Consider the following 115,343-nt stretch of genomic DNA (forward strand, 5'->3'; position numbering starts at 1 on the left):
GTGTGGCCTTTTTAAGCGCGCTGTGGCTCCTGTTTGAAATAATTTTTCGGAGCCATAGCCAAAGGATAAAAATCCTTGCCTCTCATGCGATATATCATCAAATTGCTATCTTTAGCTAAGAAACGCGCAAAGGTTTTTAGACAAACTGCCGTTGTGCAACATTTTAAGCTATTAAATCCAGCATCAAAATTGACTACTAGAAGACTTCATTACCTATCTGGCCTCATGTTAGCTTTTTTTACCGGGCTCCATTTACTCAACCACCTCTACAGTGTTGCAGGGACTGACCAGCATATAGAGGTTATGAAAAGCCTGCGCCTTGTATACCGCAACATTCTTGTGGAGACAATTCTTCTGATGGCCGTGCTTTTACAAATAGTGTCGGGCATAAAGCTCTTCAAGAAAAGCCGGAAGGCAGCTGTCAGCAACATTGATAAGCTGCATCGTTGGATAGGACTTTACTTAGCGGCTTTCTTTGTTATTCATGTAGGCTCTGTATTAGTGGGACGTACTATTCTGCACCTGGACACCAACTTTTATTATGGCGTAGCAGGATTGAACACTTTCCCATTCAACCTGTTCTTTATTCCCTATTACGGGCTTGCCACCATCTCCTTTTTTGGGCATATGGCAGCGATACACAGCAAGAAAATGAAACAGGATGTTTTTGGCTGGACACCACAAAGGCAGGCAAAAGCAATTTTGGGCTTAGGTATTATCCTGACAGCCTTTATGTTTTATGGCTTGACCAACCGTTTTAAAGGAGTGGAAGTCCCAACCGAATACAATGTTCTTATTGGAAAATAAAACGAACGCACAACACTGTAAGGCCACTATGCGCAGGGTCTGCTCTCCTTCTTAAGAAAATTGATAATTATCTGTAAAGGAAAGCAAGCATTTTGCAACACGGTTCATCCGCACACCGGCAATACCTCCCACCTTAGTAGCAATCAGATGACAAGAATAATAGACAAAGATGAGTTAACAAGTATAAACTCTAAGACTATTGTATCCTTTGATAAAAAAGGTGGTGGTACCTGGGAAATATGGAACAGATACATATCCATTGACGGAAAACCTGCATATGAGATAGGCAATATTTGTGGCACCTGTAGTTTCTACTTTGAAAGGCTTGATGGTGCTAATCAAAATATAAATCCTGTTGAGACTATTCAGTTGCTTAATGAAGGACTAACCTTACTTGATAAAAGTGTTTTAGAAAAAGTCGCGACAATTATTCCAGATGGCTAATATGAAGTTTTGCTTTTGACTGTTTTTCCTTAGCAAGTGTCACTTGGAAAAGACCAAGATTATTTTGCCAATGAAGAAGTAAAGCTTTGGGGGATTGACGGCTTTTGGGGCATGCCCCACCATCAGAAAGTCAATTATTACAGGGGAACGGACCAGAAGATAAAACAAGATGAAAAGGTTTTTAAGTTCTTGGTGCTGATTTTCCCTCAGACGTGGTTAGAGCCTGAACGGGTAAGTTTCTACAAGGAACAGATAGAGAGTGGAAAGACACCGACTGCCATAAGTTTATCAGTATTAGACATCAAAGCGCCAGCAGTTTGGACTGACGATATAAAGCCTGAATTTATTGGGCATTGGTGCTTAGCGCACTACATATTAGACGGACATCACAAGATGTTTGCAGCATCAGAAATTGGAAAACCTATAAATTAAATTTGTTTCCTTGCTACAGAAGAAGGGATTTATGAGTCATTGGACGATATAAAACTTCTTCTTGAAACGATATAAAATTAAAAATAACAGCTACAACCACACCCATAAGATAGCTACGCCGCCTTATGGCCAAGTAAGTTAGCGGTCATTGTAAAGCGTCACCCTACAAATGAATGAACTGAAGTTAAAACAATCTTTTGACAAATATTTCGATGCACCTGTTGAAGTGTGGAAATCATTCACTGACCTTTGCGAAGAGGTGAAATTTAAGAAAAATGAAGTTATAAAACCCAATGGACAAACTGAGAAAAACGCCTATTTTATCTTAGAAGGTGCTTGTGGAGTATTTCTTTGGAAGGAAAATAATTTTGTCTGTTTAGACATTGTGTTAGAGAATAATTTTTTTTCCGACCATATGTCTTTGATAACCGAACAACCTTCGCCCCTCGAAACAGTTGCTATTGAAAAAACCCTTGCCCTGAAAATCAGTGCAAATAATATTGCAAAACTTAAAAAAAGTCCTTTTGGAAACTTTTTATTTTTATTGGGAGCTGAAAATTCTTTTGTGGAAAAACAACAACAGCAAATTGACCTCTTAACAAAAACTGCGGAACAACGGTATATGGAATTAATCCAAAAAAGTCCAGAAACTATCAAAAGAATTGCTCAAAAACATATTGCCTCGTATTTGGGAATTACGACACAAAGTTTAAGCAGAATAAGAAGCAAATAGTATTATATTATTAACTTACGGTAACTTTTTCTAAAAGCATAGATTTTACCTTTACGGAATAATTAACTAAAAAAGGTAAAATGAAATCAACAACTTTATTCGCAATCTGTCTTTTGTTAAGTGTTTCGGTTTATGCCCAAACTAACACTGATATAACGAGAAAAGGATTTGTATTTGGATTTTCTTCGGGGATTGCAAATACGGTTTTGAGCTTTTCTAGTAAAAGCCAAAACAATACAAACCTAGCTTTAAACTGGAAAATAGGTTATATGCTAAATCCAAAGATTGCATTATTACTAAATGGTGCAGTTTCTATTTATGAATATAATCTGTCAGACAGAAAAAGGTTAAGGGATTTTGGTGGTGTTTTTGCTTCTACTCAATATTTTGTATCTAATAAACTGTGGATATTAGGTGGCCTTGGTGTTGGTACAGATGCACCAGTATTCTATGACCTAAAACCTGAAAATACTATTGAGACTAAATATTATTCAGGGATTGGAGCGATCTCAAGTATAGGTTATGAAATTTATCGAAAAAATAATTTTGCGCTAGATTTACAAGCTCGAATAAATTATAATGCTGTCAATTTACCCATTGGCAAGACTAATGGATTTACTAGCGCACTGCAAGTAGGGCTTAACTTTTACTAACACAATATTGATTTTAGTTTGAACAAAGCAATAAATCTATTTTTAGAGTTACTATTTGCCGTAGTCCTTTTTCCTATTTGTAGTATTCTGTGAATAATTCCATAAGATAACCTAAGGCGGAAGACTTAAAAAAACATTGGTGAGCTGTAAATATTGTTGAAAGTATTTCAATTCTCGTAAATATTTTTTGTCCGTCATTTTGTTAATGAAAGGCTATATTGTCAAATAAAAATTTTATTACACAGTTGTATATATAATTTTGTGGATATCCTTTGTTTTGTTCATCTGGAACACAATTGGAAATATATTTACCCAAACATTATTTGAAAACCTATTTTCCAATATAACAGGAAATTCATCAATATTATTTTGGGAAATCCTAATGAATAGAAAAACTCCGAACCGCTAACACAAGTTTGGCAAAAGTGGCGGTTCAGTGCTTGGTAAACACATTTGTGGTGAAAATTTCCAACTTCGCCAAGCCCGAAACCGTTGTACTTAACTTAATATCATGATTGAATTTCTTCTTGCATTATAGGGCTTTCCATACAACTTGTCTTCCTATACAAGAGAGAAATATTGACAGACAAAAAAATGAAATTTGGCTTTGGTTAGGTTCAGCATTCTTATTATTAGTTGGGATTACTTTAGGCAACATATATGGTTCTGAGATAAAAACTCTACCTCTTTTAATGGTCCCATTGATGGCTTATATTATTTTTAGATTGCTATTTTGGTCTTTCTTATCAGCTTTTAAAGAGGAACCTGTAGATACCTTTTGGTCAATGAACATTTAGCTGATGAGACCTGGTGTTTTTAACTTCCTGTTTTGGTGTTTGGCACTAGCAGTTCCTATATTAGTTACAACTTTCCACAAGCGAACCAATACCCTTGTCAAAAACACTTTGAATATCTAAAACAACACTCTATACTGGGGAATTGGAATAATGCCTAACTGGTATTCTGTTTCTAACCCGCCACTGCGGGCATTGTATCGTTGTATAAATACATTCTTTGTATTCATCAGATTCTGAATATCCAGAGCAATTTCGTGGGTAATACGGGGGCGGTTGATGCGGTAGGATAATTTCAGGTCCGTGCGGAAGTAGTTATTCAACTTTTGCGAATAGGCGGCATCATACTCATAAACACCGATTCCGGTTGCTTTAGATTTATCCAAATTGATGGGTGTGCGGTAGTTCCCCCCGGCAGAAGTTAATTTCCAGTCAATATTAATATTATTTCTTTGCCCAACTTTGAATTCTTTTCCCGCCAGTAAGTTTATTACATAGCGGCCGTTATAAGCAGTATTTCTTAGTATACCGTCGCTGCCTTTATATTTAGAGTTAAACAAAGAAGCGGTTAGCAGGTAATAATATCCCTTGGAGTAAAACTTTTCCAAAGTAAGTTCCACCCCAATATTACGGCCTGTTCCTTTGTTGGTTAAGCTGTCCGTAATTATGTTTTCCTGCTCTATGGCGGCATTCAAGATAGAAAACGAACTGCTTCTTTCTTCTACCGGTACATTCCGTAAATCCTGGTAATAAGCCTCTATTTTTAATCTTAAATCGGGCATAATCAGGTAATCATAGGCTAATACTATGTGGTGGCTCTGGGTAAAGTCAAGATTTTTATTAGTTAGGACGTTAGTCCCTCCTGGAACAGGCGTTTGGATAAAATAGGACGTTAGCAGTTGGATTTGCGAGTGCAGTCCGTACCCCAAATTAAGCGACTGACCGGGAGCGGGTTTGTATTTTAACCCTAATCTGGGTTCTACGGCATAGCTTTGGCTGATGGAAAAATAAAGAAAGCTTAAGCCGGAGTTCAACGTAAGTTTGTCGGTAAACTTGTTCTGGAATTGCGTGTAGCTTTGAACTAAAGTGCCATAACCCTTACTGTTCCGGAGATTGCGCCACTGTTCCGGGCTAGAAAAAAGCTTGGCATGCTTCAAGTTGTAACCGTATACATCCACAATTACACCCTTATGGAGCGATTTTTTAGCATCTATTTTCTTGTTTAATGATAGATGGGCGGAGTATTTGTTCTGCAGGTAGTTTACCTTTTCATTATAAATAGCACTATTATCTTCGATACTAATAGAATCTAAATTTTCTCTTTGCCCCACGGAGGAAGCTGCTAAGGTGATTTTGTAAGAAGTGGAGCTATTAAAATAATATTGATGCGAAAAACCAGCTACCCCGGTATAGTCATCGGTAAATATATTTTTATCCGTGGTTCCGGTAAGATTATTTCCCGTGGTGTCCAGTTCGCTGCCCAGTATATCAATGCTGCTTTTCCCGCCCATTCCCCAAAAACTAAACTGTCCGTATTTGGCGGAGGGTATATTCACTTTGTAAGTTAAATCCTGGTAGAGAGGGACGGCGGAACCGGTGCCAAAATTCATGCCTAGTGCTTTAAAAACGCCAAGCGTGGAATAGCGGTAGTTAACCAGATAAGAACTTTTACTATTTTTACGGAAAGGCCCTTCTGCTCCTAACTCAAAACCATTAAAGCCCATCTGCCCCAAATATTCCCTTTTTTCGCTGTTCCCCGACCGTAATTGTAAATCGAAAACACCAGCTATTGCATTGCCATATTGGGCGGGGAAAGCGGCCGTAAGAAAATCTGATTTATCCAGCACATTGTTATTGAGCATACTTACAGCTCCCCCCGTTGCTCCCAGCGGACCGTAATGGCTGGGGTTCGGAATATTAATACCATCCAATCGCCAAAGTACACCGGCCGGAGAATTACCTCTAATAACAATATCATTTCGGGCATCATTGGCACCACTTACGCCAGCAAAATTAGTGGCCATTCTGGCTACATCGTTACGACTGCCGGCATATCTTCTAGTTTCTTCCACATCGAAGGAACGGGCACTTACGGTTGCCATTTCATTGTTTACCGAAGCCTTCGTTTGTCTATCAGCCAGGATGAGCACTTCCGATGCATTGCTTGTACTTTCGTCCAGCTCAATGGTTAAGTATACTTCTTTGCCCGACGTAACCAAAATATTGGCTATTACTTTAGTTTCATAACCTATGTAAGATACAGCGAGCGTAGTTCGGCCAATAGCTACTCCGGATAGGCGGAACACACCATTTTCATCGGTAGCATCGCCTACCAGCGGATTAGTATCCGAAATGATGATACTGGCCCCAATTAAGGGAAATTTAGATTGGGCATCCACCACTTTCCCTCTGATGGTTTGGGTGATTTGCTGTGCATAAACAGAGATCGCTAGTAGCAGCAAAAAGCTAGTAAGCAGGATGTTTTTCATTGCTAATAAGAAGGGTTTAAGATGTTGGATATAAGAGTAATGGTTATAGAAGCTTGGTATTTACTCAATAAGGGATAGAAAATTTCCTTTATAGACGAGGATGAAATTCTACTTAAATAGAATTTTCTCTACCGGTAACCTGATCCAAACATACAGCAAGAAAAACTGAGATGGGAAGCATTGGGATGGCTGTCAAAAGAAATGGGAGGAAGGTAAAGCTTTGGGATAAATGACAAATAAGCCGGCAAATGGCAACACTTGCAGTTATTTATCCTTTAACAATTGCAGGATCTCAGCACTATATTTTCTGGATACTGGCACCAAAGTTTCGGTTTGGGCAAAATGCAGATTATATCCTTGCGCATTACCTGACACCCGTGTAACCTGGAAAAGATTAACAATATACGACCGATGGCAACGGCGGATAAGCTTCGTATTGATTTGTTGCTCCAATCTGGTTAGGCTTCCCCGGATAAGTTCTTTTTGTAGGTTGTCCGCCTTCATTAAGAATAAGGTAGAATAGTTATCGCTGGAAGTAATAAACAGCAAAGCATTGGCCGGGAAAATAATTTTATCTTTCCCGTTATCGGCGGTTAAATCTATTATTTCCGGTACATCCGCTGCTGTTGCCTCCGGCTGATCTAATGCTATGGCTGCCGCAACTTGGGTGTTTCTTTTTAATAATCTAACATAATTAGTGATGGTGATGATAAAAACCGGGAAAATACCAACGGCTAAGGTAATGGACTGAAAAAACAAAAAACTACCTATTGATAAATTAACCAATCCGATTAGAGTGCTAAACAGGAGATTGGTTATGCTAATAAATATAATCTGGTAGATAAACCAAGCTAGCTGTTTTTTTACGGTCCACTTCTCTTCCGAGAAGGCAGAAGAGAACATCTTTTTAATGCCAATATCATTAAAAAGCATACCAAAAGTAGTTATTAGCCCATAAGCAATAACGGCAAAAACTCTTTTTGCAACTGTTAGTTGGTTTAGTTGGAAAGGTTGGAAGACTAATAGAAATAATGCCACAAAGAATCCACAAACAAGTGCAAGTGTTATTTTTTCTGAGGTCTCAGTGGAAAGCGGATATGGTTGACAAAGTAGATTTAAAAACCTATTAATTCCTTTTCTAGCCATAAATATTAAGCTACTTTTAATTAACCCTTTGCCGAAGCACTAAGTTAAATTTTTCTGGTTTATGGCTGAAAATAACTTATTGTTTGTTTTGTTATAGTTTTAATAATTTGGTCTTTGTTATCATAAATAGCAGCCAACCTATTGCCTTCAATATCCTTTATCTGTCTGTATCAATTTAAAAAATACTTTTTAGTATTCCAGCGGCTGAGTAATATCCAAGCAACTTCGGATGATTTAGCCGCTATCGGCACCAGGAATTTCCTTTCTTTTCCCTTTCCAGAAGCATTACAAAGGGCAGAGATTACCTCTTATGTAACATAAAAGTAATATGCCGCAAATAGCCAGAGAGGCTGGAATTAAAGGGTCTGGTTTTGGCATTTTCAGGGGGCAGCAACTTTTAACTGGTGCTTTCTATTGTTCCGGATAAATACTATATTCAGTAGTCCGGTTCCGGCTACCAGTTGTTTTCGACAGTTAAGCCGAGTAAACTTCCATGTAGGCATGAAATGATAAGCTTATTTATTACAGCCTTAGTAATAATTTCATCCTTATCCACTGGGTTCTCACAGAGCAGATATTCTGGAAAGGTTGAGATTAGCTATTTATATTTTGGATTCAGAACAATAACCGTTGATGCTGCACCAAACTGGAGAGGTTATCATTTAGAGAATGCACAGAATGGGATAGGTATAAATTTGATAAGCGGTTTTACATTCAAAGAAAAGTTGTTTGCAGGAATCGGGATAGGATATTTGAATTTTGATTTAAATAATGAGGGTATAAACGGCATCTGCGTATTTTCCGATCTTGAGTTTACTCCGCCATCCTATAGAAAATTCAGTCCTTACCTAAACACGAAAAAAGGATATAGTCAGTTACACAGCCAGTTTTGGAATCGGAATGAAAACAGAACAGGAACGGCACTCGTTGAGTTGGGGGCAGGATTGAGGCACAGACTGACTGAAAAAATGGAAGTTTATTTACAATCAGGTATTTTGCTTTCCCAACAATCTGCTTTCTTTCCTATCAGGATAGGAGTACATTTTTAGTTGTTTGGTAAAAGCTTAATAGAAGTTGTAGAAGATAATGCTTCAAAAAGTCCAACAATAAATCTTATACCGTTCATCACGCCCGAGTACCAAAGTAATTAAACAACAAGTATAAAGATTAGGACATAGTATTGACATACGCCATACCTATAAGGTAGCCACGTCACCTAATAATCAAGTACTTTACTCTTGTTTATCATGAAAGGGCTAATCGGCCGATCTAAAGAGGCCTGAAGCCTAATTTGAATCCTCTAAAAGATAAACTCGGTCAGCTACTGCTGAATGAGTTTCTGTAAGGTAGGATGAGAAGTAGGTAAACCTACTCTGCTACTATTTGGTCACCATCAAGTCATAGTCCTTTTCAATTACATAGATGTAAATACCCGGCTTCAGGCCAGAAATTGGAATTTTGCCTCTGGAAGAGTATTTTCATTAGAATAATTCTTTTAGACAGCCTTCTTCAAAATAGAAATTAGAGGATGCTAACCGATAGCTCGGGAACTAAGGGGCTTGTACTTAAAGTCCTGTGGCTTATATTCAAGGAAAAGCCTCCGGAAGGCCTTTTTCATTCGAATAATTTGTTTTTGCGGTAGAAAAGAGCTTTTAACTTGCTTGTGCACCCTTTTAATCTAGACCTTATGAACCAGGTGATGTAACAGCTGCATCAAATTTGGAAAATCTACCGGTGAGGCCGTCGCAATCAAGGCATCTGGCCACTTACTTATATAAAGCTTCTATGCCTCATTACATAGTTTTGAGGCAGCTCCTAAAACAAAACGAAGAATCACTTTTGCAGTACAAGATTATTGTGAAAGCTTATTCTGCTTGACAATTTTTAGATACCTAAGAATAAATTAATTGCGAACATTCGTTTGAAATTGGTTTATTTGAATTTAAGTGTTAAACTTACATTTAAAATCTGCCGTGCTCCTGAAACGGTGTAAAAAGGCAATCATCAAATTACTGTTTTGCTAAAATTTATCTGATATGAAAAAAAGACTGCTCAGTTTTTTATTCTTTTTTGCAAGCCTTTCGGCCTATGCACAAAACACTGCTACTCTCTCTGCCCAGACCAATCCTGAGCGTGTGATTAGCCGACATATCTATGGCCACTTTGCAGAGCACCTGGGACGCAGCATCTACGGTGGCTTTTATGTAGGCGAAGACAATAAAAAAATTCCGAACACGGCCGGTGTGCGCAACGACGTGGTAGAGGCACTTAAAAGACTGAAAGTGCCGAACCTGCGCTGGCCCGGAGGCTGCTTTGCAGACACGTACCACTGGAAAGACGGTATAGGCCCGAAAGAAAACCGACCAACTATTGTAAATACCTGGTGGGGTGGTGTAACAGAAAACAACAGCTTCGGAACACATGATTTTCTGAACATGTGCGAACTGCTTGGCACAGAACCTTACCTGGCCGGTAACATGGCGAGCGGTACCGTGCAGGAGCTAATGGATTGGGTACAGTATGTGAACTTCGAAGGCGAAAGCCCTATGTCGAAGCTGCGCAAGGAGAACGGCCGTGAAAAACCTTGGAATGTGAAATTCTGGGGAGTTGGAAACGAAGCCTGGGGCTGCGGTGGTAACATGACACCAGACTATTATGCCAACGAGTATCGTAAATATGCTACTTTTATGGCCGGCTGGACAAACGAGAATAACCTTTTCAGAATTGCTTCAGGCGCTAACTCTGCCGATTATAACTGGACAGAGGTGCTCATGAAAAACATTCCGCACAACATGCTGGGCGGTGTGGCCCTGCACCATTACGCTGTAATCGACTGGAACAAAAAAGGCCCATCTAAAGATTTTACAGAGCAGCATTACTTTGCTACCATGAAGAGCGCACTCTTTATGGAGGAGCTGGTAAACAAGCACACCGCTATCATGGACAAATACGATCCTAAAAAGACGGTAGCTTTGGTGGTAGACGAGTGGGGGGGCTGGTATGAAGTGGATCCAGGCACCAATCCTGGTTTCCTGTATCAGCAGAACACTATGCGCGACGCCATGATTGCCGGTGTAACCCTGAACATCTTTAACAACCACAGCGACCGTATTCGTATGGCAAACCTGGCCCAGGCTATTAACGTGCTGCAAGCGGTTATTCTAACAGACGAAGAGAAAATGCTGTTGACTCCTACCTACCATGTGATGGAGATGTACAACGTGCACCAGGATGCGTTTTACCTGCCATTAACAGTTAAGAGCGCTGATTACACCATGGGTAACGACAAGTTGCCTGCTGTATCAGGATCAGCCTCTAAAGATAAGAACGGAGCCACCCACATTACCCTGGTAAACATCGACCCTAAAAAAGGACAAGACATTACGGTGAGTATAGACGGTGCTAAGTTTAAGTCGGTGAATGGCCGCGTGCTTACTTCTAAAAATATTCAGGACCATAACACCTTCGATAAGCCAGACAACATTAAGCCTGCCAACTTTAAAGGTGCTAACCTGAAAGGAAATAACCTCACCGTTAAGTTGCCAGCCTGTTCTGTTGTGGTGCTGGAGTTGAAGTAAGAGGTACTGCTTAATAGCACCTGAAGCTCAACAAGCTTGTATAAAGACAAAAGCCAAAAAAACCTTGAATAGAAAAATAAATAATGTATAGGCTTTGCAGGAGCATGTAGTAAACCAGTCTGTTTGCTCCATGCTCCTGTTTTTTTGCCTATTATTCCAGGTGTTGTTGGTCAGTAAGCATTTGTCTAGACCGGATGTGCAGAAGTGATAAGTAGCTGTGACAGAGCTTGCATCCAATGCTTTACCCCTCAGCCAACAAATGAGGGACTCTACGAAACCAGGAGTTCTAAACAAATGGCGACTTGAAGTGCCAATAAAGACTGATTACTTACGAAAAAGACCAATCGTTAATGGTGAACCTAAAGGCCCAAAATGCGAATGGAAAAGATAAGGCACCCGAAGCGAGCATAATGTTTGTACTACAGGTCTTAATTAAAATTGAAAATCTAAAATAAATCTACACATGAATCTACATTCTAAGCTAGGCAAAATAGCAGGAGGACTTGCCATGGCAGGACTATCTTTTGCAGCAACTCCAGCTATGGGCAATATGCCAGCCGATACGGTGGTAAAAGCAACAGGCAATCCCATTTTTACTCACAAGTATACCGCCGACCCGGCTGCTTTAGTACATAAAGGCAAAGTGTATATTTATGCTGGCCATGATGAGGCCCCAGCGCCACGTGAAGGTTATGTGATGAATGAATGGTTGGTTTTCTCATCAGAAGATATGGTAACCTGGACGGAGCACCCAGTGCCGTTGGCTGCGAAAGACTTTAAGTGGGCGAGTGGCGATGCATGGGCATCGCATGTGATCGAGCGTAACGGTAAGTTTTATTGGTACTCCACGGTAACGCATGCTACCAAACCAGGTAAGGCCATTGGTGTAGCGGTGGCAGATAACCCAATTGGCCCGTTCAAAGATGCTATCGGCTCCGCACTAATTACAAACGACATGACCACTGATACCAATATCAGTTGGGACGATATTGATCCGGCTGTCATAATAGACGACAAAGGCCAGGCCTATATGTTTTGGGGTAATACTATTCTGTATTACGCCAAGCTGAAAGAAAACATGATAGAACTAGATGGCCCGATTAAGAAAGTCTCTAACCTCCCGCATTTTACTGAGGCCCCGTGGGTGCACAAGCGCAAAGACTGGTACTACCTATCGTATGCCTATCAGTTTCCTGAGAAAACAGCATATGCCATGAGTAAGAGTCTGGATGGCCCTTGGGAGTACAAAGGCATATTGAATGAACTGGCCGGAAACTCAAACACGAACCACCAATCTATTATTGAGTTTAAAGGAAAGAGCTACTTTATTTACCACAATGGAGGAATTCAGACACAAGGCGGAAGCTTCCGCAGATCCGTTTGCATCGATTACCTGGAGTATAACAAGGATGGATCAATAAAGCGCGTGCAGATGACATCTGAAGGAGTAAAGCCTGCGAAATAAGTAATTGCCTAACTTAAATTTTAAAGCCGCCCTTATCAGCTAAAACTGGCAAGGGCGGCTTTTTGTAAGGGATAAGAACAGGTCGCTAAATTAGTCTCTGAGACTTTCCTGTTATTGCTTTTTACATGTTATTTGCCAGAAAACCTGAGAAGGTTTGTCTCCCATATTCTTTGCAGGTTCCTTTACTTCTTTGGCTTCCACTAATCCGTAAACTCTAAATTCTTTTTCTATGGAACCGGCATGGTAGAAGAAAAGCTTTACACCGTGCCTGGTTAAGAAATAGTTGTGACCTATTTTTTCTCCGTGTCCGTAAGTAGCGTCGTTTTTAGAAATTGCTACAAAAACCATATATCCACCTGGTTTCAGCTGATGGTAGCAATCACTAATTAGTTTCCCTCGTTCTTCTTCATTCAGTAAATGAATTAAAGCGTAACAGAAAATTCCGTCATAGAGCTCCTGGTCAAAAGGCATGGCACTAACAGAACCATGATGTACCTTTATGTGCTCTCCGTAATGCTGCTTAGCTAACTCAATAGCTGTCTCAGAAATTTCGATGCCGGTAACATCAAATCCCTTATCGGTAAAAGCCTTTGCATTTCTGCCATAACCAAACCCAGGTATCAAAATCTTATTCAGATCGTTTTTTGTAAATAACTCTAAGGCTGCCAAAGCGGAATCTGCAGGTTCAAATCCCCACATGGTCAGTTTGTTTTGAAAACTTGACTCCCAAAATTCGGTCATAATCTTTTCTGTTAAAGTAATGTACTTAGGTTTTGATGCTTCTGATTAACAGTTGCTGACGTGGAGTGGGTAGGGCAGAGGCTTAATCCGGAGGTTTAGTTAAATATGCAGTTAGCTTCTGTTAAGATGATAGGTTTGCCTTCAGTAATGACAATGGTATGTTCGTGCTGAGCCATATATCCGCCCTTATTGCCAACCATTGTCCAGCCATCGTTTTGTTCTACTGCATAAGTAGAAGATGTTGTTATAAAAGTCTCTATAGCAACAACAGCGTTTTTCTTAAATCTTCTTTTATCGGAGCGGTTTCTATAATTCAGCAATTCATCGGGCTGTTCGTGCAAGCTTCTGCCAATGCCATGTCCTCCAAGATTCTTAATTACTTTGTAGCCTCGCTTTTTTGCTTCTGTTTCCATCAGATGGCCGATATCAGCTATTTTTACACCACCTTTTATATTATTAATCGCTTTTTGCAAAATTTCTTTTGATGCATCCACCAGTTTCTGATGCTGATGAATATCTTTCCCAACTACAAAAGAGCCACCATTGTCTGCCCAAAAACCATTTAATTCAGCCGAAACATCTATATTAACTAAGTCACCTTCTTTAAATATGCGTTTGCTGGAAGGAATACCGTGGCAAAACTCATTGTCAACGCTAATACAAGTCCATCCGGGAAATCCATAGGTTTCGTAGGGTGCAGACTTAGCTCCAAAACCTGATAGTAATTTAGCTCCATACTCATCAAGTTCTTTGGTGCTCATTCCAACTTGTGCATACTTCGTCATTTCTCTTAAGGTATAAGCAACAGCTTCACTCGCCGCTTGCATACCTTCTAAGTCAGTTTCTTTTGTTATGGACATAATCTGGGTTTTAATGTTCTTTATTTAATTCAGCTGCGCTTTTCGTTTAAGCTATGTGCAGCAAAGACTGATCGCCTGCAAATGTGTGCTTTTGTTTTTTCTATTACTAGCTCAACGTTAATTTAGCTATACGACTTTTAATGCCTCCTTTATAATCTCTTCCGGGCAGGAGCAAAAAATGCTGAGACCTCTTTGTTGAACTTTAACGGTATTTTCTGCGGAGCATAATGTGAGGCTTAAGTTGCCATACCACTACCTCCTATAATTTGTACCCAGTTATATGTACCCAGTTTATTTGTACTGCAAATAGAGGTTACTAAATCTATTTTCCTTAACCTGTCAGAAGCCACGATGATATTGGTCAATACTAACAAAATGAAACCAGTAACCTGAGCGATACCACTGAACCAATATAGTATTATATTTCGACAGAGATAGATACGCTACTTTCAATCAAACAAAAAAGCCCTTCCCACCCGAGTGCTATTTCAGGAGCAAACTCGTCTGGAAGGGCTTTTTTATTAGAATAATTTGGTCAGCTGCTCAGGCTATAAGGTTTAGTTGCTGCTGTCTCTGCGTCGTATTTTAATTCTGATGGCATTTTCGATTGGCTTCTCTGATACCAAGGTAATGTAGCCACCGCCACCAGCACCACTCAATTTCCACCCAAGTGCCCGATCAGCATATAGCCCAATCTGGCTCATAATGCTTTCGTCTACCATATTGGGGAAGAGGCTAATTTGTGCCTCAAAAGATTTTCTGAAATTTTCGCCAAAGGCTTTGGCATCTTTCCTTTGAATGGCTTCCCAGCAACCTTCAGCAGCATCGGCAAGTGCTTTTGCGCCAGCTTCTGTTAAGTTGGTATTATCTACTACGGCATAGTCTGAGGTGCGCGGGCCAAGGGTTACCAGGTACAAGTGTGACTCCAGCCAATCCAGAATTTCGTCGTCGTGCACCGATTCAATGGTGTCTGGCCAGTAATTGTTGTTGTAATACAGGCGGTTCAGGCCTGGCAATACAATACCAAGAGCATCCTGCGAACCAGCTACCTCTTTGGTGCCAGGAGGGTTCTCGTACGTAAACAGTATTTTAGCCAGTTTCTCATGATCGCCAGCAGGTATGGCAGTACGCCATAATTCTATCGCTTTATGACGGGTACTCGAGGCCATGCCGCTTCTGTTGTTAAACTCAAGGGTTGGCTCTATCGAGATGGTGAGCACTGGCCCAGGGTGGTAAGCAGAAACAAAAGGCTGGTCGAGCCACCCGCCGGCTATATCTATCCGAAACGGGATGATGCACTCGGTACGCAGGCTGGTGGTGCTTCTGGCTGGTAAGTTTTCATGGGGAATCCGCTGGAGCACTCTGTACTCAATGTTGCGCTCCTTGCAAATTTCGGCTTTGGCAGGCGTGGCACCATCTTCATTTACAATAAAAATGTCGGGCTGAATTTCATCCATTTCCTTCATGAAATCCATAATGCCGTACCCCTTGTTTATGTGGCAGCGGGTGGTGCAGCCAAGTGCATCTATCATATAGCGCCGCTCATCCTGAGAGTTTACAGGGTAGCGACCTTTCAGTTGGTGTACATTTTCGTCGTTACCAATGCAAACGTGCAATTCGCCAAAGGCGGCAGCTTCTTTTAAAAAGGCTACGTGTCCGCTATGGAGCAGGTCAAAGCAACCGCTTACCATAACTTTTTTCTTTTTTTCCATTAAAACAATTTTCAGGTTGAGAAGGCAATCCGTTATGCAGGCTTATTATTAGTTGCGGGTACACAACCGGTAAGCATGCGTTGCTGTACTTCCTCTTATATACTTGGTTTCGAATTATACTAATAAAAACGGACTTCCGGAGCTATTTGCAATCCTTTAACTACCAGGCCCTGTTTAAGCGGTTTAGATCCGGCCTTAAACAGATACTGCCCAACTGCCTTTGGTAAGGGAGTCAGGCAGGCTCTTCAACTGTTTTTTTGCTATATAAGTTACACCTAATTTTCGCCGCTAAAGTCTTTAAAGGTTTTAGAGATGTTCTCGTTTGTTGCTTTCTGCTTGTTCTGCCAGCTGGCATCCAGCTCCAGCGCTACCAGACCCTTCAGGTTCATCACGGCTACAAAATCGTCTACATCTTTTAAGAACTCTTTGGAGTCGCCTCTGCGGCGGGCCGATTTCAAGGCATACTTCCTGGCAAAGATGTCACCTTTGGTTTGTAGCTCATTGCGCTTCTCCATAATGTAGTTGAGGCGGTCAATCAGGTCTTTGGTGTTGCGGCCAAGAACTTCTGTAGCTTCCAATGTGCCAATGGTCATCACCATGGTACCACCCACAGTGGTTATTTTCTTAGAGGTAGCTGCTTCTTCTACCACCACAGGGGCTACACCCGTTACGGCACCAAGCGACGCATTGGTTAGTGAGCGCCCTTTTTTGCCTTTTCGGGCACGATTGTATTTCTTCTTCAGGTCTTTTTCTGCTTCTTTCAGTTGCTCCATCAGGTCCCAGGCTTTCACTAGAGCTGCCCGGTACTCACTATACAGCTTCTGGTCCTTCTCAACCTCATTTACAGTATTTACAATCGAAAAAGTAATTTTCCGGTCGTCTCCTTTGTTCGATTTATCTACCACATAAAACGTGATGTCAAAGGTGAGGGTGTCTACTGGATCCTTCACAAAGTCATAGCCGGGCCTCCAGATAAACTCATACTGCGTGGGAGTGTTTTTTACCAGTGCCGACGACGGCACATTGGGGTTCTCAGAAATAAAGCTGAAGGAGGCTATATCGCTTTCGCCGTTCTCATCGGTCAACTGGAACTTCAGGTTAATGGTGGCATCTTCGTTATACACGAACTTAGACTGCGACGGAAACATCTGGATGCTGGGTGGGATGTCCTGCTGCGTTACCTCAATTTGAAACTGCCCTTTGGTACGAGCCTTGGCTGGCTGATCTTCTACATAAAACTCCAGCGTAATGGGCTTGTTTTGCAGCTGCCGGAATTGTGTGGTAGAGGGTTTCCAGGTAAACTCTCCCTGCTCCGACAGTTTTGAACCCTGCGGCATAGAGTTAGGGATAGGAATAAACACTATTGGATCGTTATCCTCATCTTTTATAGCAGCGGGGTCTATGCGGTAGGTGTTGGTGGTGTTGTAGCGCACATAAAACGGTTTTAGCTCGCCCACGATGGGTGGCCTGTTCACGTGCTCTACCACAAAGTCTATAACCTGGCTGGCTCGCTCATCTTTTTCGTTGGTAACCTCGAATTGCAATTGAACCGTGCGGGTTTTGTCTAGCCGGTCTACAATGTCATAGCTCGGAGTCCAGGAAAAATGGCCCAGAGAATCGAATATTATGCTAGGTATACGGCCCTGGTTCAGGGAGTAAATGTACTGGCTACCTGTACCGCCGGTCACTTTTACCTCAAATTCTAGTTTTTGCCCTTCTTTCAGCACATTCCAACCAGCCTTATCTGGAAAAACAAGCCGTAGCGACGAGCCCTTGCTATTTTTTGCCGTAGTCTCTGCCCCAATAATCTCCACCTGGGCATTTGTTTGAACTATAAAAAAGAGAACAGCGGAAAAAAGTAAAATGCACTTTTTCATAAAAAGAACGTGACGTAAAATTCAGAAGTTAAAGTTAGTAAGATCATGCAAATTTTCATCCATTACACTGCAAATTGCCTGGGATGTATACAAGCGTTAAGGCCTACCGGAAGCACAAATCGCTAACCCGTTGATTGGCCATAATTGTCTTCCTAAGCAGGTGTTGGCTGCAAAATCAAAACTGTAACATGATCTTGGGGAGGTTGGTGCGCCAATTGGCGACTGAAATTTAAATTTTGCTCTAGGTAACAAGGCAGTTTATTTTAGGATGATGGTACTGTGTAATTTGTAATGTTGGCCTACGTAAAAAATAGCAACCTGTCTGCCCTCTGCAGATATTTCGGAACTAGGCACACCCTGAGGCGATGCTGTTCGCACTCATCAGCCTGATACTGCTTTAGTCATGGTCTTTCCGTTAAGGGGAAGAATTGCTGAAAATGGCAGGTTGTTGCCACAGGCAATTATTTCTATCTCATCCGGCTGCAAAATTACAAAATAGTCCTCAAATAAAGGACCACACTTAATTGTTACAACGCTAAATTTATAGGAAGTGGTGCCATTTAATTTGTAAAGTTTGAGAGGCTGGCCTTCTTTACCAGTTAATAGAACGGAAACAGGTAAGAGAGGCAGATGTGCAGGGCTTGGTAGAAGGCACAGGAAATTGGGTAAAAATACCCCTGGAAGGCCATTGTAATTTAAATAATTAGAAAGCCAGCATTGTGTTAGCAACTTATTTTACCAATCCAGTCTGCGGCTGCCTTGTAAGTTGTGAACCTGTCAATTTCCAGCCTGGAGTTGTTAATTAAAATGGCTTCGTGCAGTGTTTCTTCAAAAAAGCTGATGATAACATTGTCTTTTGGCACAATGCGGGCAATTTTTCTTAATTCAGACTTTGCCATTACGTGCGCCATATATCGAAGCTTTTCTTTCTGATCATCAAGCGGCATAGCAGCCAGTTTGGTGGAATCCATAATCCAGAAGTGCACCGGGTTACTAATCAGCAGCTCCTCCGATTCCCGTACACCAGCTTCATATTCCTTCTTGCTGGGCAGTCGTAGCCATTCGGAGTACATTAGGTTGATGTCGGTGTCAACCCACATATCAAGATAGCTGCTTTCGTATGTGAACATGATTGGTGGTAAAAAAATATTGACAAAAGTACATAAACCCGGATATGATAACAACCCTCAAACACGTTATAAGCTTTTTGTGCAACTTCCAGGCTGAAATACGAAGCACTGTAACAAAGCTTTAGCCCAGCCAAGGAATATAACGCTGCTGCTATCTCAGTGGGTGCGGCTAAGTTAGCAGCAGCTTTTCGCCAACACTATAGAATTATTGTATATTTGCAGGAATGTGGCTAGCGCTCTACCTGTAAGTGTGGTAGGTATAGGAACCATCTGCCTGGGAGCAGATTCTGACTTATGTACGATAGCATAAGGAGTAGGAGTGGAGACAACAGAAGGGCGCGCAGGCTGTGGTAAGAAGCAAATGACGCTTTCTTTGCATTAAAAAGGCGGCAACTCAGGGCAGGCGCAGGATGTAGCACGAAAGATTTAACAGCTCTCCTGAAACCTAGGCTTTTGTGGCGGAAAGATTTAAGTTAGAACAATAGAAAAGTGTAGCAAAATACTTCAGTTAGAAGTAGCTTCGCTTTCTGATAAATAATAAATAATGGGATTTTTTGGATTTTCAGAACATGATATAGCCATAGATTTAGGAACGGCAAATATCTTGATTATTCACAATAATAAAGTAGTACTCGACGAGCCAGCCATTATTGCCATAGACCGCCGTACGAACAAGGTGGTGGCGGTAGGGGAGAAGGCCCGGCAAATGGAGGGCAAAACCCACGAAAACATTAAGACAATCCGGCCCCTTACTGCTGGTGTTATTGCCGATTTTAATGCTGCCGAACAAATGATCAGGGGCATGATTAAAATGGCAGCTTTGCGCAAAGGTTGGTTCCCAATTTCTTTGCGGATGGTGGTGTGCATTCCGGCCGGCATTACCGAGGTAGAAAAAAGAGCCATTCGTGACTCTGCTCAAACAGCTGGTGCCAAAGAAGTGTACATGATTTATGAGCCTATGGCAGCTGCTATGGGTATTGGCATAAACGTGGAGGAACCTGTGGGCAACATGATCGTGGACATAGGCGGTGGCACTACCGAGATAGCCGTTATCGCCATGAGTGGCATCGTGTGCGAGCAATCCATCCATACGGCAGGCCAAACCTTCGATTCTGAAATTGAATATTACATTCGGCAGCAGCACAACCTCCTGATCGGCATCCGGACGGCAGAAAAGATTAAGATAGAAATGGGCGCTGCCCATACCAAACTCAAAGATCCTCCCGCCGATTTAGCGGTCCTGGGCCGGGACCTGATGACCGGTATACCCAAAGAGATAAAAGTTACCTACATGGAGATTGCCGAATGCCTGGATAAATCGGTGGCCAAGATCGAAGATGCTGTGATGAATGCGCTGGAAATTACCCCACCAGAACTTTCGGGAGATATCTACGGTAACGGTATTTACTTAACCGGCGGTGGAGCCCTGCTCCGTGGGCTCGACAACAGGCTATCTGCCAGAACAGGTTTACCCGTGCACATAGCCGACGATCCCTTACGTTCAGTGGCAAGAGGCACAGCACTTGCCTTAAAAGGTCTGGGCCACTACACGTTCCTGATGCGCTAGGTCCAAAGTGTTGCGACCTAAATTTTTCTAATGAAAAGAGCCTTCCGGAGGCAATTTAAGCTCAGAAGACCTAGGGGGCTGTGGCTTTTAATTTTGGAGGCGAGGCCCAGTGCATGCTGTTGCTACACAAGTTCTATCGTTTGTTGAGCAGCACCAAAGGGAGTAGGGAACAATTAATCAAACTAAATGGAGCCAATACACATTCAGTGCAATACATCAAAGATCTTGCTGGGCAAAATAGCTCCAGGCTTCTTCGTTGCCATTAAAGGTGTTCCAGTCTACCCAGCCTTCTACACCTTCTAAGCGGGTATCGTGGGAGTGTTGCCAGAAAATCCAGCGGTCCGATTCTAATAGTGGTTCTTTTCTGAAAGTACAGATCCAGATCAGGCTACTGTCAAAATGGTCGGCAATGTAGCTGTTGTAGGAGCTTTCGTTGGTGTAGATTATTACAGCTCGGTTTGTCTTTTCTTCCACCTCGTTTATGAATTCCTTTATTTCCTGGGTAATCTGGGCCGGTGTTTTCTTATGATATTTGTTTCCCCAGTCCTCTACATCAATAACAGGCGGCAAATCGTCCTTCTCTAATACAGCGTGCTTCAGAAAATTGGCTGCCTGCTCTTTACCCGGCTTGTTAAACCTGAAGAAATGATAGGCTCCGGTTTTCAGCCCACTAGCTTTAGCACCCTGGTAGTTCACCTTATACTTTGGATCTAAGTAATTAACTCCTTCTGTGGCTTTAATGTAGGCAAAGTGTACCTGCTGCTGGCGTACTTTTTCCCAGTCTATGCGGCCAGTGTGTTTAGACACATCAATGCCTGTAATAGGGTACTTCCGCTTGTTGATGTTATAGAAAGTGGGGTTTAGCTTTTTATACCCTACATAAACACCTATAGCCAGCAAAGCTGAGGCTACCAGCAAAAAGTAAGGCCAGCGGATTGGCTTCTTCTTTTTTTTGCGGCTGCTTTTCCGGGGCATAGGAACCTTTTGTACGCGTTTTGTCTGTCCGGGGGGCATAGGTGGTCGTGCGGAGGTAATGAACCAAGCTTGTATATGTGGTATAAAGATAAGCGCAAAAAGACAATTGGACCAAATACAAATAGTTTATGCCATTGTAATTTTGAAAGTAGGGTGTGAGCCAATTTAACTACTTAAGTGGGTACGCGAGCCTCCCTGTAAAACAGGGGCAGCTAAAACAAAAACCGGAAAGAATAACTCTTTCCGGTTTTTGCGATCTACTACATTCTGCTCTTTACCTGAGCCGATCTTTTAGAAAGTAAAGTCAGCATGCCGTTAGTTATATCCTTCGTTCTGCTTAAATTCTTCTTTATTAGAAATTGCATCGAGCTGCACCTGTGAAATAGGTCTAACTCTATGGTGTGCCTTAATATTGTCCTTTGCATCCGGGTTATACTTCTGCACGTACTCTACCAGCTTGCCAGTTCGCTTCAGGTCGTACCAGCGAATCTGCTCACCGGCCAGCTCCCGTGCTCTTTCTTCCAGTATAAAGTCTATGTTAAGGTCGCTCTGGGTTACCAGCATTTCGGCTTCTTTGCCCGGAATGGCACGAGCCGTACGCAAGGTGTTTATTAATTGCAGAGATTCTCCAGGGTTTGTCTTCAGCATGGCTTCTGCAGCAATCAGGTACAATTCCGCAATTCTGATAACAAAGGCATCGCGTGAGCTCCACTCCTGGTTAGCAGTAAGGCGGGTAGGATCCATAAACTTTTTGAGCTGGATAAACTGCGATCGCAGGAGCGGAGAGCTATCCGGGCGGTACATTTCATTTACATCAAAAATCTTGTACCTGCCGGCGGCTCTGGCTTTTTGCGCAGGTGTGGCGGCTGTCTTCAGAAACACCATGGAAGTATCTCCGGTAACCATTTGCGGATAACCGTTTACACCACCCGGGGTTGCTTTTGAGGGGTCGTTGGCAAACCAAACCGTCTGGAAGCTGCCATGATAGCGTTGGTCTTTCGTTTCGTCGTACAGGTTAAGCAGGTGCAGCGAGGGCATAAACCGTTGGTAAGGACGACCGTAGTTAATAGACCGGATCATGCCAGGCTGCTTGTCGTACACCATAACAAAGTACAGGTGGCCGCTGTTGCCCTTACCTGCCGAAGCATCATAATCGCCGTTCATGGTGTCGTCGTTGGTATAGTTTACATAGTACACTACTTCAGAGTTGGTGCCGCCTTCGCTGTTTTTCATGTCCCAGAGTGCGTTATAATCGCTGAACAGAGCGTACCTGCCACTGCCGATAATCTCTTTTGCCAGCGTTGCCGCTTCGGCATAAAGGCCGGCATTGTCTGTCTGGCTGGCGCGTGTCAGGGCCATGCGGGCTTTAAATGCCTTTGCCACATCTTGGGTAATACGGCCATCAGTAGACTTTTTAGGCGCCAGGTTCTGAATAGCTACATCCAGGTCAGCGAATATTACTTTATAAAAATCTTCTTCAGAAGAGCGCTTGGCAGTGGTAACAGCACCTGCAGTAGGCTCAGTGTTCAACACCACACCACCCCAGGTTTCCACGATCAGCGACAGGTAAAGCGCCCGCAGAAACTTTACTTCGCCCATGTATTGCGTATTGAGGGCATCGCTCAGCAATGGGCTTGGAAGCAGTGCAATAGCCGTGTTAGTGGCGTTAAGGGCTTTGTATAAGTGAGCCCAGTAATCTTTCAGGTTGGTTTGCGCCCCGTTTAAGTCGACGGTGTAATCAGAAAGCTGGTTGGCTTTGTTGTCGCCGCCGCGCAGGAAAAGGTCGGTACCGGTTTCGCTGATGCCGAAAGGAGCTTCTTTTCCATACCACAGGCGTGTGCCGGAGTAGGCGGAATTTACGGCGCTGGTAATGCCCAGTTCCGTTTTATAAAAGGGATCTTCTGTTAAGCCACTCTTGTTGGTTTCTTCCAGAAAGTCCTGGCAGGAGGTTAAACCGAGGGCGGATGCCAGCAATACGGTTGCTATATATTTAAATTTCATCTTTTTCTTGCTAAAAATTCTCTTAAACAAACGAGGCTAGAAGCCAACGTTCACACCAAAAATAATCTGCTTGTTCAGTGGGAAGCTCAGGTCACCACCACGCTCCGGATCATAATCTTTCAGTTTGCTGAACACAAAGTAGTTTTGCATGGTGCTGTACACCCTGATGTTTCCGATTTTAGACGCACCCAACCAGGAAGTAGGCAGGTTATAGCCAAGCGAAATATCCCTGATTTTTATAAAAGAGCCATCTACATACCCAACAGTTGACTGCAACAGGTAGTTGTTGGTAGAGTAGGAGCTGTTAGGGCGAGGAAACGCATTGGTCGGATTCTCAGGAGTCCAGTAATCTACCATAGAAGAGTTCTCCAACGCATTGGGCTTGTAAGCTGTGTTGTACTCATAGTTAATAAATTGGCCCATACGGCCGTACACAAACACAGAAAGATCAAAGTTTTTGTACTCGAAGGTGTTGTTGAGGCCAAACGAAAACTTTGGAACCTGAGAGAAGGTAGTTCTGTCTCCTGTGTCGAAAATTCCGTTTCCGTTTCTGTCAGCTACTTTTATGTCGCCTGGTTTAAAGCCTCCGAAAGCAGTAGCTTCTTCTTCTTCGCCTAGCTGCCAGATGCCGATTTTCTCGTAGTCGTAGAATACTCTGGTAGGAGCGCCTACAAACCAGTTGTTGGCTTCGTTACGGGTAACTCCCTGGTTCAGGGCCAATATTTTCTCGCGGTTAAGGGAGTAAGTCCAGTCAGTAGTCCAGCGGAAGTTGGAGCTTTCGATGTTATGTGTTGTCAGCGTAAGCTCTATACCCTTGTTTTCGGTTTGGCCAATGTTCTCCAATCTGTCAGGAAATCCTGTAGAAGGTGGCAGCAGGCTGGGCAGTAGCAGGTCGGAGGTGCGAGACTGATAAAATTCCAGGCTACCTGTAACACGGTTGCTGAACAGGCCAAAGTCGACACCGGCGTTCCAGGTAGAAGTTGTTTCCCAGGTCAGGCTTTGGTTTATGATAGTACTTGGATAGTAGCCAAACGCTGCGTTGTTGCCAAACGCGTAACCAGATAGCGACAAGCCACCCAAGGTTGCATACGGATCGATGGCAGCGTTGCCGGATCTGCCCCAGCTTACACGCAGTTTCAGGTCGTTTACTACCGGCAGGTCTGCCATAAACGGCTCCTCAATTAAGCGCCAGGCAGCAGACACAGCCGGGAAATAACCCCATTTGCTGCCTTTAGCCAGTACAGAAGAACCGTCTGTGCGAAGGGATGCCTGAAAAATATAGCGGTCTTTAAACTTGTAGTTCACACGGCCAAAGAAAGAAGCAATTTGCGACTCACGCAGTCTGCTACCGATTACTTTGGTCGCTGTGTTTGAATTCAGGTCGTAGAAAGAGGTTAACTGGGAAGCCTGGTTGTCGCCTGAGCTTGTGAACTGCTCAGTGCTAAACCCTAATGTACTTGTTCCTAAAAGACCCTGGATGCTGTGCTCGCCAAAGGTTTTGTTGTAGTTCAGGGTATTCTCCCAGGTGTAGTTCAAGGTGTTTCTCAGTTCCACACCAGATATGGATTTACGGCCTACGTTGGCAATCGTGTTGTGCCCTTTGAAATACCCGTTGCGGAAATCGCGGATATCGAGGCCTACAGAAGTTTTAAATAACAAGGCATCGGAGAATTTAACGTCAAGGTAAGCAGAGGAGAACAGGCGCTTATCTACGATGTTGTTTACAAAAACCCCTGGTTGCTCATCGGCCAATGGGTTAAACTGAGCACTGTAGCCTGGGGCTGGGAACAGAATAATTTTACCGTCGTCTTCAAATGCTTTCGCGATTGGTAAAATCTTGTTGGCCATGTTCAGTGGGTTGTCACGCTTATCCTGGTTTTTGTAGGTGTAAATAGCCGAAACTCCTACCCGGAACATATCATTTAATTTGTGATCTACACTCACTTTGCCGTTTACTCTTGAGAACACGTCGTTCAAGAGCAAGCCTTTATCTTTTTGATAACCACTGGAAACAGAGAAGATGGTTTTTTCATTTCCGCCACTCAGGTTCAGCTCGTAGTTCTGCAGCATACCGGTATGGAAAATATAGTCTTGCCAGTTCTCAAATTGCTTGTTGTTGTAATACTCTAGTTCTGTTACCTGAAAAATATCCTGGTCGCGGCGGTATTCGCCATTGTTGGTGGTGCGGTAAGCTTCGCGTTTCAGGTTGTAATACTCTTCCCCATTCATCATGCGCGGGTACTTTCCTTTCTCGTAAGTAGAGACATAAGAATTAAAGGTGAGGCTGGTTTTGCCAGTGGCGCTGCCTTTTTTAGTCGTAATAATTATAACACCGTTCGCACCACGCGTACCATAAATAGCAGTAGAAGCCACATCTTTCAGTACCTCCACAGAAGCTATATCGCTTGGGTTAATGTCTACAAAAGAACCGTATTGGATTCCGTCTACCAGCACGAGCGGCTTGTTATCGGCTTTCAGAGAGCGGTTGCCACGTAATACGATGCCCAGATCAGAACCAGGCTGGCCATTGTTTTGCGTTATGTCCAGGCCAGATACCTTGCCTTGTAGTGCACGCAGGGCATTAGTGGTAGGTATGGCCAAAAGTTCTTCTGTTTTAACTGATGTGATGGCACCTGTTACATCACTTTTTTTCATGGTGCCGTAGCCTACCACCACAACTTCTTCGAGTACTTTGGAATTAGACTCAAGCTTTACCTGAATCATAGCCCGGTTATTTACCGGAACTTCCTGCGTAAGGTAGCCAACATAAGAGAAAACTAACGTGCCATCGCCAGATGGGAGCGAAAGAGAATAAACTCCATCCATGTCTGTGGCAGTACCAGTAGAGGTTCCTTTTAAAATAACCGTAACACCAGGCAAACCAATACCCTTATCATCGGTAACTTTACCTTTCACAAGTAAGGTCTGTTGCGCCATAGCACTTGCCATGGCTACGAAGAGAAGTGGCAGAATGAGCCAGAACCTCATCTTCTTTTGTAAGAAGTGCTTCATAAAAATTTTGGTTAAAAGTAGAAAGAGTTAAAATAAAGCATAAGCGGTCCTGCTAACGGAGCGAGTTTAAAAGGCACCTAGCAAGCAAGGAGAGGCGATACTGAAAGAAAAGCCAGACTTAGCTATTTGGAACAATAAGATCAATTTTGAGAAGCGGCTATTTTAATCTAAATCTGCGCAATCGATTGCACATAAATAGCCAAAAAAGCGTACTTATTTTGAAAGCAATAGCTATAAAATCTCTGTTCTTTTTTACTTACAGTAATTATTAAAATGGCATAGCTTATAATTATTTAAGCTATTTGCTTTTGAGATTCAGCGGGTCATAGTGGCTGTAGTGGTAAATAGTCCTTAGGAGTAAGATTATCTTCATAAGCTGCATATTTGTTAAATAAATTTAGAAACAGATAATATTTAGAGTTGTATAACTTGTTTATAGTAAGGATTATTTGAGAAATATAAATAACAAACATTAGTTAAACAAAATTATTTCAGAAATTTTTAATTAAATTTTAATGCCATCGATGCATAACTGAAGAAACAGAGACTGGAGCTGGTGCGAAAAAGATCTCCAATTAAATGTTGTAGAGGAGGAGTAATAGTAAGCAGCAGAGTATCAACAGGTAAATTGTAGCAGGGCCTCAAGGCATAGAAACAAATTAATGATATCTTTGCAACTTTATTTTTATTCGGAGATATATGATTTCAGTTGATGCAGTTGCTGTAGAATTTAACGGCAGGGCGCTGTTTAGTAATGTTGCCTTTAACATAAACGAAAACGATAAAATTGCCCTAATGGGTAAAAACGGGGCAGGCAAGTCGACACTGCTCAAAATTATTGCAGGAGTTAGCAAACCTACCCGCGGAAAAGTGTCGGCTCCTAAAGATGCTGTTATTGCTTACCTGCCGCAGCACCTGCTCACCGAAGACAAATGCACCGTTTTTGAGGAAGCCTCCAAAGCCTTTGCCAAAATTCTGGATATGAAGCACCAGATGGAGGACCTTAATGCGCAACTTGAGACACGCACCGACTACGAATCGGAGGAGTATTATGCCATTATTGAGCAGGTATCGGAACTGAGCGAAAAGTATTACTCTATAGAGGAAGTAAACTACGATGCCGAGGTAGAGAAAACGCTGATGGGGCTAGGCTTCCTGCGGTCAGACTTTACCAGACCAACCAGCGAGTTCAGTGGTGGCTGGCGCATGCGCATTGAGCTGGCTAAAATACTGCTCCAACAGCCCGACCTGATCCTGCTCGATGAGCCAACCAACCACATGGACATTGAATCGATTCAGTGGCTAGAAGATTTTCTGGTGAACAATGCCAAAGCCGTGATTGTGATATCGCACGACAAGACCTTTGTGGATAATATTACAAACCGCACCATTGAGGTGACCATGGGTCGCATTTACGATTACAAGGTAAACTACAGCCAATACCTGCAACTGCGCAAGGAGCGCCGCGAGCAGCAGCAAAAGCAGTTCGACGACCAGCAGAAAGAGATTGCCGACATACAGGCTTTTATAGACCGCTTTAAAGGTACCTATTCCAAAACCCTGCAGGTGCAGTCGCGGGTAAAGATGCTGGAGAAAATGGAATTGGTAGAAGTGGACGAAGTAGATACCTCTGCCCTGAACATTAAGTTTCCGCCTGCACCGCGCTCAGGCAATTACCCTGTTATTGTAGATGAACTCAGCAAAAAATACGGCGACCACACCGTGTTTAAAGATGCCTCCCTTACCATAGAACGCGGGCAGAAAGTGGCTTTTGTTGGTAAAAACGGCGAAGGAAAGTCTACGCTCGTGAAGGCCATAATGGGAGAAATAGACTACGATGGCAAATTGCAATTGGGCCATAACTGCATGATCGGTTATTTTGCGCAGAACCAGGCTTCCCTGCTCGATGGCGAACTTACCGTTTTCCAGACGATAGACGAAATAGCTGTGGGCGATATGCGGACCCGCATCAAAGATTTGCTGGGTGCCTTTATGTTTAGCGGCGACACCATCGAAAAAAAGGTAAAGGTATTGTCGGGAGGAGAGCGGACGCGTTTGGCTATGATTAAACTACTCCTGCAGCCCGTTAACCTCCTGATTCTGGATGAGCCGACTAACCACCTCGACATCAAAACCAAAGATATCCTAAAAGAAGCCCTTATTGCTTTCGACGGAACCCTGATCCTGGTATCGCATGACCGCGATTTCCTGGACGGTCTGGCTACTAAAGTTTTCGAGTTTGGTAACAAGCGCATCCGCGAGCATTTCGAAGATATAAATGGGTTCCTTAGAAACCGCAAGCTGGAAAACCTGCGCGAGATCGAAAGAAACACATCCAAATAAACAAAGAGCCCTAGACCATAAAAAACTAAAATCACCTCCGGAAGGCGATTTTGATTAGCAGAATTAAGTTGTTGGTGGTTAAATAGCTAGAGGGTTAAATGCTGAGATTAGAAGGAGCAGGAAGACTCTCGCAGCGGGCACAGCTCCTTCGAGCGTTTGGTAGAAGTAGACTTTATCAAAAACCAATTTTAGATAAAGTCTTACATCTAGTATCTAAAATCTCAAAAACGCCTGCGGAAGGGCAATTTCATTAGATTAATTCACTAGCCAGTCTGGTAGCAGTGCCCTAGACAATAGAAATTTAAATAAAGATAAGATGGAAGTTAAAGATAGCAACGGCAATATCCTGAACGAAGGAGACACCGTGACCCTTACCAAAGACCTGAAAGTAAAAGGATCTTCTATTACGCTGAAAAGAGGTAAAACAATCAAGAACATCCGCCTGACCAACAACGATCAGGAAATAGACTGCCGGGTAGACGGTAGCAATATTGTACTGAAGACCATGTTTTTGAAGAAAGCCTAAGCAGCCATTGCTTCTAAAAAGTAAAATCCTGCTCCGGTAATGGTCGAAGCAGGATTTTACTTTTTAGAAGTTTTCTTAAAGAACTATAAAGGGGATTTATTGCCCTTTTATCTCCAGCAGCTCCACATCGAATATAAGTGTGGCTCCGCCTGGTATGTCGCGGCCGGCACCACTATCCCCATAGGCTAGTTCGGAGGGTATATACAAACGCCATTTGCTGCCGGTGGGCATCAGCTGTACGGCCTCTGTCCAGCCGGCAATCACACCTGATACATTTATGGTAATCGGCTCACCGCGGGAGTAAGAAGAGTCGAACTCTTTCCCATCGAGGAGTTTACCGGCGTAATGCACCAAAATGCTGTTGTCGCGGGTGGGTTTAGGGCCGTTGCCAGCAGTAAGCACTTCGTATTGCAGGCCACTGGCTGTTTCTTTTACGCCTTCACGCTTTTTATTCTGCTCCAGAAACTGCTTTCCTTTGTCTTTTTCTGCCGTCAGCTTTCGCTGCATGCCTGCTCTGGCGTAGCGCTCCATTACGCCGTGTGCCTCGTTTATATCAAACAAAGTAGCTTCGTTATTGAGTGTCTGTGCAATGGCTCTGTTCAGCATCTCATAGTTGAGCTCTTCTACTCCCTGGGATTTCATGAACTGCCCTACCGAAATACCCATGGCATAGCTCAGGCTGTCGCTCTGGGTTTGGAGAGTAGTGGCAGCAGGAGCTGCTGCTTTGGCAGGCGTAGACGGTTTCTGAGCCGACTTTGCCTTTTTGGTTTGTGCCTGGGCCGTTAGAGAGCCCAATAAGAGACAGGAAATGATAAGTTTTTTTAACATGGATAAGGTAAATGATGCTAGATTAATTCCTGGTGTTGATCCTGTAAAATTAGGTTTATTTCTGAACAATTGACAGGCCCTTAATAATTCCGGACGCCCTAAAAGCCGTTCCAGCATTTGCAGCCATAGGAATGAGATAAGCCAGCCACCAGAGCGATCTGCATCATCAGAAAGACAAGCTTCCTGTGGTTCCTTTATATCAATACCTCCCACAACACAACCTATTGCCCAAGGCTAAACATAAACACTAAACCAACAAGCCAGGAGGCGATAATAGCGCTAAAAGAGAAGGCAGAAAAAAGCACATACCAAAGCTTTTAGATAGTCCATTCAGGCTGTAGGAAGTGGAAAGATTAGCGCAGCAAGCTTGTGCAGATATTTGCAGCGGCGGCAATCTACGGGAAGTGACTGTGGAAGACATTGAGCCGATTTTTGGAAAAGCATACGAGGTGGTGGAACTGGAACCGGCGTAAAGAACCATCAGCATTCGATTTTCGATTTAAAAAACCAATGGTTCTGCCGCTGTTATAGCAGACTATTGCTAGAGTTAAAGTATCGCAGGCAACAGTTTAGCTAAAAAAACAAATCCGGTGGGGAAGCTGAATCTACCCCACCGGATTTGTTTTTACCATACCTTTAATCTTTGGTAAGTATGAATTTTTAAAAGTGCTGATTATGGAAATTTCCTATTTATCCTTTGTGCACATGATGTCTCTTTAACTGCTCCAGCTCAAGCTCTAACTCCTGGTTACGGTTCATTTCTGTTTGGAGCTCGCGCTTGATTTTTATCTCTCGCTCGCGCGCAGTCTTTTTGTATTCAGTAAGTTCTAACTCTATGGCATTGTAACCATTTTGTTTTTCTATGGCAATAACGTTGTTGCGTTTGTACTGCTGCATTTTAATGGCAAGTAATATCAATAAAGCCAAGATGATAACAGCAGTAAGAATTACATAGAATTGCTTTTTCATGTCGATGCCTAGTACCGAAAGGCTGTTTACATCGTGCAGGCTCTGTTGTACCTGCTGCTCTTTTTCTTGGTTTTCAAGCTTTAAGGCTTCCAATTGTTTTTGTTGCTCCTGAATGGTAGCGCGGGCTTGGGCAAGGTTATCTTCTGCAGATTTTTTATCGTCTATAAGACCTTGCTCTGTTGCTTTAATGGTTTGCTGAACGCTTTTCCAGAATGCATCAAGGGCACTTACATTTACTACTTTGTACTCTTTGTTATTTTCGCGGTATGAGTTGGAAGCATCTTTCAGGTTATTAAACTGCCGTGCAAGAGGAGCAGGCCCAGCGGTTTCTTTAGTGGTATTTTGTTGTGCATTTGCTGTGGTTGCCGTAAAGAAAAACAAGCAAAGCAATGGGTATAAAAGAGTTTTCATACGTAGAATTATAAAGTTTGACTTATAGAAAACTGAGTAAAGTTAAAAAAATATTTTTTAGCGCAAGTCAGTAGAGCTGTCATTCTTCCAATTGCGCTTTATCTTCTGCTTAAAACACCAAATCAACCTAAATATTGTAATAATCTAAATGTATATAGTTAACCACTTCTACTTTATTATGTTTAGTGTGGTCATTATCAGGTGTATAGAATATTGTGGTATAGGTGGCGGTAAGGAAATTTGCAAAATGAAATGGCTAATATTTGTTAGTGGGCAGGTTGGGCTATGATAAAGACTGCATTATGGGAAAACGTAGCCTGTAGTTATAAGGAGCGAGTTTAGTCTTATTGGTGACAGCCATGCATTTGCGGTAAATTTCAGTTTAAAAGGTACTCATCACCTTCTGAGGTTTTGCAATTGCTGACGAAGCTTGTAAATTAATAAAGGCTTACTAGAAACTTCTGAACAGGGTGGGGGAGTGGCTGGGGCCGTAGCAGGCGCAGGAGATCGGGCGGGCACTGTGAACTAAATTCTACAAATAAAAATAGCCTTCCGGAGCTGTTTTATGCCTGATAACATATAGGGCAAGTGGCAACTCCGGAAGGTAAAATTAGGTTCTTAAATTATAGTAGCTGAATCTTATGCTTGGCACAGGTTTCTATTACCTCCTGTGGCCAGATGCTTGACTGCACTTCCCCGATATGAGCTTTGCGCAAAAAGAACATACACAACCTAGACTGGCCAATGCCCCCGCCTATGGTTAAAGGAAGTTCGTTGTTGAGGAGCATTTGATGCCACATGAGCTGAGCACGTTCTTCGCAGCGGGCAATGCTCAATTGTTTTTGCAAAGCCTCTTTGTTTACTCTGATCCCCATAGAAGAAAGCTCGAAGGATCGGTTCAGGATATTATTCCATACGACAATATCGCCGTTCAGACCTTTGTTATTGCCCTCGGAAGGGGTAGTCCAGTCGTCGTAGTCGGGGGCGCGGCCATCATGCTTTTCACCGCTTGCGAGGGCACAGCCTATTCCAATAATAAAAATGGCACCGTGCTCTTTGGCTGCTTTATCTTCTTTCTCTTTAGAGCTAAGGCCTGGATACTGGTCTTCGAGCTGCTGGGCGTGCAGGAACGTGATCTTGTCTGGAAGCTGCGGAGTAAGCTCCGGGTATTCTTCGTAAAGCAAATACTCTGTTCGCTTCATCACCGAGTAAATCTTTGATACAATGCGTTTCAGGAAAGCCAGGTTACGCTCCTCTTCGGTAATTACTCGTTCCCAATCCCACTGGTCAACATAAATGGAATGCACATTGTCCAGGTCCTCATCTGGGCGGATCGCATTCATGTCGGTGTAAAGTCCGTAACCTGCCGGAATTTGCAATTTTTTCAGGTTCCAACGCTTCCATTTAGCCAGGGAGTGCACAATTTCGGCGTGGGTCTCGTTCATGAACTTTATCGGAAAGCTAACCGGTCGTTCTATTCCATTCAGATCGTCGTTAATGCCAGTGCCTTTTAAAACAAAAAGCGGTGCAGTTACCCTGCGAAGCCGCAATTCTGCCGAAAGCTGGTGTTCAAAAAAGTCTTTGGTAAGTTTAATGGCCTTTTCAGTACGGGTCAGGTTAAGAATTGGGTCGTAATTGGAAGGTATAAACAAGTGTTTGTCCAGGTTCATGGTGTTTTTGTAAAAAGAATTTTGCTTTTCGGCTCTCACGCAATCGCTGCACCGGCTCCGGGTAAGCAAAAGACCGTATCTGTTACAGATCCTGTTTCCTGCTCGTCTGGTGGTTGCCTCTTATTTTGCGTGCTGTTTTAACGCTTATAATCAGGGTTACTCAAAAACTTCCGAAAGTTAGCAAAATTTTAGATTGTTGCGTCTTTTGTTTTGTTTTTTGCAATTAGTATCGGGTTGTACTGCATATATTATCAGTTTATTGGTTTTGTAGAAACTTATGACTGTTCTGGTTTTAGCCACAGCAAAGCTTACACCTGTTCCTGAAAATCAGGTCCTAGTTATTTTGATTTTGTTGCTTCTGTTCAGTTACGTGGCCTAAGCAAATTTGCGTGGAAAGTGCTCTGGAAGGTCATTTATATTAGAAGAATTTATGCTAATGATAATTTAATAAGCTTGGAGCAGCTGAGCGTGCAGATATAATGACTAAGGCTGGTAATCCTGGGGCGGGTGTAGCCAAAGCCATCTGAGGCAGGAGCCAATTAACATTCTGAAGACAACCTACGTTACACTTTCTAAATAGCTGCACATAAGGTAGATCTGTAAACAGTATTTGCCTTTCACACTTAACAATTGCATCGTTATGGAAAGATTCTTAGGTTCATTCAGCCCCTACTTTTATGCCTTGCTGCGGATAGTGGCAGGAGCCATGTTTGCCATGCACGGTAGCCAGAAACTATTTGGTATACCAGGCGATAAAGATCCGGTAGAGTTGGCTTCTTTGATGGGGGTAGCAGGAATTGTAGAACTTGTAGGCGGTATTTTGATAGCCATAGGCCTTTTTGCCAGCATTGCTGCATTTATTTGCAGCGGCCAAATGGCAGTAGCCTTTTTTATGTCTCATTTTCCGCAGGGCTGGAACCCCTTGTTGAACGGTGGAGAACTGTCGGTGCTGTACTGTTTCCTGTTCCTGTACATAGCCTCTGTGGGAGCTGGTATCTGGAGTTTAGATGCCCTGCGCACAACCGGCAAAAGAAAAGATGCCCACCGATTTGCCTAAGGCCAATTATAGTGTTGGGGGCGCAGCAAGTAAAAAGCCCTAGCTTCAGCTCTGAAGGCACGCATCTTGTTCGTAAGCGGACGGCAGTAGGAGGTGGGATTCCTCAACTTTTGCTTTTCAAGTCGCTTATCGGAAAAGCAATAAAGGCGCAATTCTCTCACTTAATCAAATTATTCTGATGAAAAAGCCTTTCAAGAGGTATTTAATGCTACTTTATGCCCTATTGGTTTTCGGCTGCCTTGCCCCATGTGGTTTCTTTATTTGGTGTTTGGCAGGAAAAATTATCTAACAAAACCTTATTTCACTGGTTATCTGAAAGAGTAGTATCTGTTTAGAACAAGCACTGCTAAGAGTGGCTGCCAATGCTGTAGCTGCCCCAGAAACTAAGCAGCTGACGCATGAAAATATTATTAACGGGAGCAAACGGGTACATCGGAAAAAGGCTGCTGCCCTCGCTCCTGGAGCAGGGGCACGAGGTAATTTGTTGTGTAAGAGACCAGAGCCGTTTTCCAACAGAAGGTATTTTCAGCCACCCGAACATTTCGGTAGTGGAAGTTGACTTTCTGAAGAAACCTGTGTTGCAGGCTCCAATGCAAGGCATAGCAGTGGCTTATTACCTGATCCATTCTATGAGCGACAATTCGCCTCACTTTGAGAAGCTGGAGGAGCAATCGGCGCAAAATTTTGTAGCACTTGTAGAGCAGACCGCGGCAAAACAAATAATATACTTAGGCGGCATTATCAACGACCAAAAACTTTCGAAGCACCTGGCATCCCGGAAGAAGGTGGAGGAGGTACTACGGTCTGGCACTGTGCCTGTCACAGCGTTGAAAGCTGGTATTATTGTAGGTTCCGGTAGCTCCTCTTTCGAAATCATAAGGGACCTGACCGAGAAGCTACCGGTGATGATTACTCCTAAATGGCTTAATACCAAAACGCAACCCATCGCTATCCGAAATGTGCTGGAGTACTTGGTTGGCATTTTGCTGAGGCCCGACACCTATGGTCAGTCCTACGATATTGGTGGCCCCAATGTGCTGACTTACAAGCAGATGCTGCTTCAGTTTGCGGAAGTAAGAGGGCTAAAACGATTTATATTTACCGTACCCGTCATGACGCCTCGCCTCTCCTCTTACTGGCTTTACTTTGTTACTTCCACCTCCTACAAGCTGGCAACAAACCTGGTCAATAGCATGAAAGTAGAGGTAATTGCCAAACCCAATCCATTAACAGAACTGGTGCCGCTGAAACTGCTCACCTACAAGGAAGCTGTAGCACTCGCTTTTCAAAGAATTGAGCAAGACAGTGTGATATCGAGTTGGAAAGACTCTTTGATATCGAGTTATAGGGGCAGTTCGTTGGTGGAGCACATACATGTGCCTACCAACGGTTGCTTTTTTGATAAGCGGCTCAAAATTATTTCGACTCAGGAGGAGCAGGTGCTCGACAATATCTGGTCGATAGGAGGGAAGCGGGGCTGGTACTATGGCAATTGGCTCTGGTCGATTAGAGGGTTTTTAGACAAAATGGTGGGCGGCGTTGGGCTAAGAAGAGGTCGAACTAACGTTAACAGCATACACTCCGGTGATACCCTGGACTTTTGGCGGGTATTGGTAGCAGACAGGAAAACAAAGCGGCTGCTCTTGTACGCTGAAATGAAGCTGCCTGGCGAAGCCTGGCTGGAGTTTAAAATCATTGAGAAAGGCAGCGATAAGTACTTGCAGCAAACCGCCACTTTCCGACCTAAAGGACTGCTGGGCCGATTGTATTGGTACGCGGTATGGCCCTTTCATCATTTTGTGTTTGATGGCATGTCAAATAACCTTATCAACTATAAAATTTAGTTTGAAATTCCGCCGGTGTGTGTTAGTCTCTTCTTAAATAATTTTCCTGTTTATATTCCGGAAGAGAAGGTGTAGCAGAATTAAGATAGTAGAGAGCTTACTCTTTTGTTTTGAGTTAGCCGCATCTTTATGAATGGCTTTTTAGTACACCTTTAAAATCGCTTATTTTGCAACATGAAAAAAATGAATTTTATCTATTGCCTTTTATTTTCTTTTCTACTTTTCATTCCGGCAGTGCATGCGCAAGAGGCGCAAAGTTTCGGGCTTAAAGCAGGTATTGCCATAGGCACACTGTCGCATCAGGCTAATTTAAATCCCCAGCCGGGGCTGCAAGCCGGTGCTTTTGCTAAACTTGGCGGGCGCGAAAGCCTATTTTTTAAAGGTGAGGCACTTATTACTCAAAAAGGCTCCCGCAACTGGGAAAGCGACCAGCCCAATAATTTCAGGCTTTATTATTTCGACCTGCCCCTGATGATCGGCACTGATCTTTATAAAGGAGTAACCCTTAATTTAGGCATCCAGCCGAGCCTCCTGCTGGCCGGTACCCACAAAACAGCAGAAAATGGCACCACCAGCTCCCGTGGCATCAGAAGCGACCTTCAGAAGTTTGATTATTCCCTGCTGATAGGTGCAGAGTATTTTATTACAGAGAATAAGCTGGTAGGGCTGCGTTACAACCATGGGTTTGTGCCGATCCAGTCGCTAAGAGGCGAGTTCACCAACAGGAACGGTGGCCGCACCCTGGCCAACCATGTGGTGTCGGTGTATCTGGGCTTTGTGCTGTAACACACGGCAATTTTTCTGGCAGGAGGAGAGGCTAGTGGGCTGCTTTGGCTACCTCATCGTTTCTCCATTCGCCCTGCACAATAATCTTACCTTCTTTGTCATATAGTGTGCCTTGGCCATTGCGGGCATCATTGGCCCAGCCACCCACGTATTTGTCGCCGTTGGGCCAGTAGTAAGTTCCTTCTCCTTCTCTTTTCTCATCTACAAAGTCACCTTCGTATATTTCGCCTTCCACCCACTTGTAAGTTCCTTTGCCGTGCTTCTTGTTGTTTTTCCATTCGCCATCGTACACACTGCCAGTGGCGTGGCTGCCAATACCCTGTCCGTTTGCTTTGCCGTTGCGCACCTCTCCGAAATAATTGATCTTAGTCCCATTTGCGTTGTAGAAAGTGAGTCTTTCGATGCGGGGTATAGCTGCCAGCTCCTGATCTTTTCTCTTCAGCTGGTTTTCAAGTGCCTCTATCCGGTTGCTTAGCACGGTCTGAAGCGAATCGCTGGTAGACTCGTGCTGTAATTCAAGGGAGGTGAGTTTTAAGCCCAGCATGTCTTCGCTGATTTCTGCTTTTTTCTCGGCCTGTTCTGCTTTATTGCGCAGCGACTGCCGGAATTCTGCCATTTGCTCTATGATCTTTTTCCTTTCGTTTACAAATTGAGCGCTATAGGCTCCGTTTGGAATGGCTTTGTAAACGGCCATGGCAGAATCGTACTGGCCATTTATAAAAAGCTCATCAGCCGTAGATTTCAGGATAACGGAATCTAACCTGCTTTTTAGACTTTCAACTACTACCTGAGTTTGGGCAATATTGGCATCCATACTTTTGTACGCCTTAAAGTATTTAAAAGAAAAACTTACAGAAGCGAGGCTGATAACCAGTAATATAACAATTAACAAAGTTTTTGATACTTGCTTTTTAGTACGCATTGTTGAAACAATTTAGAATTCTAAAAAGAGTTTGACTTTTATGCTTTTTAGAAATTAATTCATTTTTGCTTTTTTACCATTTCTACGAATGGATCTGCCTAAACCTTACACAGATTATGCTAAAATGGCTCCGGAAGGCTTATTTCATTAGAATAATTGGTGATGGGCCTATAATAGGTACTTATTACAGAGTCAGGTTAGGCAGTAAAATGGGCAATGCCTGCAGCCTTTGGTTAAGATGTTCCAAGCCCTTATTCTGCCATAAAGGACTAATCCAACAATCTGACAGAGTGAATTTTCTTCTCATCTTTTCTAAAGTCAAGCGAGATGTAGGCGCTTACGCGCATGACCCATCGCTGCCTGTATACGGTGCCATCGTTTAAGTTTTGGCCTGTCGCATACATCAAACCGGCAGAGTACGTAACGCGTGGGCTGCTGATATAGGCCAGGGAGGGGTACACCCTAAAATCTTCTACAGGGCTGTCAATTACCTGTTTTCCGGTTTGCAAAATAATCTCTACATCTGGGTTGAAATAGATAGTGCCAGGGGTGAGGGTTTTCTTGTTTAGCGGAAACTTCGCGTAAAATTTATAGCGCCAGCGGTTCCTGAAAATCCAGTCATCCTCGTAGCTGTTCGATTTACTCCACCTGTGCTCAATCCGGATTCTGTGGTAAGCCTGAAACCTGGGGAAGGGCATAACAAATAAATATTCATGCCAGATGCGGGGCTCATGCATCACCTCTTTGTAAGCATCATTACCTGGGCTAGGAGTGAAATTAAGCCGCAAAACTCCGCCAAACGACATGTTAAAAGTTGGTGAGAACAGGTAGGTGATGGCATGGCGATTATAAATCTGTTCCATTTTTCCAATAAATGGCTGCCCTTCGTAGTCACCGCGACGGTAATGCATTTCTGCGCGCCAGAAAAACTTTTCTGATAAGCGGAAATTGTTGTAGAAACCAACCCATAAATTGGTATTCCAATTATCGGAGTCTCTTGTGCGTTCTTCCTGTGCCGAAACCAGACTTGGAAAGGCCAAGCATGCCAGGAACAAGAGCAATAAACTATGTTTTCTCATAAAAGTTGAATGCTTAGAAAGTAAGATTGATGTTTAGAATTTCAGCTGCTTTTGCCGCTGTGTCTGCTCTCTTTATCCTTCTCTCTTCTCTTCGGGTGTTTCTATTTAAGACCTGTAGCATTCCTCCAAATAGGTTGTTGAAATTTTGGTTGTAAGCGGTAATGTTTTCGCAAGAAAGTTTATTTAAGTTGTTCCAAATGCCGGGCAACATTACCTCTGTAAAGGATTCATAAATGGGTTCCTTTACTTTTTCTTCCATGTCGGTAAAGGTGTATGGGTTAAAGACTTTGTTGGTGTATGCATCTCGAACCATGTATGTGTTCTCCGGTACGTTCTCCAGATTTCTGACCAGGCTTTCTACTTGGTGCAGGCAGTTCAGAGAAGACTCAATCTGTTGATTTTTCTCAGAAAGGGCAAGGCTGTTATAGTCTTTCAGAAGTTGCTGTGTAAAGCTCAGTAGCACTGCTTTTACATTAAAGCCTGCTAGCTTATCGTGCTGCTCATTTAAAAGCGAGTCGCTCAGTTTTACAAGGTCTTCCTGCCTTTTCAGGAGCACAGCTTCCGATTCTGCCAGGTGTTCTTCGCGTTTTACTTCCAGTACATAGGCGTCCAGGCTATCCTTGAGCAGGTTAATTTCTTTTATAATATTTTCTGATAGGGTTGTAAACTGTTGCAGGGGTTCCTGCTGGGGTGCTACCTGCACATGCACCAGGTTGTAGGCAAATTGGGTGGTATCCCTGTTAAAAGCAAAAGGGACCTGTATGGTCTTCGGTACAGTCAAATTGCTTTTCAGGAACCGATTCCTGTTCACATACTCCAGGTTGCCACTTTGGTAGTGATCTATAATGGCTTTACTTTTTTCCAGCAACTGGTTCTGTACTGCTTGCAAAGTAGAAAAGTACCAGGCAGCCTTCTCAATAGAAGTACTGGCTAACAGAACCTGGGGATCATCGTGAATGGCACGCATCAATTTATCGGCCTCCTGGGTGTTTTTCTGAGCAGTTTTTAAAAGGGAGAGTTCTGCTTGGGTATAAGGGAATTTATCTACTCTTGTTTTTATCCCAGGGGTTACCTTGAGCTTGGTAATAGGCACAAACAACGAATCAACTACTTGCAATTTGTCTACAACTTCAAATATCAGATCCCTGACTTTGTCTGTTCCTCTGTACTTTTCATATAATTCAGGGTTGTTTAGTGAGGCTTTAAGGTCGATGATCTTCATGAAATTGTCATCAAATGGTATCTCCTCAACCTGCTTTGGCTGGTTCGTTACTTCGCTGATGATGAGGTTTAGGGCCTGACCATTTTCATATAATCTTTTGCTGACCAATTGGTTGTTCTGAAATATCCACTCTTTCAACAATACTCTTTTGCCGTTTGCTTCTGTTAAGTAAAAAGACCATGTTCTGTCTGTGAACTGGTTGTTGTCTACAAAGCCATCCAGGTAGTCGCCCTCATGAAAGAGCTTCAGATTGCCTTGTAAGTGGTCGTTATGGAAAGGAAGCTGTGCAGAAAACAAGGTATCGTCTATGGTAGAGTTAACAATCTGCCATTCGTAAATTTCCCATGGAGAGTTTTTTTTGCCTTTATCCAGATTACCATTCGCTATAAACTCTGTTCCGTTTATTTTAAAGATGTAAGCATTATCTTGGTACACTCCCTTTCCGGAAGAAGAAAAAGTGCCTTGTCTGATGGCCCAATTCCCATCGGCTACATTCTGATTGAAGTTGCCATTGATAGCAGCATATTTATAGTTTTTGTTGCCAACTGCTTCTTCCACTTCTTTGGTCAAAGCAAACGGACCATGGTAAAGAGTGTCTTTCTTATTTACATAATAGTTGAAGTTGGCTTGGTACACATTGCCATTTAAATAAACTTGATCTTCGAAGACCTGCGTTTTTTGACCATGCGCCAGCTGACAAATCAGGGTCAGGATAAAAAATTGGTATAGTCTAATTTTTTGATTCATAGTTTCTTGCTTAAACTAATTAAAGTTAAGGGTTTTGTACAGGCGGTTCAATATTAAGAAAAGTGTAAATTGTTGGAGATAGAGCATGGGATTTGTTTGGTTTTCTTTTTTAAGTTTGTAAATTTCTAGTATCCAGTATTTTAAAAACTGTTTAAAACGTTTGATAAGTACTTGGGATCAAGTCTGATTTACCCCCTAAAGTTAGCATTGTTCGAAAGTGTAAGGTCTAATTATACTGCGCTTTTGAGGCGACGACTTTGAAAAATATAAAATGCCAGGTTTTTCGAAAGCTTTGAATAATTCAATTTCATAATTTAAAGTATAGAAGAAATACATTTTTTGATTTCAAACTTCCTGCCTTGTACGAAAATTTAGTTTTAAGGCTGATAAAAAGTTGTTAGTTGTATAGGTAAAGAGTTGCCCAACGAAGTGCTGTAAGGACGACTTGTGTAGTCAGAGGATGGGATACTAAAAAAGATCGCCCTATGCACCGGCTTTGCAACCGGTGCATAGGGCGATCCTATACTTATGTTAAATCTAAAATAGATTATTTGCTAAATTGGCCTGGTGCGAGTTTCTGAATTTTTATTGTACTTGCATTTCCTTGGCTGTCTAAAAGCCGGAGCACATAAAAGCCCGGTCGCAACTTGCTTTCTCTCAGGTTAACATGTAATTCTGATCCGAATACTTGAATTAAGCCGGTTTGTTGGTATACAAGTCTGCCCGTCATGTCATAAATCAGAACTGCCTGAACTTCTTCAGAGGCTTCGGTAAACCTAACCGTTAGCTGTTCCGAAAAAGGATTCGGATACAGCTGGATATTAGTTGGTGGAGATATAGCCTCCATTGTAACTAAGTTATTAACAAGCGCTAAGCCTCCTGCTTTGTAAGGCGATAGTCTGTTCCCTGGTATCGGGCGTTCCATCGTGCCTGCCGGTAGCTGCCATCCCACCGAGAGGTGGTCGCCACCGCCCTGCTCCTTGTGCAGCGCCTCGATGTAGTAGCGCCTGCCGGCCTCCAGCGTCACCTTCGCCGACTGCTGGCTGGGGTACTTGCTCCACTCGTTCTGCCCCGTCCACCGGTCCACCAGCGCGATCCTTGTCTTGAGGGCCGGGTTCTCCGAGGTGCTCAGCCACAGCTCGGCCACGTCGTCGGCGGCCAGCCAGAAGGTGTAGGCCCCGGTGGCGGGGGCCGTGACGTAGCCGCGCACCCGCTGGCCGTAGTTGTCGCCTATAAAGGCCGGCGATTGGAAGGAGGTGAGCTCGGTGACGGTGGTGGGCGTGCTGCTGAGCGGGATGCTCGCTACCGTGCTGCCATGGGCATTGGCCCAGTATTCTCTTGTAATGCTGCCTGCACTGGTTGGTCCACCTTTCACTGTAATATTTACAGGAGCCGACTCTACTATATGGCCTCCTGCATCTGTGGCCTTGGCAATAAGCGCATAAGCGCCAGCAGGCACATTCGTCCAGGTGCTAGTGTAGGGGCTGGTAGATGTTTCGGTTATTTTGATTCCGTTCTGATAGTACGCCACTTTCGTCCAGGCACGGGCCAGGTCTGTAAAGGTAACCCTTAAGGGGATATTGGTACCGGCATCGAATTTCTGCCCCTCGGTAGGTGCGGAAATAGACACAGGCTTATACACACCGCCACCACAATCTGGGTACAGGTCTACATGGTCTTCTCCACTCAGCCCTCCAGCGTCTGTTACTTTAAGAGAGATACGATAAAAGTATGTTTCCCCGTCGCAACCAATTGGAGAAATAGTGGTGGTAGTCGTAGGTTTATTGTCTATAGGTTCCGGGTGCGTGTGCTGGTTGTGGTGCAGAATAGTTTGCCAGGCATACTGCAATTGGCTCCCGCTGTGCTCTCTGTCGGTAACGGTAGCGGTCAGGTTATATACCTTTTGTTCCGTGAGCGGGTATAGTGTCCCTTCTGCAGGACTGGTAATGGTTACTACTGGGGCAGAGTTGTTCAGCGCAATAGTTAAAGTGGCGGTGGCAGAAAGTCCACCTGCATCTGTTACCTTTAACGTAACGGTAAACGATCTAACACTAGAAGAGGAAAAGGTATGTGTAGGACTTGCCTCTGAGGATACAGGGGTGCCATCGCCAAAGTTCCACTCGTACTTCAGTGCCTGCCCTTCGGGATCGGAGGAGCCACTGCTGCTAAACTTTACTGTAAGCGGGCTGCTCCCAGACAATTTATCGGCACTGGCCACCGCTTTGGGAGGCAGGTTTCCTGATTTATATGAAACCCGAATCACCTCCGTCGCATATTTTATATAATACAGCCCACCTGATACCGGATTGGTCGCAAAAGCTACTACAAAGGCATCATTGTCTTTAAAGTTGCTGATGCTTTTTGGCTGGTGTGCCGAATCAAAGCCAGCGCTCCTAATCCAGCCGGCTGCGTAGTCTCCAAAGAAATAGGTGTTTTTGTATTGCGCCGGAAAATCATCGCCAGTATACCAAATTCCTCCCGTGGCGGAACTCCCAGAGAACTGAGGCCCCGATACAGGCGAGGTGGAGGAGCCAATCATGGCAACAGTTGCATTCTCACCGTCGAAGGTGCCTGCTCTGGAACCGCCACCCCGGCTTTCGTGCTTCCATTCGAAAGCCGGGCGCGTGTGCACAAATAAACGGTATGTATTAGGTATGGGCTTGGTGTAGTCGCAGGGGTTACCGAAGTAGGCGGCCTGTGTTCTTTTTGGTTGCACCAGCATATTGCCATAGTAAAAGTATTGTTGTGTGCAGCCTCCCTGGCCGTATAATGGGTTTTGTGCAGCATGTTTGTTCGGAACCTGTTTGTGGTAATACCACTCATGTGGCTCCAGCCCCTCATAAATGGGCCAGCCAAAGTTCTGGCCGCTCCTGGTGGCCACGCTGATTTCTTCCCACACATGCCAGCCCACATCCCCAATATATAAAACGCCCGGAAAGCTGCTACTACCGCTACCTGGCTTCACAGTAAACCGAAACGGATTTCGGAGGCCAAGCGCCCAAACCCTGGATGCAGCAGAGCGGGGAGCAGTAGAATTATAGTAAGGGTTCGAAGGCAGTCCATTTCCTGTGGCAGGATCTATCCTCAATATCTTTCCGTTAATACTCTCAACCTGTTGCGACCGGTAGGCGCCAATATTATCTTTTTCTGTGATAATCCCATCTTTGATAGCCTGCGGAATATAGGTATCGTTTGGGTTTTGCGGGTCGTAGCCTGTATCTACATATCCGGCTGAGGCTGCATCGCCTACCGAAACCAGGAGAGAGCCATCTTCACCAAAAACCAGGGAGCCGACTCCATGTCCTAGATACAGTATAGGAATCCCTTGCGAAATGGTCTCTCCTATAAGCATTTTACGGCTGCTGAGATCGGTGCTTTTGCGGTTGTCGCTGGCACGGGCGGTGTAGCGGGTCAGGCGGCCAATGGTAGCATTAGAATACTCGTTGGCACTGGGGCTGTAGGTGCTTTTGCCGAAGTGGAGCAGGTGGTGCCTGTCTACAACATAAAGCAGGTAAAAGTACCCGTTACTATCAAAATTAGGGTCCAGCGCAAAACCCAGCATGCCGTGGTCGCGCCAATCGCCTACCTCTTCGCTTATGTCAATTAAAGGAGAGGGTAGTTTCTGTCCATTTTCCACTATCCAAACTTTTCCGGCTTTCTCCCAAACATACATCCGATTTCCATCTTTCGAAAAAGCCATTCCAACAGCGGCATTCCAGTTAGAGCCAATTTTCTCTGCAACAAATCCAGCCGGTTGTCCGGAGGCAGGTAGCGTAGAGAAGAATAGTAAAAGAAAGGTGCAGTAAAAGATCAGCCTGAGTGTTGCAATGCTACAAAAGGAATGAAATTGGCGTAACCGTAACTTACGGGCTGCCCTAAGTTTGATAAAAATAAACATAAGCCAATGAGTTGAAAAAGATGTAAGTAAACCCAATACAAAAATCACTGACAGGATCTTTTGGCTGTTTTAGATGATGCACACCAACTGACGCTGCAGACAAAAAGGCTACACAGTAAAACAAGCCAGGCAAATACCGCTTGTTACATGAGAAAGTAGGGAGAGGAGTATGAAGGCAGGTGCCTGCCTATACTGGCAGAACTGAACCTATGGTAGTAAATTTTACGATAATCTCTATAGTTAGTTGTTTTATTGTAAGAAAATATATGACTAATTAACCAGCTTTTAAGGGGAAATGAGGCACCTATAAGGTGAAATTTGTTGAAACAGCTTTTGTTATTTGGGAGAGGGAGTATCGTGTATTGGGGCAAGAACCATGGTATGCACTTTACAGGTGATGAAAACCGAAGGTTATCCTGAACACAAAATGGCGGGCCCCCTTACCCAAGAAGTACTTCTTGATTAAGGGGGCCCGCAAATGAACTGAGGGTAGATAGTGAGTTTCTAGAGGCCGTTTGATGAATGAAGGTATAGCTCCTCGATCTTGCCATGTTCATCTTTTACCGTATTACCGAGGCGGATAGTACTGCTGCTGTCTGCCTTCAGGAGCATGTCGATAATTTCGTTGACTGTAAAAACACCGACCACATTTCCTTTAGCGGAGTAAGTGATAATAGCCTCAGGGGTAAAATATCTTTGAATATCGGCGCTCCATCGTTGTCGTACAGCCAGAGGCACATCCTGGTTTTGCAGTTGCTGGAAGTAACCTGTTAAGGTTGCAGGTTTCCGGATACCTGTTCTGGGGCCAGTGGTTTTAGCAGGAGTTGAACTTCTGGTACTGTTGCCAACTGCTTTTTTTGCAGAAGCCGTTGGCGGGGCAGTTTTAGGCGCCTCGATAGTAGCTGTAACTGGCTTTTTTTCTGTTATCGGTGCAGTAGTATTGTTGGCCCCAGCTTTTGAATTACCTGTATCTTCGGGTGCATTGGTTGCCGGTGAAGAAAGATCTCCGTTCTTAACCACAATAGCTGTAGGTTCGGAAGATGTTAGATTGCGCCAGGAATCAGGGGCAAAGAAATAGAAATAAGAAAATGCGAGCAGCACCAACAGCAGGATTGCACTGATAAGAATTGGTTTCCAGGGAGAACGTTTCTCGTACTGTACCATCTTTACTGTCACCGTGCCAAAGCGTCCGAAGCTTTTCCAGGTTCCGTGTTCTAAATAGTATGCGCCTTCTTCTTCAAGTTCTGCCGCAGAGGGCCTTTTTTCCCAATCCGGATCCAGGCAGGCTTTCACCATTTGCTGTAGCTCCCGGGAGTAGCGGAAGGGCAGTTGCGGTATAGAAGCACCCTGCAACAAAGCAATGCCGCCATTGCCGAGCCAAGGCACTTCGCCGCTGCAGGCTTCGTACAAAATTACACCGAACGAAAATATATCGCTGGCAGCCGTGCTTCTGGGCTTAGACGAAAACATTTCAGGGGGTGCATATTCGGCCGGGGAGGCTACTCCCAGGCCTACCACCTTGCGTATGGCGCTACGGGTACGGCTGCTAATGCCAAAATCCGTTAGCACAAAATCGCCCTTGTCTGAGATCAGGATATTGTCGGGAGTCAGGTTTTTGTGTAGCGTTGGAATTTCATTCGCATGCAGGTAAAACAGTGCGCTGCCTGCTTGCTTCAGTAGTTGTGCCACCTCCGGCTCTGTAAGGGTACCCTGGTCGTGTAGCTTTTGCCTGAGGGAGCCGTTGTGCATAAAGGGCAAAACCTGGTAGGGTACTCCCTCTTGCAAGCCTGTTTCAAAGGGTTGTAGTAAGTTAGGGTGTGCAAGTGTATTAGCCTTTTCCAGGTCCTGCATTAGCTGAGCCAAGCTTTGCTCATCTAATCTACTCTGTGGTGCAAATATCTTTATTCCTACAACCACTCCATTCTCCAATAGGTCTTCCGCCTTCCAAAGCTCCGTAATACCCCTGGAGCCAATCAACTCTTTTAACAAAAAGCGATCTGCAAAAACATTGTCTCTATGAAGTGTAGGCATAAGTAACGTGGTATGCATCTATTGTTTCGTTTAGCAGCATCGTGTGCTGGATCCTTCAATATTTTACGTACGGTTTGCTGAAAGGCAACCAATTCAAAACTTTTATTAAGTTATTATTACGAAAAAGAGCAGGAGAGAGTGTATAAGAAGCGGCATCTGCAGCAGAAAAAGCATAGCAAGAGCGGGAATTTAGGTGATTTTGTTTGTCCTAGAAAGCTTTAAGGTTTCAACATTGAACATTGCCGAATTTGATTTTTACATGGGCTTGTATAATGAAAGCTTACCGGGACCATAGCTGAAAGCTTTTAAAAACGAAACTTCTTGGTGCAGTGATAATTGATAGACTATGCTGTTCCTGTCGCCATACTTTAAGTAGTTTAGCCACTTTGTAATTAAAATTCTTCTAATGAAGTTGGCCTTTCTGAGGCCTTTATGAGATTTAAGGCCTTGGGCTTCTTGGCGCTTTACTGCTGCCTCTGGAGACATCTTTGATTTTCAATAAAAATAAGCGCAGCTCTCAATTCTTCTAATTAAAATAGGCTTGCGAAGTTTTTCTGGCTGTAAATTGCAAAGGGGCTTCTGCATTGTTAAATCCTCCTTTGCCAAACCTATGCAGTTTTATATTTAGGTGCACTCGGAAATATGGAGTAGTCAATCGCTACCGCAACAACTGATCCGGTGCCCTCTTGCCACCTGTTATAGAGCTGCCTTCTGCGCTCCTCGGCCGAGAGGCCGCGTTTTCCCTTCCGGCGCTGTTTATTTGAATCTGCCCTCGCTCCGCTGCAGGCTGCTGAGCGAGGCTCAGCACCGGAAAAAATGTAAGGCACCTGCAGGAAAACTGGAGAAGCTGCACACGATCGGCCCTAAAAAGCTTAAAACATAAAAGTAAAGTGTTTTTAATCAACACAGGGAGCAATTGTTAATTCTCGAGTTCACGTTATAATAAAGGCATTTGCATCCATTTACTTTAAACCGGTAGGTGGTGGAGTAAAGCCTTTGGCTGATTAAATAAATACCCGCACCCCGGAGTAGTTCTGACGAAATTCGGAGGGGGTACAGCCGTTTTTCTTTCTAAAAATGCGGTTAAAGTACGAGAGGTTGTTAAACCCGCATTTATAGGATATTTCTGATATAGTTTCTGTAGTGTCGATGAGCATGCGGGAGGCATGGCCCAGACGTATCTCGTTCAGGCTATCAATAAAAGTCTTGCCAGTACATTTTTTTATGAATCGGCTAAACGACACCTCTGGCATACTAACCACTTTGGACACATCTGCTAGCGACACATTTTTGTCGTAATAGGTCTGCATATACTCAAAAGCCTTTTCTATCCGACGGCTATGGTAATTAATCTGGTCGGATGTAAAGGTGCTGTTGGACAGTGTGCGCATATTACGGGAAGTAGACAGGTCGTGAAGAATTGAGATAAGTTCTAACACAGAATCGAATCCACTCTTTTGGGTTAGCTGAACCAACCTTGGTCTGAAAGCTTCCTTCGTCTCTCTCGAAAAAGAAATTCCTTTAGAGGCTCGCTCCAGCAACGACCTAATAAAATTAAGCTGATTTCTGCGAAGGAATTTCTCATCAAATAAATCGCGGTGAAACTGAAGGGTGATTTCATAGATTTCTTTGCTCTTGCACTCATGAGTAAACCAACCATGTGGCAGGTTACTACCCACTAGAACTAGTTCTAGGTCATCAATTACTTCTATATGGTCTCCTACTATGCGCTTAGTGCCAGCCGCATTGGCTATAAAATTCAGCTCAAATTCCTCATGGTTATGGAGCGGGAAATCAAATCCCTGTTTTACCCTCGAAAATATTGTAAAACAATCGTTTTGAGTGAGGGGTGTAATCTCTCTATATATGGTGCTCATGAAAAATTAAAATAAGGTATCATATAAATTTTAGATGCAGATCAATTTTTAAAAAATACTAACTATCGATAGTGTGGTTAAACTCAAATTTAGGAGAGTTTCATTTAAATCAAACTTAGGGTCAATGTAAAAAAGAATTTAGATTTTATAAGAATGGATTTAACAAATAGATAAAATAGGTTGTGCCTTATTTCGATTTCTAGTTACAGCTGTTGAAGCAAATTTGATTATCTATACTTTCCAGGAAAGTGATATCTATCTGCATTTTATTTGATTAATCTTCCGCAAACTGGGAAAAGTGTTTATGAAAGTAGTTTACCGTTCCTTTATTTAAGTTAAAGTAAAGATAAATAATTTGATAAAATAGTACTATGCCTTTGGTAAAGGAAAGCTTTAGATTTGCTAACGAATATTTGTAAAGCGTTTTGCCAATATTTGTCATATATATTAAGATGCCATTAGAATCATTTAGTTTAAAGTCTCCACAGAAAGACTGCTCAAGCCAATTTCAACAGGAAAAGTCCTCCTCCAGAAAGGGGTAAAAAGCTTCTTGGTAATAATGTTATGTAATCAAAGCACTCATTTACATAGATATAGTAGGAGATTGAAAAAGAGTTTACACCTCATAAACCAGAAAATCAATGGAAGAGCCCACAGCAAAAATACCATTTCAGGTCTATCTGGAGGACGTGGAGCAGGAGCTATCCCACATTCTAAACTTCTGGATGCTTAAGAGCCTTGACAATGTGAACGGTGGCTTTGTGGCAAAAATGGCTGATAACGGAACAGTAGATGAGAGCGCACCGAAAGGCAGCGTATTGAATGCCAGGGTTTTATGGTCGTTTTCAGCTGCCTATCTTCAAGCATCCACTGCACAATACCTTATGGTAGCTGATAGGGCTTACAATTATATAGTAGGTCATTTTTTAGATAAAGCATGTGGAGGAGTGTTCTGGTCTGTAGACGCTGCCGGCAAACCACTCGACACCCGTAAGCAAATTTACGCACTGGCTTATATGATTTATGGCCTGAGTGAGTATTACAAAGCCACACAGAAGGCGCAGGCGCTGCAACTATGCCAGCAATTGTTTCTATGGATTGAGAAGTTTAGTTTAGATCCGGTTCAGGGTGGATATTTGGAGGCATTTAGCAGAGATGGGCAGCTACTCGATGACCTTCGTCTTAGCCCCAAAGACCGAAACAACCCCAAAACAATGAATACGCACCTGCATGTACTGGAGGCATATGCTAACTTGTACCGTGTTTGGCCGGATCAGCATCTGAGGGTGCAGTTAAAGAAGCTGCTAATCATCTTTCTAAAGCGCATTGTTAACCCTAGCACAAGTCACCTCAACTTGTTTTTTGATCGCAACTGGAACTCTGTCGCTGATATGGTATCGTATGGGCATGATATAGAAGCATCCTGGCTTTTAGTAGAGGCTGCGCGGACTCTAGGTGAAAAGGAACTGCTTGATGAAACAGAAAGGGTAGCGGTGGCCTTGGCAAATGCAAGCACAGAGGGGCTTCAAACAGATGGCAGCCTGTACCATGAGGTAGATAATGAAAGCCTGCATTACGACAAGCATCGTGAATGGTGGGTAAGCGCCGAGGCTATGGTGGGCTTCATGAACGCCTTTCAGATTACACAGGATTATAAATATCTGGAGTATTCATGGAATGCATGGCAGTTTGCCAAAAAACACCTGCTGGACAAAGAGCAAGGAGAGTGGTACTGGGGTGTGAACGATGATTACAGTTTGATGGTAAGCTACGATAAAATAGGTTTCTGGAAATGCCCTTACCACAATACCCGCGCCTGTCTGGAAGTGCTGCAACGTTGCCGTACCCTGCATGAGGGAGAAATAGTTTTCAATAAAAATCAAATCACTACAAATTAAATACCTTGGCTGCTTTTGCAGGCATGCTTACCCACGTCAATCATGAAATTAAAAACTATCCTTGCCACTTTGCTTTTTGTTGCTGCAGGTATTGCCGCTAATGCTCAATCCGTTAAAAAGCATGGGCAGTTGCAGGTGGAGGGCAAACAGCTGCAAGACCAGCACGGAAACCCTGTTGTACTGCGCGGAATGAGCTTCGGCTGGCATAACTTCTGGCCCCGTTTTTATAATGCAGGTACCGTACAATGGTTGCGAAAAGACTGGAACTGTGGTGTGGTGCGGGCGGCCATAGGTGTAGGACCTAAAGACAGCTACCTGGAGAAGCCGGAGTGGTCTATTGGAAAGGCAAAAGCTGTTATAGATGCGGCCATTAAGGAAGATATGTATGTGATAATTGACTGGCACAGCCACGACATACACCTGGAAGAGGCGAAGAAGTTTTTTACCCTTATGGCGCAAACCTACGGAAAGAACCCGCATATAATTTATGAGATTTTTAATGAGCCCGATCAGGAGAGTTGGGAGGAGGTAAAATCTTACGCTATAGAAGTAATTAAAGCCATTAGGGCCATAGACCCCGATAATATTATTTTAGTAGGTACGCCGCACTGGGACCAGGATGTGCATCTGGCAGCTGATAACCCCATAACGGGCTATGGGAACCTCATGTACACGCTCCACTTTTATGCTGCCACGCATAAACAAGAACTCCGGAACAGAGGCGATTATGCGCTAAGCAAAGGGCTTCCACTTTTCATCTCAGAGTCAGCGGGCATGGAGGCTTCCGGTGATGGGCCACTTAACGAAGAGGAGTGGAAGAAGTGGATAGACTGGGCAGAAAAAAACAAAATTAGCTGGGTCACCTGGTCTGTTTCCGATAAAGATGAAACCTGCTCTGTGTTATTGCCTAGTGCCAGTTCAACGGGTGGCTGGAAGGAAAAAGATCTAAAAAAATCGGGGGTACTGTCGCGTGCCATGCTCAGAGAGTTTGCCGGGAAAAAGAAGTAGTTAGTATCAAAGCTCAGATCTGAAGGTGTAATTAAAACTGGACAATAAACTGCGAAAAACATTTAATTAAGACACTTTCAGAAATCGGTGTGCTGAAAGTTGTTTATCGACTGCTATAAGTAAAAAGTGTAGCCTGCAATTTCATTTATTCTGCTGCTATAGTATTGCAGGCTACAATACTTCTATTTTAGAGTGTATTTGATCGGGATGTTGTACCGCACCGGCACTGTTCTGCCATTTTGCTTGCCCGGCGACCAGCTAGGCATGCTTTTAATTACACGTATGGCCTCTTCGTCGCAACCTGCCCCTAATCCACGCAGCACCTCAATATCGCTTATTTCACCGGTTTTGCTAACCACAAATGAAACATAAACTGTACCTTCTATCTGTGCTCGTATGGCTTGCTGTGGATATTTAATGTTTTTGCCGATGTAGGCAAACATGGCAGCCTCTCCACCTGTGAAAGAAGGCATCTGTTCTGCAAAAAGTACTGGCTGCTCTACTACTACATCTGTTATGCCTGTTGCAGTGCCTGCGCCGTCCGGAACGCCAATATCTGGCAGGCCGCCTGCTACGCCTTCTACAGTTTTGGTGCCGGCGTCGATGGTGCGGAGTTCATCCACTTCCGGCAAGTCTTCGTTGGTGGCAACGTCTTGGTTAGCCTTTACAACTGGAGTGGTATATTTCAGTTGAGCCCTGATGGCAGGCTGCTGAGCCGGAGGCGGAGGTGTTGGCGGCGTAACATCCGGTAAGGGAGGTGGTGGCGGAATGTCGGGGATAGTTTCAAAAGGTATAACTCTGGTGTCCGGACCAGCTACCACTGTTACTGTGTCGCCGGCAATAAGGCGGCTGATTAGGGGCATGCTAACCAGCAGCAGAAAGAGGGTGCAGGCCATAAGGGCAGCTTTGGTGATATGCTCGCTGTATAGCTTGCGGAGCAGGTATGCGCCGTAGGCTTTGTTTCGCCCGTCGAACACAATGTCGTCAAGGCTTACTGCGGTAGTTAAGTGGTTTTGGTTCATGGTTATCCTCCTATTTTAGTTTTTAAAAGTTCTTTATCTTCGCCCTGCAGCTCTGCCAGGGCGTATCGTTTAGTAGCTGTTATCCGCACTTCATCCAGTATATCTACCAGGTTCTTGTAGCGTGACTCTTGAGTGGCTTTTATGAGCACAACCATTTTGTGGTTGTTGCGCACCCGGCCGGAGCCTAATACTTTCCGGATACCGTTGGCAGAGAAATCTGTGGTGGCTACTGGCGGCTCATCTCCCGGAAAGCCGAAGAAATAATGGACTTTATCTTCGGCACCAAGTACAACCGTTAAGGCATTTTCTTCTCTAACCGCTGTTTCACCATCCGGCACCGGCATTTGTAGCCCCATAAAGTGGAGTTTACTGAAGGTGGTGGTGAGCATAAAGAAAGTAAGCAGCAGAAACGCCAGGTCTACCATGGGTGTCATGTCGAGCTGGGTCTGCATTTTTTTGACTCTTCTTTTGCCGCCTTTCGTTGGGCTGGCGTTTTCCTGGATTTGTGCCATATGGGTCTCCTTTCTGTTTTGAATGCAATGCTAAGGTTCATTATCTGAATAGGGTAGGAGCAGGTACTGCTGCTTATTTACCCGGTAAAGTCGAACATGATAGTTTCCTGATTGTAACAGGTTGGGGCTGCCACTTCTGTTGCTTTGTTTCTTTCAAGATGCCAGAGCAACTCTAATTGCATAAATAGGGAAGAAAATATTTTTGGAGGTTGGAAAGCAAGAGGACGTACTTCTGCAGAAAGAGGAAAAGAGTATTTATGTGAAAAAGAAATGTAATCCGTTTAAATTCAGCTTGTTGTGATCTGTAGCCCTTATGCCGGATGAGGCTTGAAATGTAGAGGAAGGCTGTTTTTATTAGAAGAATTTATTTTGAAGTAATCTGCAATCAGATACCGGCATGCCAGGTGGAATAGTCCCGGCATTGAGGTGTGAGGCGGATAAGGTATTTTGTGCGGTAGCAGTTAATCAGACAAGCAATAACAAACAAGCCCTTCCAGAGATACAAAAAGTTGCTCTGGAAGGGCTTGTTTGTTACACAATGAACATTAGGCAAGAATGGTTGGCGGATAATTACTTTAAGTATTCCGCAGTTTCTGGTGGGCTTACACCTCGCCAACGGTGTGCGTTACAACGGCATTGCTCCATTCTTTATGACCGCAGGCTTCACATTTCCACTGAGAGTGTTTTTCATCGCTAACCAGGTAACCGCAGATGTTGCAGGAATAGTAATTATCAGCTTTTTCCTGCCTGTCGCGCATTTCTTCGTCCCATTCCGGAATTAGGGAAAGTCCAGGACTTGGGTCTTCGTGGAGGTAAAAAGTAAAATCGCCGGAGGTCTCGAGGTAGGCACGTTTTACCTGTCCCAGGTTCGATACGCCATTGCTTCTGAGTTCTGCCTGTAGTCTCTCCCGCGTTACCCTGTTTTTTTTCATGATGTCTAAAAGCATCTGGCCATCCTCAATCAGTACGCTGAGATCACCAAACGTTACGGATTCAAATTTTTCGCTTTTGGAGGCGTAATGTGAGATAATGCGCTGAATAACCACCACCACCAGGGCGATGATAACAGCCGGTAGCAAGCCTCGTTCAGGTGCCAGTATTGGAACCCCCACTGCCGCCGCCAAAGATACTAGGGCAGACATTTCAAGATTGCTTAACTGAGAAGCCATACGCTTGCCCATCAGACGCATACACAGCATAATGAGCAAATAAATGAAAAACACGCGCAGCACTACCTCTAGCAAAAATAGCCAAGGCAACTCCTTGCCTACCAATATGCGCATGATGTCGGTTATCTGATAATCCTGAGATTCCATTTTATAACTTCGTTTTCTTTATAATTAGGTGATTTAGCCCTGGGCATAGACGAGATCTTCTGCCTCTGGAAGGCCAGTTTCATTAGAATAATTTGGAAATGTTTTGCCTGGAGACAGGTGACGGGTCTGCAACAGGTCTTACTTTTTTCAGGGTGCCAACTTGAAAGCATGTTGAAGTTAATCGAATTGCTTTTCTTTTACATCCATAGAGGCAACCCAGTGATTATCGGCGCAATTATCGCATTCTTCATCCGGGTCCTGATCTGCTTGTATGGTGTTGCCGCATCTAAAGCAGGAGTAGTAATCGTCGCATTTTGGTTGCTCGTCCCAGAGCATTTTGTCTTGCTGTGGCAAAATGCTTAAACCCGGCCTTGTGTCTTGTCTTTTAAAAATGCTGAAATGGCCACAGGCCTCGAAATATACCCGCTCAATCTGCCCCAGGTGCTGCACCTTTTGCTTGCGCAACTGACTAAAAACCTGCTCGCGGGTAGCATTCGATTTATCAAAGGCATCCATAACCAAACAGCCGTCTTTTACTATTACACTTACCTTGCCTTGTGTTAGCGCCTCCACTTTGCTGTTGTTGAAGGCCCATAGATTGAGACCACGCTGAAATGCAATGGTGCAAAGGAGGGCTACAAAGGTGGGTAGTATTCCTCTTTCGGTTATCTGCATAGGAACAGATACAATGGCACCCAAAGTAATCATAACCGCCATTTCTGTTATAGTCATCTGGGCGTTCATTCGCTTGCCGAGTAGGCGCAACACAGCGTAAAGCAAAAGGTAAATTAGTATCGTCCGTACAAAAACCTCTACCAGGAAGAGCCAGGGATTTTCACCTGTTAAAATCCGTTCCCAGTCCGAAATGTTAATGTCATCTTTTTCCATGTAAACTAAAGTAATTTCAAACGATTGTATTTTTTATTCCGCTGTAGCAGCCTTACAACACAGGCAAAATGACCTGAAGCGTAAGAATTACTTAAAGCCCCAACCTGGTAAATTGCTACTGTTAAGGTTCAACTGCCATTAGCAAAAGCTGCCCTAACAAGGCTCTTTATACGGAAAATTGAGCATCAGAAGGAACAGTAAAAAAATTTAAGTATAAACACAGACTTAACTCCGTATTCCTTGCAATAGCACAAAAAATACAGACTGATTAAACGGTGCAAGCAAATAGCCACTGCCAGAAGTACATTTTTGTAATTTGCCAGACACAGTTGATAAACAGGTTCAGCATACCTATGGTTTTGCGCTTCTGGTTATAAATTCAAAAAAAGAAGCACCTGGCGTGGGCGAGGTGCTTCTGAAAAGAAGTTATAATACAAAATTATCTATTTGCTCTGCCTGGCAGGTATATTTGAAAGCCAAGCCCTAACGATAAGCCAGAAAGGCTGTTACCTGTGTTAATGTCAGCATTAGTTCTGGTATAACCCAGAATGGCTTCGAGGGCTACGTTGCTGGCAACAAAGTGGGAGTAACCTCCTCTTAAACCAAATACACTCGAAAAAATGGCATCGTCGTTACTGTCTTTCAAAGAGCTACCGCCAACACCTACTATGGCTTCTCCAAACCAGCGATGCGTGGGGGCTGCGCCTTCCGGAAAGTAATAGCGTATGAAGGGGGTAAGGCCATATCTAAAAACTTCTCCACCATCATATATCTGCAACCCTAGCTGAGCTTCGGCACCAACGGCTGCATTGTCGCTTATAAAATAGCCTGCCCGTGGATTAAGATCAATCTGGAAATTGTCTGATTTAAAGTTGAAGCCTATATTGCCCACATTGGCTCCCACCATCCAGTTGCCTTTTTGAATAGCCTCTGCAGCTACCGGAGCTGTAGTTTGAGGTCGGGGCAAATCCTGTGCAATTACAGAGCCTGCAAAAAATAGGATTGATGAAGTTAGTACAAGTAGTCGTTTCATAGTTTTATTGGTTTAGATGCTACACAAAATAAGATGATCTATCTAAGAAGATGACTATTTTTTTAACGCTGAAGTTGCAGGAAGGGTTATTGAAATAGATAAAATTAAATTACTGGTTTATAATTAGTTATTGATTTTTATGTTGTTTTTTGCTTTGCTATTTTATTCAGCTTCAGCAAAATAAGCCAATTTTAGATGACTGAAATCAAGGATTTTTAAAAGACGGACTTCACAGAATTTTATGCTTGCAGGAGCAGAGGAGGCTGCTTAAAATGATAATTATCCTATAAATTATTAAGTACCACTAGATGCTTAACAGTATAGATTCTGTATTTTTCCAATAAGGTAACTTGAGTAGTAATTAGGATTATTTTAAAATCTAGTGAAATTTTTATAGAAATGGCCTGCGGAATAAATTGCTGGTCCTGCATTACCTAAATTTGTACGGAGAAAGCTATGTTGTTCTCCCCGCACAAGTTAGATAGTTGTTAATTCAACTCTAAAATCCTGCTTTTCTACTGCGTTAGCACTATGCAAACCAGAATAGCAGCGGAAACAGGAAAGTAACTAATATAATCCATAAACTGTAGAGGGGGAGGAAAGCTGCAATGGTGTTACCTACTTCGCCAATTTCTCCTCTTTTGGTCAATACCCTAAATAGTTTTAACATCACAAATAGCAGGTTAATCAGGATAAGGATATTGCCCCCGAGTACCGCTATTCTGTTGGGTGTAATTCCCCACTCAGAAATCCGGAACAGAATGGCAGACAGGGCAATGCCATTTATAATAACAGTGACTGCAGATAGCAGGAACAGAATGGTTGTTGTCGCTTTGTTTTCTGTTACTCTGGATGTTTCGGCAACGGAAAAGAGGATAATGGCCATTACTCCGATCAGCAGCAAATTGAATAGAAGCAAAAATTCCCGGTCGTTGTATGGGTCTTTGCCAGAGTAAATGATAGCTATCAGGTAAACAACCAGCGTGACGAGCACAAGCGGGCTGAACAACCTGGCGATGACCGGCGATACCTTATTTACTAGTTGCGGATTGGTCTGGGTAAGGTAAGTGCCTACTATGGGAATGGCAGCCAGCCCACTAATCACAACGTACTCAAAATAGAGCTGCTCTATCTGGAGCCCGATCAGGGAGAAGAGCCCAATTGTTATTCCGGTTAAAATAACTCCTGAAATAATTAGCAAGGCAGCCATTACAACCAAGTCGCCATTGTATCTTAAATAGGCAAGTCGTGTTTCGTAGTTGCGCACATTATTGCCAATATAAGCCAGCCCTAATACAGACCACAAAAACAAAACCATGTGAATGCAGGACAAAACCAAGGTGTCGCTTTTGCCCTGGTGCGGAAGCGAATTAATAAAAACCAGCGCCAGCAAAATTGTAACTCCAAGAAAAGCGACAAGCCTGAACGGAAGCTTGTTTTTCCATGCAAAGTAGCTTGTAAGGAAAGGGAAAACGATGAAACCAATGTTCCTCTGGTAAAAAAGGTCTTCCTCCAATTGGAAAATGGAAGGAAACTTTGCCACCAAACCTGCCACCAAAGAAGCTATGATAACAAACAGCAACTCTTTTCTGGATCCCCAGGATATGTCTTCGGTCATGTAATTCAATCGTTCGTGCCAGAACTCCAGTAGGGGGCTGGCGTTGTGCTGGAGGTCCGGGTACAGCCCATTAAAAGCTTTTCTGAAGCTGTGTTTGTTATCCCGGTACAGCTTTTCTAGCTGACCTGGGTTATTAATGTTGGCTATAATGTGATCTTTCATAGTGGAATCGATTTTGTCATTCATGATTTTTTATGAAAAGTACTTTGTGTTTCAAAGTAAAAGGATAAAAAAATTAATCGTTGTTTCTGTTATTTAGAATAAGCTGCTCCAGGGCATCCAGGTGTTCTTTAAAGGCAGTTTTGCCCTCGTTAGTGGCCTGGTAGTTGGTGTTGGGTTTCCTGCCTACAAACTGCTTCTCTACCCGCAGGTAGCTTGCTTCCTCCAGGGCTCGTAAGTGGCTGGCCAGGTTGCCATCAGTTAGCTGTAGCGTTTCCTTCAGGGTGTTAAAATTTACCCGGTCCTCTACCATGAGTACCGACATAATGCCGAGTCTGGCCTTGCTTTCGAAGGCCTTGTTTATATTTTCAAGATACTCTCTCACCCTGTCAGCTTTTTTAGCGCTCGTACTTGTAGTACATAATGGTGCCGTACAAAACATGGAGCACGCCAAAACCGATTGTCCACGAGAGCAATCCATACCCAATAAAGAAACAAGCCAACAGCCCCAATGCAATTTCGCAGAGGCCCAGGTAACGTATGTCGCTGAGGGTGTATTTGCTGCCGTTGATCAGGGCAAGGCCATAAAACAGGAGCATGGCCGGGGCTACTAAGTACACAATGCCATGGTAGAGCAGCACGGCGCAAAACAGACCTCCGGTAGCCAACGGAATGGCCATGTTCAGGAGCAGGCGCCGTACTTTACTGTCCCAGATCGGCTGCTGTCTTTGGCGGGCATTACGGGTGGTAAAATAAATGGCAACTGCAATGGCCAGTACCATAACCCCCAATGCCACCGACAAGAGAAAAACCAGTACCTCAAAGTCCAGGCCTCTCGCGATGGCAGTACGATAGTTAATGTTGTTTGTGCTCAGGTACCATTTCACCACAGCTGCACCGGCCAGTGCAACTACACCTGCAAATACTCCGGAAAGGCCGCTCAACGAAATAAAGCGGCTAGACCGATCCATAATGTTGCGGATCTCCTGCAAGGTGGCAAGTTGCTCGTGTTGTTGATTCATATAAAGTACTTTGTGTTTCAAAGTTAAAATTTGTTTTTGAAATTCCAAGTAAAGGAGCGGGAGATTTTTGTACCTGGCACCGCAGGTAGAATACTTCTGTGTTCAAAGCTTCTGAGAGCTACCTGTACCCTAAGCTAAAATGTCTTCTGCTTACCTCCGGAAGGCCAATTTTATTAGAAGAATTGTGCTTTAGAGTATGTGGGTTCTGGATGATTAAAAAGCTCTGTATGCAAATAAGTAATTTTCTAAATCAGCTTGGCAGATAAAAATTACTATCGTATTATTGCAATGATACGATAGAAGAGCGACACAACATGGGCATTTCCAAGACCGATTTATTTACGGAGCGGCAAAACGAATTGGCAAAGGTAGCCAAGGTGCTGGCACACCCGGCCCGCATTGCTATCGTCGATTATTTGATTGAGGCAAATACCTGCATTAACGGGGAGCTGGTAAACAGCCTTGGGCTGGCACAGGCAACCATCAGCCAGCACTTGCGGGAGCTAAAGGAGATCGGTTTAATTAAAGGATCGATTGAAGGAGCAACTGTATGCTATTGCATAGATGCAGAGCGGTGGCGTGAACTACAGACATTGTTCAACGAACTCTTTCAGCGGTTCACTGGGGGTGGTAACAACTGCTGCTGAAGCTAAATCAGCTACCTAAATAGTGCCAATTAAACTGTTAATTAAATCAACATAGCTAATGGACCTTTACCCAACTCTACAGCACACTATTGCAAAGGCTCTGGAGCTGCCTGTAACTAAAGAGCGGCAAGCGGTGCTACAAGAACTAGTCTCGTTTATTCAGCAGAAAAAGGACGCGGGGCAACCCGTTCTGCTGAACTTTATATGTACCCACAATTCTCGCCGGAGCCAGTTTTCACAGATTTGGGCACAAACAGCGGCCGCAATAAAGGATGTGGAGGTAAGGTGTTTTTCCGGAGGAGTGGAAGTGACAGCCTTTAACGACCGAGCTATTGCCGCTACTGCAAGGGCTGGGTTTATGGTAAGCCAGGAGGGGGAGGAGAATCCGATAGTGGAGGTTAAGTACAGCAAAGATGCCACACCCATTATCGCTTTCTCGAAGGTGTTTGATGATGCCGCCAATCCGGCCAAAGGCTTTGCCGCCGTTATGACCTGCTCGCATGCCGACGAAAATTGCCCTTACATAGCAGGAGCAGAAGCGCGCATTCCAGTTCGTTACGAAGATCCAAAGGCATTCGACGGCACAGCTGAGGAGGCGGCAAAGTACGATGAAAGAAGCCTGCAGATTGCTTCCGAAATGTTGTATGTGTTTTCTAAAATACTTTAGCAATGACTAAAATTGCCAAGCACCCTAAAAAGGAAATTGCCTTTTTCGAAAAATACCTTACGCTCTGGGTTATCATTTGTATTGTGGGGGGTACCCTAATCGGTTCTGTGGCTGGTGACGCTATGAGGTCTCTCAGCAAAATAGAGCTGTACCAGGTTAATATTCCTATTGCGATTCTGATCTGGATGATGATTTACCCGATGATGCTGCAGATAGATTTTTCGAGTTTGAAAAAAATAGGCAGACGACCAACAGGAATTGTGCTTACGGTACTGGTAAACTGGCTGATCAAACCTTTTACCATGGCCTTTTTTGCCTGGCTGTTTTTCTCTAATATTTACGCTGCCTTTATCGCACCTGAACTGGCAGGTGAGTATATAGCAGGAGCCATTTTGTTAGGGGCGGCACCCTGCACAGCCATGGTCTTTGTGTGGTCTTACCTGAGCGATGGTGACCCGAATTATACCCTCATGCAGGTATCGGTAAACGACCTGATTATCCTGATAGCTTTTGTACCCCTTGTTGGCTTGCTTTTAGGAATTACAGAGGTGGAGGTGCCATACGATACGCTAGTGCTTAGTATCGTCATTTATGTGGTGGTGCCGCTTATTGCCGGTTACCTCACGAGCCGCGCACTTATCCGATCCAAAGGGGAGCAATGGTTTACGGCTAGCTTTTTGCCCAAATTAAAACCTATGAGCATTGTGGCGCTGCTGCTCACCTTGTTGTTATTGTTCGCATTTCAGGGAGAGAACATTCTGAACAATCCGCTTATTATTGTCTTTATTGCCATTCCGCTGATCCTGCAAACATATTTTATTTTCTTTCTAACCTGGTACAGCGGCAGAAAATTAAAATTAAGCTATCCGGTTTGTGCGCCGGCTGCCATGATTGGCGCCAGCAATTTTTTCGAGCTTGCAGTAGCTGTTGCTATTGCTCTTTTTGGCCTCGAAAGCCCTGCAGCTTTGGTATGTGTGGTGGGGGTGCTGGTAGAAGTCCCGGTTATGCTCTCGCTCGTAGCATTTGCCAACAAAAAGAAATTTTAACCGCCTAATGGCATTGCCCCATTAGGTAATTATGTGAAAACTATCTCCGGAAGGCCATTTTCATTAGAAGAATCTTTTGGCAGCGCCTAATTCAAAATTAGAAATTATAAAGCTGTTGCCAGATGAGCCAGAGTACCAGTTAAAACTCCTGTGCCTTTGGATCCTGAAAAGGCTCTGGAAGGGCAAATTCATTAGAAGAATTTGAGTTGTAAAGACTGTAGGTGTCAGACTTTCGTTTTATTCCGCAGTCTCCCCCCATCCGCCGCCAAGCGACCTGTACAAATCTATCAAGGCTAAGAAAATGTCTTTGCGCGAATTGGCTTTGCCTAACTCTGCTTCGAGCACACTTTTCTGGGCAGTAATAACCTCCAGGTAAGAGGCATAGCCAGCCATAAACAAATCATTAGAGGTGCTTACGGCATTGAGCAGCACCTCAGTTTCCTGCTCACGCAGCGTATAGGCTTGTTTGTAATTATCTACCCGCTGCAGGTTTGTGCTGATCTCTTCGTAACCTGTTATAATACTTTTTTGGTAATTGTAGTACGCTTCAAAGTTCTGAGCAACTGTTCGGTTATAGTCTGATCTAATGCGTCTGTTCTGAAAAATGGGAGCTGTAACGCCACCAAGTAAGCCAAACACCAGCGACTCCGGACTGTTGAACAGCGTAGGAATGGTGCGGGAATGCACACCGGCATAAGGGGTAATGGTAAAGGAAGGTAAAAAGGCGGCACGGGCAGCCTCCACATCGGCTTTAGTTGCCAATAGCTCCATCTCTGCCTGTTGTACATCTGGCCTGTGGCGCAGCAAATCAGAAGGAATGCCAACATTAACCGCCTCCGGCAGGTGCTGCACAATAATAGATTCGCCTCTTGGGATCGGTTGTGGGTACCGGCCTAATAGCACATTCAGTTCGTTCTCTGTTTCGATTATACGTTGCCGCTTCTCAAAGCCCAGGCTCTTGGTTCGCAGCAGCTGCGCATGGAACTGTTGCACGGCCAGCTCTGTAGCCCGGCCACCAATTTTCTGTATTTTAATGATTTCCAGCCCTGTCTCCTGCAGCGCTATGTTCTTCTCTATCGTTTCAATTTCATTGTCGAGGCCGAGCAGTTCGTAATACAAGCGAGCTACTTCGGCAACTAGCGTGGTAGAGACCAGGTGCCTTCCTTTTTCGGAAGCCAGGTAGCGGGTAAAAGCGGCCTTACGCTGATTTTTGAGTCGGCCCCAGACATCAATTTCCCAGGTGCTCACAAAGCCCAGAAAGTGGTTTTGGGTCTGGGTTACTACATTCCGGTCGCCGTAAATGGTGCCATTCAGCAAATTGTTCATCAGGTCACCAGATCTTACTCTCAGGCGTGCATCTACAGAAGGTAGCAGGGCACCTCGCGCAATGTCATAATTTGCCCGGGAGGCTTCTATTCGCTGCAGTGTTATCAGAAAATCCGGGTTGTTCTGGAGCGCTGTCTGGATAAGACTTGTCAGATGCGGGTCGTTAAAGAAATCTTTCCAATGAATATCCGCAAAGTTTGTGGTGTCGGTACTGCCGGTAAAGGTAGCAGGCATTTCGGGAGCTACCGGTAACTGCGGCGGCTCCACCACCTTGCAACTGCTAACACACCCAATTATCAAAAAGAAGCATAGAAAGGTATATATAGGTTTAAAAAATGACATAGAGGCAAATGCTTAATTATTAGAAACGGATACTTCAATTTTTTCTGTGACAGGGGCAGGGTCTTGGTCTGGTGTTTCTTTTTTACCACCTTTCCGTGAGAAAAGTACATACAGGCCCGGGATCAGGAAGAGCCCCCCTATGGTGCCGATCAGCATGCCTCCGGCAGCTGCCGTACCGATGGAGCGGTTACCAAGGGCCCCGGCCCCCGAAGCCATGCAAAGAGGAATAAGACCGGCAATAAAGGCAAAAGAGGTCATCAGGATGGGGCGAAGCCGGGTGAAGGCTCCTTCTACGGCCGCTTGCAGCACCGTAAGGCCCTCCTGCCGTTTCTGCACAGCAAACTCAATAATCAGGATTGCATTTTTACCTAAGAGCCCGATGAGCATAATAAGCGCCACCTGAGCGTAGATGTTATTCTGCAAGCCAAGTAGTTGCAAAGCCAGAAAAGCCCCGAAAACTCCTGCCGGCAGCGATAAAATAACCGGAAGCGGAAGCAGAAAGCTTTCGTACTGAGCTGCCAGCAAGAGGTACACAAATACCAGGCATATAATGAAAATATAAATAGCCTCCTGGCCGGAAGACACTTCCTGCCGGGTCATGCCATACCAGTCGTAGCCATAGCCCCGCGGCAGTTCCTCAGCGGCTATTCTTTCGATGGCAGCAATGGCATCACCACTGCTGTAGCCGGGAGCAGGGCCCCCTTTTACTTTGGCAGAAACATACATGTTATGGCGCGAAAGCTGCTCAGGACCATAAATTCTTTCCATGCTGATGAAAGTAGAATAAGGCACCATTTCACCTTTGTCGTTCTTCACCTGCAAGTCCAGCACATCTTCGGGTTTGGTGCGGTACCTGGGGTCTGCCTGCACCATTACATCGTACATTTGCTCAAAGCGTACAAAGTCAGACACATATAAGCCACCGAACAAAGTTTGCATGGTGTTCATGGCCTGTTTAATGGTAACTCCTTTTTTAGCTGCCATATCCTGATCCACATGGATCATGTACTGCGGATAATTCGGGTTGAAGTCTGTGAGCGCCGAACTTATTTCCGGAGCTTCGTTCAGAGCTGCCACAAACCTGTTGGTAACCTCTGCCATTTTCTGCAGATTTCCGCTCCCGGTTCGGTCCAACACCTTCATCTGAAAGCCACTGGAGTTACCAAAGCCGGGTACAGTAGGAGGGAGAAAGAATTCCAGTTGCGCATCCTTTATATGTCGGGTTCTCTCCTCCAGCTTGCGAATAGTTTCCTCAATAGGGACATCGCGGTCGCTCCACGATTTTAAGTTTACCATGCCCATGCCGAAAGAGGCTCCCGATAAACCGGAAGAAAGACTATAGCCAGCCAGCGAGGTAAAGGACTCTACTTCAGGAATGGTGCTGGCATATTCGTTTACCTGATCCAGCACCCGCTCGGTACGCTCTACGGTGGCTCCGGCAGGAGCTGTTACGTTGAGGTAAACCACACTCTGGTCTTCTACCGGAATAAAGCCTGTAGGCAAAACAGTATTGATTCCCCAGGTGGCGGCAAAAAACGCAACCAGCATGGCTACCGTAATCAGCCTGCGGCTGGCCAGGAACCCTATGCTGCTCTTGTACTTAAGGGCAAAGGAATTGTAGCCTTTATTAAACCCGCTAAAGAAGCGCTGTAGCAGGTTCTTTTTCTTTTTTTCCTGGTGTGTATTCCGTAGAATGATGGCGCAGAGAGCAGGAGTCAGGGTAAGTGCATTTATACCGGAAATGACAATGGCAATGGCCAGTGTAAGTGAGAATTGCCGGTAGAAGATACCAGCAGGCCCCGACATAAACGCCACCGGCACAAATACAGCCGACATTACCAGCGTAATCGCTACAATCGCCCCGCTTATTTCGTGCATGGCAGCAAAAGTAGCTTGGCGGGGAGACATGTTTTCTTCCTCCATTTTTGCATGCACAGCCTCCACTACCACTATAGCATTATCTACTACAATACCAATAGCCAGCACCATGGCAAAGAGCGTGAGCAGGTTCAGCGAAAATCCCATCAGCTGCATAAAGAACAATGTACCTATGAGCGCTACCGGCACGGCAAGCGCAGGTATGAGCGTAGAGCGGAAATCCTGAAGGAAAATGAATACGACAATAAACACGAGTATAAAAGCCTCCAGCAGCGTTGTCAGTACGTTTTTGATGGAGGCATCGAGGAACCTGGACACGTCATAAGTTACCTTATAATCCATTCCTGGAGGGAAGGAACCGGACTTCAGTTCTTTCATCCGCTCCTTCACATTATGAATAACGTCGCGGGCATTGGAGCCGGGGCGTTGCACAATCATAATGGATGCAGCCGGTCTACCGTCTGTTTTGGAGATCCTGCCATAGTTCAGGTTGCCCAGTTCTATGTCCGCCACATCTCTCAACCGAAGCACTGAGCCATCATTATTTGCCCGAATAATTAGTTTCTCGTACTGGGCCGGTTCAGAAAATTTACCAGTGTACCGCAACACATACTGCAGCATTTGAGGCGATTTGCCAGAGCTTTCTCCTATTTGGCCAGGGGCCGCCTCTATGTTCTGGTTTTGTATAGCTTTTATTACTTCGTCGGTCGATACTTTGTAGGCCGTCATGCGGTCTGGCTTTAGCCAGATGCGCATCGAGTAGTCTTTGGTGCTCATAATTTCAGCAAAGCCTACACCATCTACCCGCCGCAGCTCCTGCAAAATGTTGAGGTCGGCAAAATTATAGATGAACTTCTCGTCGAGCTCATTGTCGTCGCTCATCACGTTGATGTAAAGCAACAGCCCTTCCACTTCTTTTTCAGTGGTAACACCCGCCTGAATAACTTCTTCGGGCAGATCGCTTACAACCGTTGTTACGCGGTTTTGCACCTCCACTGCTGCCAGATCCGGGTCTGTGCCGGCTTCAAAGTAAACTTTTATAGAAGACGTGCCCCGGTTACTCGAAACAGATGTCATGTACATCATGCCCGGTACCCCGTTGATAACTTTTTCGAGGGGAGTAGTTACGGTGTTGGCTACCACGCTGGCATTGGCTCCCCGGTACTTGGCCCGCACCGAGACAGCGGCAGGCGCTATATCAGGAAAGAGGGCAACAGGAAGGGTAAAAAAGGCAAGTACTCCCAACAGCACAATAAACAGGGAAATAACAAGAGAGAGGACCGGTCTTCTTATAAAAATATCAAACATGCTACTAAATTTTCAAAAGTGTACTTTCTGTCCGCGTACTGTTACCGGAGCAGGTGAAATTTATTTGTGGGTTGCCAATTGCTAGCTATAGGGTGGCGGCAATCAGACTATCCATGGCAACGGGTTTAGGCGTGATCTGCATTCCGGACTGCACCGTTTGAATGCCTTCCAACACAATTTTGTCGCCTGGGCTCAGTCCGGATTCTACTATATAAAATGACGAAAAGCGGGTGCGGGGCACAATGCTTTTCATAGATATATGGTTTGTAGAGTCGACCAGGAAAACATAGCTTTTGTCCTGTATCTCGAAAACAGCCTTTTGCGGAACCAGAATAGCGTCTTTAACTGCGTTGGAGAGTATAATGCTACCGGTTGCTCCGTGCTTCAGCGTTTTATCTGGGTTGGGGAAACGGGCGCGGAAGGCAATAGAGCCAGTGCCTGATTTGAACTCACTTTCCACGGTTTCGATGTTACCTTCGTAAGGGTAAGGGCTGCCGTCGGCGAGCGTAAGTCTTACTTTGTTGCTGTTTTTGCCTGGAGCATCGGCCTGTGTTTTAATGTGCTGCAGATACTCACCCTCCGACACGTTAAAATAAACATAAATGGCGCTGATATTAGACGCGGTGGTAAGCAGGGTGCCGTGGTCTATCAAGCTCCCCATGCGGTATGGTATTCGATCGATGAGGCCATCGAAAGGAGCGCGAATGCTGGTGTAAGATAAGCGGATAGATGCATTTGAAACAGAAGAGCGAGCTGCTCCGATTCTGGAATTGGCAGCGTCCAGCTTGGCCTGGGCCACATCAATTTCTGTTTTGGAAATTACATTTTTATCAACCAGCATCCGGAGCCGGTCAATTTCCAATTGTATGCCTTTTGCTTCGGCCAGGGCACTTTGGAGGTTTGCTTTGGCCTTAGCCAGTTCCTCTTTGTACTCTTCGTCGTTTATCTGAAACAGCAATTGCCCCTTTTTTACTTCCTGCCCTTCGTCTACATATACTTTTTCTAAAAATCCTGGTACACGCGCCCGTAGTTCTACATTTCGTAAGGCCCGGATATCGGCTACATAATCGTGGTGTACCACGGTGTCTTTTGTTATGATGCTGGTAACAGGAAGTATGTGTTCTGTCTCTTTTTCCTTAACCTTCTGACTATTTGCCGTACATCCTCCAATAAAAAATACAACAGTTAAAAAGTATGTACCCCAGATAGAATTAGTTTTGATTTTCATGGTTAAGTAATAAAAAATTAATATGTGAAACAGGAGTTTGCTCGGATAGCTAATGGCAGGAGTCCACAGTGAGGCAGGGTAAGTAAAGCAAAAACTAAATTAAATTTCGGGTTCAGTAGGTTGGCCGGATAAATTCCGGGAGGAACCGATATGAAATAATTTAGACAAAGCATAGGTACTAATTCCTGCCAGGAAGGAAAGAGCTCCCTAGCAATTGTTATTAACCTGATATTAAAACAAACGATGTTCCTCAGGTAATAGTTTAATCATTTTTATCAAATATAGCAAAAAGTATAAAAAAGAGGGTGTGAAATTGTTGAAATTGTAAAAAATAGCTGCTACAGCCGTAGGTTTCAGTTTGTTAGAAACTTTTTTGAATTAAAAAATTTTAATGTGCTGCTGAATTTACTTAGTATGATTTTAAAGGAACAGCAGGAACTAAAACCTCTTTATAATGCGAAATATTTAAGCCTGTTCTTGTAGGAGCCTCTCTTTTTGGTTTAACCCATGTTATACCTCAACAGGATAGAAGCATTATTCCAAGCATTCATACTAAATGCAAAATAGAATTTTATTAGGATTGAAATTAATTTATTTCTTGAATTTGTCTTACTAGGGACACAGGTGCGAATATAATTTTTAGATATGTACTGCCTGGTCAGACCGGGCAGCAGAAAAAGAAAAGGCCGCTGCCTTACTCCAAAACTATGGGTGAGGCTGCGGCCTTTAATGCTGTTAACAGTATGTTATATTGTAGGAGAACCGCCCGTAACTTGTACTGTAGAGCCGGTCATATAGCTTGAGTCCTGCGAGGCGAGCAGCACGTAAATAGGTGCCAGCTCTGCCGGTTGACCAGCGCGCTTGAGGGGCACATTTTTGCCAAAAGACTTCACCTGCTCTTCCGGCATGGTAGATGGTATAAGCGGTGTCCAGATTGGGCCGGGTGCAACGCAGTTTACCCTAATCCCTTTTTCTGCGAGCAGCTGCGCCAGGTTCGCGCTAAAATTCTGGATAGCACCTTTAGTAGCTGCGTATGCCAGCAAAATTGGTTTTGGCTGGTAAGCGTTAACAGATGTGGTATTCACAATGGTGCTGCCCGGTTTCATGTGTGGTTCTGCTGCCTTGCAAAGATAGAACATGGCATAGATGTTTGTGCGGAAGGTGTAGTCCCACTCATCGCTCGGAATTTCCTGCAATGACTCCCGTGCCATCTGAAAGGCTGCATTGTTTACGAGTATGTCTATCTGCCCAAATTCATCTACGGCGCGTTGAACAATTGTCTTGCAATGGTCTTCTTGGCTAATGTCACCAGGAACCAAAACTGCTTTCTGACCTGCTTCCTCTACAAGTCTCGCTGTCTCTTTAGCATCTTCGTCTTCATTCAGGTAAGAGATCAGGACATCAGCCCCTTCGCGGGCAAAGGCAATGGCTACTGCCCGGCCAATGCCGGAGTCGCCGCCAGTAATTACTGCTTTGCGCCCGGTAAGTTTCCCAGATCCTTTGTATGTTTTCTCACCGTGGTCTGCTTCAGGCGTCAGTTTTTCTTCTGTGCCTGGCACCTCTTGCTTTTGCTGCGGGTATGGTGGCGTATCGTACTGCTCCTTCGGATCCTGCATGTTCGACTTTGATTCTTCTTGTTTGCTCATAGTTATGTTAGCTTTTTGGTGTATGGTGTTTTCTAATGCCTTTTTACGGTAGAAGTTTAAATAGTAGCTGTCTTTCTACCCGTAAAATGGGTACTTATCCCGGTTCAATTGGATACTTATCCTGGTTTTAGATCGCACTGATGCTTGTGTGGATTAGGGAGGCTGCTGGTTATTTAATGCCTGCAGTTATTGGGTAATGGAGCGTTACAATTTCATAAGTATTTTTAATGAATATATTAAATGAAAATGGGCGCTAGGTATTAGCGCAAATTCTTCTAACTGAAATGACCTTCCAGAGGCTTTATAGTGAATGTAAGCTCCTGGCCTGCTGTATTCAGATATAGTTCTGAAGCTTCTAAATCACCTTCCAATGTTTCGCCAATTTATTTCCCCTTTTGTCATCCTGGAAGGATCTTGTTGATGAAAGTAGTGACTATTGGCTTGGTTGTCTAAGTTCGCATGGCTGCCCTCGCTAGTGCGAGCTTGTAGCTCGTACTTTCATGCCTACGGTTTAACTTTCTATCGTGGGCGATATTCGTTAGCAGTCGTTATTAGCTTTTTAGTCTATATTCGCATAGTGGCTTTTCCTGCTGTGACAGCGGCGTGGAGTTGTTTCATAGCTGGCTTTCTTGTTCTTTTTGTCTTGATACAAAAAGAACCAAAAAAATCAAGACGATTTTGAACTCGCTGAACGCTCAAACAAAAAATCGTCAATAAGTGCACCTGGCAAAGGTGCCTGCTATGTAGCCACCTGCCGGAATACATTGGCTTAGATGAGCAACAACCCAATTCAAATTATTTTAATGAATTTAGCCTTCCGGAGGCGTATTGGGATGAGTAGGGGCATGGGCTGCATCTTCTAAAAGTAAAATGCTGGTTGAGTTTATGCAGTAGCGGAGCCCAAAAGGAGCGGGGCCATCCTGAAACACGTGCCCCAGGTGACTGCTGCACACGTTGCACATTGCCTCTATTCTGCTCATGCGGTGGCTTTTGTCAAAAGCATATTTTACGGCGCCTTTGGTAATGGGGTGCCGGAAACTTGGCCAACCGGAAATTGCATGGTATTTGGCTTCTGACTGAAAGAGTAAGCTCCCGCAGCCCCGGCAGGCATAGGTGCCGGGTGCATAAGAGCGGCAGTAGGTATTGCGGTAAGGCGGCTCGGTGCCTTTTTCGCGCATGACTGCATATTGGGCTGGAGTGAGTTGAGCCTTCCATGCCTCCTCTGGTTGCTCTAGCCGCCAATCTGGCTCTGGGTTACTGTAAGTGGCATATCTGAGAATGTCTAACCAGCGTAGCATGAGGAATTTTAATTTTACACTGCAACAATGGAAAAGGAGAGGTGTTTGGTGTTATGTAGAGGTTTGAATTAAAAAAGCTCCTGACGTTAACCAGGAGCTTTTTTTTAAGTTAGGAGCTACAGGACAACATGGAGCAACCAGCCTTACTCGTGGCCCATTCTGGCCTTTTGGCGAAGAACTCTTCGTGGTTGCCAGAGTAAGGTGTTTTAATCGCTTCCTGAAGTTTCTGGAAAAGCGTGTTTTCACCTTTCTCTAATTCTTCTATAGCCTGAGACAGCAAATAATTTCGTAACACAAAGCGTGGATTGTTTTCACGCATACGCTGTTGCGATTCCTCCCGGCTGCAGGTATTCTGCTGAATCCGTGCAATATACGTTTTAAGCAAGGCTGCCAAGGCGGCCCGCTGTTTTTTAGTGGGAGGGGTATAGTAGCTGTCGCTGAAGTAATTCAGCAATTCCTCCTCCTCGGTCAGATGAAGCGGCAGATCGATGAGCAATTGGTAAAAAATTGTCATATCGGGTTGCACTGCGGCCAGGGTTTCATCAAAAGTGGTAACTAGTTTTATATCCTCCTGCTTTACCTCGTCAAGTCCTAGTTTATTCCCCATCATGGTCAGGTATTTCTTCGAATAGATTGTTGCGTACTCCTCCAGTGCCGCTACAAGCTGTTCTGTGCCATCTAACAAAGGAGCAATAGCACTTGCCAGGCAGCCCAGGTTCCAATAAGCCACGGAGGCTTGTTTGCCAAAGGCATAGCGGCGGCCGGGAAGGTCGGTCGTATTCGGCGTAAAGTTCAGGTCGTAATTGTCTACAAAGGAGTAGGGGCCGTAGTCGATGGTGAGGCCCAGCACAGACATGTTATCGGTATTCATCACGCCGTGCACAAAGCCCACCCGTAGCCAATCTACCATCAGGCTGGCGGTTCGGTCTACTATCTCCTTAAACCATTGCAGGTATTTATCTTCTCCCTGAATGTGAGGGTAATAGCGTGCGATGGTCCAGTCAGCCAATTTTTTAAGATTGTCTGTTTCTTTTCGGGCTGCTACCATTTCAAAGTTTCCGAAACGCAGCAAACTGGGGGCCGTGCGTAATACAATGGCTCCTGGCTCATACGCAGGGTTACCGTTATAAAACATGTCGCGCAGCACCGGATCGCCTGTTGTGACCAGACTCAGGGCGCGTGTAGTGGGCACACGCAGGTAGTACATGGCTTCACTCATCAGGTATTCCCTTACCGACGATCGCAGCACCGCACGCCCATCGGCACGGCGGGAGTAAGGAGTCTGACCAGCACCTTTTAACTGCAGCTCCCAGGAGGTGCCGGTTGGCGCTTCCCACTCGCCCAAGGTAATAGCCCTGCCATCGCCTAACTGGCCGGCCCAATTGCCAAACTGGTGCCCGGCGTAGCAGGCCGCATAAGGTTGCATAGTAGGAGCCAGGTTATTGCCACCCAAAATATCTATCTCCTCCTGCTTAGTCGGCTTCTGTATGCCCAGTTCGTTCGCCAAGTCCTCCGACCACGCCAGCAGTGTAACTTTTTCTACGGGTGTAGGATTGGCTTTACTGTACAGAACTCCAGGCGTCTGGCGCGGTTTCAGGTTTCCGCTGTCATCGCCGTCGAAGGTATCTACAAATTCATTTTTATATGCTTTTGAGCTTAGGCTCTCCATAATTTTCATGTTTTAAGTTGAGGATGCTGGTATGTGGTAAAGCCTGACATCAGGCATCGTCCAGCCTTCTCTTTAACAAAAGCTTTACTAAAAAAGTTGACTTATATTTTCTTGTTCAGGTGCAATGCCGGCAGGCAAAGGTACCACCTTTGCTTCAGAACCTTTTAGGCAAAAGAAATTTACTTGCCTGAGGGAAGTGGTAGTGCTCCTGTTATTTAAAATCAATTTAATTATGCCAGCGCTAATTCAGGAGCAAAGATCCTTTATAGTGTGAAGTTTCTGGGCTGAATAGGTCGGGCCAATTGGGCATAAATGTTAATTTTGCAGCTTAAATTTAAAAAGAGGAAGACAGCAGCTATACCTCTCTTCCGGAGAGTTGCTTTTGCTACAACCCTTTTTCTGACATTTTCAGCCAGTAGTAAGGAATAGCAACGTGCGGCTGTAGCTGGCTGTAAAGCTCATCCACAGTTGACCTAGCAGCCTGATTTATTTAAAACAAAAGCATGCCTACATTCGATACCAACGATTATTTTAAATCGCAAAGAAGTACTTCAGAAATAAAATCAGAGCTTTTAAACGAGTATTTCAGGTCGTGGTGCAGCGCTATGCTTACCGGGCAACGGTATCGCACAGATCATACACTTGCTTTTATAGACCTCTATGCAGGCGATGGAAAACAGCTGGCTGGAAAACCTGCCACACCCGTTAAAATATTAAATACGGTTTTTGGTTCTATCGAAAAGTTTAAGCTTAACAAGATTGTCCGCACCTTTTTGAACGATGAGAAAAAGGCCGACATTACTAAGCTGAAGGAGCAACTGGAAAGCTTGCCGTACTACGAGGAGCTGGTGCATAAGCCGGTTATTTTAAACGAAGAAGCCAATTTTAGCTTGCTCGCCCGCCTGCTAGGCAACGATGTCCCTACTTTGCTTTATACCGATCCATTTGGGTATAGTTTTTCGCAGCAAATGCTGTTGCAGTCTCTTAGGAGATGGGGCATGGATGTGTTTATGCTTTTTAGTGCCGCCAAAATGCGCACTACATTACAGCATATAGAAACCAATGAAAACTTAACCGATCTGTTTGGCGCAGACCGAATCAGCAAGTTAAAAGCATTTTGTGAACGCTACCAGGACGCAACTCAGCGCGAAGATTTCCTGATGGATAGTTTTGAGGATGTTTTCAAAGAGAAGGATTACAAAACATTCCGGTTTAAGATTTGCCTGCCAAAAAAGAACCAAACCAGCCATTACCTGTTCTTTGCTTCCAAATCTGATGTTGCCTATATGAAACTGAAGGAGCTGATGCTTGTGTACAGTGATTACCAGGAGGATGGTGTACCGCTGTTCGGAGCCAACATCAAACATCAGCTGTCTCTCTTTCAGGAGCAGTATCGCTATTCCATTAAAAACCTGGTAGCAGACCTCGCCGGTAAAGCAAGCTATTACAACAACCTACCCATAGATAGCATTTACCGGCACCACAATACCGGCACGAACTATATCAGGGGCAACTACCAGGAGGCGTTTGAGGAGCTGAAAAAAGCTGGAGTTATTGAGCCTGTTAATCCTGTATCGAGGCAGCCTATGCGAAAGGTTTCCTTTACGTCCATTATTGCCTACAAATAAAAGTACCAGCCAGTTCTGCTGCCTGGTGGCAATGTGAAGGCTTAGCCGAAGGAGACTAGGAGCCACGCGACAGCAGGCAAATAGATTTTTCTAGCTTATTAAGCTTTAGAAAAGCTGTTTGTGAATTCTGCTAATGAATTTGCCCTTCCAGAGCCCTTTTTCTATTTTTTGGCTGAGGGTTCGCTTCTCTATATGCTAATTTATCCACTTCTCTACGTGCTGTGCATTCAACACCGGGAGCCTATAAACCCAAAATCATAGCGCTAAAGACACTTCAGCATTACAAAAAAAGTCGTCAGTTTAAATTTTATGTTAAATAAGGCCAGGGTACTCATTTTTTGTGAAGATATGCCAACTGCTTATACCAGGCGAAGCAACGGTATCGGCAACAGTTTTAAGTAGACCAGCTGGGCTGCGTATTGTACTTGTTCAGCAGGACAGAACGAATAGGAGAGAAGCCAGAACCTGTAATGAGTATTTCTGTCTGTACGTAAAGAAGTATTGCGGTATATTATGCCTGCGCCTTTGGCTGGTTCTCTAAAGAGCTCGTCTTTTATCTCTAATGGCAAAATAAGTTAGCGTTTTCCTTTTTTACCTGATTTTTCTTTGTGGCGGTCTGCTTTGAGTTGTTTAAACTCTTCATTAGAAATGGTTACTTCATAAGTAACAGCCGAAACAATGGTTTGTTGCTCTTCTTCGTCGTACATCAGGGTTATGGTCAGGAGCTTATTTTCATTCAGCACATACTCATCGCCTTCTTTATCAAATACCTTAAACTCATATTCTCCCTCTTCAAGCAGGTTATTGGGGATGCGTGCCAGGCAATCTCCGGTAATTACAATGGGTGTTTCAAGCTCATCTTCAAAATCGAAAGGCTGGAAATACCGACCGTCTTTTTTATGGGTCACATAATCTATTTTATTTACAAACAGCTCGATACCAGCATTTTTAGAATCACGCTTTGTTTTGATGTCGAGTATATTTCCTTTTAATCTCATCGTTCGGTTGTTTTGTTCGTTAGGTAATTAGACCAAATTTAATACAAGGCTCTAGTTTGCTGTTTGATTTTGGAAGAACCTGCAATGTCCTTTTTAAGCCAGTCTCTCATCGAAATGAAAACTACCAAAACCAGAAAAACATGGGCTGAGCGAACTGCATTTTGGCAATTACTTTACCTTTCATAACTCATTCTTTTGTTGCAGCATATGCGTGCCGACAAAAGAAAGCACGAAGATAAGCACTTAAATAACGAAACTCTATACCTCTGCACAGGTTAAACACTAGCATGCCACAACTTAAACTTTTTATGCTGCTTCTTGGGTGCCGGCCACCAGGCAGAAACACCGAACAACACGACATTTTTTTTGGGATCGGGACTAGTATGAAAGAGCTGGTGCCGGCTATAAAAGCTTTTTGGCCTGAAGCCAAAAACAAACTTCACGTGGATGCCTGGCGCGAAGTAACAGCTGTACAAAATTTCAGCGTAACTGTAGTCCCTAAGGAGGCAAACGGAAGCACCGCAGCGACAGAACCGCCCTTTCTGTTTTTCCTGAACCTGGGTGGTTATAAGCTGCAGGAGTTCGATGAGTTCCATTATAAAATGTTGGTGGTAGCCGCAACTCAGGCAGAAGCCATACGGCAAGCCCGCCAAACAGCTTTTTACAAACACACCGGATTTAAGGGAGCACCTGCCCACATAGACGATAAATTTGGCGTGGATGTAGATGAACTCTATCAGGTGAAGGAGATGCTGCCAGAGGAGGTAAAGCAGCACTATCAGGTCCAGCTTACTCCTGCCACAGACCTTCCTGCCGATGAGCTGCACCTCGGTTATTTTAAATTAAACTCTTTTTAACATGAAGCAGCTTGCCTTTAGAACCACATTTGTTTTCCTGTTGCTGCTTTCACTTAATGCATTTCCGCAGGGGGTACCGGAGCGTTTGCGGGCTGCTTTTTCTACCTTCAGCGAAGATCCGCAACTGCGCAACGGCATAGCTTCCTTATATGTGCTGGATGCTAATACCGGGCAGGTGGTATTCGAGCAAAACGGAAAAACTGGCTTGGCTCCTGCCTCCACCTTAAAACTAATTACCAGCGCCACCGCTTACGAGCTCCTCGGAAAAGATTTCAGATACGAGACAAAAGTTGCCATCCGTAAGAAAGATGGAGCCGCTTTACTCCTCATCATTCCTTCCGGCGATCCTACCTTGGGCAGTTGGCGCTGGTCTGGCACCAACGAGGAGGTGGTACTGAACGGCATTGCCAATGCCTTGTTAAAAACGGGAACCACCGATTACACAGAAGTAGCAGTGGTAAACAATGGCTGGCAGGAAGAGTTTATACCTGATGGCTGGATCTGGCAGGATGTAGGCAACTATTATGGGGCCGGGCCAGCGAAGCTAAACTGGCGCGAAAATCAATTCGATGTCCTATTACGATCCGGAAGCCAACATGGCGGAGCGGTGTCTATAGTTAAGACTATACCGGCACTACATGGCTACCATCTGCGATCAGAAGTAAAAGCGGCAGGCGCTGGCACTGGCGATAAAGCTTATATTTATTTCCCGGTAAACACGACCACCGCTACTATTCGGGGCACCATTCCGGTAGGCCAGGCGAATTTTAAAATAGCTGGCGCCATGCCTTCGCCTGCACAACAGTTAGTGGGTACTCTGGCGCAAAAGCTGCAGGCACGGCAGATTAAGATTCCGGCCACACCTAAACTTCTGGATAATTTCAACCATCAACAGGCAGGTTATTCAACAGTTCATACCATTACCTCGCCTCCCTTAGACAGTATTGTGTACTGGTTCAACCGTAAAAGCATTAACTTGTATGGTGAGGCGCTCTTAAAAACCATGGCCTACCAAAGTACTGGTAGCAGTGCCACTGAGCCAAGCCTGGAGCTGGTCCGGAATTTTTGGAAAAAGGTAGGCATTTCGGAAACCGAATTGAATATTGCCGATGGATCTGGCCTCTCGCCACTTAACCGCGTAACCACACATGCACAGGCCAGGGTGCTGCTACATGCCCGCAGGCAGCCGTGGTTCCCTGGGTTTTACCAATCTTTACCAACCTTTAATGGCATGAAGATGAAGAGTGGTACCATCCGCGATGTAAAAGGTTTTTGTGGCTACCACAAGAGCAAAGACGGAAAAGAGTATATATTCGCATTTTTGGTGAATAATTACAATGGCTCACCAGCTACTGTCACTCAAAAAATGTACAAGGTGCTGGATGTTTTAAAATAGAATTTAGCTTATTGAATTGGCATAACAACAAAAGCCGCACCTCCAATTTTAACTGGAAGTGCGGCTTTTGCTAGTTAGATCCTGGTTTTATTCTTTTTCGTTGCCTAAGCCTTCGTTGCTCTTATGCCCTTTTAGGGTGCTGGCATTTGGCTGATTATTACGGAACTCCTTGTCGGAACTGTCTGCGCCACGGGTGGTGGTGCTGGAGTTGGCATTCGGGCCTTTATCCGGACTGGCTTTGCCTTTTTTGGCTCCGCCACTTGTTCCTTCTCTGCTTGGTTTGTTTTCGCCGCGCGTATTATCGGCTCCCCCTGCCACTGGCCCCGTTTGCCCGCCTTGAGGCTGGCCGCTTACGCCTCCATTGTTAGAGTCATGCGATTTGAGTTCGTTACTTTTATTTGTGTCTGCCATGGTTCATCTCCTTCTTTAGTTTGTAACAATGTTCTCTTTAACCCACCACTACTGGTGAGCTTCTAGTTTTACGAACAATCTGAGTTTTAAGATAGGGGCAAGTAGCTCCCAAAAATAGTGCAGGCTCTCTTTTACAGTAGAGCTGGCTTAACTTTTAGCCGATAAGTAAAAAAAGTAGGAGCTGTCCGACTTACCCAAGCAACTCTTAACTTTATTAGTTTAACTTATTTTAAAGCTTCTACCAATCGCTGTGCTTCCTGGAGGTGCATGCGTAGGTGAGGTAATACACCTTCTGCAAAGTTTTCTACCTGGTCATCCTCTACCTCATCTTCAGCTCTTTCATACAGCGCAATTGCTTCCTGGTGCGCTACAACCTGCATGTTGGCAAATTCCTTGTCGAAGGCAGCCCCGGTTAGTCCTTCGAGCCTTGTTTTTCTTTCCTGTTTGTCTTGTGGCAAGGTGGTAGGCAACGTAACTCCTATTTGCTGTGCCAGAGTCTTAAGTTGATTACTCGTCATGGTGTGATCCGTTACAAGTAATTGGCCAAATGTTTTTACATCATTCATGGTGCCTTTTTGAGCAGCCATTTCTCCAGTTTGAATTTCAAATAAATCGCTGGCAGCTGCCTGTTGCATAAAGCTTTCTTTCGTTAGCCTGTTAGGGTTAGCATCATCGTCGTCGTTACAAGAAGTTAATGCTCCCAAAGCAACAAAAAACAATAATAGAATTTTTCCTTTTAGCATAATTGCTTTCATAGTTGAAGGATAAGATTGAGAATAATAAAATTGTTATTGCTTCTAATAAACGAGCTGTAGAAACTTAGGCTGAAAGCAGATTACTGAATTTAAAGAGATTAAATACGGAATTGATTTAGTTATATATTATAATAATATAATATTATAATCTCAGTTTCTTGGAATCCATGTTATTGCATGTTTTAATAATGCTGTTTTTAATTGCTAGTTGTTATTTTCTTCCAGCTATTATAGGCCTCTCTTTTACAGAAAAGTCAAGAGGTGAGGTATTTACACTTATTGTTTTCTAAGTATAAAACCTGGTTACGCGCACTATAGGCAATTCAGAAAATGGAGGTACAGTCCATAGAAGGCATCTGTGCAAGCATCTGATTGATTTTAAGGAGAACAGTCAAATTATGCTAATGAAATTGCCCTTCAGGAGGTAAGCAGGATCCTTGTTGTATAAGGGCGTTATCCTCTTTCTTTACATGTGCTGCTTAACTTTAGCTCCAGTTTGAGATTTTTAGCCTCCGGAAGCGCAATTTCATTACAATAATTGGGGAAAGCTGGTACTTGTAAACAACCACAGCAGCAGTAAAGGCACTCTTCCGCAACTAAGGCCGGAGGACGCTTGATAATCGATTACATCTTAATAGCTCCTGTTTTGGAGATAGTGTATGTGGATATTCTTTAATTAAAGCGCCTGCCTATCTCACCTAAGAATATGGTAGGAGTAGAATTGATTGCGACAAGAATTATTTCTAACTTGGAATGGCTGAATTCTCGGATGCTGCTGCTTTGCCGTGGTAAGAGGGTTTTTAAATTGAGAAACAATCCCATGAAACATATCTCTATACTTGTGCCTAAAGGCGCTGTTTTAGGTAGTGTAGAAGGACCACGCCAGGTGCTCTCGGAAGTGAATAAACTCTTGCGGAGCATGGGCAGGCCCACCTTGTTTGAGGTGCAGCTGGTAGGCCTGACTAAAGAAGTGTCGGTGGCAGGAGGCATATATAAAGTCTTTACAGATGTGTGTGCTGCTGATGTCCGAAAAACAGACCTGATTATTATTCCTGCCCTGGATGGAGACATGGTGCAAAACCTGGAGCATAACCAGGAGTTTATTCCCTGGATCAGGAAGCAGCATATGGCTGGAGCAGAGGTAGCCAGCTTGTGCGTAGGCGCTTTTTTACTGGCATCTACGGGCTTGGTAACCGGTAAACAATGCGCCACTCATTGGATGGCAGCCAACGATTTTAGAAAAATGTTTCCGGAGGTAAACCTGGTAGAAGATAAGATCATTACAGATGAGCAGGGCATTTACTCTAGTGGCGGCGCCTTTTCGTACCTGAACCTCATTTTGTACCTCATAGAAAAATATGCAGGCCGGGAGGTGGCGGTTTTTATGTCGAAAGCTTTTCAGATTGAGATTGAGCGAAAAAGCCAGTCACCGTTTATGATCTTTAAAGGCCAGAAGGAACACGAAGATGATCAGATTAAAAAAGCGCAGGAGTATATTGAGCAGAATTTCCAGGAGAAGATATCGGTGGAACAGCTGGCTTCCATGCTCGCGCTCAGCCGCAGAAACCTGGAGCGCCGCTTTAAAAAAGCAACCGCCAACTCTATTGTGGAATACATACAGCGGGTTAAAATAGAAGCTGCCAAAATGAGCCTAGAGACATCCCGCGAAAATGTAAACGAAGTAATGTACAATGTCGGCTACTCCGACCCCAAAGCGTTCAGATCTACTTTTAAACGTATTACCGGGCTTTCGCCGGTGCAGTACCGCAGTAAATATAACCTGGAGGCAGTTGCCTAGCAGCTGGCTTAGCAGAAATAATTAGCGGTTTCCGTAGGTTAAAACAATAAGGCCACTGTTTTTCAGTGGCCTTATTGTTTTTATAAAGGAGGAGACTTTTAATTGGGCATGAATTGGGCACTGAGCGTGTTGTTGTTGCCGGCCGGCGGATTGGCAAATCCCCGGATTATAAGCGTATGCGCTTTCCCGGAAGTTAATGTAACAGAAGGATTCGTCATCAGCACCTGCTCTGTTCCTGTTACCTTTACTTGCAGCGTTTGGGCGGTGGCATCTAGCACCTGAAACTCGGTATGTTCTTTAAACTCCAGGTTAGTCGCTAACACAGTAGCTTGGCTGCCGGTGGTGCTAATGTCGATACCTGGAGCATCGGGAGATAAATTGATAATGCGGAGAGCCGCTTTACCAGTAGAAAGAGCACCTACCGTGTCATGTATAGCTATAAGGCTCACATCAGGATGCACTCCTGCCAGGAACAGGGAGTAGAACTTATTCTCCTGAAAGTTAAGAGTGGTGTCTATTAGCGCATTAACGGTATTTACAGCATTTACTTTTATTTTTCTGTCACCTACTTTATAGTTTAAATAGCCAGAATGAGTAGTGTATTTAAGGCCTTGGTTCGATATCCGTTGATTGTCAACCAGATAATCGTATTCCTGATTTGTTGGAGAGCCTTGGTAAAAGCTTACAAAGGAAAGTGGTATCGGCTCCGGAGTTTCCCGTTCATCGTCTAAGCAACTGGTTAAGGAGACTGCGGCAAACAAGCTGCAGCATAAAAGGGCACCTTTGCGGAAAGATAGTTTTTTGAATGGATTCTGCATGGTAAAGTTTTGGTAAGTATTTGGTTAAGAAACGGATCTGCTCCCTGCTGGCCTCAGCCCAGGCAGCACAGTTACTTTGATGACCCAGGAACCGGGCCAATGGTTGCATCCATCTACAAAGAAAAATAGTAGCGCATGCTTCAGCGTTGCTTTAAAAGCGCGTGTCACTTCTGATAATTTTACTAACCTGCACAAAATCAGGAAGTAGCAAGCATCGGTGGTGCCTGTAAACTACCAGGGGAGAATGTTTAATTCTTGATTTATGACCTTTCTGAGTTGAGGTGAGTTAGTTCCCTTGCTAGTGCGAGCTTGTAGCTCGTACTTTCATGCCAAGGGTTTCACTTTCCAGCGTGGGCGAAAGGCATAGCAATAGCTAAAGGTATTTTGGTCTAAGTTCGCATAGCTGCTGCTTTTGCTGTAACAGCGGCGTGAAGCTGTTTTATTGCTGACCTTCCTGTTCTTTTTGTCTTGATACAAAAAGAACCAAAAAAATCAAGATGCTCCAAACTCGCTGAACGCTCAGACAGTGGAGCCTCTATAGGTGCACCTGGCTCACATGTTCCCTTCGTAGCCTCCTGCCGCAATACATTGTTTTAAATTAGTCTTCAGGTAAATTCTTCTAATGATCTTGCCCTTCCAGAGGCAAAAATGAAGGGCAAGATCTTAGGCTTTTTTAACATAGATACCTTCCGGAGTTTATTATTAATTTTGAATTAGGCGCAGACAAAAGATTCTTCTAATGAAAAAGGCCTTCCGGAGGGATTTAGACAAGAATTCAACCTTAGGGATGAGTCTTTAGCTAGCCTGAATTTATCTATTACGATAGGTGCGAAGTATGTGAGCCAGCTCTTCTTTGTATTTTGGGTTATCGTTCATGCCGTTATGGCCCTGCCCATTCAGCAGCATTATTTTATCATCAGGCTTCAGATGCTTTTGGAGCTTTTCTGAGGAACCATAATAAATAATTTCATCTTGTTTCCCATGGAAAAGTACTACAGGAGCCTTCGTCTTTTCGAGGTAACGGTAAGTTTCAAATTTGTACTGCAACAGAAAGGCAGGCACAAACGGATACAGCTTGTGCATGAGGTCGCCAAGGCTATAATAAGGAGCCTGCAGAATAAGCAGGCCAGGGTTATTAGTAGCAGCCAGCATAGCAGCAGGCCCAGTGCCTATAGAATAACCTGCTACTATTAGCTGCTCTTCAGGGTACAGAGATGTTAAATGAGAATAAGCCGTTTGTACATCTTCAAAAAATTGCTTTTCGCTGCTGATGTGGCCTTCACTCTTTCCAAAACCCCGATAATCGAGAATAAAAATATCATAGCCGAGGTCGGTGTAGGTAGGGGCAATTCCTCCCCATGAATCAACGGAGCCTGCATTACCATGCAGGTAGAACACCAACCCTTTGGGAGCTTCCGCTTTAAACAACAGGCCATGTAACTTTATTCCGTCTTTGGTCGGAATATAAATTTCTTTGAATTCCTGCTGAAAGCTGAAAGTGTGGCTGACAGGCAGAGATTGCGGAAAAAAGATGAGGCGTTCCTGCTGAAAAGATAATAGGCTCATAAGTAGAAGGTAAAGGATCAATAAAACAATAGCTGTTCTTATCATAGACTAAGTCTGGTGCATGCTTTTTTCTGAATGCCGATAAGCTAGTATACGGATGGCATGGCTAGTCAAAGCCAGGTTATAGGCTAAATTCAATTCGAAGGTTCCAGGTCAGCAGTTCTGAAAGAATATCCAATTATATAGTGGGCGGGAATAGATAAAACGAAACAGGCGGAATAAGATTTTCTTTTTCTTAAAACCAGTGTTTTGAATTTTGTAGTAAGTTTAAATACGGTAAATCAATAAGAATAAATACGTAAATCCTGCTGAGGCATACCGCTGCCGCAACTTTGAAATTACAGACTAGTACTTTACTATACTTTAGTACTACAACTAACTGCCAGTTTGGAAACTTGTAAAAATTCCTTTTGACTGGTAACTGTTGTAGGGTTTGTATCACTTAACACGAAAGGTTTATCTATATGCTAGCAATGAATTACCGTGGACCCCTCCGGGTTCGGATTGATCATAAGCCCATGCCTAAGATCCAACATCCACAGGATGCTATTATTCGGGTTACCCGCTCCTGCATTTGTGGGTCTGATTTACATTTATACAATGGCAGTGTGCCAGATACCCGCGTGGGAATGACCTTTGGGCATGAGTTTATTGGCGTGGTGGAAGAAATAGGAGCAGAGGTTCAAAAGCTAAAGGTGGGCGATCATGTTATGGTGCCCTTTAACATTGCCTGTGGTAAATGTGCCTTTTGCAAGCAGGAACTTTACGGCAACTGTCACGAGTCCAATCCGCAGGCTACGGCTGTTGGTGGCATTTTCGGCTATTCGCACACAGCTGGTGGCTACGATGGAGGCCAGGCAGAGTATGTGCGTGTACCCTATGCCGATGTAAGCCCTACGGTTATTCCGGAAGGTATGGACCCGGATGATGCTGTACTGCTGACAGATGTGGTGCCAACCGGTTACCAGGCTGCGGAAATGGGTGGCATACAAAAAGGAGATACGGTAGTGGTGTTTGGTGCCGGACCGGTTGGTATAATGGCGGCAAAATGTGCCTGGCTGTTTGGGGCCGGCCGCGTGATCGTGTTTGACCAGGTAGATTATAGGCTGGAGTTCGTTAGAAATTATGCGCAGTGCGAGGCCTATAATTTTAGAGAAATAGATGATGTGGTAGTTTTTGTAAAGAAAACCACCGATTGGATGGGTGCCGACGTGTGTATAGATGCAGTTGGAGCAGAGGCGGCCGGTAATGCCATGCAGACAATTACCGGAAGAAAACTGTTCTTGCAGGCAGGCTCTGCCACGGCACTGCACTGGGCTATCAACTCAGTTAAGAAAGGAGGCATTGTGTCTATTGTGGGCGTTTATGGTCCTACTGATAACCTGATTCCGATAGGAAATGTGGTAAACAAAGGCATTACCATTAGGGCCAACCAGGCTTCGGTAAAGCGTCTGTTACCAAAGCTGATCGACCATATCCAGAATGGCGTGCTGAATCCGAAAGCACTTATTACTCACCACATTCCTTTAGAGGAGGTGTCTGATGCTTACCGCATGTTCTCCGCCAAGCTCGACAATTGTATTAAACCAGTTCTGGTTCCGCCTTCAGCCAGGATGTAAACTATAACGACTATGGAAAATAAACCAGCAGATTATAACCTGATAAATGGGTGGGGCATTGATGCTGATCCTAAGAATGACCCTACTTACCCTTACAAGCGCCGTACTAATGAGGAGCACAAAGGCTACAACTGGGATAGGCCTACGCAGCAGCCCATAACAGTAGAAATTCTGCATTCTATTGAACGACCAAATGTAACGGCTGTGTTTGGAACCTCTACGCCACCTTCTGGTCTCAGTGGCATGCTTCGGCGCTATGCCTTTAAGTTTAGCGAGAACAGCTATGGCCACTGGCTCCCGCTGCTCCTGGCCGATCGCATTAATGTAGTAGAAGGCATTATAGAGGACTTAAGCAGAGGCCATATTCCCAATATTCTGGCAGAAAAAGGCTATAATGCCGAGTGGAAGTATAACCGCACTGCCCTGTTGCAAAAAGTAGCCATAGGAGCTGCTATTGCCACGGCTATGGTGCTGTACTTTAATAGAAAAAACAAAGATTAAGGGAGGGCAACAGATTCTCATAAATGAAAAGGGACAGGCCATGAATACGGCTTGTCCCTTTTCATTTTATAAAACTATTGATGGTGGAAATATTGGGGAATTTTAATGCAGCAAAGTTGTACTTAGTTTTATTCTACTATTCATTAATGCCTTACCTTATACTTTATTCAGTATCTGAAATATGGAGAATCCTATGGAAGGCTAAGGTCGCCTTCTGTAAAAGAACCTGAATAAAACTGTTTTAGATAAGTCGTTTAAGGATGTTCTGCAGGTAAAGGCGGTTACGAGCTTTAGCTATCAAGGAAATGTAGCTCCAGTTACAACTACTACAAATTATTACTATGCCAAAGGGGTTGGCCTGATTTTAACGGATGCCGGTAATATGGGTAGATTTGCCTTGCAAACTTATACTGTAAAGTAACCTTTACCTCCTCAGATAGTGCTTTTAAAGGCACAGGCGCTGATTATTGCCTGTGCCTTTTTTATTCTTTACTAATTGTAAAAATTTTATGTAAGGGATACGTGACTGAAATATGTCTGCGCACTTACTGCATTAAACTCATTCCATTTCGTCATGATAATTAAATCTTTCTAAACCCTCTGGAAGGGTATTTTTATTAGAATAATTTAGGTAAATAATTTGATTCGAGCTTTAGATTTTTAAGCAATGAACTGCCGAATCTCTTACATTTGATTTTATAAAACAGCAAGTTCCGTAATGTTAAACCTGTTGTAGTGTCTGGTAAAGTACTTCGTTGAATTTTAAACCCGGCCACATGAAGCTCCTTTCTTTGCTAAAGCTCTTTTGCGCCATGCAGCTATTGTTGCTAGTTTTTTCTTGCGGCAGAAAGCAGGAAAAAACACAGCCAACTGTCGATTCAATCTCGGAATCAGTATATGCCTCTGGAGTTGTAAAAAGTAAGAATCAGTATCAGGTGTTTCCGGTGGTGAACGGCATTATCAAGCAGATTCTGGTAACAGAAGGCGATGTGGTGCAAAAGGGGGCACCCTTGTTGGAGATCGATAACGAGACAGCCCAACTCAGCACTGAAAATGCCCGATTGGCCGCTGAATATGCACGCGTAAGTGCGAATACTGAAAAGTTAAATGAACTGCAAGCTGCCATAGACCTGGCCCGTAGCAAAATGCAGAACGACTCGCTGTTGCTCCTGCGGCAGCAGAACCTCTGGAAAAACCAGATTGGCACCCGTGTAGAACTGGAGCAACGTGAGCTAAGTTATCAGAATGCGGTCACAGCCTACCGGTCGGCTATACTGCGGTACCAGGACCTGAAAAAACAACTTGATTTTGCATTCCGGCAATCGCAGAAAAACCTGCAGATCAGCCAGACTTTAACAGAGAATTACACCATCAGGAGCGAGACAGCTGGCAAAGTGTATAGCCTGCTGAAAGAGAAAGGAGAGATGGTAAGCCCTCAGAGCCCGGTTGCCATTGTAGGAGATGCCGATGAATTTATAATTGAGCTGCAGGTAGATGAATATGATATAGCCCGCATTAAACCAGGGCAGCGGGTGCTACTAAATCTCGATAGTTACCAGGGCCAGGTGTTTGAGGCGGAGGTGTCTAAAATTAATCCGGCCATGAACGAGAGAACCCGTTCATTTACCGTAGAAGCAGTCTTTGTACGCATGCCCCCCTCACTTTATCCGAACCTGACTACCGAAGCCAATATCATTATTCAGCAAAAAGAAAACGCTTTACTTATTCCACGCGATTACCTGGTGGAGGGCAGCTTTGTGGAAACTGAGAAGGGTGAAAGAGTAAAGGTGACCACAGGCCTTAAAGACTACCAAAAAGTAGAAATTCTGGATGGCCTGAACAAAGAAATCGTGCTTGTAAAACCGGTGCCATGAATGGTAAACTAATTATCGGAATAGCCAGGTCTTTGTTGCTGGCACGGTGGCGGCAAACGCTGGTGGCAGCCGTGGGGGTAACTTTTAGCATCGCCATGTTTATTACGCTGCTTGGCTTTATGAATGGCCTGAACGATATGCTAGATGGCCTGATCCTGAACCGGACACCACATGTGCGACTCTACAACGAAATTAAGCCTACCCAGCAGCAGCCCGTAAACCTATCTGCCGACTTTAAAAATTCTTATAATTTTATCAGTTCTGTTAAATCTGGTATTTCGCGGCAGGAGATCTACAACAGCGGCCCTATTTTAAAGGCTGTTAAAGCTGATGCCCGCGTACTCGGAGCCACGCCTAAACTTACAGCACAAGTGTTTTTTAACGAGGGCACTATTGATATAACAGGAGTAATAAATGGGGTGGATGTGGAGGAAGAAAACCGCCTGTTCAACTTTCAGGATTACGTGACCACCGGCCATGCTATTGATGCTAAAAATGTAGCGAACAGCATTATTCTGGGCAAAGGCCTTGCCGATATTCTGGTAGCCGACATAGGAGATGTGGTGCAGATAACGACGGTGCTGGGCGAGCGGTTTTCCCTGAAAGTGGTCGGGTATTTTCAGTCGGGCATACAGGAAATCGATAAGGTGCAATGCTATGCCTCTATTGGCACCACACAAAAACTGTTGGGCAAACCGAATAATTACATGACCGATATCCAGGTAAAGCTACACGATCTGGACATGGCCCCAGCGGTGGCAAAAGAGTATGCTTCTGTTTTTAACATAGATGCCGAAGACATCCAGACTGCCAATTCGCAGTTTGAAACGGGCAGCAATGTGCGTTCTCTTATTTCGTATGCAGTTGGCATTACGCTGCTTGTAGTAGCGGGCTTCGGTATCTTCAACATCCTGAACATGATGATTTACGAAAAAATGGATTCCATTGCCATTTTAAAGGCTACAGGCTTTTCTGGGAGCGATGTAAACCGGGTATTTCTGGTAATAGCTTTGAGTATTGGGTTTTTCGGCGGATTGGTGGGGCTGCTGTTAGGCCTTTTGTTTTCGATGGTTATAGATAATATTCCCTTTGTGACGGCGGCCTTGCCTACTATAAAGACATTCCCGGTAAACTATAACCCGCTCTATTATTTTATAGGAGGTTCCTTTTCGCTCCTCACTACTTACCTGGCAGGTTTTTTCCCGGCCCGTAAAGCCAGTAAAGTAGATCCTGTAGAAATTATCAGAGGCAAGTAAAATGAGGGAGATTATTCTAGAGGCAAGGCATATTCACAAACAATTCCACGACCCGGTAACGGTGCAGGTGCTAACCGACATCAATTTCACTATTACCAAAGGGGAATTTGTATCGGTTATCGGCAAGTCAGGCTGTGGCAAATCAACCCTGCTGTACATTTTATCTACCATGGACACCGACTATCAGGGCGAGCTGTTAATAGACAGAGAACTGATGACAGGTAAATCAGATGCAGAACTGGCGCATATCCGGAATGCGAAAATAGGTTTTGTGTTTCAGTTTCATTACCTGCTCAACGAATTTTCAGTTTTGCGCAACGTCATGCTGCCCGGCCTGAAACTGAACAAGTACCGGGAGCAGGAAGTGGAGCACCGGGCTATGGAGCGTCTAAAAATGCTTGGGATAGACCATCTGGCTCAGAAAATGGCTTACCGTATTTCTGGCGGAGAGAAACAACGTGTCGCCATTGCCCGGGCGCTTATTAACGACCCCTACATTATTATGGGTGACGAACCTACCGGAAACCTGGATAAGCGAAACAGCGAACTGGTGTTCGATATATTTAAAGAGCTTGCCGAAACGCATCAACAGACACTCCTGATCGTCACCCACGACCAAAGCTTTGCACAAAATACCGGACGTATAATTGAAATGGAAGATGGGCGGATTATCAGGCACTAGATACAGGGGTACAAAGCTCAGAATCTCGCTGGCTCTCCGCAATGCTAAGCTAATGTATAAAAGCCGCCGTTACTTACGTAAAAGTTTGGCTACACTCCTTACTAGCAAAACCGAAACCAGGCCACTTACAGCAACAAGCTTTATCACATTTTGCGGATCACGGATGGGCCTGAACCTGCTGGTTCCTTCTTTTATTTCGATATAACCAATAGGCATCATGGCAATGCCACCGCCTCCTCCGGATCCTTCTTCTCCTGCCTTGGTGCCGGCACCTCCACCAAAACCGTAAGCTACTTTAGACACCGGTATAACCGTGAGGCCATTTTGGGTAACAGGCTCGCCGTAGATCACTGAAGTTTTGGCTGCCAATCCAACCTTTTCGGCTAGTCTTTCTACAAAGGTGCTTTGGGAGGTATTGCTTTCGTTATTTTCCATAGTATATAGATTGAAGTTAATGATCTCCTTCTGAATTGTTAAATTAAGTTATGCAGGTTAACCTAGAGATATCAGATAGTCCCTTTGCATCCTGCTTTCAGGCCGGTTCACTCTTTAATCAATAGAAGCTGCCCGGTATTTATGTTTTCTAATTAGTGACCCTTTTGCCAAGCCTTGTGCTTATAATAGCTTAAATTGCTCTGAAAGGGCAAAATCATTAGAATAATTTACAAGATGCTGTGCCTGGCTATTCCTCTAGCTCCATATCTAAGTTATAAAGATTAGTACGGACTAAAATCATAACGAAAAGCGTTATTTTAAATTACGTTCGAGGCAATTTAGCTTGCAATAGGGTAGGGGCAGCTAAGCACACTTGCTGTTTAGGGCTAAAGTGTAGGCAAACAGGAAGATCAGTCTAAAACTTAGTTCTTAAAATATACGGTAAAGGTAGAGCCTACACCTACTTCGCTTTTCACTTCAATGCGGCCACCTGCATTTTCTACTATCTTCTTTACCATATACAAGCCTACTCCCGATCCTTCCACGTGGTCGTGCAATCGTCCGAACATAGTAAAAAGTTTATGGTAGCCATTCAGGTTAATACCCAAGCCATTGTCCTGAAACGACAATACCGTAAATTCGCCTTCGGGCCTACAGTAAATCCTGACTTTAGAACTACGGTCGGGCGCTTTGTATTTAACCGCATTGGAGAGCAGGTTGTAAATAACTGAACGAAGATTTTTTTCTGAAAACCTGATGTTGGAGCAACCTTCCAGCACAATTTCTACTTCTGCCTCCGCCTCCTTTAGCTGTGGGGCAAGATCCAACTGCACTTCGTTTAGAATGTCGGAAATTTCTATTTCTACTGTCTCCTGGTTGTTTTCCTTCTGTAATTTAGTTACTTCCGTCAGGTGATCGATCGTTCGTTTAAAGCGCTGGATAGAATTTCTTATCATCAGTATCACTTCATCAAGCCCATCCGTTTTAGCTACGTGCTCGGGCAAAGAATCTATCAATATCTGTAGTAGTCCTTCTATATTAAAAATGGGAGCTTTTAAATCGTGAGAGGCGGCATAGATAAAATTATCGAGGTCTATGTTGGTGCGCGTGAGTTGCTCGTTTGTCGACAACAGTTCCTTATTGGTTTGGGCAATCTGCTGTGTGAGCGCCTGCAGTGCTGCTTCTTGCTTCTTGCGTTCTGTAATGTCGATGGTGATAGTTGCTATGCCAAGGAGTTCTCCTGTTTCTGGACTTTTAATGGTAAAGCAGTTATAATACACTGGTATTAGCTTCCCTGTTTTTTTATTTTTGAACCGGACTTCTCCTACCCAACGGTCTTTTTCCAATAACGTTGGCAGAATAACCTGCTGCGCAAATGCACGGTCTTGCTCCTCAAAAAAATCGAGCATGTCGGTTTCTTGTATGTGCCATTTTTCGAGCCCCGCCAACTCCAGGCCAGCCTGGTTGAGGTAAATGCCTTTGCCCTCAGGTGAAGAAAGCCCAATAAAGTCTGTGCTGTTCTCTACCAGGGCGACCAATTGCTGTTGTTGCTGTGTGAGGTTCTTAAACGCAGCATTAGAGCGTAACAAATCATCATTCGCCGCTGTTAATTTCTGAGCTAGCTCTAAGGCTTCTTTTTCACGCTCCTCTATTTTCTGCAGCGTTACCACCTGCTCCGTTATGTCGGAAACCAAGGTAAAGAAACCTATAATTTCACCATCTTTCACATCCGGCACAAAGCTTGTCCGGATGTGCTTTACAAAGTCTTTGCGGTAAGGCATCTTAGATTCAAAATCGAGACGCTCCCCGGCAAGAGCTCTTGTAATGAATGTTTGTACACCTGCGTAAGCTTTTTCTCCCACTATTTCACGAACCTGCTTGCCCAGCAAGTCCTCCGGCTTTTGATGGAACCACGCCTCATACGCTTTGTTGGCAAACTGGTAGCGTTCTTCTTTATCCAGGTACCCGATCAGCACCGGAAGGGCATCGGTTATGAGTTTGAGCTGAGTTGACCTGCGTTCTGCTAATTTCCGGGCTTCTACCTGCTCCGTTACCTCAAAAACGATTATAATAATGCCGTCTATCTCGCCGGCATCGCTGCGACGGGCCTGTAATGTGTAGTTAAAGTAACGGTCTTCCAGCGGACCTCCATCGTACCGGGCAATTGGTACAAATGCTTCCTTGTTCCGGTAGGTTTGGCCGGTACGGTATACTTGCCGGAGCATATCGGCGAGGTGGTGGTCGGCCAGTTCTGTTAAAGCTTCTTTCAACATGGAATTGCCAAACAGGCGGCGGCCAGGCAATAGCTGCTGGTAAGCTGGGTTTACAAGTTCATATATAAAATCTTCCCCATTCAGAATACAAATAGGAACAGAGGCTTGCATAAAAATGGTGTGCAGCCGATTCCGGTGGTTCTCAATATCATTCTGGGCGTGGAGCAGCTGTCTGGTTCTTTTTTCCACACGGCTTTCTAACTCCTCATTTAGTTGCTGCAAGGCCATCTGTGTAATGGTTAGCTCCTCATTAGAGGCCCGTATTTCTTCATTAGCCGCCTCTAATTGCTCATTCAGCTGCTGCAGGCGTTGCTCCCTTTCTTCAACCTCCAGGCGGGCTTTTACCTGTGCTGTCACTTCATAAGCAAATACCATAATGCCTGTTACTTCGCCTTTTGAGTTGCGGATGGCCTTGTAAATAAAATTATAGAAGTTATGGCCCAGCTTTCCTGTGTTTTCGTGGTCGAGCTGCACTTTCATTTCATGGGCATGAAATGTTTCGCCTGTCTGGTACACGTTGTCGAGCAGGTCGAAAATAGGTTGCCCCTCCAGTTCGGGCATAACCTCGGCAATGGGCTTACCCGTAATACGCCGGTCGCCAACCAGCTGCTGGTAATGTGGGTTCACCAATTTAAACACATGCTGCGGTCCCTCAAAAATACAAATCATGGCAGGTGCCTCCATTAAAATATTAAAAAGCTTCTGTTGCTGCAGTTCTGCTTCGGCTCGCGCAGCCATCAACTCAATGTTCAATGTAACCTGCTTGTGGGTAAGCTTATCGAGTTGCAACTGCTTATTCTTGGTTTGTCTTTGCTCCTTTACATGCTCCGTTACATCTTCTGTCTTATGTATTAAATAGAGTACATTCCCTTGCTGGTCGAGAACAGGAGTGGTAGACGGTGACCAGTATCTCTCCTCAAAAGTTCCCGGTTGATCTGGCACCTGCACATCGTAGCGTTGTAATCGCATTTTATGAGGTTGCTTATGCTCCAGCACCGAGTTAAGGGAATCCCGCAAGCTAGAGATGGCACTAGCGTTTTCCTGATCCGGATTTTCAGGAAACGCTTCAAATATGGACAACCCTTTTAAATCATCACGTGTCTTATGTACTACTTTCAGAAAATTGTTGCTGGCTGATAAAATCTTGAGGTCCGTGGAAAGGATCAGGTACAAATCAGGTACTGTTTCAAAAATAGCAAGTGTTTCTGGGGATGGGAGGTGTACGTGTGTCATAGATGATAATAGTTTGGAAGAAGGCTGGCCGGTGTAGCAAATTGATTTTGTTTAGGTGGGGTTTATTACTGTACACTGACTAGCTGTGGTTCTTTCCTTCCATAAAGCAAATGCCTGATTTTTAAATTATAATTAATTCTTTTTCCAGAAATGATAAGGGCTGAAAAACGGTAGTTTTAAACTGGTAGGCCATCTTTGTAGGCAACCTTCAAGATGAGCAGTTGAACTGCCCTTTAAACCGAAGGATACAAATCATGGCACCTGAGTAGCTCATTTACTTGCTGCATTGGTTCTAAGTGTAAACATAATGGAACTGCCATCATAGTTTTTCTTTAACAATTTAAACCCAGCAATGTTTAGCTCGATAACCTGTACATTAAAAGGAAATAAAGTACCGAGGGGGTTAGCAAAGGCCAGCTGCCAGCTTAAAGGTACTAAAAATTAAAGTTTTTTTGGACTGATATGGGCAAGGTAAGACTAACCAGTAACGGGAAATCAATTTTAAACTTCACATATCCAAGGTTAAGGTCAGCTCCATTTTTGATTTCGATTTTGGCCTCTGCCAGTATTAAATCATTTTCAGAAAGTACTGACTCTTAGTAGTCTTACCACTTGCTACCCCGGCACGTATAACCATGGAGCCGGAATTCATTTGGAATTTAATTGAACTTACCTGCCGATTAAACTGATACCTATGTTGTCCGCTAAGTAGAACGACAGAGGTGGCAGATCAGTTTAAGAAATGTTCCGGTACCTGATGTAAAACTGATACCTGCGTAGCATGTTCCAACGTAACTCATTATCCAGCCTTTTGTGCAGCCAATTTTTGGGTTTCCGATTAGTTGTAGCTTTTCTTATTTTAATAGCAGGGCAGGCTGCTGCGCAGGTCAATTACAAGGGAGGCTCTAATGTGCAGCTGCTTTACGGTCACAGCCTGCAAGGTTCAGGTAAACTGGCCACTATTACACTCGAGCATTTTGGCGATTATGGAGCCTTTGAACACTTCGGATTTGCCGATTTATTCAACAATGCCAGCCTAGCTGGTCCGGACCTTTACCTGGAGTGGTATCCAAAAATAAGCCTAAGCCGCGCATTGGGCACCAGCCTCCAATTTGGGCCACTACGTGATGTGCTGATCGGGAGTGGCATTAACGTGCTTTTTGGCGGGAACGAAGATTTTTTCGCTTCTGTTGTAGGGCCTGTTTTTAAGTTTAAGGTGCCCGGCTCGGGGCTGGTGCAACTCGAAACTTACTATTACAGGCAAAACGGAGCTGAGTTCCAAGGTACTTACCAAATCACCCCTAGCTGGGATATTCCTTTGCCGCTTTCTGAGACTGTTCGGTTTCGCTTCCGCGGATTCATGGATTTTATCGGAGACAGGGGACCTGGCACAACACAATACCTGACACAACCGCAATTTTTTATAGACGCAGGCAGCTTACGCGGTAAGCCCGGACGAGTTTATGTCGGTTCGGAGTGGCGTTACTGGAAAAATGTGGTAGGTATAGCCGGTCTGGAAGAGTCGATTCTGCAGGCCAATATTTTGTTCAGCCTGTAAGCCACCAAAGCGAAAGGAGGTTCTTGTGTGCCCTATAACCGTGAGCGGTTTTGACTTAGCTGCCGCAAAAACAAACTATCCGTTGCCCCAGACTTGTAAGGCCGGAACAACGGATGTTTACGGGAGCTGCATTGTAACAGCTTTGCCGTCTAAATTATCTGAGTAGCATATAAGGCTATTAGCCAGCTTCAAAAGCAATTATTTAAATAAATAGCGCCTTTCGGAGCCTGATTTATAGTTAGCTTTGGTAGGCTGTTCTTGCTGTTTAAGGTACTGAGAACTTGTACTTTAAAAAGCTTATTTTCGAACAGGTACCAGAACCAACTCCTTTTGATTATAAAAATATTTACTTTTTAAAACAGTGAATATCCTGATAAGCTGAATAAATAAATTGGTTGTATCTTTCATGGTTACTAAATTTAGTTTAGTGTTATAACGTATTAAGCAAAAAATAAACCAAAAATACTGTAGAAATGTTTCGAAAATTATTTTCTGACATTTTGTTGCATTCCTTTACATGTACAATAATAGAAGTTAACCAGCTATAGCTTCGATCTGTTAATTATTCTAATGGAGGGTGGCGCAACAGCGGGAGGGTGCCAGAGCATTTTCTGCGCCAGTTATATAAAAACAATTGGACATGGAATGAAATTTATTAATTGCCTCCTGAAAACATCAAAGCCCTGCAGCACAGGCTGCAGGGCTTTGATGTTTAGAGCTTCAACGGTTATTGTGTAAGGGTAACTGCACGCAAGGCATTCACACGTCCGTAACCATATAGCGGGTCACGTCCGGGTTTGCCCAGGTCGTCGGCAGAGGCACGCATTCTGGCTAGCACTTGGGTAGGGTCCATATCGCCACCGTTCTGGCCAATTATAAGGGCAGCTACACCTGCTGCATGAGGCCCTGCCATGCTGGTACCTACAGACCAGTAATAGCTGGCAACGCCCGGAGTAAGGTTACTGCCTGTACTGAAAACGTAATCAAACACATAAACATATTGCGTAACACCAGCTATGGTGGCTATTTCGGCACCGGGGTACATGTAATCACCACCAGGAGCAGCAAAATGAACATCAGGTGTGCCGTAGTTAGAGTAGGAGGCAAGGTTATCCATAAAGGTAGTGGTAGGGTTCAGTGCCCAGCCACGAGGTGCCGTAGCAGATATGGAGATCACGCCGGAAGAGCTGGAAGGAATATGGACCAGAGACTTATCGGCATTTCCGTTGTTCGCTTCGTTGCCAGCCGAGGCTATTAGAGTGGAGCCGTTCTTATTGGCATATCGGGTAACACGGTCCAAGGCAACAAGTAATTCCTGTACCCCTTTGGTATCGCCTTTCACCAAAAAGTCGTCAGAAGGATCGTCAGGAGTACCATTATCATCCAGGTACTTACCATTACGGTAAAGCGAAGCGCCAATACTCATGTTAATTACATCGGCCCCTTGTTGTGTGGCATGTACGATGCCATCCATAATCCAGGAGAAGGCACCGGTACCAGAGTCGCGAAGCACTTTCACCAGAATTAGCTTGGCTTCCGGCGCTACACCTATAATGCCGATGCCGTTGTCAGCGGCAGCTATGGTGCCGGCAGTATGCGTGCCGTGGCTGCCAACACCTGGCAGGGCATAAGATAATTGTTCTCCTATTACGAAACTCTTACTGGCCGCTAAATCAATATTAGGTGCCAGGTCCGGGTGATCCAGGTCAAAGCCTGTGTCTAATACCGCTACACGTACTCCTTTGCCACGTGCACCTGCATTCCATGCTTCTGGTGCCTGAATGGCTGCATGTCCCCACTGCAGGTCAAAAAAGCGGTCATCGTCACCACTAAAGGGAGGAGTGCCAAAGTTTTCCATTTCCACCACCTTCTGATCTTCAGGCTTCAGCCATTCAATATCGAGGTCGCGCACAACAGAGCGCACACCAGGAATTTTACTGGCCTTGGCCGAAAATTCAGGGTCTTCGGAATATGCCGTGGCAACACCTACTTCGGCGTAAAGCCTGTTGATCTTGCCATTGGCAGCTGTGAGCTTGCCTTCTAGGCCTGCCGGAAGTTTTTCCTGGGCAGAAAGCACAATATAGTGTTTGCCGCGGTATTTCACATTGGTTGCGCCGTTGGCGATCTTGGCATTGCTGGCAGCATCCAGGTCCAGGTTAGTAGCAGGATCTACTTCAACCTCCGGGTTACAGCCAAACATGCCCATGAAAGCAAAAAATAGAGGACACGCTAATTTTGCAGGAGTAAATTTTCTTGTGTTCATAGGTAAGATATAGATGTAGTTAAAAAATGAAAAAAGCTTTCCCTGCCGCGGTTACAGGAGTAGTCGCGGAATAATACTGAAAATAAAATATAGTAACAGCAAATAATTTCTTAATACCAGCAAAAGGCGCAGAAACTGATTTTAATAAATAGGAGGTAATGGATAATAGGGTCGATTGTACAATAGCAACTTGTCGCTCTTTCAATATAGGAGGAAAATATTAGCCTACCAAATTAATTAATCAAAATTTTATTAGAAATTTTAAAACTGCTTATTTCAGCTTTCCTGGTCATTTCCAGTAATCCTTTTTAGAATTAAATTAAAGTGAAATAGAAGGTTAAGGTAAGTTATTTTAAAATTTGTAATTAGCGTGGTAATTGAAGTGTGCATTTTAACAGATTTTAAAATTTGTTGAATATAAGCTGTTGAAATACAAGTTTCAACATTGAAGTGGACAATCGAGGTTAGAGCTGTAGAGCTCAAGAGGAGTTAGGGAACCAACAATACTATCCTTTTAAATTAAATTCCGAAATAGTATTTCCGAAGTGAGATCTTTATCTAACAAGCGCTCATCAATTGGAATTTATTAAGTGTGTTAGTATTTGAACTAATGATATGTAATGTTAAGCCAGGCGCCCCGGTGAACAGACAACAAACGATTTCTTTGTTTGGGTTCTTAGCAAAGCATTATTTGGAGAAGGTGCTCCGGCCCTTGTTATATAGCAAAAATAAACTGATTCCATTCTATTGGGTTTTACTGCCAAATCCTGAAGGCAAGGCATTGTTATTTATCAAAAATCAATTTTATAATACTATGTCCCTGTTAATATGAAATTATTTAGAACAAAGAACATGGAATAGCAGTTTTAGAAATATCACAGTTGTTAGGGTATTGCTTTATGCCTACCTAAAAGCTGCTAAATGCCAAAGTTGGCTGCTAAGTACCTTTACAGTAGAAACAGTAAAACTTTTAAAAACATGAAGAAAACAATACTAGTGCTTGTCTTACTTCTGATGATTTTTTCTGCGGAAGCACAAAATCGGGAAGTTATAACGGTAAACACAAACGAAAGAAGAATAAGAGTTGGTGCCCAAATAGGCCTGAATGCCTTTACACTTTCCTCTGATCCCAATCTGCGCGACTCAAGCCTTGGCCTGGGCTGGCAATTAGGGGTATTTTCCAGAATAGGCAGTGAAAGATTTTATCTGCAACCAGGCCTGGAGTATATGAGCCATACCATTGCTAATGTGGAGCGGGCTGTGGCGGCAAATGTGATGGGAGAAGATAATGTAGGGCTGCGCTATCTCCGGTTTCCGGTAATGGCAGGCTATGTGGTACGCAATGCATTTAGCCGCGATCCGCACCTGCGCCTGCTGGCTGGTCCTTCATTAGAATATAACATCGGAGTAGGACAGAACAACATCGGGTTAAGCAGAAGACAATTCAAGAATGCTCAGTTTGCCATAAATGCCGGTATTGGATTTGATTTCTGGATATTTAACTTTGATGTGCTTTACCACCACCACCTCATTAACACGCTCAACTACGATAATGCCTCAGGCAAGAGAAGAGGCGTTTCCCTCAGTACCGGAATCCGGTTCTAACGGCGCCGGAAGGGATAACGCGGCCGTGCGGCCGAGGAGCGCATAAGGCAGCTATAACAGGTGGCAAGGGGTACCGGATCAGCTGTTACAGTAGCGATTGACTACTCTATCTTTCCAAGTTCCCGTTAAAAGCAATAAATAAGAAAAGACCCGCTGCCGGCAAGCATTCAGCTTGACCAGCAGCGGGTCTTTCCTTCCGTCAAACTAAACTATCTTTTCTCTAGCTGGCGTTTAAGCTTTTCTTCTACGTTCTTCAACTGTTCGTACCAGTTTTCACCAGAATCCTCTGCAAAAACATCGTTGCCAGGAATGCCGACGCGCATACTTACTTTTTTGGAATCTGTAGCATGATTTGCTTCTTCTTTAAAGTAAACATCAACAGAATCTATTTTTTTAGCGTGCCGCTTAAGTTTAGAAATAGAATCCCGAACATGCTGTTGGATATCATCCGATATGGAAATGTCTACTGCCTGCACATCTATTTTAATGCCTTCAAAGTTCTCAGTGTAATTCATATACTTTAATGTTTTTAGTTAATCCTAAACAAGCGCTTGCTTCACATGTTGAGCAAGTCTTGTTATTCAGAGCTTATTTTAAACGGCTTTGTGGTTGAGAGGTTAGCACAAACTGTCATTTTCGTGTCTTTTGCTCCTGCGCCATGATCTGCATTTGCAGGAGGGTGTACAGAACCTAGATGCCGTTCTGTAGAGATTGCCTCAATAACATGCTTGTGGTCGAACAGTAAAGGTACAGGCCACGCTTTGGATTTGGTAACCCTAGACCTCTCAAACCATATAACATCTCCGGAAGGCCTTTTTCATTAGCAGAATTTAATTTGGTTGTTGATTGTTAGTTGCTGATTGTTAAATGGCTAAGTTTCTAATTAAAGGAGCAGAAATACCTCGCAGCGAGCACAGCTTCTGCGGGTGTGTAGGCAGAGTGGCTGCACTGGGAAAAGAGAATTTCTATTAACTCGCCTCCTGACTGGCAAGTCCAAAGGCACAAATTCGTTATTCCCCACCTCAAATAGTAATCAGCCTTGCTTCTCAGTAGGATCTTCTTAGGCAAAACAATTTTTATTTGGAACGGTAGAATTAAAGGCTAAAAGTAAAATAAATAAGAAGACCGTTTATCATGATAGAGCCCGCCTTTACCTATTACCATTTACCTGATGTGACATTACATGTGGCTTCGGCAGGAAACGAAGCCGGAGAAACCATTTTGTTCCTGCACGGTTTTCCGGAGTACTGGTATGGCTGGCACAAGCAGCTAGCCTTTTTTGCTGAGCACGGCTATAACGTAGTGGCTCCTGACCAGCGTGGCTACAATCGCAGCAGCAAACCAGCAGCAGAGTCTGATTATACCCTCGACAAGTTAACCGGAGATATCATCAGGCTCATAAGCCAGATGGGGAAAGAAAAAGTGGTGCTGGTGGGGCACGATTGGGGTGGCATGGTGGCTTGGTCACTTGCCATGCACTATCCGCACCTGTTACACAAACTGGTCATCCTGAACATACCACACCCGTCTGTGATGCGCCAGCACCTGAGAACTAACCCCCGGCAGATGCTGCGGAGCTGGTATGCAGCCTTCTTCCAGGTGCCGGTACTGCCTGAGCAGCTAGCAATGGCGCTCGATTATAAGGCTCTTGATAAAAGCCTTACTGGCACTGCCCGGCCTAACACCTTCTCCGAATCCGATTTGGCTGCGTACAGAGAAGCCTGGCAACAGCAGGATGCCCTCACCAGCATGATGAACTGGTACAGAGCCTTTAAACACTCGATGCTCGATCTGGACAAAGACGTAAAAGTCCCCACGCTCATGCTATGGGGCAAAAAAGATGTCACATTGGGCGCAGAAATGGCTGAACCAAGCATAGCAAAATGCATGCATGGGGAATTGATTTTCCTTGAGAATGCTACTCATTGGCTGCACCATGAGGAGGCAGGAAGAGTAAATGAGGAAATTCTTCGTTTTATAAAAGAAGGCTGATCTATTTTCTATTCTACGATTATTTTAGTGATACTGCATTTTGCGGAGATATAGAAATCAGCCTTTCATAGTTGCTGATATCTTTTTTGTCATCCTGAAAGGATCTTGTGGGCGAGTCCGAAAGCAATATTTTTTGTTGTTTAAATTCGCATAGCTGCTTTTCCTGCTGTGATAGCTGACTGAAGCTTTTTCATTGCCTGCTTTCTTGTTCTTTTTGTCTTGATACAAAAAGAACCAAAAAAATCAAGACGATTTTGAACTCGCTGAACGCTCAAACAAAAAATCGTCAGTGGGTGCACCTGGCTCAGGTGTTCTCTTCGTTGCCTACTACCGCAATATCTTGTTAGGTGTTAGCTTTCAGTTAAATTCTGCTAATGAAAAAGGCCTTCCGGAGGTGTTTTGATGGATTGGAGGCCTAGGGTTTTTATGTTAGCGAGGGTGAAAGCATTTACGTACAACAGCGAAATGAATCATTATCTCAAAAAAACAGTAATCTGCAGGCCCTGCATCAGCTTAGGTGAGTACCATGTTAGCTCCACTACTTTTGCTCCTGTGCAGTGTGGATCGGAATACCCGGCGCACAGTAAAAGGTATTCTGCTGCTACTGAAACTGATGCAAAAGCGTACAGCAGCCCTGCCTGTTATGCCCATCAAACAGAATTTCGGGAAGGCTTTTGATGCTTTTGTGCCACAAACTAAGCATTAGCACCTGAGGCCTAGCCTAATCTCCTGGTCTAACTTTAAAAAGCCTGATCCCGCTGCTGGCATACCTGCCATCTGTAGCTCAAGCCTCAGGCTTATTTTTTGGCTAGGTGGTCTCTAGGTTCAGCAGCAGTGGGAGCCGTAAATAATTTGTATCTTCAACCCATGGCAAAATCTAAAAAGCTCCAGAACGTAACCCTGGCACAGGTATTCAAAACCATCATTTGGCCCCGGAAGAAATACCTGGGGGTGGGGCTGGTACTCATTATTATTAGCAGGCTGGCGGGTCTGGTATTGCCGGGGGCCAGCAAGTACCTCATCGACGATGTAATTCCCAACAACGACAGTACCATGCTCAAGTGGCTGATAGGAGCTGTGGTAGTAGCCATTACCATACAGGCGGTTACCTCGTTTGCGCTTACGCAAATCCTGAGTGTGGAGGCGCAGCATCTTATCTCACAGCTTCGTGCCAAGGTGCAGCGGCATATCATTCAGCTGCCCATCCGGTTCTTCGATAATACCAAAACCGGCGAACTTGTTTCGCGCATTATGACGGATGTAGAAGGAGTTCGGAACCTGGTAGGTACGGGATTTGCCCAAATGGTAGGCGGCGTACTCACATCGCTGATCTGCCTGGTGCTGCTCGTGTACATCAGTCCGCTCATGACAGGCTTTGCCTTGATTCCGGTAGCTATTTTTGGTTTGATCTCGATGAAGGCTTTTGGAAAGATACGGCCCATCTTTAGGGAGCGCGGCGTAATAAATGCCGAGGTAACAGGTCGGCTTACCGAAACATTGGGAGGCGTACGTGTGATAAAAGGATTTAATGCCGAGGCGCAGGAAATCAAAACATTTGAAGATGGCGTAACGCGCCTTTTCCTGAACGTGAAGCAAAGCCTCGTCACCACCAGCATGGTAACGAGTGCGGCTACCTTGCTGCTGGGCCTTGCCTCGGCAGGCATTATGGGCATTGGTGGCTACCAGATTATGAACGGGGAACTAACATTTGGCGATTTCCTGGCCTTCACCCTCTACCTTGGCTTTATGATTGCGCCCATTCTGCAAATGAGCAACATCGGGAGCCAGTTTACCGAAGCCTTTGCCGGCCTCGACCGCACTCAGGAAATACTAAACACGCCTCCCGAAGATGCCACCGGGAACCGAACGCTGCAACTCCATCATATTCATGGCGATATCATGTTCGACAGAGTCTCTTTTGCTTACGAATCAGGAAAAGACGTAGTGAAAGAGGTGAGCTTTAAAGCGCCTGCAGGTTCAGTTACAGCGCTGGTAGGCACTTCTGGCTCCGGTAAAACCACCATTGCCGGTCTGGCTGCTTCTTTTTTGAACCCCGATAGCGGCATTATTACAGTAGATGGTTACGATCTGCAAACCATCAGTTTGCAAAGTTACCGTAGCCAGCTGGGTGTGGTGCTGCAGGATGACTTTCTGTTTGAGGGTACGATCAAAGACAACATCCTCTTTCCCAGGCCTCATGCCACCGATGCTCAACTGATGCAGGCGGTACAGGCAGCGCACGTGCAGGAGTTTACCAGCCGTTTTCCTGATGGCCTGGAAACCCGCATTGGGGAGCGGGGCGTAAAGCTTTCAGGAGGGCAGCGGCAGCGTATCGCCATTGCACGCGCTATACTTGCCGACCCACGCATTCTGATCCTCGATGAAGCCACCTCGAACCTCGATACCGAAAGCGAGAGCCTGATTCAGGCCAGCCTCAAAAACCTGATGCAGGGTCGCACCACCTTTGTCATTGCTCACCGCCTCAGCACCATTCGCCAGGCCGACCAAATACTGGTGATAGAGCAGGGCCGTATTGTAGAGCAAGGCCGCCACGAAGAGCTGCTGGAAAAGGAGGGAAGGTACTACCAACTGTACACGTACCAGGCCAGAATATAATAGAACCGGCACCTAATTCTGCACTTTACAAGCTGCTTTACTTCACTAGGCATGGCAGCAGTTTAGGTTAACAGGCACCATGAATTCACCAGCCAGACAGTCATTTATCATCGTCTGAGAAAGCTTTCTGCTATGTCAGTTGCGGTTTAATCCAAAAAAACAGTATATCTACTTAGATAGAAGGAACGTATCTTTCATAAACAATTAAAGATAACGCTATGGAAAACAACAATGAAAAAACAATTCAAAGCCTAATGGAGGAGCCTGAACAGGTAAAAGAGATTATCAACGATCCTTCTAAGGGCATTGATTTTTATAAGAAGCTTCCACTGAAACAGAAGCAGTATTTGCTTTATGCCGCTGCAGCAGGTTTAATTGGATACAGCATTTATCTTGGTAAGAAAGGTGCTTAAGCCAATTTAAATTACTGCGGAAAGCAAAAAAAAGGGACATCGCCACTCGGCATGTCCCTTTTTTTTTGTGTCTCTTTCCTATTTTTAGGAGCTTAATCCCAATGCTTCTCTGGCCATCGGCAAGTAATCATCCGTTCCCGAATCCAGTACAAACAAGCCAATAGACACGCCATAAGCTGCTTGCCGTTGCTGCATATGCTCCAGCATGCGGGGCCAGGTTATACCGCCGGCCTGAGAATAGGCTGCCAGTATGTTTTTTATAGCTCTTTCTCCAAAAGCGAACAGCAGCGCCATTAAATCAATAGAAGGGTCGCTGACCTCTGCTTCTGTCCAGTCCAGGAGGCCATTTACAGTATAACACTCGTCTGTCAGGATATGTGCCGCCTGCAGATCGCCATGCACCAGGCAGGAGTGGGCAGGCCAGTAGCTGTGGTCGGAGAGCCAGGTTTGCCATTGCTGCCACAAAGCTTCCGCTACACCCAGTTCTCTTTTGATGCGTTGCATCTGTATACTCAGGTTCTCTCGTACCTGATCCGGCTGCTGCACTTTAATACCGGCCTCTGCAGCCTCGCTGGTATTTATAGTATGTAGTGCAGCAACAGCCTTGCCAATGGAGGTAATAAAAGCTTCTGGCAGATTTTCATGATCTAAATTCCAGACATAGCAGCGTTGCTCCATATCTATATTGGCGACAGGAGTACCCGCTAAACGTGGATAGGCAATCATTTTAGGATCAAAAATCTGCCATTCAGGTACGGCAACAGGAAGTTTGTTCTGTAGAAAAGCCAGCGCCTTTCTTTCGTTTTCGGCACGAGGCAGTACATCGGGGCGGCGAGGTATTCGCAGGATCCAGGGCTGCTGTGCAGCATCAAGCGCCTGAATAACCCGGAAGTCGAGGCCCGTTTCGTTGTAGGTAAACGTATGGGGCTGCAGTTGCAGGCCAAATTGCCGGGCAATAGCGGCAAGTTCAGCCGGAGTAATCCCGGCTGTTTTAGAAGAATCTGTATGTTCTTTCATTATGGAAACTCTCTTAATTGAAAATAAAATAAGGGAGAGGCCGGTTTATTGATTATACCAGTACAGGAATTTTAAGGGAGGTACAGGCAACAATTGTTCGGCCTCGGCACTGGATGTGCCAGGAAAAAGCCACTAGAAAAGGCTAATTATAAGTAGAGTTGCAATAAAGAAGTAGTCATACGCAATAGTTAGAAATTATTTACAGACGGAAAATAGACATTTGTTTATGAAATACAAATGGCCATGTACCGACTTTCAACAAGTAAGTTGCCACCTATGAAGGTGTCTGAGCGACTTGAAAGCTAAGGCTCCAATAAAAAAAAGTTAGAGCCTCAACGTTTTAATTTCTTCTTCAATAGCCGGACTTAGTACTGTAACCAAGTGTTCGGCGAAAGCCGGATTTGCAATTTGTTTCTGATCCATCAGCACCGTTAATCCAATTTGCTCCTGATCTTCAGATAAAATTAATGTGCCCAGATAGCTTTCGATCTGAAGTGTTTTTAGTTCTTCATCTTCCGGAAAGATTTCTGTAACCCCACATGGGTAATAGCAAAATTTTTGTGAAACGGCCTCGTAGCATGGAGTGCCATATACGGGGTAGGTAAAGTTTTCCAGTACCAGACCGTTCTCGATAAATACCAGCGAGTGCATATGGGTAAGCGTATCTGATAGCCGGCCAATCAGTACATATTGGGCGCCTGTATGCTGGTAAATGAATAAGGCTATTTCGTTGAGTAAGGAGTCGTGTCTTGCCTTTTTCGAAAGCGATAAAGCTGACTCCAGAATTTCCTCTTCCTCCTGCTCTGGCAAATAGTGCCAGTAATGAACCCTGCTGTACTCCATGAGGTAAATAAATTTTTACTAAAGTGCCGCTAAGGTACACATAATTTGTTTTAGCCTCTAAAAAAAATGATAAAAAAATAAGAGTTTAAACCTTGATTAACAGGATGATAAGAGGTGTGTCGCCTCGGCATAGGAGATAAACATGGGCCTTTAATAAAGCCTACTACCGTGCGAGGACGATCTTACTGTTCTTACTGGAAGTAAAGCCGGATAGTAAAGAAATAGCTTGGACACCCAGGGTTATAAAACATGTGCTACTGCTTTAGGATTAGTAGGTGTAGCAACAGTTCAGGAGAAAGAGGTAGTTAACAGCCCTTGGTTTCAGAAGGTACAACCGAACCTGAGTTTTCTTTGCCTCTTGAAAGCAGGCTGCGTAGCATTCGCATGGCCTCCTTTTGTACGTATTTTTCGCAATTTCAATTTAGTATTAACCTCTTTGGCTTAAATAGCGTCTTGCAAACAACAGTACAGATTACTGATTTACCATGTTAAGCTATGAAGATTGCTAAAGCAAAGTATTCTCTTAAAAAAGCACTAAAACAGGTGACGACCAGCATCGCCTTTTACCCTATCCTGATCACTTTCTCTTTACTGGTCTTCTCATGGATAACTACTTACCTGGATAAAATCTTTGTGGGCAGTTTCCTTGTCGACAAGGTGCCTTACCTTCGGATAGATAATGCTGACACAGCCAGCAGTCTGCTCTCCTCACTGCTTACGGGTCTTATCAGCCTTGTGACTTTTACCTTTACAATGGTTATGGTCGTGCTAACTCAGGTTACCTCCAGTTTCTCGCCCAGGTTGTTGCCAGATTTAATCAGCGAGAAAGGAAGTCAGATAGTTTTAGGCATTATTATGGGTACCATATTTTATATTATTGTGGTTCTCAGCAACATCGGTACTATGATCTCAGGACCGGAAGTTCCTGTTTTATCAGTTTTTATTTCTATGTTTCTAGGTTTTACCAGCCTTCTATCTTTCATCTACTTTATTCATAAAATTTCGAACCAAGTGCAGATAGGGAATATTCTAAACGATATTTACCTCACCACCCGGAATGCACTGAGCAGGGAAATTGAAAGTGATTGCTATTTTAAGGAATGGGAGGAGCCTGGCAATTTCAGGCTTGTGAAAGCATGGGATTCGGGCTACTTTGATTCTATTACAGAAAAGGAATTTTTGAGGGAGGCAAAAAAGCTTGGACTAACAATACGGCTACGAAAGGTGCAGGGTCTTTATCTGCTAAAGGGAGAGCCATTTCTTGAAATTAATCAACCTTTGAATGATAAAATCAGGAGGATATTGGAAGAGAATATTTTGCTCAGGCATCAGGAAATGGTGATGGAAAATTTCTTATATGGATTTAAGCATTTAACAGAAGTAGCCGTGAAAGCACTAAGCCCTAGCGTAAACGATCCGGGAACTGCAATTCAGGCAATTAATTACCTACTCGACCTGCTATGCAGGCTCCAGCAACTCGATGGGCAAAAGGTGGTAAAAAAAGACGATGGAGCCACCGGCATTATGTATGCGCCTATCCAATTCGATAAAGTATTTTACCTGTGCACTTCCAGTATTAGAGCCTACTCTTCCCAGGATGTAACGGTGCAGGCAACTCTTATTTACCTTATAAGCAAGGTAAGTGAGCGTGATGAGGAGAAAAAATACCAACAACTTTATATGCAGGAATTAGATGCCATTGAGGAGACTTCAACAAAAAATGTGGACAGTCAGGCAGATATAGACCATATAAAAAGGATACTGGATAAAGTTAGAAAGAAATACCACTTATCTTCTTATCTGTAAGGTAAAGGTAGCCTATTTGATAGGCCAAACCTCCTTTGTATTGATACAAGAGGGAGACTAATCCGAACTGCCTGTACTTTAGATTCCTGGTCTCCAGGCCCTCCGGCTCCAGCTGCCAGAGTCCTTTTACGTGCTTTTAGAGGAAGTTAGCTGTTCCGGTTCCGCACCTGGTGCTAGGTCGTAGGGCAGCCAGTATAGATACCTCGCTGGTAAGCTTATAACTCCTCATACTTTTCTCGTGCTGGGAATATATAGCTGCGTGGAGAAAAGTAAAGGCACGAGCTAAAAGCTTGTGCCAGCAGGGGGGGTGGGCGCGCCAGGAGGAAGGAATTAATTATATAGCATTATGTGGCACTTAACCTATTTATTGAGGATATACCCATGAGGCACATCCTCCGGGATAAGGTAGTGGCAGCAGAAATGCCCTTATTTTCAGGAAACCAGTTAGAGCCCATGTTGGATACAAAGCCCGATAGAAGCCTGTATCATCACATTGCTGGCACCGCCTTTAAAACACACATAGTATAATTTAGAAGATAACATCCGGTGTGCTGACAAAATGCGTAGTCATGAAGCATTCGCCATCCCTTATGCTCTTCTTGCTCTGATGCGCCGCCTTGCCTAAATAAAATAAAGCAACCTGAGTAGTAAACTCTTACCACTTCACCGGCAATTACATGTGCAGAAATGTGAAAAATTATATTTTTCATAAAAGATGCGTGGCAAAGAATATTCGTAAAAAAGATAAGACAATGCTACGACACAGCTATAACAAAACATACCCTTGAGCACAATTACCAGAAAATCCTTTGGAAGGTCATTTTCATTAGAATAATTTCAAAGAGCCACAGAATCTGGTAGTTATATTAAAATATATAAAACAATGTGAAGCTTAATTAGGTTAAATACTTATAGAACTATACCTGCAGGCTTATTTGCTTTACTTATTCCACTTGATTTTTTCAGAGAAACCTTCTATCCTATTATTCCTAAATTCCTATCTTATGAAAACACTTTACGCGTTTATTCTGGTTTTACTATGTGCTTCTCCCATAGTTGCACAATACGAAACCGTTGTATTTAATTACGACAGAACCTATTTTAACGAAGGGCAGCCATTGCCAGCCGAAAGTAACCTGATGCTAACCGGGGATGCTGATAGTAAAGTAAGTATGGTGGAAGTGGCCATTTACAGCACATCCAACACCGATAAAAAGGCCTTATACACCAATAGCTGGAAAAAACGTGTCCAAAGCCCAGAAACCAGGTTTACACTGCCCATAAACTATCCGTTGCGTGGTAATGAGAAGTATACGTTTGTGCTAAACTATTATACACCTGCTTCCAGAAGTCAGCAGGAGCAACTTTTGCAACAGCTTTCTTCCGGGTTAGATGCCTACATCGACCAGTCGTTTGTTATAAGCAGGAGTAATATTGAGCTCCGGAAGCACCCCAAGAACATGCGCTCCGACCTGAATGCTATTGTGTACCAGGGGCTCACCCTGTATCGCAACCAGATTAACTATGAGTTTGATGGCTTTTCGGATATGGTGCTCGACAAACTGGAGCAGATAAACAACCTGCGCCTGCGCAAAGCCAGGCGCAATGTGGTGGCCACATCCGGAGAAGATAACCAAACTGTAAGGCTGAAATATGCCCAGGAGCAATTAAGTGCCCTGAAGACGATGGTGAACCAAGAAGTTGCCCAATATGCCAATGCCCAGTTGCTTGCCCTTACCGACAGTAAAAAGATAGTGGATTATGCTACCGAGAAAACCAAAAACGTGGTGGCCCTGAATGTGGGCTACGGTGGGGTTTACTATTCAGGCGACTTCGATAATTTCAGTTCAGCCACAGCACCCTATGCCGGTATTTCTATTCCGCTTGGCAAGGCTGTCTTCTCTTCTAATTTCTGGTCTAAAACCAGCGTATCGGCGGGTGTGTTTCTGCAGAACCTGGAGTTTAGCGAAGATAATGTGGCCACAGGGCCCTTGGTGAAGCGGCCGGTTTACCTGGCTCTGGGTTACAGGGCGCTGCCGTTTGTACGGATAAATGCCGGAGCTACCGTGTTGCAAAGCGACCAGGCAGCCAACTCTATTTCCGATTTTGACGTGGACCGCATTTTTATCAGGCCCTTTATTGGGCTGAGCCTTGAACTGAATTTTTGGGTAGATCTAAATCGCTAGTCATGAAAAATGCCTCCATTATTTGCCTGCTTCTATTGCTGTTGTGTACGGCAGCAGAGGCCCAGCACGACCTATACAGGTGGCAGCTAAGCGGCTACTCAGGAGTGGCTACTTATATTAATAATTCAAATTCCTTTTCAGATTATTATAAACCCGATCATAACTTGTTTCATCAGGCCGAGCTTACTTATACCTTAGGCAATGGCTTTGGCGTGTCAGCAGGTTATAGCTACGGACAAGTATTCGGTCAGGGCCAGCAGCAAACCAGCTTCCGCACAAAAGTACACCTTTTGGCCCTGCGCGCTTATTATTATACCGATATTGGCTATTTACTTCGCTCCTCCTCCAGGGTGTCGCCTTATTTTTTCCTGGGGTATGGCCTGGGCAATTTCAGAACCTCCAGTGGTCGTACCAATGTGGAATCTACGTATGTGCCCGCCATACCTTTTGGCATTGGTCTGAAGTTTAGAGTGGCCGAGCGGTGGCAGCTGGCGCTGCAAAGCGAGGTGGTTTACCTCCAGGACCCGCACCTGCAGGCAGCGGAGCTTGAGCAGAACAGCTACAACAGCGCATATATACATACCGGTATCAAGCTTGGCTACAACTTCGGTTTCAGAAAATCGACTTTTAGAGCGGCTAGTTATTACGCCAATGATGTGGCGGTACTGCAGAAGGTGGCAAGTCAGGACCAGCCAAGGCAGAACATGCTCGAAGCCATGTTGCGGCTGGAGCCCAGGAAGGTACAGCTCAAAAGCACCTCCGATTCTACTGATCTGGTGCAGGAACAGCTTACAGGCGTTACGCTTGTGCCCCCTGCTACCCCGGCAACCCGCCCTGATACTTTAACGAATCGTGTTGCCCCAGACACCAGCCAGGTGCAGCGAAATGCTGAATTAGACGGAAACCGACTTAAACAACAACAGGATTCAACTAGAGTTGCTCAACAACAACGTAAGGAGGCAACCCTGGATCGTGTAACAGATACAACAGCAGCTGTCAGACGCCAGGTTGCTCCGGCAACGAGGCAGGCAAATAGGAGGCAGCGGGAAGTTGCCGAACCAGCACAACCTGTGGTAACGGAGAGAATAGTGACGGAGGGTCCGGAACGGGTTGTTTACGTGCCGGCCGAAGACAGACGAGCCACTGTACCCGTTGTAACCAATGTAAGAGCTGGTCGGTCGCGGGAGACCAATAAGCAGGTAAATGAGTTGCAGGAACGCAACCGCAAGTTACAGCGCAGTATCGATTCGCTACAGACGATGCAGCAAGATCACCTATCTGATATACTAGCCTCTTCTCCGGCGACAGATGCCGGAATGGTACAGTTCCTGCAGCAGCAGGCAGCGCTGAACCAAAACATGCTGCAACGCCTGAGCCTGTATGAGCAGGAGCTGGCATTGCTGCGAATAATACAAGATAGCTCCGAAAGCCAATTTAATGCTGAAGCCCTTGCAGAAACGGCTGCGACTACTATATTTTATCCAATCAACACGTACCAGATACCGGTTGCCAGTTTACCCGAATTAAATGGTGTTTTGGGCCTCCTACAACAGACTCCCGCTTCTGAAGTAAAGTTAATTGGTTATGCTTCTAAGTCGGGGAAAGCAGCGTATAATCTGGCGCTGAGCCGTAAACGCGTGCAAACGCTCGTCAATTTTCTGGTAAATCAAGGCGTGGAGAAGGAGCGCATCAGCATTCAGTATTTGGGTGATGCCAAAGCAGCCAATAATGAAAATCCTTTGGACCGTAAAGTGGTAATAAAACTGAACTAATGCTTCGCCAATTTGAAAGTCATGCATTAGGAAACTTTAGACTACAAACATAATTCTCAAGGGTTTTCCTTAGTTTGATTTTTTCCATCAGTTAGCGTCGCCATTGTTTTGCCTACTCTTTCCGCCAGGTCCTCCACAAGGGGTGTATGGAGGTGAGAGGCAAAACAGTGGCGATCTCTTTTTCAATTCCACATCCCGTTGCCAGTTTTTTGCTGGCTTTGTAACCTTGTCAGCAGAACAGGCATACTAGTACATATGAACTTAACAGTTGGTTGTAAGGTAGCCTGGACGGAATCGGTTTACACCCCTTATAAAGAGGGGAAGGTCTCTGAGTTTATAGGAGAGCGAACGATAAGCGGTAGAATTACGGCAGAGGGCTACGCGAAAAAAACAAATTACCATTTCTTCACCATTCACGTGTACAGTGCAGAAGGTGTAAATGCTCATGAAATAGAACCTAACTCCAAAATAATCAGGCGCGGCGTAGTGTTGTACCCCAAGTGCACTATTATAGCCACACCCGTCAATTACGAGGACCTGGTAAAGGAAAAGGCGCAAAGAAAAGAAATCAGCAGCCCGGTATGTTATGCTGGTATTAAAGGCCTTCGGGAGGGATTTGAGGAGTAGCTGCTTTGTTGGGTTGGGAAGCCTGCTCCAGCCTAATCTTATAACAACAGTAGCCCCAGTGGTGGCAAAACAATAGCCTTCGTTTTATTTGTTCTTCACGAGTATATTTGGTTATAAAAATATCCTTTATATGAAGCTCCTTTTCTCCCTTATTCTTTCCTTGCCCTCCCTGGCTCAGAACCTTTCGCTGCGAGTTCTGCTAAAGTTAAGAGGTATGGAGACTGCAGGGATTACCAGATAGCTATCTGCAAAAGGGTGGAGGTTTATGTCCGATAGCAAACCATCAGACGAAGCAATGAGAAAAGCAGTTTGGGCTTATAATCCATCACCAACAGGAGAGGGAGCTTCTGCCTGGTGCGTACTTTACTATAAAGATACCAGCCCTTCCCGCATACTCTACAATATGGATGGCGGTGGTGCCATCCAAAGAATTCAAAAAAGAATGAGGCGGCGAAAAATAATCATACAAGAAGAAGAACAGCAGCTGGAGAGGGTAATATATAGGAAGACATACACTGACTATGCAAATGACAAGTACATCATGCATTTCATGAAGTATAACCAGCCCATTTATTATGGCATCAAAATTTTTCAGAAAAACGATTATTTAATAGCAAAGAAGAATGGACGGCTATAGAGCCGAGGTAAAAACAGGTCTACTAGACAAAGCTAATTTACCAGAACTTGTTTTCGCTTGCTTATTCTCCTCCGTTTTTAAAATCGTCCAAAATGGCCTGTAGCTCCTGCAGTGGTCTATTAAAATAGATCTGGTTCTCGTTCCGGATGGCGAAAAAGCAGCTCAGGAGGGTGAGCAGGTAGGTAACAATGGCTCCTACAGGAAAGGCCATTACGCCTCCGGGGAAGTACAGGTTAAACACCAGGACCACTCCGATCGCAGACAGGAGCGGGATCAGAATGAGTTCATATCTTTTTTTGAAGAAATAAAAGCCGGCCAGCCGTTTCCGCTGCTGCTGTACGTAACTGTAGATGGTGTCTGTGCTTTGCTGCTTCACGCTTGCAGAGGCCATTTGCTTGTATCGCTGCAGCATAATGAAGGTAAAAGGCACCGTTACCGCAAGACCCAGTATGCTGAGTAGGAGGGTGGTGGTATCGGCCAAGTAGCGGACCATAACATGGCTCAGGAGGGCGTACACCAGCACATGTAAAGTAAAGGTAGCCCAGAAGTAACGAAAGATCATCTTATGTTGCTTTTTCATAGAGGTTTGAATTACTTGTTGAAAAGATTTGGCATCGTATGGGGCAGCAGCCTGATACATATGCTGGCTGCTGTTCCAGTTTTTCTTCAGGTCATCGAGGGCTGACATGGCTATACGGGTTAGTTTGTTTTTTCATAAAGGCTTCCAGTTCCTTTTTTATCCGGACCAGGCGCACACTCACATTCGATTTAGAAAGCCCTGTTATCTGGGCTATTTCCTCATACCGCAGGTCCTCCAGGTATAGCAGTACAATGGCTTTGTTCAGTTGCGACAAACCTGCTATGGCCTCCCAAAGCAGCTGCGTCTTTTCATCCTGTTCCCCGACAGGCTCTTCGGGTATCTGCTGATGGTGCTTCGAGAGCGACAGGCTTTTATGTTTTTTGTTGTTTCGCAGGTAGGTGAGGGCCGTGTTCAGGCAAACGCTGTACATCCAGGTAGAGAATTTGGAGCGCCCGTCAAAGCTAGCATAGGAGCGCCACAGCTGGTACATCATTTCCTGCACCACATCCTGCTTCTCGTCCTCATCTGTGAAATAGAGGCCACACACTTTATGCGCTATTCCCAGGTGTTGGTTTATCTGCTGAAGAAAGATATCGTCTAAAGCTGCGCTCATGCTATTGGTTTACAAACGGTTATACCATTAGTTGCAGCAAGACAGGAAAAACTACACACAGGAGCAAAATTTTCTGCAACAACTCTTTTGCGGAAGCAGGAGGAACGGCTAAAATGAAACAAAAAGCCCTGCTCGTAAAAATTTACCAGCAGGGCCGCAAAACTGTTGCTATTACTTCTACCTTCTCAGAAAATCTAATAAGGCAGTGTTCACTTCTTCTTTATGCGTCAGGAAGATGCCGTGGGGGCCATTTTCAATCACAACATATGTGCTGTTTCTGATTCCTTCAGCAGCCTGTTCGCCGCTTGTTTTAATGGGCACAATCTGGTCGGCATCTCCATGTATGACAAGTGTAGGTACTCTTACGTTTCCTAGCTCAGAGCGGAAGTCGGTGTTAGCCCAAGCCTTAGCCGTTTCTACGGTGGCGTGTGGCGATGCAGCGGAGGCAATTTGCCAGTCGTACTGTAGCAACTCCTCTGTTACAGTGTCTTTGTTATCGGTGTAGTTGTAGAACAGCTTTCCGAACTCTGCCAAGAAGGTAACACGCTTGGTCTTAATTGCCTCCATAATCTCATCCAGTTTATCTTCAGGCACACCATCCGGGTTATCGTCGGTTTGTTTCACCATCGGGATAATGGAGCTGATAAGCACGGCCTTCGCTACGCGATCGTTGCCGAACATACTCAGGTAACGCACCACTTCGCCGCCACCCATCGAGAAACCTACCAGAATGCAGTTGCGGAGGTTCAGTTGTTCTATGATGGCGCGTAGATCCTGGGCAAGGGAGCTGTAATCATAATGCAGATAGGGGCGGTCGGAATCGCCGAAGCCGCGGCGGTCGTAGGCGATGCAACGGAAACCGGCGTTTACAATAGCCTGCACCTGGTTTTCCCACATTTTGTGGCTGAGCGGCCAGCCATGGATGAGGATGACAGGTTGCCCTTCACCGCTGTCCTGGTAATTCAGGTAAACATTTTCGTCTTTCTGGATGTCTTCAGTTTCTATAAAAGGCATAATTGCTTTTTTTGCTAGTGGAACATGTAACAAGCTTGTTTTTCAGCCTGCTCTATCTTTTAACTCCAGGCAACTTTAATTGTTTGCCGAAACGGGTAAAGGTATTGTAAACCTGTTGGCTCCGCACCATGTTGTTTGTGCGCGTTTATGCTCCTACTGTAGTCTTAGCGCAGGAAAGCTAGTCTAGAAATAATTCAGGAGACCGGACAAAATAATAAGCTTGCTGATCGGATTTTGTGAGCATCCGGGCGGTACCTAATGTAAAAGAGGGAAAGATTAGGAGTTTCTTTAAGCATATCTGCTCGCCTATTGGCGAAGGTCAAGGTGCCACTTATTTACTACTTACTTATTTGCAATTTCTTCTTTAAAAAAATGGATGCGACATACTAAGTTTTTTATGGCTAGAGGCCTTGGGATAGTAGCACGAGCGGGGACGCTCGTTCCTGGGAAAGTTTTAACCTGGTGTAGCATTAGCTTTTTCTCCGGCTTCGTTTAGCTCTTTTATGCAGGCTTTCATAAACATTTTGCCATACTCAGTAAAATAGTAATACCCTTTTTTATTATACAGGCAGTACAGAACATCCTGGTGCTTCTGATTAAGCGCCTCTACCCATTGCTGGCTTTTCAGGATGTTGGCATAATAGATTTCATGCTCCAGGTGTTTAAAGGTTTCCAGGTCCTTTTTTAGGAGTACTTCTGTTTCAAGTGCTATAATGCCAAGCTTTTCCAGGTTCTCTATATAAACGTCTATGTTTTCAGGGAAATCCAGTTCTACAAAAACTTCTACCCCTGTCAGGTTCCAGGCGACTTTTGTGTGCACCTCCTGTGCCGGCGTTAGGTGCTGTTCTCCTGCCAGGAGCGTTACCTCCGGGTTAAATGGGAGAACGGCCCCCTGACCAGCGGAGTATTGTTTTTTAATGTACAGGTCTATTCTGGGTATACTTTCTTTGTGCTTATACTGGAACAGGATTTTGGCTTCGTCGGCACAGAGGTTATTTAGAGTATTGATAAAAGAAGGATGAGCCAGGTTTAGGGTAGCCTTGGTGGATGCCTTTGTGAGTAAATTTATAAACGCCTCCGATAGCTCGTGCTGGTCCAGGTAGGTTAGTTTATCTAAAATGGGTAAGCCTACATAGGGCGGAACTTCGCAGATCTCCTCTGCCAGGCTGGCCTCTAATTTCTTTGCGTAACGTTTCAGGTTGGCATCAAACTTCGCTCTGGCTTTCTGCTCATGAAACTTTAAGGGTAGCAGCATCAGGTTTCCCATACTGAACAGCGTTCCTAAAGCTTCTCCCACATTTTTGAAACTTGGCTGCAGGAGGTCCTCATACATTTTGCCTGTAGGTATCTCGTCTAAAAATTTGTCTAACATAGTGGTAAGGGTAAGAGATGAAATGCTTGGTTACTGTTGGATGTACTTGCAAACTTAAATTTGCTAAAATAATTAGTATTTATTACTATTGTATACTAAAGATATTAGTAAAAGTTGAGCTATGAAACCAAACCACATTATTGATTTACTTCAGTTGGAAGGACATGAACTA

88 protein-coding genes and 1 pseudogene (1 of these 89 running past the window's edge) are annotated in these 115,343 nt (G+C 44.4%); 41 read left to right on the forward strand and 48 right to left on the reverse strand.

The genetic code is table 11. From position 1 onward, the window contains the following. Nucleotides 1-84: 84 nt before the first annotated feature. From ACMA1I_RS07735 to ACMA1I_RS07755, 5 genes are all read left to right on the forward strand, one after another. A complete protein-coding gene (locus ACMA1I_RS07735; protein WP_337067731.1) occupies nt 85-807 on the forward strand; it encodes a hypothetical protein in 723 nt (240 codons plus the stop codon). A 147-nt stretch (nt 808-954) separates the two neighbouring features. Continuing rightward, nucleotides 955-1,251 carry a hypothetical protein gene (locus tag ACMA1I_RS07740; protein WP_337067732.1) on the forward strand — a complete coding sequence of 99 codons (297 nt, stop codon included), beginning with the start codon at nt 955-957 and terminating at the stop codon, nt 1,249-1,251. 36 nt (nt 1,252-1,287) lie between these two features. Continuing rightward, the gene (locus tag ACMA1I_RS07745; protein WP_337067733.1) at nt 1,288-1,683 is read left to right on the forward strand and encodes a hypothetical protein; all 396 of its coding nucleotides are present in this window, start codon (nt 1,288-1,290) and stop codon (nt 1,681-1,683) included. A 169-nt stretch (nt 1,684-1,852) separates the two neighbouring features. After that, nucleotides 1,853-2,416 (forward strand): Crp/Fnr family transcriptional regulator, encoded by a 564-nt coding sequence (locus tag ACMA1I_RS07750; RefSeq protein WP_337067734.1) that lies wholly within the window; start codon nt 1,853-1,855, stop codon nt 2,414-2,416. A gap of 80 nt (nt 2,417-2,496) precedes the next feature. Beyond that, nucleotides 2,497-3,069, forward strand: coding sequence for a hypothetical protein (locus ACMA1I_RS07755; RefSeq protein ID WP_337067735.1), 573 nt, complete (start codon nt 2,497-2,499; stop codon nt 3,067-3,069). A 913-nt stretch (nt 3,070-3,982) separates the two neighbouring features. Here ACMA1I_RS07755 and ACMA1I_RS07760 read toward each other — a convergent pair. Both ACMA1I_RS07760 and ACMA1I_RS07765 read right to left on the reverse strand, forming a co-directional pair. Further along, complete coding sequence (locus ACMA1I_RS07760; protein WP_337067736.1) at nt 3,983-6,352, reverse strand: TonB-dependent receptor; 2,370 nt, start codon at nt 6,350-6,352, stop codon at nt 3,983-3,985. Nucleotides 6,353-6,616: 264 nt separating this feature from the next. Then, on the reverse strand, nt 6,617-7,498 hold the full coding sequence (locus ACMA1I_RS07765; protein ID WP_337067737.1) for a LytTR family DNA-binding domain-containing protein: 882 nt from the start codon (nt 7,496-7,498) through the stop codon (nt 6,617-6,619). 506 nt (nt 7,499-8,004) lie between these two features. Between ACMA1I_RS07765 and ACMA1I_RS07770 the strand changes: the two genes are divergently transcribed. The 3 genes from ACMA1I_RS07770 (at nt 8,005) to ACMA1I_RS07780 (ending at nt 12,541) form a co-directional block, all read left to right on the forward strand. Further along, nucleotides 8,005-8,547, forward strand: coding sequence for a hypothetical protein (locus ACMA1I_RS07770; protein WP_337067738.1), 543 nt, complete (start codon nt 8,005-8,007; stop codon nt 8,545-8,547). A 987-nt stretch (nt 8,548-9,534) separates the two neighbouring features. Continuing rightward, complete coding sequence (locus ACMA1I_RS07775; protein WP_337067739.1) at nt 9,535-11,076, forward strand: alpha-N-arabinofuranosidase; 1,542 nt, start codon at nt 9,535-9,537, stop codon at nt 11,074-11,076. Nucleotides 11,077-11,539: 463 nt separating this feature from the next. Further along, the gene (locus ACMA1I_RS07780; protein ID WP_337067740.1) at nt 11,540-12,541 is read left to right on the forward strand and encodes a glycoside hydrolase family 43 protein; all 1,002 of its coding nucleotides are present in this window, start codon (nt 11,540-11,542) and stop codon (nt 12,539-12,541) included. Nucleotides 12,542-12,652: 111 nt separating this feature from the next. Here the strand turns inward: ACMA1I_RS07780 and ACMA1I_RS07785 are convergent, their stop codons facing one another. The 5 genes from ACMA1I_RS07785 to ACMA1I_RS07805 form a co-directional block, all read right to left on the reverse strand. Continuing rightward, entirely contained in the window at nt 12,653-13,282 is a 630-nt protein-coding gene (locus ACMA1I_RS07785) for a class I SAM-dependent methyltransferase (protein WP_337067741.1), read from the reverse strand. 95 nt (nt 13,283-13,377) lie between these two features. After that, nucleotides 13,378-14,142: a type I methionyl aminopeptidase gene (gene map / locus ACMA1I_RS07790; protein ID WP_337067742.1), complete on the reverse strand. Its 765-nt coding sequence runs from the start codon at nt 14,140-14,142 to the stop codon at nt 13,378-13,380. Between the two features lie 557 nt (nt 14,143-14,699). After that, a complete protein-coding gene (locus tag ACMA1I_RS07795; protein WP_337067743.1) occupies nt 14,700-15,854 on the reverse strand; it encodes an adenylyltransferase/cytidyltransferase family protein in 1,155 nt (384 codons plus the stop codon). Between the two features lie 275 nt (nt 15,855-16,129). After that, nucleotides 16,130-17,731 carry a hypothetical protein gene (locus ACMA1I_RS07800; protein ID WP_337067744.1) on the reverse strand — a complete coding sequence of 534 codons (1,602 nt, stop codon included), beginning with the start codon at nt 17,729-17,731 and terminating at the stop codon, nt 16,130-16,132. Nucleotides 17,732-18,453: 722 nt separating this feature from the next. Then, nucleotides 18,454-18,861 carry a hypothetical protein gene (locus tag ACMA1I_RS07805; RefSeq protein WP_337067745.1) on the reverse strand — a complete coding sequence of 136 codons (408 nt, stop codon included), beginning with the start codon at nt 18,859-18,861 and terminating at the stop codon, nt 18,454-18,456. 544 nt (nt 18,862-19,405) lie between these two features. On the opposite strand from ACMA1I_RS07805, the gene ACMA1I_RS07810 reads away from it, so the two are divergent. Beyond that, the gene (locus ACMA1I_RS07810) at nt 19,406-20,428 is read left to right on the forward strand and encodes a rod shape-determining protein (RefSeq protein ID WP_337067746.1); all 1,023 of its coding nucleotides are present in this window, start codon (nt 19,406-19,408) and stop codon (nt 20,426-20,428) included. Nucleotides 20,429-20,644: 216 nt separating this feature from the next. On the opposite strand, the gene ACMA1I_RS07815 is transcribed toward ACMA1I_RS07810, so the two are convergent. The 3 genes from ACMA1I_RS07815 to ACMA1I_RS07825 form a co-directional block, all read right to left on the reverse strand. Then, entirely contained in the window at nt 20,645-21,403 is a 759-nt protein-coding gene (locus ACMA1I_RS07815; RefSeq protein ID WP_337067747.1) for a glycoside hydrolase family 25 protein, read from the reverse strand. A gap of 315 nt (nt 21,404-21,718) precedes the next feature. Continuing rightward, entirely contained in the window at nt 21,719-23,404 is a 1,686-nt protein-coding gene (locus tag ACMA1I_RS07820; RefSeq protein ID WP_337067748.1) for a RagB/SusD family nutrient uptake outer membrane protein, read from the reverse strand. Between the two features lie 36 nt (nt 23,405-23,440). Then, nucleotides 23,441-26,416, reverse strand: a complete 2,976-nt coding sequence (locus tag ACMA1I_RS07825; protein ID WP_337067749.1) for a TonB-dependent receptor — start codon at nt 26,414-26,416, stop codon at nt 23,441-23,443. Between the two features lie 699 nt (nt 26,417-27,115). On the opposite strand from ACMA1I_RS07825, the gene ACMA1I_RS07830 reads away from it, so the two are divergent. Together ACMA1I_RS07830 and ACMA1I_RS07835 are read left to right on the forward strand one after the other, a co-directional pair. Further along, on the forward strand, nt 27,116-28,759 hold the full coding sequence (locus ACMA1I_RS07830; RefSeq protein ID WP_337067750.1) for an ABC-F family ATP-binding cassette domain-containing protein: 1,644 nt from the start codon (nt 27,116-27,118) through the stop codon (nt 28,757-28,759). 310 nt (nt 28,760-29,069) lie between these two features. Continuing rightward, nucleotides 29,070-29,285 (forward strand): annotated as a pseudogene (locus tag ACMA1I_RS07835) (zinc ribbon domain-containing protein YjdM); the annotation flags it as partial. Nucleotides 29,286-29,381: 96 nt separating this feature from the next. Here the strand turns inward: ACMA1I_RS07835 and ACMA1I_RS07840 are convergent. The 3 genes from ACMA1I_RS07840 to asnA all read right to left on the reverse strand — a co-directional run bounded on the left by ACMA1I_RS07840 (nt 29,382) and on the right by asnA (nt 33,163). Next, on the reverse strand, nt 29,382-30,113 hold the full coding sequence (locus ACMA1I_RS07840) for an FKBP-type peptidyl-prolyl cis-trans isomerase (protein WP_337067751.1): 732 nt from the start codon (nt 30,111-30,113) through the stop codon (nt 29,382-29,384). 690 nt (nt 30,114-30,803) lie between these two features. After that, the gene (locus ACMA1I_RS07845; RefSeq protein ID WP_337067752.1) at nt 30,804-31,493 is read right to left on the reverse strand and encodes a hypothetical protein; all 690 of its coding nucleotides are present in this window, start codon (nt 31,491-31,493) and stop codon (nt 30,804-30,806) included. Between the two features lie 623 nt (nt 31,494-32,116). Continuing rightward, complete coding sequence (gene asnA, locus ACMA1I_RS07850; RefSeq protein ID WP_337067753.1) at nt 32,117-33,163, reverse strand: aspartate--ammonia ligase; 1,047 nt, start codon at nt 33,161-33,163, stop codon at nt 32,117-32,119. A gap of 640 nt (nt 33,164-33,803) precedes the next feature. On the opposite strand from asnA, the gene ACMA1I_RS07855 reads away from it, so the two are divergent. The 3 genes from ACMA1I_RS07855 (at nt 33,804) to ACMA1I_RS07865 (ending at nt 36,850) form a co-directional block, all read left to right on the forward strand. Then, nucleotides 33,804-34,220: a DoxX family protein gene (locus ACMA1I_RS07855; protein WP_337067754.1), complete on the forward strand. Its 417-nt coding sequence runs from the start codon at nt 33,804-33,806 to the stop codon at nt 34,218-34,220. A gap of 398 nt (nt 34,221-34,618) precedes the next feature. Then, a complete protein-coding gene (locus tag ACMA1I_RS07860; RefSeq protein WP_337067755.1) occupies nt 34,619-36,064 on the forward strand; it encodes an SDR family oxidoreductase in 1,446 nt (481 codons plus the stop codon). A gap of 174 nt (nt 36,065-36,238) precedes the next feature. Then, complete coding sequence (locus tag ACMA1I_RS07865) at nt 36,239-36,850, forward strand: porin family protein (RefSeq protein ID WP_337067756.1); 612 nt, start codon at nt 36,239-36,241, stop codon at nt 36,848-36,850. 31 nt (nt 36,851-36,881) lie between these two features. Here the strand turns inward: ACMA1I_RS07865 and ACMA1I_RS07870 are convergent, their stop codons facing one another. From ACMA1I_RS07870 to ACMA1I_RS07895, 6 genes are all read right to left on the reverse strand, one after another. Beyond that, on the reverse strand, nt 36,882-37,664 hold the full coding sequence (locus tag ACMA1I_RS07870) for a hypothetical protein (protein WP_337067757.1): 783 nt from the start codon (nt 37,662-37,664) through the stop codon (nt 36,882-36,884). A gap of 377 nt (nt 37,665-38,041) precedes the next feature. Then, nucleotides 38,042-38,851: a DUF2490 domain-containing protein gene (locus ACMA1I_RS07875; RefSeq protein ID WP_337067758.1), complete on the reverse strand. Its 810-nt coding sequence runs from the start codon at nt 38,849-38,851 to the stop codon at nt 38,042-38,044. A gap of 13 nt (nt 38,852-38,864) precedes the next feature. Further along, complete coding sequence (locus tag ACMA1I_RS07880; RefSeq protein ID WP_337067759.1) at nt 38,865-40,820, reverse strand: hypothetical protein; 1,956 nt, start codon at nt 40,818-40,820, stop codon at nt 38,865-38,867. A 547-nt stretch (nt 40,821-41,367) separates the two neighbouring features. Continuing rightward, a complete protein-coding gene (locus ACMA1I_RS07885; RefSeq protein WP_337067760.1) occupies nt 41,368-44,718 on the reverse strand; it encodes a PQQ-dependent sugar dehydrogenase in 3,351 nt (1,116 codons plus the stop codon). A gap of 504 nt (nt 44,719-45,222) precedes the next feature. Continuing rightward, nucleotides 45,223-46,749 (reverse strand): protein kinase domain-containing protein, encoded by a 1,527-nt coding sequence (locus ACMA1I_RS07890; RefSeq protein ID WP_414703882.1) that lies wholly within the window; start codon nt 46,747-46,749, stop codon nt 45,223-45,225. Between the two features lie 1,004 nt (nt 46,750-47,753). Beyond that, nucleotides 47,754-48,626: an AraC family transcriptional regulator gene (locus tag ACMA1I_RS07895; protein ID WP_337067762.1), complete on the reverse strand. Its 873-nt coding sequence runs from the start codon at nt 48,624-48,626 to the stop codon at nt 47,754-47,756. 641 nt (nt 48,627-49,267) lie between these two features. On the opposite strand from ACMA1I_RS07895, the gene ACMA1I_RS07900 reads away from it, so the two are divergent. Together ACMA1I_RS07900 and ACMA1I_RS07905 are read left to right on the forward strand one after the other, a co-directional pair. Further along, entirely contained in the window at nt 49,268-50,524 is a 1,257-nt protein-coding gene (locus tag ACMA1I_RS07900) for an AGE family epimerase/isomerase (protein ID WP_337067763.1), read from the forward strand. Nucleotides 50,525-50,566: 42 nt separating this feature from the next. Further along, a complete protein-coding gene (locus ACMA1I_RS07905) occupies nt 50,567-51,532 on the forward strand; it encodes a glycoside hydrolase family 5 protein (protein WP_337067764.1) in 966 nt (321 codons plus the stop codon). Nucleotides 51,533-51,714: 182 nt separating this feature from the next. Here the strand turns inward: ACMA1I_RS07905 and ACMA1I_RS07910 are convergent, their stop codons facing one another. The 8 genes from ACMA1I_RS07910 to ACMA1I_RS07945 all read right to left on the reverse strand — a co-directional run bounded on the left by ACMA1I_RS07910 (nt 51,715) and on the right by ACMA1I_RS07945 (nt 59,102). Then, nucleotides 51,715-52,554, reverse strand: a complete 840-nt coding sequence (locus ACMA1I_RS07910) for an energy transducer TonB (protein WP_337067765.1) — start codon at nt 52,552-52,554, stop codon at nt 51,715-51,717. A 2-nt stretch (nt 52,555-52,556) separates the two neighbouring features. Then, entirely contained in the window at nt 52,557-53,066 is a 510-nt protein-coding gene (locus tag ACMA1I_RS07915; protein ID WP_337067766.1) for a biopolymer transporter ExbD, read from the reverse strand. Between the two features lie 602 nt (nt 53,067-53,668). Next, nucleotides 53,669-54,382, reverse strand: a complete 714-nt coding sequence (locus tag ACMA1I_RS07920; protein ID WP_337067767.1) for a DUF421 domain-containing protein — start codon at nt 54,380-54,382, stop codon at nt 53,669-53,671. A 177-nt stretch (nt 54,383-54,559) separates the two neighbouring features. Continuing rightward, nucleotides 54,560-55,270 (reverse strand): DUF421 domain-containing protein, encoded by a 711-nt coding sequence (locus tag ACMA1I_RS07925; protein WP_337067768.1) that lies wholly within the window; start codon nt 55,268-55,270, stop codon nt 54,560-54,562. Nucleotides 55,271-55,709: 439 nt separating this feature from the next. Further along, nucleotides 55,710-56,303 (reverse strand): hypothetical protein, encoded by a 594-nt coding sequence (locus tag ACMA1I_RS07930; protein ID WP_337067769.1) that lies wholly within the window; start codon nt 56,301-56,303, stop codon nt 55,710-55,712. A gap of 529 nt (nt 56,304-56,832) precedes the next feature. After that, nucleotides 56,833-58,107 carry a hypothetical protein gene (locus ACMA1I_RS07935; protein WP_337067770.1) on the reverse strand — a complete coding sequence of 425 codons (1,275 nt, stop codon included), beginning with the start codon at nt 58,105-58,107 and terminating at the stop codon, nt 56,833-56,835. 49 nt (nt 58,108-58,156) lie between these two features. Then, entirely contained in the window at nt 58,157-58,405 is a 249-nt protein-coding gene (locus ACMA1I_RS07940; protein ID WP_414703888.1) for a winged helix-turn-helix domain-containing protein, read from the reverse strand. A gap of 73 nt (nt 58,406-58,478) precedes the next feature. Beyond that, nucleotides 58,479-59,102 carry a hypothetical protein gene (locus tag ACMA1I_RS07945; protein WP_337067772.1) on the reverse strand — a complete coding sequence of 208 codons (624 nt, stop codon included), beginning with the start codon at nt 59,100-59,102 and terminating at the stop codon, nt 58,479-58,481. A gap of 314 nt (nt 59,103-59,416) precedes the next feature. Here ACMA1I_RS07945 and ACMA1I_RS07950 point away from each other — a divergent pair, with 314 nt between their 5' ends. From ACMA1I_RS07950 to arsB, 3 genes are read left to right on the forward strand one after another with little or no spacing between them, the layout of a single operon-like run. Next, nucleotides 59,417-59,749, forward strand: coding sequence for a metalloregulator ArsR/SmtB family transcription factor (locus tag ACMA1I_RS07950; RefSeq protein ID WP_337067773.1), 333 nt, complete (start codon nt 59,417-59,419; stop codon nt 59,747-59,749). Between the two features lie 58 nt (nt 59,750-59,807). Next, nucleotides 59,808-60,416: a protein-tyrosine-phosphatase gene (locus tag ACMA1I_RS07955; protein WP_337067774.1), complete on the forward strand. Its 609-nt coding sequence runs from the start codon at nt 59,808-59,810 to the stop codon at nt 60,414-60,416. A 2-nt stretch (nt 60,417-60,418) separates the two neighbouring features. Then, nucleotides 60,419-61,462, forward strand: coding sequence for an ACR3 family arsenite efflux transporter (arsB, locus tag ACMA1I_RS07960; RefSeq protein WP_337067775.1), 1,044 nt, complete (start codon nt 60,419-60,421; stop codon nt 61,460-61,462). Nucleotides 61,463-61,699: 237 nt separating this feature from the next. Here arsB and ACMA1I_RS07965 read toward each other — a convergent pair whose 3' ends face one another. The 6 genes from ACMA1I_RS07965 to ACMA1I_RS07990 form a co-directional block, all read right to left on the reverse strand. Next, nucleotides 61,700-63,130 carry a TolC family protein gene (locus ACMA1I_RS07965; protein ID WP_337067776.1) on the reverse strand — a complete coding sequence of 477 codons (1,431 nt, stop codon included), beginning with the start codon at nt 63,128-63,130 and terminating at the stop codon, nt 61,700-61,702. Between the two features lie 12 nt (nt 63,131-63,142). After that, entirely contained in the window at nt 63,143-66,316 is a 3,174-nt protein-coding gene (locus ACMA1I_RS07970) for an efflux RND transporter permease subunit (RefSeq protein ID WP_337067777.1), read from the reverse strand. A gap of 85 nt (nt 66,317-66,401) precedes the next feature. Further along, nucleotides 66,402-67,544, reverse strand: a complete 1,143-nt coding sequence (locus ACMA1I_RS07975; RefSeq protein WP_337067778.1) for an efflux RND transporter periplasmic adaptor subunit — start codon at nt 67,542-67,544, stop codon at nt 66,402-66,404. A 746-nt stretch (nt 67,545-68,290) separates the two neighbouring features. Further along, nucleotides 68,291-69,190 (reverse strand): SDR family oxidoreductase, encoded by a 900-nt coding sequence (locus ACMA1I_RS07980; protein ID WP_337067779.1) that lies wholly within the window; start codon nt 69,188-69,190, stop codon nt 68,291-68,293. Between the two features lie 809 nt (nt 69,191-69,999). Continuing rightward, nucleotides 70,000-70,488 carry a peptide-methionine (R)-S-oxide reductase MsrB gene (msrB, locus tag ACMA1I_RS07985; protein ID WP_337067780.1) on the reverse strand — a complete coding sequence of 163 codons (489 nt, stop codon included), beginning with the start codon at nt 70,486-70,488 and terminating at the stop codon, nt 70,000-70,002. A 109-nt stretch (nt 70,489-70,597) separates the two neighbouring features. Then, nucleotides 70,598-72,157, reverse strand: a complete 1,560-nt coding sequence (locus ACMA1I_RS07990) for a protein adenylyltransferase SelO (RefSeq protein ID WP_337067781.1) — start codon at nt 72,155-72,157, stop codon at nt 70,598-70,600. A 503-nt stretch (nt 72,158-72,660) separates the two neighbouring features. Between ACMA1I_RS07990 and tcmP the strand changes: the two genes are divergently transcribed. Continuing rightward, nucleotides 72,661-73,785, forward strand: coding sequence for a three-Cys-motif partner protein TcmP (gene tcmP, locus ACMA1I_RS07995; protein WP_337067782.1), 1,125 nt, complete (start codon nt 72,661-72,663; stop codon nt 73,783-73,785). 575 nt (nt 73,786-74,360) lie between these two features. Here the strand turns inward: tcmP and ACMA1I_RS08000 are convergent. Then, nucleotides 74,361-74,783 carry a hypothetical protein gene (locus tag ACMA1I_RS08000; protein WP_337067784.1) on the reverse strand — a complete coding sequence of 141 codons (423 nt, stop codon included), beginning with the start codon at nt 74,781-74,783 and terminating at the stop codon, nt 74,361-74,363. A 287-nt stretch (nt 74,784-75,070) separates the two neighbouring features. Here ACMA1I_RS08000 and ACMA1I_RS08005 point away from each other — a divergent pair, with 287 nt between their 5' ends. Further along, on the forward strand, nt 75,071-75,640 hold the full coding sequence (locus ACMA1I_RS08005; protein WP_337067785.1) for a DUF1543 domain-containing protein: 570 nt from the start codon (nt 75,071-75,073) through the stop codon (nt 75,638-75,640). A gap of 1 nt (nt 75,641) precedes the next feature. After that, nucleotides 75,642-77,036, forward strand: a complete 1,395-nt coding sequence (gene dacB / locus ACMA1I_RS08010) for a D-alanyl-D-alanine carboxypeptidase/D-alanyl-D-alanine-endopeptidase (protein WP_337067786.1) — start codon at nt 75,642-75,644, stop codon at nt 77,034-77,036. Nucleotides 77,037-77,123: 87 nt separating this feature from the next. Here dacB and ACMA1I_RS08015 read toward each other — a convergent pair whose 3' ends face one another. Then, nucleotides 77,124-77,447, reverse strand: a complete 324-nt coding sequence (locus tag ACMA1I_RS08015; RefSeq protein ID WP_337067787.1) for a hypothetical protein — start codon at nt 77,445-77,447, stop codon at nt 77,124-77,126. 224 nt (nt 77,448-77,671) lie between these two features. Further along, the gene (locus tag ACMA1I_RS08020; RefSeq protein ID WP_337067788.1) at nt 77,672-78,202 is read right to left on the reverse strand and encodes a DUF4142 domain-containing protein; all 531 of its coding nucleotides are present in this window, start codon (nt 78,200-78,202) and stop codon (nt 77,672-77,674) included. An 820-nt stretch (nt 78,203-79,022) separates the two neighbouring features. Here ACMA1I_RS08020 and ACMA1I_RS08025 point away from each other — a divergent pair. After that, nucleotides 79,023-80,000: a GlxA family transcriptional regulator gene (locus ACMA1I_RS08025; protein WP_337067789.1), complete on the forward strand. Its 978-nt coding sequence runs from the start codon at nt 79,023-79,025 to the stop codon at nt 79,998-80,000. Between the two features lie 98 nt (nt 80,001-80,098). On the opposite strand, the gene ACMA1I_RS08030 is transcribed toward ACMA1I_RS08025, so the two are convergent. Both ACMA1I_RS08030 and ACMA1I_RS08035 read right to left on the reverse strand, forming a co-directional pair. Continuing rightward, on the reverse strand, nt 80,099-80,818 hold the full coding sequence (locus tag ACMA1I_RS08030) for a DUF4397 domain-containing protein (protein ID WP_337067790.1): 720 nt from the start codon (nt 80,816-80,818) through the stop codon (nt 80,099-80,101). Nucleotides 80,819-81,628: 810 nt separating this feature from the next. After that, on the reverse strand, nt 81,629-82,384 hold the full coding sequence (locus tag ACMA1I_RS08035; protein WP_337067791.1) for an alpha/beta hydrolase: 756 nt from the start codon (nt 82,382-82,384) through the stop codon (nt 81,629-81,631). 464 nt (nt 82,385-82,848) lie between these two features. Between ACMA1I_RS08035 and ACMA1I_RS08040 the strand changes: the two genes are divergently transcribed. From ACMA1I_RS08040 to ACMA1I_RS08060, 5 genes are all read left to right on the forward strand, one after another. Beyond that, a complete protein-coding gene (locus ACMA1I_RS08040) occupies nt 82,849-84,003 on the forward strand; it encodes a zinc-dependent alcohol dehydrogenase (protein WP_337067792.1) in 1,155 nt (384 codons plus the stop codon). A 12-nt stretch (nt 84,004-84,015) separates the two neighbouring features. After that, entirely contained in the window at nt 84,016-84,504 is a 489-nt protein-coding gene (locus tag ACMA1I_RS08045; RefSeq protein ID WP_337067793.1) for a hypothetical protein, read from the forward strand. Nucleotides 84,505-85,280: 776 nt separating this feature from the next. Continuing rightward, nucleotides 85,281-86,378, forward strand: coding sequence for an efflux RND transporter periplasmic adaptor subunit (locus ACMA1I_RS08050; protein WP_337067794.1), 1,098 nt, complete (start codon nt 85,281-85,283; stop codon nt 86,376-86,378). Further along, the gene (locus ACMA1I_RS08055; protein WP_337067795.1) at nt 86,375-87,634 is read left to right on the forward strand and encodes an ABC transporter permease; all 1,260 of its coding nucleotides are present in this window, start codon (nt 86,375-86,377) and stop codon (nt 87,632-87,634) included. The genes ACMA1I_RS08050 and ACMA1I_RS08055 overlap by 4 nt, the downstream gene beginning before the upstream one ends. Nucleotide 87,635: 1 nt before the next feature. Beyond that, nucleotides 87,636-88,316, forward strand: coding sequence for an ABC transporter ATP-binding protein (locus ACMA1I_RS08060; protein WP_337067796.1), 681 nt, complete (start codon nt 87,636-87,638; stop codon nt 88,314-88,316). Nucleotides 88,317-88,385: 69 nt separating this feature from the next. Here the strand turns inward: ACMA1I_RS08060 and ACMA1I_RS08065 are convergent, their stop codons facing one another. Next, on the reverse strand, nt 88,386-88,751 hold the full coding sequence (locus ACMA1I_RS08065; RefSeq protein WP_337067797.1) for a GerW family sporulation protein: 366 nt from the start codon (nt 88,749-88,751) through the stop codon (nt 88,386-88,388). 422 nt (nt 88,752-89,173) lie between these two features. Further along, nucleotides 89,174-92,257, reverse strand: a complete 3,084-nt coding sequence (locus tag ACMA1I_RS08070) for a PAS domain-containing protein (RefSeq protein ID WP_337067798.1) — start codon at nt 92,255-92,257, stop codon at nt 89,174-89,176. Between the two features lie 781 nt (nt 92,258-93,038). Here ACMA1I_RS08070 and ACMA1I_RS08075 point away from each other — a divergent pair. Continuing rightward, nucleotides 93,039-93,815: an outer membrane protein OmpK gene (locus ACMA1I_RS08075; RefSeq protein ID WP_337067799.1), complete on the forward strand. Its 777-nt coding sequence runs from the start codon at nt 93,039-93,041 to the stop codon at nt 93,813-93,815. 727 nt (nt 93,816-94,542) lie between these two features. On the opposite strand, the gene ACMA1I_RS08080 is transcribed toward ACMA1I_RS08075, so the two are convergent. After that, the gene (locus ACMA1I_RS08080) at nt 94,543-96,078 is read right to left on the reverse strand and encodes a S8 family peptidase (protein WP_337067800.1); all 1,536 of its coding nucleotides are present in this window, start codon (nt 96,076-96,078) and stop codon (nt 94,543-94,545) included. Nucleotides 96,079-97,056: 978 nt separating this feature from the next. Here ACMA1I_RS08080 and ACMA1I_RS08085 point away from each other — a divergent pair. Next, entirely contained in the window at nt 97,057-97,683 is a 627-nt protein-coding gene (locus tag ACMA1I_RS08085) for an outer membrane beta-barrel protein (protein WP_337067801.1), read from the forward strand. Nucleotides 97,684-97,892: 209 nt separating this feature from the next. On the opposite strand, the gene hpf is transcribed toward ACMA1I_RS08085, so the two are convergent. Beyond that, nucleotides 97,893-98,198 (reverse strand): ribosome hibernation-promoting factor, HPF/YfiA family, encoded by a 306-nt coding sequence (hpf, locus tag ACMA1I_RS08090; protein WP_337067802.1) that lies wholly within the window; start codon nt 98,196-98,198, stop codon nt 97,893-97,895. 619 nt (nt 98,199-98,817) lie between these two features. Here hpf and ACMA1I_RS08095 point away from each other — a divergent pair. The 4 genes from ACMA1I_RS08095 to ACMA1I_RS08110 all read left to right on the forward strand — a co-directional run bounded on the left by ACMA1I_RS08095 (nt 98,818) and on the right by ACMA1I_RS08110 (nt 102,704). Beyond that, complete coding sequence (locus ACMA1I_RS08095; protein ID WP_337067804.1) at nt 98,818-99,675, forward strand: alpha/beta hydrolase; 858 nt, start codon at nt 98,818-98,820, stop codon at nt 99,673-99,675. A 526-nt stretch (nt 99,676-100,201) separates the two neighbouring features. Then, on the forward strand, nt 100,202-100,381 hold the full coding sequence (locus ACMA1I_RS08100) for a hypothetical protein (protein ID WP_414703883.1): 180 nt from the start codon (nt 100,202-100,204) through the stop codon (nt 100,379-100,381). Between the two features lie 161 nt (nt 100,382-100,542). Next, complete coding sequence (locus ACMA1I_RS08105; RefSeq protein ID WP_337067805.1) at nt 100,543-102,291, forward strand: ABC transporter ATP-binding protein; 1,749 nt, start codon at nt 100,543-100,545, stop codon at nt 102,289-102,291. Between the two features lie 218 nt (nt 102,292-102,509). Then, nucleotides 102,510-102,704 carry a hypothetical protein gene (locus tag ACMA1I_RS08110; protein WP_337067806.1) on the forward strand — a complete coding sequence of 65 codons (195 nt, stop codon included), beginning with the start codon at nt 102,510-102,512 and terminating at the stop codon, nt 102,702-102,704. A gap of 84 nt (nt 102,705-102,788) precedes the next feature. On the opposite strand, the gene ACMA1I_RS08115 is transcribed toward ACMA1I_RS08110, so the two are convergent. Both ACMA1I_RS08115 and ACMA1I_RS08120 read right to left on the reverse strand, forming a co-directional pair. Continuing rightward, a complete protein-coding gene (locus tag ACMA1I_RS08115; RefSeq protein ID WP_337067807.1) occupies nt 102,789-103,721 on the reverse strand; it encodes a macrolide 2'-phosphotransferase in 933 nt (310 codons plus the stop codon). A gap of 324 nt (nt 103,722-104,045) precedes the next feature. Further along, on the reverse strand, nt 104,046-104,564 hold the full coding sequence (locus ACMA1I_RS08120) for a hypothetical protein (protein ID WP_337067808.1): 519 nt from the start codon (nt 104,562-104,564) through the stop codon (nt 104,046-104,048). A 495-nt stretch (nt 104,565-105,059) separates the two neighbouring features. Between ACMA1I_RS08120 and ACMA1I_RS08125 the strand changes: the two genes are divergently transcribed. From ACMA1I_RS08125 to ACMA1I_RS08150, 6 genes are all read left to right on the forward strand, one after another. Further along, on the forward strand, nt 105,060-106,370 hold the full coding sequence (locus ACMA1I_RS08125; protein ID WP_337067809.1) for a DUF2254 domain-containing protein: 1,311 nt from the start codon (nt 105,060-105,062) through the stop codon (nt 106,368-106,370). A 381-nt stretch (nt 106,371-106,751) separates the two neighbouring features. After that, a complete protein-coding gene (locus ACMA1I_RS08130) occupies nt 106,752-106,898 on the forward strand; it encodes a hypothetical protein (RefSeq protein ID WP_337067810.1) in 147 nt (48 codons plus the stop codon). Between the two features lie 476 nt (nt 106,899-107,374). Next, a complete protein-coding gene (locus tag ACMA1I_RS08135) occupies nt 107,375-108,556 on the forward strand; it encodes a hypothetical protein (RefSeq protein WP_337067811.1) in 1,182 nt (393 codons plus the stop codon). A 2-nt stretch (nt 108,557-108,558) separates the two neighbouring features. After that, complete coding sequence (locus ACMA1I_RS08140) at nt 108,559-110,328, forward strand: OmpA family protein (RefSeq protein ID WP_337067812.1); 1,770 nt, start codon at nt 108,559-108,561, stop codon at nt 110,326-110,328. A gap of 255 nt (nt 110,329-110,583) precedes the next feature. Next, nucleotides 110,584-110,955 (forward strand): hypothetical protein, encoded by a 372-nt coding sequence (locus tag ACMA1I_RS08145; protein WP_337067813.1) that lies wholly within the window; start codon nt 110,584-110,586, stop codon nt 110,953-110,955. Between the two features lie 295 nt (nt 110,956-111,250). Further along, on the forward strand, nt 111,251-111,592 hold the full coding sequence (locus ACMA1I_RS08150) for a hypothetical protein (protein ID WP_337067814.1): 342 nt from the start codon (nt 111,251-111,253) through the stop codon (nt 111,590-111,592). 61 nt (nt 111,593-111,653) lie between these two features. On the opposite strand, the gene ACMA1I_RS08155 is transcribed toward ACMA1I_RS08150, so the two are convergent. The 4 genes from ACMA1I_RS08155 to ACMA1I_RS08170 form a co-directional block, all read right to left on the reverse strand. Then, on the reverse strand, nt 111,654-112,280 hold the full coding sequence (locus ACMA1I_RS08155) for a hypothetical protein (protein WP_337067815.1): 627 nt from the start codon (nt 112,278-112,280) through the stop codon (nt 111,654-111,656). Then, on the reverse strand, nt 112,264-112,785 hold the full coding sequence (locus ACMA1I_RS08160) for an RNA polymerase sigma factor (protein ID WP_337067816.1): 522 nt from the start codon (nt 112,783-112,785) through the stop codon (nt 112,264-112,266). Before ACMA1I_RS08160 ends, ACMA1I_RS08155 begins: the two co-directional genes overlap by 17 nt. 177 nt (nt 112,786-112,962) lie before the next feature. Continuing rightward, nucleotides 112,963-113,799 carry an alpha/beta hydrolase gene (locus ACMA1I_RS08165; protein WP_337067817.1) on the reverse strand — a complete coding sequence of 279 codons (837 nt, stop codon included), beginning with the start codon at nt 113,797-113,799 and terminating at the stop codon, nt 112,963-112,965. A gap of 454 nt (nt 113,800-114,253) precedes the next feature. Beyond that, entirely contained in the window at nt 114,254-115,171 is a 918-nt protein-coding gene (locus tag ACMA1I_RS08170; RefSeq protein WP_337067818.1) for a DUF4393 domain-containing protein, read from the reverse strand. A 121-nt stretch (nt 115,172-115,292) separates the two neighbouring features. Here ACMA1I_RS08170 and ACMA1I_RS08175 point away from each other — a divergent pair, with 121 nt between their 5' ends. Continuing rightward, nucleotides 115,293-115,343: the start of a translesion error-prone DNA polymerase V autoproteolytic subunit gene (locus ACMA1I_RS08175; RefSeq protein ID WP_337067819.1), read on the forward strand. 417 nt of this gene lie beyond the right edge of the window; the window shows 51 of its 468 coding nt (coding positions 1-51); its start codon is at nt 115,293-115,295; its stop codon lies beyond the right edge, outside the window.

Source organism: Pontibacter sp. 13R65 (assembly GCF_047525655.1).
Classification (GTDB): Bacteria; Bacteroidota; Bacteroidia; order Cytophagales; family Hymenobacteraceae; genus Pontibacter.

Coding starts and splice junctions, on each gene's coding strand:
- ACMA1I_RS07735 (WP_337067731.1), top strand. CDS start 85: ATGCGATATATCATCAAATTGCTATCTTTAGCTAAGAAACGCGCAAAG.
- ACMA1I_RS07740 (WP_337067732.1), top strand. CDS start 955: ATGACAAGAATAATAGACAAAGATGAGTTAACAAGTATAAACTCTAAG.
- ACMA1I_RS07750 (WP_337067734.1), top strand. CDS start 1,853: ATGAATGAACTGAAGTTAAAACAATCTTTTGACAAATATTTCGATGCA.
- ACMA1I_RS07755 (WP_337067735.1), top strand. CDS start 2,497: ATGAAATCAACAACTTTATTCGCAATCTGTCTTTTGTTAAGTGTTTCG.
- ACMA1I_RS07760 (WP_337067736.1), bottom strand. CDS start 6,352: ATGAAAAACATCCTGCTTACTAGCTTTTTGCTGCTACTAGCGATCTCT.
- ACMA1I_RS07765 (WP_337067737.1), bottom strand. CDS start 7,498: ATGGCTAGAAAAGGAATTAATAGGTTTTTAAATCTACTTTGTCAACCA.
- ACMA1I_RS07770 (WP_337067738.1), top strand. CDS start 8,005: ATGATAAGCTTATTTATTACAGCCTTAGTAATAATTTCATCCTTATCC.
- ACMA1I_RS07775 (WP_337067739.1), top strand. CDS start 9,535: ATGAAAAAAAGACTGCTCAGTTTTTTATTCTTTTTTGCAAGCCTTTCG.
- ACMA1I_RS07780 (WP_337067740.1), top strand. CDS start 11,540: ATGAATCTACATTCTAAGCTAGGCAAAATAGCAGGAGGACTTGCCATG.
- ACMA1I_RS07785 (WP_337067741.1), bottom strand. CDS start 13,282: ATGACCGAATTTTGGGAGTCAAGTTTTCAAAACAAACTGACCATGTGG.
- map (WP_337067742.1), bottom strand. CDS start 14,142: ATGTCCATAACAAAAGAAACTGACTTAGAAGGTATGCAAGCGGCGAGT.
- ACMA1I_RS07795 (WP_337067743.1), bottom strand. CDS start 15,854: ATGGAAAAAAAGAAAAAAGTTATGGTAAGCGGTTGCTTTGACCTGCTC.
- ACMA1I_RS07800 (WP_337067744.1), bottom strand. CDS start 17,731: ATGAAAAAGTGCATTTTACTTTTTTCCGCTGTTCTCTTTTTTATAGTT.
- ACMA1I_RS07805 (WP_337067745.1), bottom strand. CDS start 18,861: ATGTTCACATACGAAAGCAGCTATCTTGATATGTGGGTTGACACCGAC.
- ACMA1I_RS07810 (WP_337067746.1), top strand. CDS start 19,406: ATGGGATTTTTTGGATTTTCAGAACATGATATAGCCATAGATTTAGGA.
- ACMA1I_RS07815 (WP_337067747.1), bottom strand. CDS start 21,403: ATGCCCCGGAAAAGCAGCCGCAAAAAAAAGAAGAAGCCAATCCGCTGG.
- ACMA1I_RS07820 (WP_337067748.1), bottom strand. CDS start 23,404: ATGAAATTTAAATATATAGCAACCGTATTGCTGGCATCCGCCCTCGGT.
- ACMA1I_RS07825 (WP_337067749.1), bottom strand. CDS start 26,416: ATGAAGCACTTCTTACAAAAGAAGATGAGGTTCTGGCTCATTCTGCCA.
- ACMA1I_RS07830 (WP_337067750.1), top strand. CDS start 27,116: ATGATTTCAGTTGATGCAGTTGCTGTAGAATTTAACGGCAGGGCGCTG.
- ACMA1I_RS07840 (WP_337067751.1), bottom strand. CDS start 30,113: ATGTTAAAAAAACTTATCATTTCCTGTCTCTTATTGGGCTCTCTAACG.
- ACMA1I_RS07845 (WP_337067752.1), bottom strand. CDS start 31,493: ATGAAAACTCTTTTATACCCATTGCTTTGCTTGTTTTTCTTTACGGCA.
- asnA (WP_337067753.1), bottom strand. CDS start 33,163: ATGAACCTGGACAAACACTTGTTTATACCTTCCAATTACGACCCAATT.
- ACMA1I_RS07855 (WP_337067754.1), top strand. CDS start 33,804: ATGGAAAGATTCTTAGGTTCATTCAGCCCCTACTTTTATGCCTTGCTG.
- ACMA1I_RS07860 (WP_337067755.1), top strand. CDS start 34,619: ATGAAAATATTATTAACGGGAGCAAACGGGTACATCGGAAAAAGGCTG.
- ACMA1I_RS07865 (WP_337067756.1), top strand. CDS start 36,239: ATGAAAAAAATGAATTTTATCTATTGCCTTTTATTTTCTTTTCTACTT.
- ACMA1I_RS07870 (WP_337067757.1), bottom strand. CDS start 37,664: ATGGATGCCAATATTGCCCAAACTCAGGTAGTAGTTGAAAGTCTAAAA.
- ACMA1I_RS07875 (WP_337067758.1), bottom strand. CDS start 38,851: ATGAGAAAACATAGTTTATTGCTCTTGTTCCTGGCATGCTTGGCCTTT.
- ACMA1I_RS07880 (WP_337067759.1), bottom strand. CDS start 40,820: ATGAATCAAAAAATTAGACTATACCAATTTTTTATCCTGACCCTGATT.
- ACMA1I_RS07885 (WP_337067760.1), bottom strand. CDS start 44,718: ATGTTTATTTTTATCAAACTTAGGGCAGCCCGTAAGTTACGGTTACGC.
- ACMA1I_RS07890 (WP_414703882.1), bottom strand. CDS start 46,749: ATGCCTACACTTCATAGAGACAATGTTTTTGCAGATCGCTTTTTGTTA.
- ACMA1I_RS07895 (WP_337067762.1), bottom strand. CDS start 48,626: ATGAGCACCATATATAGAGAGATTACACCCCTCACTCAAAACGATTGT.
- ACMA1I_RS07900 (WP_337067763.1), top strand. CDS start 49,268: ATGGAAGAGCCCACAGCAAAAATACCATTTCAGGTCTATCTGGAGGAC.
- ACMA1I_RS07905 (WP_337067764.1), top strand. CDS start 50,567: ATGAAATTAAAAACTATCCTTGCCACTTTGCTTTTTGTTGCTGCAGGT.
- ACMA1I_RS07910 (WP_337067765.1), bottom strand. CDS start 52,554: ATGAACCAAAACCACTTAACTACCGCAGTAAGCCTTGACGACATTGTG.
- ACMA1I_RS07915 (WP_337067766.1), bottom strand. CDS start 53,066: ATGGCACAAATCCAGGAAAACGCCAGCCCAACGAAAGGCGGCAAAAGA.
- ACMA1I_RS07920 (WP_337067767.1), bottom strand. CDS start 54,382: ATGGAATCTCAGGATTATCAGATAACCGACATCATGCGCATATTGGTA.
- ACMA1I_RS07925 (WP_337067768.1), bottom strand. CDS start 55,270: ATGGAAAAAGATGACATTAACATTTCGGACTGGGAACGGATTTTAACA.
- ACMA1I_RS07930 (WP_337067769.1), bottom strand. CDS start 56,303: ATGAAACGACTACTTGTACTAACTTCATCAATCCTATTTTTTGCAGGC.
- ACMA1I_RS07935 (WP_337067770.1), bottom strand. CDS start 58,107: ATGAATGACAAAATCGATTCCACTATGAAAGATCACATTATAGCCAAC.
- ACMA1I_RS07940 (WP_414703888.1), bottom strand. CDS start 58,405: ATGTCGGTACTCATGGTAGAGGACCGGGTAAATTTTAACACCCTGAAG.
- ACMA1I_RS07945 (WP_337067772.1), bottom strand. CDS start 59,102: ATGAATCAACAACACGAGCAACTTGCCACCTTGCAGGAGATCCGCAAC.
- ACMA1I_RS07950 (WP_337067773.1), top strand. CDS start 59,417: ATGGGCATTTCCAAGACCGATTTATTTACGGAGCGGCAAAACGAATTG.
- ACMA1I_RS07955 (WP_337067774.1), top strand. CDS start 59,808: ATGGACCTTTACCCAACTCTACAGCACACTATTGCAAAGGCTCTGGAG.
- arsB (WP_337067775.1), top strand. CDS start 60,419: ATGACTAAAATTGCCAAGCACCCTAAAAAGGAAATTGCCTTTTTCGAA.
- ACMA1I_RS07965 (WP_337067776.1), bottom strand. CDS start 63,130: ATGTCATTTTTTAAACCTATATATACCTTTCTATGCTTCTTTTTGATA.
- ACMA1I_RS07970 (WP_337067777.1), bottom strand. CDS start 66,316: ATGTTTGATATTTTTATAAGAAGACCGGTCCTCTCTCTTGTTATTTCC.
- ACMA1I_RS07975 (WP_337067778.1), bottom strand. CDS start 67,544: ATGAAAATCAAAACTAATTCTATCTGGGGTACATACTTTTTAACTGTT.
- ACMA1I_RS07980 (WP_337067779.1), bottom strand. CDS start 69,190: ATGAGCAAACAAGAAGAATCAAAGTCGAACATGCAGGATCCGAAGGAG.
- msrB (WP_337067780.1), bottom strand. CDS start 70,488: ATGCTACGCTGGTTAGACATTCTCAGATATGCCACTTACAGTAACCCA.
- ACMA1I_RS07990 (WP_337067781.1), bottom strand. CDS start 72,157: ATGGAGAGCCTAAGCTCAAAAGCATATAAAAATGAATTTGTAGATACC.
- tcmP (WP_337067782.1), top strand. CDS start 72,661: ATGCCTACATTCGATACCAACGATTATTTTAAATCGCAAAGAAGTACT.
- ACMA1I_RS08000 (WP_337067784.1), bottom strand. CDS start 74,783: ATGAGATTAAAAGGAAATATACTCGACATCAAAACAAAGCGTGATTCT.
- ACMA1I_RS08005 (WP_337067785.1), top strand. CDS start 75,071: ATGCCACAACTTAAACTTTTTATGCTGCTTCTTGGGTGCCGGCCACCA.
- dacB (WP_337067786.1), top strand. CDS start 75,642: ATGAAGCAGCTTGCCTTTAGAACCACATTTGTTTTCCTGTTGCTGCTT.
- ACMA1I_RS08015 (WP_337067787.1), bottom strand. CDS start 77,447: ATGGCAGACACAAATAAAAGTAACGAACTCAAATCGCATGACTCTAAC.
- ACMA1I_RS08020 (WP_337067788.1), bottom strand. CDS start 78,202: ATGAAAGCAATTATGCTAAAAGGAAAAATTCTATTATTGTTTTTTGTT.
- ACMA1I_RS08025 (WP_337067789.1), top strand. CDS start 79,023: ATGAAACATATCTCTATACTTGTGCCTAAAGGCGCTGTTTTAGGTAGT.
- ACMA1I_RS08030 (WP_337067790.1), bottom strand. CDS start 80,818: ATGCAGAATCCATTCAAAAAACTATCTTTCCGCAAAGGTGCCCTTTTA.
- ACMA1I_RS08035 (WP_337067791.1), bottom strand. CDS start 82,384: ATGAGCCTATTATCTTTTCAGCAGGAACGCCTCATCTTTTTTCCGCAA.
- ACMA1I_RS08040 (WP_337067792.1), top strand. CDS start 82,849: ATGCTAGCAATGAATTACCGTGGACCCCTCCGGGTTCGGATTGATCAT.
- ACMA1I_RS08045 (WP_337067793.1), top strand. CDS start 84,016: ATGGAAAATAAACCAGCAGATTATAACCTGATAAATGGGTGGGGCATT.
- ACMA1I_RS08050 (WP_337067794.1), top strand. CDS start 85,281: ATGAAGCTCCTTTCTTTGCTAAAGCTCTTTTGCGCCATGCAGCTATTG.
- ACMA1I_RS08055 (WP_337067795.1), top strand. CDS start 86,375: ATGAATGGTAAACTAATTATCGGAATAGCCAGGTCTTTGTTGCTGGCA.
- ACMA1I_RS08060 (WP_337067796.1), top strand. CDS start 87,636: ATGAGGGAGATTATTCTAGAGGCAAGGCATATTCACAAACAATTCCAC.
- ACMA1I_RS08065 (WP_337067797.1), bottom strand. CDS start 88,751: ATGGAAAATAACGAAAGCAATACCTCCCAAAGCACCTTTGTAGAAAGA.
- ACMA1I_RS08070 (WP_337067798.1), bottom strand. CDS start 92,257: ATGACACACGTACACCTCCCATCCCCAGAAACACTTGCTATTTTTGAA.
- ACMA1I_RS08075 (WP_337067799.1), top strand. CDS start 93,039: ATGTTCCAACGTAACTCATTATCCAGCCTTTTGTGCAGCCAATTTTTG.
- ACMA1I_RS08080 (WP_337067800.1), bottom strand. CDS start 96,078: ATGAACACAAGAAAATTTACTCCTGCAAAATTAGCGTGTCCTCTATTT.
- ACMA1I_RS08085 (WP_337067801.1), top strand. CDS start 97,057: ATGAAGAAAACAATACTAGTGCTTGTCTTACTTCTGATGATTTTTTCT.
- hpf (WP_337067802.1), bottom strand. CDS start 98,198: ATGAATTACACTGAGAACTTTGAAGGCATTAAAATAGATGTGCAGGCA.
- ACMA1I_RS08095 (WP_337067804.1), top strand. CDS start 98,818: ATGATAGAGCCCGCCTTTACCTATTACCATTTACCTGATGTGACATTA.
- ACMA1I_RS08100 (WP_414703883.1), top strand. CDS start 100,202: ATGTTAGCTCCACTACTTTTGCTCCTGTGCAGTGTGGATCGGAATACC.
- ACMA1I_RS08105 (WP_337067805.1), top strand. CDS start 100,543: ATGGCAAAATCTAAAAAGCTCCAGAACGTAACCCTGGCACAGGTATTC.
- ACMA1I_RS08110 (WP_337067806.1), top strand. CDS start 102,510: ATGGAAAACAACAATGAAAAAACAATTCAAAGCCTAATGGAGGAGCCT.
- ACMA1I_RS08115 (WP_337067807.1), bottom strand. CDS start 103,721: ATGAAAGAACATACAGATTCTTCTAAAACAGCCGGGATTACTCCGGCT.
- ACMA1I_RS08120 (WP_337067808.1), bottom strand. CDS start 104,564: ATGGAGTACAGCAGGGTTCATTACTGGCACTATTTGCCAGAGCAGGAG.
- ACMA1I_RS08125 (WP_337067809.1), top strand. CDS start 105,060: ATGAAGATTGCTAAAGCAAAGTATTCTCTTAAAAAAGCACTAAAACAG.
- ACMA1I_RS08130 (WP_337067810.1), top strand. CDS start 106,752: ATGAGGCACATCCTCCGGGATAAGGTAGTGGCAGCAGAAATGCCCTTA.
- ACMA1I_RS08135 (WP_337067811.1), top strand. CDS start 107,375: ATGAAAACACTTTACGCGTTTATTCTGGTTTTACTATGTGCTTCTCCC.
- ACMA1I_RS08140 (WP_337067812.1), top strand. CDS start 108,559: ATGAAAAATGCCTCCATTATTTGCCTGCTTCTATTGCTGTTGTGTACG.
- ACMA1I_RS08145 (WP_337067813.1), top strand. CDS start 110,584: ATGAACTTAACAGTTGGTTGTAAGGTAGCCTGGACGGAATCGGTTTAC.
- ACMA1I_RS08150 (WP_337067814.1), top strand. CDS start 111,251: ATGAGAAAAGCAGTTTGGGCTTATAATCCATCACCAACAGGAGAGGGA.
- ACMA1I_RS08155 (WP_337067815.1), bottom strand. CDS start 112,280: ATGTCAGCCCTCGATGACCTGAAGAAAAACTGGAACAGCAGCCAGCAT.
- ACMA1I_RS08160 (WP_337067816.1), bottom strand. CDS start 112,785: ATGAGCGCAGCTTTAGACGATATCTTTCTTCAGCAGATAAACCAACAC.
- ACMA1I_RS08165 (WP_337067817.1), bottom strand. CDS start 113,799: ATGCCTTTTATAGAAACTGAAGACATCCAGAAAGACGAAAATGTTTAC.
- ACMA1I_RS08170 (WP_337067818.1), bottom strand. CDS start 115,171: ATGTTAGACAAATTTTTAGACGAGATACCTACAGGCAAAATGTATGAG.